Source organism: Frateuria sp. GZRe14, assembly GCF_051900395.1.
Lineage (GTDB): Bacteria > Pseudomonadota > Gammaproteobacteria > Xanthomonadales > Rhodanobacteraceae > Frateuria_A > Frateuria_A edaphi.
Genome location: NZ_JBHZGJ010000001.1, coordinates 902,151 through 1,012,927, shown reverse-complemented (window position 1 = coordinate 1,012,927; position 110,777 = coordinate 902,151). Strand labels below are relative to the sequence as shown.

General features: G+C 68.9%; 110 protein-coding genes, 1 tRNA gene and 1 pseudogene (1 of these 112 only partly in view). 34 read left to right on the top strand and 78 right to left on the bottom strand.

Translation table 11 applies throughout. The features are described 5' to 3' along the window. Positions 1-16: 16 nt before the first annotated feature. Together ACFWZ1_RS04545 and ACFWZ1_RS04540 are read right to left on the bottom strand one after the other, a co-directional pair. The gene (locus tag ACFWZ1_RS04545; protein ID WP_439665591.1) at positions 17-457 is read right to left on the bottom strand and encodes a hypothetical protein; all 441 of its coding nucleotides are present in this window, start codon (positions 455-457) and stop codon (positions 17-19) included. Continuing rightward, a complete protein-coding gene (locus tag ACFWZ1_RS04540; protein WP_439665590.1) occupies positions 454-1,038 on the bottom strand; it encodes an RNA polymerase sigma factor in 585 nt (194 codons plus the stop codon). Before ACFWZ1_RS04540 ends, ACFWZ1_RS04545 begins: the two co-directional genes overlap by 4 nt. Positions 1,039-1,147: 109 nt before the next feature. Between ACFWZ1_RS04540 and ACFWZ1_RS04535 the strand changes: the two genes are divergently transcribed. Continuing rightward, positions 1,148-1,474 (top strand): hypothetical protein, encoded by a 327-nt coding sequence (locus ACFWZ1_RS04535; RefSeq protein WP_231324077.1) that lies wholly within the window; start codon positions 1,148-1,150, stop codon positions 1,472-1,474. Between the two features lie 46 nt (positions 1,475-1,520). On the opposite strand, the gene ACFWZ1_RS04530 is transcribed toward ACFWZ1_RS04535, so the two are convergent. From ACFWZ1_RS04530 to ACFWZ1_RS04480, 11 genes are all read right to left on the bottom strand, one after another. Continuing rightward, on the bottom strand, positions 1,521-1,820 hold the full coding sequence (locus ACFWZ1_RS04530; protein ID WP_327473266.1) for an STAS domain-containing protein: 300 nt from the start codon (positions 1,818-1,820) through the stop codon (positions 1,521-1,523). Between the two features lie 18 nt (positions 1,821-1,838). Next, positions 1,839-3,020: a methyl-accepting chemotaxis protein gene (locus ACFWZ1_RS04525; RefSeq protein ID WP_439665589.1), complete on the bottom strand. Its 1,182-nt coding sequence runs from the start codon at positions 3,018-3,020 to the stop codon at positions 1,839-1,841. 14 nt (positions 3,021-3,034) lie between these two features. Next, positions 3,035-4,135, bottom strand: coding sequence for a protein-glutamate methylesterase/protein-glutamine glutaminase (locus tag ACFWZ1_RS04520; protein WP_439665588.1), 1,101 nt, complete (start codon positions 4,133-4,135; stop codon positions 3,035-3,037). Positions 4,136-4,274: 139 nt separating this feature from the next. Continuing rightward, positions 4,275-4,925 carry a chemoreceptor glutamine deamidase CheD gene (cheD, locus tag ACFWZ1_RS04515; protein ID WP_231324070.1) on the bottom strand — a complete coding sequence of 217 codons (651 nt, stop codon included), beginning with the start codon at positions 4,923-4,925 and terminating at the stop codon, positions 4,275-4,277. Continuing rightward, on the bottom strand, positions 4,922-5,797 hold the full coding sequence (locus ACFWZ1_RS04510) for a CheR family methyltransferase (RefSeq protein ID WP_439665587.1): 876 nt from the start codon (positions 5,795-5,797) through the stop codon (positions 4,922-4,924). The genes cheD and ACFWZ1_RS04510 overlap by 4 nt, the downstream gene beginning before the upstream one ends. A 3-nt stretch (positions 5,798-5,800) precedes the next feature. Continuing rightward, on the bottom strand, positions 5,801-7,528 hold the full coding sequence (locus ACFWZ1_RS04505) for a methyl-accepting chemotaxis protein (RefSeq protein WP_231324066.1): 1,728 nt from the start codon (positions 7,526-7,528) through the stop codon (positions 5,801-5,803). A 12-nt stretch (positions 7,529-7,540) separates the two neighbouring features. Continuing rightward, positions 7,541-8,059 carry a chemotaxis protein CheW gene (locus tag ACFWZ1_RS04500; RefSeq protein WP_231324064.1) on the bottom strand — a complete coding sequence of 173 codons (519 nt, stop codon included), beginning with the start codon at positions 8,057-8,059 and terminating at the stop codon, positions 7,541-7,543. 178 nt (positions 8,060-8,237) lie between these two features. Beyond that, the gene (locus ACFWZ1_RS04495; RefSeq protein WP_439665586.1) at positions 8,238-10,211 is read right to left on the bottom strand and encodes a chemotaxis protein CheA; all 1,974 of its coding nucleotides are present in this window, start codon (positions 10,209-10,211) and stop codon (positions 8,238-8,240) included. 18 nt (positions 10,212-10,229) lie between these two features. After that, on the bottom strand, positions 10,230-10,592 hold the full coding sequence (locus tag ACFWZ1_RS04490; protein ID WP_209616977.1) for a response regulator: 363 nt from the start codon (positions 10,590-10,592) through the stop codon (positions 10,230-10,232). Positions 10,593-10,610: 18 nt separating this feature from the next. After that, entirely contained in the window at positions 10,611-10,925 is a 315-nt protein-coding gene (locus ACFWZ1_RS04485; protein WP_231324060.1) for an STAS domain-containing protein, read from the bottom strand. A gap of 185 nt (positions 10,926-11,110) precedes the next feature. Continuing rightward, positions 11,111-12,193, bottom strand: coding sequence for a TolB family protein (locus ACFWZ1_RS04480; protein WP_439665585.1), 1,083 nt, complete (start codon positions 12,191-12,193; stop codon positions 11,111-11,113). 356 nt (positions 12,194-12,549) lie between these two features. On the opposite strand from ACFWZ1_RS04480, the gene ACFWZ1_RS04475 reads away from it, so the two are divergent. The 5 genes from ACFWZ1_RS04475 (at position 12,550) to ACFWZ1_RS04455 (ending at position 16,540) form a co-directional block, all read left to right on the top strand. Next, entirely contained in the window at positions 12,550-13,707 is a 1,158-nt protein-coding gene (locus tag ACFWZ1_RS04475) for a flagellar hook-length control protein FliK (RefSeq protein ID WP_439665584.1), read from the top strand. Next, on the top strand, positions 13,704-13,970 hold the full coding sequence (locus tag ACFWZ1_RS04470) for a flagellar biosynthesis protein (RefSeq protein ID WP_439665583.1): 267 nt from the start codon (positions 13,704-13,706) through the stop codon (positions 13,968-13,970). Before ACFWZ1_RS04475 ends, ACFWZ1_RS04470 begins: the two co-directional genes overlap by 4 nt. Positions 13,971-14,202: 232 nt before the next feature. After that, positions 14,203-14,862: a c-type cytochrome gene (locus tag ACFWZ1_RS04465; RefSeq protein WP_439665582.1), complete on the top strand. Its 660-nt coding sequence runs from the start codon at positions 14,203-14,205 to the stop codon at positions 14,860-14,862. Then, on the top strand, positions 14,859-15,767 hold the full coding sequence (locus ACFWZ1_RS04460) for a c-type cytochrome (protein WP_439665581.1): 909 nt from the start codon (positions 14,859-14,861) through the stop codon (positions 15,765-15,767). Before ACFWZ1_RS04465 ends, ACFWZ1_RS04460 begins: the two co-directional genes overlap by 4 nt. Before the next feature lie 140 nt (positions 15,768-15,907). Next, positions 15,908-16,540: a DsrE family protein gene (locus ACFWZ1_RS04455; protein WP_231324050.1), complete on the top strand. Its 633-nt coding sequence runs from the start codon at positions 15,908-15,910 to the stop codon at positions 16,538-16,540. A 152-nt stretch (positions 16,541-16,692) separates the two neighbouring features. Here the strand turns inward: ACFWZ1_RS04455 and ACFWZ1_RS04450 are convergent, their stop codons facing one another. The 43 genes from ACFWZ1_RS04450 to ACFWZ1_RS04240 all read right to left on the bottom strand — a co-directional run bounded on the left by ACFWZ1_RS04450 (position 16,693) and on the right by ACFWZ1_RS04240 (position 58,442). Next, positions 16,693-17,154 (bottom strand): chemotaxis protein CheW, encoded by a 462-nt coding sequence (locus ACFWZ1_RS04450; protein WP_439665580.1) that lies wholly within the window; start codon positions 17,152-17,154, stop codon positions 16,693-16,695. 31 nt (positions 17,155-17,185) lie between these two features. Continuing rightward, entirely contained in the window at positions 17,186-18,217 is a 1,032-nt protein-coding gene (gene motD / locus ACFWZ1_RS04445) for a flagellar motor protein MotD (protein ID WP_439665579.1), read from the bottom strand. Further along, a complete protein-coding gene (locus ACFWZ1_RS04440) occupies positions 18,214-18,954 on the bottom strand; it encodes a flagellar motor protein (RefSeq protein WP_231324044.1) in 741 nt (246 codons plus the stop codon). Before ACFWZ1_RS04440 ends, motD begins: the two co-directional genes overlap by 4 nt. Before the next feature lies 1 nt (position 18,955). Continuing rightward, positions 18,956-20,893, bottom strand: a complete 1,938-nt coding sequence (locus tag ACFWZ1_RS04435; RefSeq protein ID WP_439665578.1) for a chemotaxis protein CheA — start codon at positions 20,891-20,893, stop codon at positions 18,956-18,958. A 15-nt stretch (positions 20,894-20,908) separates the two neighbouring features. After that, entirely contained in the window at positions 20,909-21,550 is a 642-nt protein-coding gene (locus ACFWZ1_RS04430; protein ID WP_231324040.1) for a protein phosphatase CheZ, read from the bottom strand. After that, positions 21,547-21,954 (bottom strand): chemotaxis response regulator CheY, encoded by a 408-nt coding sequence (locus ACFWZ1_RS04425; RefSeq protein WP_231324039.1) that lies wholly within the window; start codon positions 21,952-21,954, stop codon positions 21,547-21,549. The genes ACFWZ1_RS04430 and ACFWZ1_RS04425 overlap by 4 nt, the downstream gene beginning before the upstream one ends. Before the next feature lie 47 nt (positions 21,955-22,001). Next, complete coding sequence (locus tag ACFWZ1_RS04420; RefSeq protein WP_439665577.1) at positions 22,002-22,808, bottom strand: RNA polymerase sigma factor FliA; 807 nt, start codon at positions 22,806-22,808, stop codon at positions 22,002-22,004. A 1-nt stretch (position 22,809) separates the two neighbouring features. Further along, positions 22,810-23,754 (bottom strand): MinD/ParA family protein, encoded by a 945-nt coding sequence (locus ACFWZ1_RS04415; protein WP_439665576.1) that lies wholly within the window; start codon positions 23,752-23,754, stop codon positions 22,810-22,812. Then, positions 23,751-25,172: a flagellar biosynthesis protein FlhF gene (gene flhF, locus ACFWZ1_RS04410; RefSeq protein WP_439665575.1), complete on the bottom strand. Its 1,422-nt coding sequence runs from the start codon at positions 25,170-25,172 to the stop codon at positions 23,751-23,753. The genes ACFWZ1_RS04415 and flhF overlap by 4 nt, the downstream gene beginning before the upstream one ends. 111 nt (positions 25,173-25,283) lie before the next feature. After that, on the bottom strand, positions 25,284-27,377 hold the full coding sequence (gene flhA, locus ACFWZ1_RS04405) for a flagellar biosynthesis protein FlhA (protein ID WP_231324033.1): 2,094 nt from the start codon (positions 27,375-27,377) through the stop codon (positions 25,284-25,286). A gap of 27 nt (positions 27,378-27,404) precedes the next feature. After that, the gene (gene flhB, locus ACFWZ1_RS04400) at positions 27,405-28,541 is read right to left on the bottom strand and encodes a flagellar biosynthesis protein FlhB (RefSeq protein WP_439665574.1); all 1,137 of its coding nucleotides are present in this window, start codon (positions 28,539-28,541) and stop codon (positions 27,405-27,407) included. Positions 28,542-28,545: 4 nt separating this feature from the next. Further along, positions 28,546-29,316 (bottom strand): flagellar biosynthetic protein FliR, encoded by a 771-nt coding sequence (fliR, locus tag ACFWZ1_RS04395; RefSeq protein ID WP_231324029.1) that lies wholly within the window; start codon positions 29,314-29,316, stop codon positions 28,546-28,548. 12 nt (positions 29,317-29,328) lie between these two features. After that, positions 29,329-29,598 (bottom strand): flagellar biosynthesis protein FliQ, encoded by a 270-nt coding sequence (gene fliQ / locus ACFWZ1_RS04390; protein WP_209615958.1) that lies wholly within the window; start codon positions 29,596-29,598, stop codon positions 29,329-29,331. Then, a complete protein-coding gene (fliP, locus tag ACFWZ1_RS04385) occupies positions 29,595-30,365 on the bottom strand; it encodes a flagellar type III secretion system pore protein FliP (RefSeq protein WP_439666869.1) in 771 nt (256 codons plus the stop codon). Before fliP ends, fliQ begins: the two co-directional genes overlap by 4 nt. A 47-nt stretch (positions 30,366-30,412) precedes the next feature. Continuing rightward, a complete protein-coding gene (gene fliO / locus ACFWZ1_RS04380) occupies positions 30,413-30,793 on the bottom strand; it encodes a flagellar biosynthetic protein FliO (protein ID WP_439665573.1) in 381 nt (126 codons plus the stop codon). Positions 30,794-30,797: 4 nt separating this feature from the next. Further along, positions 30,798-31,133, bottom strand: coding sequence for a flagellar motor switch protein FliN (gene fliN, locus ACFWZ1_RS04375; RefSeq protein ID WP_439665572.1), 336 nt, complete (start codon positions 31,131-31,133; stop codon positions 30,798-30,800). Then, entirely contained in the window at positions 31,130-32,143 is a 1,014-nt protein-coding gene (fliM, locus tag ACFWZ1_RS04370) for a flagellar motor switch protein FliM (RefSeq protein ID WP_231324023.1), read from the bottom strand. The genes fliN and fliM overlap by 4 nt, the downstream gene beginning before the upstream one ends. Before the next feature lie 14 nt (positions 32,144-32,157). After that, positions 32,158-32,676, bottom strand: coding sequence for a flagellar basal body-associated FliL family protein (locus ACFWZ1_RS04365; RefSeq protein ID WP_439665571.1), 519 nt, complete (start codon positions 32,674-32,676; stop codon positions 32,158-32,160). A gap of 507 nt (positions 32,677-33,183) precedes the next feature. After that, positions 33,184-34,197 carry a flagellar hook-length control protein FliK gene (locus ACFWZ1_RS04360; protein ID WP_439665570.1) on the bottom strand — a complete coding sequence of 338 codons (1,014 nt, stop codon included), beginning with the start codon at positions 34,195-34,197 and terminating at the stop codon, positions 33,184-33,186. Between the two features lie 67 nt (positions 34,198-34,264). After that, positions 34,265-34,693, bottom strand: a complete 429-nt coding sequence (gene fliJ / locus ACFWZ1_RS04355) for a flagellar export protein FliJ (protein ID WP_439665569.1) — start codon at positions 34,691-34,693, stop codon at positions 34,265-34,267. Continuing rightward, positions 34,690-36,027: a flagellar protein export ATPase FliI gene (gene fliI, locus ACFWZ1_RS04350; protein WP_439665568.1), complete on the bottom strand. Its 1,338-nt coding sequence runs from the start codon at positions 36,025-36,027 to the stop codon at positions 34,690-34,692. Before fliI ends, fliJ begins: the two co-directional genes overlap by 4 nt. Positions 36,028-36,067: 40 nt before the next feature. Further along, a complete protein-coding gene (locus tag ACFWZ1_RS04345; protein WP_231324013.1) occupies positions 36,068-36,682 on the bottom strand; it encodes a flagellar assembly protein FliH in 615 nt (204 codons plus the stop codon). Further along, positions 36,682-37,686, bottom strand: coding sequence for a flagellar motor switch protein FliG (gene fliG, locus ACFWZ1_RS04340; RefSeq protein WP_231324011.1), 1,005 nt, complete (start codon positions 37,684-37,686; stop codon positions 36,682-36,684). The genes ACFWZ1_RS04345 and fliG overlap by 1 nt, the downstream gene beginning before the upstream one ends. Before the next feature lie 6 nt (positions 37,687-37,692). Next, entirely contained in the window at positions 37,693-39,366 is a 1,674-nt protein-coding gene (fliF, locus tag ACFWZ1_RS04335) for a flagellar basal-body MS-ring/collar protein FliF (protein WP_231324009.1), read from the bottom strand. Between the two features lie 47 nt (positions 39,367-39,413). After that, complete coding sequence (fliE, locus tag ACFWZ1_RS04330; RefSeq protein WP_231324007.1) at positions 39,414-39,737, bottom strand: flagellar hook-basal body complex protein FliE; 324 nt, start codon at positions 39,735-39,737, stop codon at positions 39,414-39,416. Between the two features lie 204 nt (positions 39,738-39,941). Beyond that, entirely contained in the window at positions 39,942-41,369 is a 1,428-nt protein-coding gene (locus tag ACFWZ1_RS04325; protein ID WP_231324005.1) for a sigma-54 dependent transcriptional regulator, read from the bottom strand. A 380-nt stretch (positions 41,370-41,749) separates the two neighbouring features. Continuing rightward, entirely contained in the window at positions 41,750-42,304 is a 555-nt protein-coding gene (locus tag ACFWZ1_RS04320) for a PilZ domain-containing protein (protein WP_231324003.1), read from the bottom strand. A 289-nt stretch (positions 42,305-42,593) separates the two neighbouring features. Continuing rightward, positions 42,594-42,878 (bottom strand): flagellar protein FliT, encoded by a 285-nt coding sequence (locus ACFWZ1_RS04315; RefSeq protein WP_439665567.1) that lies wholly within the window; start codon positions 42,876-42,878, stop codon positions 42,594-42,596. Further along, positions 42,875-43,285, bottom strand: a complete 411-nt coding sequence (fliS, locus tag ACFWZ1_RS04310) for a flagellar export chaperone FliS (protein WP_231323999.1) — start codon at positions 43,283-43,285, stop codon at positions 42,875-42,877. The genes ACFWZ1_RS04315 and fliS overlap by 4 nt, the downstream gene beginning before the upstream one ends. A gap of 17 nt (positions 43,286-43,302) precedes the next feature. Beyond that, on the bottom strand, positions 43,303-44,700 hold the full coding sequence (gene fliD / locus ACFWZ1_RS04305) for a flagellar filament capping protein FliD (protein ID WP_231323997.1): 1,398 nt from the start codon (positions 44,698-44,700) through the stop codon (positions 43,303-43,305). A 70-nt stretch (positions 44,701-44,770) separates the two neighbouring features. Continuing rightward, on the bottom strand, positions 44,771-46,495 hold the full coding sequence (locus ACFWZ1_RS04300; protein WP_439665566.1) for a flagellin N-terminal helical domain-containing protein: 1,725 nt from the start codon (positions 46,493-46,495) through the stop codon (positions 44,771-44,773). A gap of 250 nt (positions 46,496-46,745) precedes the next feature. Next, the gene (flgL, locus tag ACFWZ1_RS04295; RefSeq protein WP_439665565.1) at positions 46,746-47,939 is read right to left on the bottom strand and encodes a flagellar hook-associated protein FlgL; all 1,194 of its coding nucleotides are present in this window, start codon (positions 47,937-47,939) and stop codon (positions 46,746-46,748) included. A gap of 12 nt (positions 47,940-47,951) precedes the next feature. After that, positions 47,952-49,820, bottom strand: a complete 1,869-nt coding sequence (gene flgK, locus ACFWZ1_RS04290; protein ID WP_439665564.1) for a flagellar hook-associated protein FlgK — start codon at positions 49,818-49,820, stop codon at positions 47,952-47,954. A gap of 120 nt (positions 49,821-49,940) precedes the next feature. Continuing rightward, complete coding sequence (gene flgJ / locus ACFWZ1_RS04285) at positions 49,941-51,038, bottom strand: flagellar assembly peptidoglycan hydrolase FlgJ (RefSeq protein ID WP_439665563.1); 1,098 nt, start codon at positions 51,036-51,038, stop codon at positions 49,941-49,943. 17 nt (positions 51,039-51,055) lie between these two features. Further along, positions 51,056-52,123 (bottom strand): flagellar basal body P-ring protein FlgI, encoded by a 1,068-nt coding sequence (locus ACFWZ1_RS04280; protein WP_231325881.1) that lies wholly within the window; start codon positions 52,121-52,123, stop codon positions 51,056-51,058. A gap of 191 nt (positions 52,124-52,314) precedes the next feature. Next, positions 52,315-52,992 (bottom strand): flagellar basal body L-ring protein FlgH, encoded by a 678-nt coding sequence (gene flgH / locus ACFWZ1_RS04275; RefSeq protein ID WP_439665562.1) that lies wholly within the window; start codon positions 52,990-52,992, stop codon positions 52,315-52,317. Positions 52,993-53,003: 11 nt separating this feature from the next. Beyond that, positions 53,004-53,789, bottom strand: a complete 786-nt coding sequence (gene flgG / locus ACFWZ1_RS04270) for a flagellar basal-body rod protein FlgG (RefSeq protein WP_231323986.1) — start codon at positions 53,787-53,789, stop codon at positions 53,004-53,006. Between the two features lie 17 nt (positions 53,790-53,806). Beyond that, positions 53,807-54,547, bottom strand: coding sequence for a flagellar basal-body rod protein FlgF (gene flgF, locus ACFWZ1_RS04265; protein WP_439665561.1), 741 nt, complete (start codon positions 54,545-54,547; stop codon positions 53,807-53,809). Positions 54,548-54,569: 22 nt separating this feature from the next. Next, positions 54,570-55,790, bottom strand: a complete 1,221-nt coding sequence (gene flgE, locus ACFWZ1_RS04260; RefSeq protein WP_231323982.1) for a flagellar hook protein FlgE — start codon at positions 55,788-55,790, stop codon at positions 54,570-54,572. 42 nt (positions 55,791-55,832) lie between these two features. Continuing rightward, positions 55,833-56,477 carry a flagellar hook assembly protein FlgD gene (locus tag ACFWZ1_RS04255; protein ID WP_231323980.1) on the bottom strand — a complete coding sequence of 215 codons (645 nt, stop codon included), beginning with the start codon at positions 56,475-56,477 and terminating at the stop codon, positions 55,833-55,835. Positions 56,478-56,486: 9 nt separating this feature from the next. Then, a complete protein-coding gene (gene flgC, locus ACFWZ1_RS04250) occupies positions 56,487-56,909 on the bottom strand; it encodes a flagellar basal body rod protein FlgC (protein WP_439665560.1) in 423 nt (140 codons plus the stop codon). Next, the gene (gene flgB, locus ACFWZ1_RS04245) at positions 56,909-57,313 is read right to left on the bottom strand and encodes a flagellar basal body rod protein FlgB (protein WP_439665559.1); all 405 of its coding nucleotides are present in this window, start codon (positions 57,311-57,313) and stop codon (positions 56,909-56,911) included. The genes flgC and flgB overlap by 1 nt, the downstream gene beginning before the upstream one ends. Before the next feature lie 199 nt (positions 57,314-57,512). Next, positions 57,513-58,442 carry a chemotaxis protein gene (locus tag ACFWZ1_RS04240; protein ID WP_439665558.1) on the bottom strand — a complete coding sequence of 310 codons (930 nt, stop codon included), beginning with the start codon at positions 58,440-58,442 and terminating at the stop codon, positions 57,513-57,515. Positions 58,443-58,644: 202 nt separating this feature from the next. Here ACFWZ1_RS04240 and ACFWZ1_RS04235 point away from each other — a divergent pair, with 202 nt between their 5' ends. The 5 genes from ACFWZ1_RS04235 to ACFWZ1_RS04215 all read left to right on the top strand — a co-directional run bounded on the left by ACFWZ1_RS04235 (position 58,645) and on the right by ACFWZ1_RS04215 (position 62,879). Next, positions 58,645-59,949 (top strand): methyl-accepting chemotaxis protein, encoded by a 1,305-nt coding sequence (locus ACFWZ1_RS04235; protein ID WP_439665557.1) that lies wholly within the window; start codon positions 58,645-58,647, stop codon positions 59,947-59,949. After that, complete coding sequence (flgA, locus tag ACFWZ1_RS04230; protein ID WP_439665556.1) at positions 59,949-60,644, top strand: flagellar basal body P-ring formation chaperone FlgA; 696 nt, start codon at positions 59,949-59,951, stop codon at positions 60,642-60,644. Before ACFWZ1_RS04235 ends, flgA begins: the two co-directional genes overlap by 1 nt. 97 nt (positions 60,645-60,741) lie before the next feature. Next, positions 60,742-61,068: a flagellar biosynthesis anti-sigma factor FlgM gene (gene flgM / locus ACFWZ1_RS04225; protein ID WP_231323969.1), complete on the top strand. Its 327-nt coding sequence runs from the start codon at positions 60,742-60,744 to the stop codon at positions 61,066-61,068. 9 nt (positions 61,069-61,077) lie between these two features. Beyond that, positions 61,078-61,527, top strand: a complete 450-nt coding sequence (locus ACFWZ1_RS04220) for a flagella synthesis protein FlgN (protein WP_231323967.1) — start codon at positions 61,078-61,080, stop codon at positions 61,525-61,527. Positions 61,528-61,613: 86 nt separating this feature from the next. Continuing rightward, entirely contained in the window at positions 61,614-62,879 is a 1,266-nt protein-coding gene (locus tag ACFWZ1_RS04215) for an EAL and HDOD domain-containing protein (RefSeq protein ID WP_231323965.1), read from the top strand. 186 nt (positions 62,880-63,065) lie between these two features. Here ACFWZ1_RS04215 and ACFWZ1_RS04210 read toward each other — a convergent pair whose 3' ends face one another. From ACFWZ1_RS04210 to rsmD, 7 genes are all read right to left on the bottom strand, one after another. Beyond that, positions 63,066-64,103: a TMEM43 family protein gene (locus ACFWZ1_RS04210; protein ID WP_231323963.1), complete on the bottom strand. Its 1,038-nt coding sequence runs from the start codon at positions 64,101-64,103 to the stop codon at positions 63,066-63,068. Then, a complete protein-coding gene (locus ACFWZ1_RS04205) occupies positions 64,100-64,963 on the bottom strand; it encodes an MBL fold metallo-hydrolase (RefSeq protein ID WP_439665555.1) in 864 nt (287 codons plus the stop codon). The genes ACFWZ1_RS04210 and ACFWZ1_RS04205 overlap by 4 nt, the downstream gene beginning before the upstream one ends. A gap of 149 nt (positions 64,964-65,112) precedes the next feature. After that, positions 65,113-66,837, bottom strand: a complete 1,725-nt coding sequence (ggt, locus tag ACFWZ1_RS04200) for a gamma-glutamyltransferase (protein WP_439665554.1) — start codon at positions 66,835-66,837, stop codon at positions 65,113-65,115. Next, positions 66,834-67,094 carry a YfhL family 4Fe-4S dicluster ferredoxin gene (locus ACFWZ1_RS04195; protein ID WP_231323957.1) on the bottom strand — a complete coding sequence of 87 codons (261 nt, stop codon included), beginning with the start codon at positions 67,092-67,094 and terminating at the stop codon, positions 66,834-66,836. Before ACFWZ1_RS04195 ends, ggt begins: the two co-directional genes overlap by 4 nt. A 198-nt stretch (positions 67,095-67,292) precedes the next feature. Then, positions 67,293-67,790 (bottom strand): hypothetical protein, encoded by a 498-nt coding sequence (locus tag ACFWZ1_RS04190; RefSeq protein ID WP_231323955.1) that lies wholly within the window; start codon positions 67,788-67,790, stop codon positions 67,293-67,295. Between the two features lie 77 nt (positions 67,791-67,867). After that, entirely contained in the window at positions 67,868-68,368 is a 501-nt protein-coding gene (gene coaD, locus ACFWZ1_RS04185; protein WP_231323953.1) for a pantetheine-phosphate adenylyltransferase, read from the bottom strand. 27 nt (positions 68,369-68,395) lie between these two features. After that, entirely contained in the window at positions 68,396-68,959 is a 564-nt protein-coding gene (gene rsmD / locus ACFWZ1_RS04180; protein WP_439665553.1) for a 16S rRNA (guanine(966)-N(2))-methyltransferase RsmD, read from the bottom strand. Positions 68,960-69,119: 160 nt separating this feature from the next. Between rsmD and ftsY the strand changes: the two genes are divergently transcribed. From ftsY to ACFWZ1_RS04155, 5 genes are all read left to right on the top strand, one after another. Continuing rightward, positions 69,120-70,253 (top strand): signal recognition particle-docking protein FtsY, encoded by a 1,134-nt coding sequence (gene ftsY / locus ACFWZ1_RS04175; RefSeq protein ID WP_439665552.1) that lies wholly within the window; start codon positions 69,120-69,122, stop codon positions 70,251-70,253. A gap of 6 nt (positions 70,254-70,259) precedes the next feature. After that, entirely contained in the window at positions 70,260-71,315 is a 1,056-nt protein-coding gene (locus ACFWZ1_RS04170) for an AsmA family protein (protein WP_439665551.1), read from the top strand. Beyond that, positions 71,312-72,382: an A/G-specific adenine glycosylase gene (gene mutY / locus ACFWZ1_RS04165; RefSeq protein ID WP_439665550.1), complete on the top strand. Its 1,071-nt coding sequence runs from the start codon at positions 71,312-71,314 to the stop codon at positions 72,380-72,382. The genes ACFWZ1_RS04170 and mutY overlap by 4 nt, the downstream gene beginning before the upstream one ends. A gap of 147 nt (positions 72,383-72,529) precedes the next feature. Further along, on the top strand, positions 72,530-72,805 hold the full coding sequence (locus ACFWZ1_RS04160; protein WP_231323943.1) for an oxidative damage protection protein: 276 nt from the start codon (positions 72,530-72,532) through the stop codon (positions 72,803-72,805). A gap of 69 nt (positions 72,806-72,874) precedes the next feature. After that, a tRNA-Phe gene (locus tag ACFWZ1_RS04155) sits at positions 72,875-72,950 on the top strand. Positions 72,951-73,016: 66 nt separating this feature from the next. Here the strand turns inward: ACFWZ1_RS04155 and ACFWZ1_RS04150 are convergent. After that, the gene (locus ACFWZ1_RS04150) at positions 73,017-76,601 is read right to left on the bottom strand and encodes a two-component regulator propeller domain-containing protein (protein WP_439665549.1); all 3,585 of its coding nucleotides are present in this window, start codon (positions 76,599-76,601) and stop codon (positions 73,017-73,019) included. Between the two features lie 151 nt (positions 76,602-76,752). Here ACFWZ1_RS04150 and lexA point away from each other — a divergent pair, with 151 nt between their 5' ends. From lexA to ACFWZ1_RS04130, 4 genes are all read left to right on the top strand, one after another. Beyond that, the gene (lexA, locus tag ACFWZ1_RS04145) at positions 76,753-77,358 is read left to right on the top strand and encodes a transcriptional repressor LexA (RefSeq protein WP_439665548.1); all 606 of its coding nucleotides are present in this window, start codon (positions 76,753-76,755) and stop codon (positions 77,356-77,358) included. 160 nt (positions 77,359-77,518) lie between these two features. Next, positions 77,519-78,193, top strand: a complete 675-nt coding sequence (gene imuA, locus ACFWZ1_RS04140) for a translesion DNA synthesis-associated protein ImuA (RefSeq protein ID WP_439665547.1) — start codon at positions 77,519-77,521, stop codon at positions 78,191-78,193. 10 nt (positions 78,194-78,203) lie between these two features. Further along, positions 78,204-79,607, top strand: coding sequence for a Y-family DNA polymerase (locus ACFWZ1_RS04135; protein WP_439665546.1), 1,404 nt, complete (start codon positions 78,204-78,206; stop codon positions 79,605-79,607). 67 nt (positions 79,608-79,674) lie between these two features. After that, on the top strand, positions 79,675-82,764 hold the full coding sequence (locus ACFWZ1_RS04130; RefSeq protein ID WP_439665545.1) for an error-prone DNA polymerase: 3,090 nt from the start codon (positions 79,675-79,677) through the stop codon (positions 82,762-82,764). 28 nt (positions 82,765-82,792) lie between these two features. Here ACFWZ1_RS04130 and ACFWZ1_RS04125 read toward each other — a convergent pair whose 3' ends face one another. Then, complete coding sequence (locus tag ACFWZ1_RS04125) at positions 82,793-83,455, bottom strand: UdgX family uracil-DNA binding protein (protein ID WP_439665544.1); 663 nt, start codon at positions 83,453-83,455, stop codon at positions 82,793-82,795. A 51-nt stretch (positions 83,456-83,506) separates the two neighbouring features. Next, positions 83,507-84,385 (bottom strand): LysR substrate-binding domain-containing protein, encoded by an 879-nt coding sequence (locus tag ACFWZ1_RS04120; RefSeq protein WP_439665543.1) that lies wholly within the window; start codon positions 84,383-84,385, stop codon positions 83,507-83,509. Positions 84,386-84,477: 92 nt separating this feature from the next. On the opposite strand from ACFWZ1_RS04120, the gene ACFWZ1_RS04115 reads away from it, so the two are divergent. After that, positions 84,478-85,494, top strand: coding sequence for a YeiH family protein (locus ACFWZ1_RS04115; protein WP_231323928.1), 1,017 nt, complete (start codon positions 84,478-84,480; stop codon positions 85,492-85,494). 192 nt (positions 85,495-85,686) lie between these two features. Here the strand turns inward: ACFWZ1_RS04115 and tsaB are convergent, their stop codons facing one another. Next, a complete protein-coding gene (tsaB, locus tag ACFWZ1_RS04110; protein WP_439665542.1) occupies positions 85,687-86,382 on the bottom strand; it encodes a tRNA (adenosine(37)-N6)-threonylcarbamoyltransferase complex dimerization subunit type 1 TsaB in 696 nt (231 codons plus the stop codon). A 133-nt stretch (positions 86,383-86,515) separates the two neighbouring features. On the opposite strand from tsaB, the gene ACFWZ1_RS04105 reads away from it, so the two are divergent. Further along, on the top strand, positions 86,516-87,961 hold the full coding sequence (locus ACFWZ1_RS04105) for a DHA2 family efflux MFS transporter permease subunit (protein WP_439666868.1): 1,446 nt from the start codon (positions 86,516-86,518) through the stop codon (positions 87,959-87,961). Here the strand turns inward: ACFWZ1_RS04105 and ACFWZ1_RS04100 are convergent. After that, entirely contained in the window at positions 87,958-88,257 is a 300-nt protein-coding gene (locus ACFWZ1_RS04100; RefSeq protein WP_439665541.1) for a hypothetical protein, read from the bottom strand. The two genes, ACFWZ1_RS04105 and ACFWZ1_RS04100, sit on opposite strands and share 4 nt — an antisense overlap. 148 nt (positions 88,258-88,405) lie before the next feature. On the opposite strand from ACFWZ1_RS04100, the gene ACFWZ1_RS04095 reads away from it, so the two are divergent. From ACFWZ1_RS04095 to ACFWZ1_RS04075, 5 genes are all read left to right on the top strand, one after another. After that, positions 88,406-88,774: a nuclear transport factor 2 family protein gene (locus ACFWZ1_RS04095; protein ID WP_439665540.1), complete on the top strand. Its 369-nt coding sequence runs from the start codon at positions 88,406-88,408 to the stop codon at positions 88,772-88,774. A 55-nt stretch (positions 88,775-88,829) separates the two neighbouring features. Continuing rightward, the gene (locus tag ACFWZ1_RS04090; RefSeq protein ID WP_439665539.1) at positions 88,830-89,657 is read left to right on the top strand and encodes an alpha/beta fold hydrolase; all 828 of its coding nucleotides are present in this window, start codon (positions 88,830-88,832) and stop codon (positions 89,655-89,657) included. 104 nt (positions 89,658-89,761) lie between these two features. Then, complete coding sequence (locus tag ACFWZ1_RS04085; protein ID WP_439665538.1) at positions 89,762-90,559, top strand: helix-turn-helix domain-containing protein; 798 nt, start codon at positions 89,762-89,764, stop codon at positions 90,557-90,559. Positions 90,560-90,734: 175 nt separating this feature from the next. Beyond that, the gene (locus ACFWZ1_RS04080) at positions 90,735-91,613 is read left to right on the top strand and encodes an ABC transporter ATP-binding protein (protein ID WP_439665537.1); all 879 of its coding nucleotides are present in this window, start codon (positions 90,735-90,737) and stop codon (positions 91,611-91,613) included. An 11-nt stretch (positions 91,614-91,624) separates the two neighbouring features. Then, positions 91,625-95,227: a M1 family aminopeptidase gene (locus ACFWZ1_RS04075; RefSeq protein ID WP_439665536.1), complete on the top strand. Its 3,603-nt coding sequence runs from the start codon at positions 91,625-91,627 to the stop codon at positions 95,225-95,227. An 80-nt stretch (positions 95,228-95,307) separates the two neighbouring features. On the opposite strand, the gene ACFWZ1_RS04070 is transcribed toward ACFWZ1_RS04075, so the two are convergent. After that, entirely contained in the window at positions 95,308-95,868 is a 561-nt protein-coding gene (locus ACFWZ1_RS04070; RefSeq protein ID WP_439665535.1) for a hypothetical protein, read from the bottom strand. Positions 95,869-96,019: 151 nt separating this feature from the next. Between ACFWZ1_RS04070 and ACFWZ1_RS04065 the strand changes: the two genes are divergently transcribed. Together ACFWZ1_RS04065 and ACFWZ1_RS04060 are read left to right on the top strand one after the other, a co-directional pair. Further along, positions 96,020-96,643, top strand: coding sequence for a TetR/AcrR family transcriptional regulator (locus ACFWZ1_RS04065; protein ID WP_439665534.1), 624 nt, complete (start codon positions 96,020-96,022; stop codon positions 96,641-96,643). A gap of 126 nt (positions 96,644-96,769) precedes the next feature. After that, positions 96,770-97,306: a carboxymuconolactone decarboxylase family protein gene (locus tag ACFWZ1_RS04060; protein WP_439665533.1), complete on the top strand. Its 537-nt coding sequence runs from the start codon at positions 96,770-96,772 to the stop codon at positions 97,304-97,306. A gap of 144 nt (positions 97,307-97,450) precedes the next feature. Here ACFWZ1_RS04060 and ACFWZ1_RS04055 read toward each other — a convergent pair whose 3' ends face one another. Continuing rightward, entirely contained in the window at positions 97,451-98,080 is a 630-nt protein-coding gene (locus ACFWZ1_RS04055) for a CGNR zinc finger domain-containing protein (protein ID WP_439665532.1), read from the bottom strand. Positions 98,081-98,454: 374 nt separating this feature from the next. Here ACFWZ1_RS04055 and ACFWZ1_RS04050 point away from each other — a divergent pair, with 374 nt between their 5' ends. Beyond that, positions 98,455-99,309 (top strand): alpha/beta fold hydrolase, encoded by an 855-nt coding sequence (locus ACFWZ1_RS04050; RefSeq protein WP_439665531.1) that lies wholly within the window; start codon positions 98,455-98,457, stop codon positions 99,307-99,309. 69 nt (positions 99,310-99,378) lie between these two features. On the opposite strand, the gene ACFWZ1_RS04045 is transcribed toward ACFWZ1_RS04050, so the two are convergent. From ACFWZ1_RS04045 to ACFWZ1_RS04035, 3 genes are all read right to left on the bottom strand, one after another. After that, on the bottom strand, positions 99,379-100,056 hold the full coding sequence (locus tag ACFWZ1_RS04045; protein ID WP_439665530.1) for a peroxiredoxin-like family protein: 678 nt from the start codon (positions 100,054-100,056) through the stop codon (positions 99,379-99,381). Positions 100,057-100,154: 98 nt separating this feature from the next. Then, positions 100,155-100,724 carry a carboxymuconolactone decarboxylase family protein gene (locus ACFWZ1_RS04040; RefSeq protein ID WP_439665529.1) on the bottom strand — a complete coding sequence of 190 codons (570 nt, stop codon included), beginning with the start codon at positions 100,722-100,724 and terminating at the stop codon, positions 100,155-100,157. A gap of 282 nt (positions 100,725-101,006) precedes the next feature. Further along, complete coding sequence (locus ACFWZ1_RS04035; RefSeq protein ID WP_439665528.1) at positions 101,007-101,813, bottom strand: SDR family NAD(P)-dependent oxidoreductase; 807 nt, start codon at positions 101,811-101,813, stop codon at positions 101,007-101,009. A 150-nt stretch (positions 101,814-101,963) separates the two neighbouring features. Here ACFWZ1_RS04035 and ACFWZ1_RS04030 point away from each other — a divergent pair, with 150 nt between their 5' ends. Further along, positions 101,964-102,854: a LysR family transcriptional regulator gene (locus tag ACFWZ1_RS04030; RefSeq protein WP_275045771.1), complete on the top strand. Its 891-nt coding sequence runs from the start codon at positions 101,964-101,966 to the stop codon at positions 102,852-102,854. A gap of 118 nt (positions 102,855-102,972) precedes the next feature. Next, positions 102,973-103,335 carry a hypothetical protein gene (locus ACFWZ1_RS04025; protein ID WP_439665527.1) on the top strand — a complete coding sequence of 121 codons (363 nt, stop codon included), beginning with the start codon at positions 102,973-102,975 and terminating at the stop codon, positions 103,333-103,335. 204 nt (positions 103,336-103,539) lie between these two features. On the opposite strand, the gene ACFWZ1_RS04020 is transcribed toward ACFWZ1_RS04025, so the two are convergent. The 4 genes from ACFWZ1_RS04020 to ACFWZ1_RS04005 all read right to left on the bottom strand — a co-directional run bounded on the left by ACFWZ1_RS04020 (position 103,540) and on the right by ACFWZ1_RS04005 (position 108,956). Continuing rightward, a complete protein-coding gene (locus ACFWZ1_RS04020; protein ID WP_439665526.1) occupies positions 103,540-104,268 on the bottom strand; it encodes a response regulator in 729 nt (242 codons plus the stop codon). Next, positions 104,265-105,782 (bottom strand): sensor histidine kinase, encoded by a 1,518-nt coding sequence (locus ACFWZ1_RS04015; protein WP_231323895.1) that lies wholly within the window; start codon positions 105,780-105,782, stop codon positions 104,265-104,267. The genes ACFWZ1_RS04020 and ACFWZ1_RS04015 overlap by 4 nt, the downstream gene beginning before the upstream one ends. A gap of 116 nt (positions 105,783-105,898) precedes the next feature. Next, positions 105,899-107,782, bottom strand: coding sequence for a potassium transporter Kup (locus ACFWZ1_RS04010; protein ID WP_231323893.1), 1,884 nt, complete (start codon positions 107,780-107,782; stop codon positions 105,899-105,901). Positions 107,783-107,996: 214 nt separating this feature from the next. Next, entirely contained in the window at positions 107,997-108,956 is a 960-nt protein-coding gene (locus ACFWZ1_RS04005; RefSeq protein WP_439665525.1) for an AraC family transcriptional regulator, read from the bottom strand. A 24-nt stretch (positions 108,957-108,980) separates the two neighbouring features. On the opposite strand from ACFWZ1_RS04005, the pseudogene ACFWZ1_RS04000 reads away from it, so the two are divergent. Further along, positions 108,981-109,340, top strand: a pseudogene (locus ACFWZ1_RS04000) (carboxymuconolactone decarboxylase family protein); the annotation flags it as partial. Between the two features lie 311 nt (positions 109,341-109,651). Continuing rightward, positions 109,652-110,140: a YkgB family protein gene (locus ACFWZ1_RS03995; protein ID WP_231323888.1), complete on the top strand. Its 489-nt coding sequence runs from the start codon at positions 109,652-109,654 to the stop codon at positions 110,138-110,140. 48 nt (positions 110,141-110,188) lie between these two features. On the opposite strand, the gene ACFWZ1_RS03990 is transcribed toward ACFWZ1_RS03995, so the two are convergent. Continuing rightward, a protein-coding gene (locus tag ACFWZ1_RS03990; protein WP_439666867.1) for a PLP-dependent aminotransferase family protein crosses the window boundary here: on the bottom strand, positions 110,189-110,777 show its 3' portion. Its footprint extends 908 nt past the window's final position; only the last 589 of its 1,497 coding nucleotides appear in the window; the start codon falls outside the window, past its right edge; the stop codon is at positions 110,189-110,191.

The following is a 110,777-nucleotide window of genomic DNA, read 5'->3' as shown; positions in this document are numbered from 1 at the left end:
AGCTAGCGTGGCAAGGTCAGGCGGGCTCGCCGTGGTACAGCCAGTGCCGGGAGATGCGGGAAAGGCCCAGGCAGGCCACCAGGACCCAAGCCCAGGGCTTGGCCAGCAATGCACCGAGCACGCCCTGGTCGAGCGCGGGCAGCCACGCGCCGCCGTAGAGGGCGACGACGGCCAGTCCTGCCACGGCCATCGCCGCGACGAGCAGCGCGAGCAGGCGGCCTTCCAGGCGGGTGTCCAGGCGCGCACTCGGCTGCACCTGCCGCGCCACGCGCCGGGCAAAATCGGCGGGTAGCTGGTCCGCCGGTGGCTGCGCAAGCAGCTGTGCCATCAGGCGATAGGTGCCCAGGGACGCATCACCATCCGCGGGGTCCAGGCCTGCGCGCTGGTCGGCCAGCGCCCGTTCCTGCAAGGACCACTCGTATTCTTCCAGGGGGGACAAACGCGGATCGTGGTTCATACGGCGACTCCCAGCGGGCTTTCCAGTACGCCACGAAGGCGCAGGCGCGCGCGGAACAGGTGACTCTTGATGGTGCCGGAGGCCAGGCCGGTGATCGTCCCGATTTCCGGGATGCTGGCCTCCTCCAGATGGTAGAGCGTGAGCACCGTGCGCTGCACCGGCGGCAGCGCATCGATGGCGGCGTGCAGGCGGCGCGCGACCTGCGCGTCGCCGAACGCCTGTTCCAGATCGAAATCCCCGCCCAGGTTTTCCAGCGGCGAAGTGGCATCTTCATCCGCGGCCGGCTCGAACAACGGGATGCGCTTGCGCTGTAGGTGGCGCAGCGCGATCGAATAGGCGACCTGCCCGATCCAGGATTTCAGCGCGCTCTCGTAGCGGTACTGGTGCAGGCACTGGTGCACCCGAAGGAAGGTCTCCTGGCACAGCTCACGCGCATCTTCCGGGTGGCGGACCATGCGGTAGATGATGTGCCAGCACAGGCCCTGGTAGGCACGCACGAGACGCTCGAACGCGCCGGGCGCGCCGCGCAGCACGGCATCGACCAGTTCGCGGTCCAGGCTGGTTTCAGAGCGCTCGTCCATCGCCACTGGGATACGCGCGAGGGCCAAACGGTTGCAAGTGCCGGGAGTGCAACCGGCCGGACAGTGGCCGTCTCTCTTGTGGCGAACCCATCACCACAGGAGCACGACCGTGAATTTCGAGATCCTCATTCCCATCACGCTGTTTGTCTGCATCGCCTACGCCATCAAGGCGATCGTCGACGCGCGGGTACGCCGGCAGATGGTGACCGTGGGCGGTTCGGAGGGGCTGGTGCGCTCGGTGCTGGAGGGCGACGAGTTGCGTCGGCGGCATTCCTCGCTGCATTGGGGCATCGTGCTGGTGGCGCTGGCGGTCGGTTTCGGCCTGATCCAGGCGTTCGGCTGGCGCGACCTGACCCCCGGCATGGTTGCCGTGCTGGCCGGTGCAACCGGCCTGGGCAATCTGGTGTTCTACGGGATTGCGCGGAAACTGATCTGATTCCCCGCCTGCACCCTCTCCCTTCCGGGAGAGGGCGCTACACGTCTCAGTGCAGCACGAACAGCTTGTCGAAGCCGGCCACGCGCAGCGTGCCGCGCAGTTCGTCGCGGGCGTTGACGATGCGGATCTCGGCGCGGTCGGCGCCGGCGTGTTCGCGCAGCAGCAGCAGCATGCCCAGCGCGGAGCTGTCCATGCGGGTGACTTCGCCCAGGTCGATCACGTAGCTGCGCGCCTTGAGGCCCGAGCCCAGGCAGGCGTCGTGGAAGTCGCGGTGCATGCTGAAGTCGAAGTGCTCGCCCAGGTGCAGGGTCAGGCAGTCGGTGTCGCTGTCGTGGTGGACGTTGATGCTCATGGCCCAGGTTCCTTAGAAAAGTTCGATCTCGCCGGCGTCCATCGAGCTCTGCAGCGCCGGGCCGCGCGAGCGCAGGCGGGCCTTCTCCCGCTGCACGGCCAGGCGGGCGCGCACGCGCTGGGCGCGGGCCTCCAGCGCCGCCGCGTCGATCTTGCTGCAGGCCAGCTCCTCGATGTCGCGGGTGCAGTCGGCGGTGATTTCCTGCAGCTCGACCAGGCGCGAGCGGGTCTGTTGCAGCAGCTGGCTCAGGATGTCCTCGAACTGCAGCGAGCGGATCGTGGTGGAGACATCGGAGCCCAGGCCGCGGTTGATCTCGACCACCTGGTCGGCGACCGCATTGGTGCGCGCGTCCGACTCGGTGACGTGCGCCATCATCGCGTCGATGCCGCCCTTGGCCGACAGCGCGACGTTCAGATCCTGCGAAGCCATCGTGCCGACCAGGCCGCGCAACTGCTCCATCGCGGCGCGGGCGCGCTCGACGTGGCTGCCGATCTGCTCGTTGAACTGGTTGGAGTTGCTGGCCAGGTTGCGGATCTCGCCTGCCACCACCGCGAAGCCGCGGCCGGACTCGCCCGCGCGCGCCGCCTCGATCGAGGCGTTGAGCGCCAGCAGGTTGGTTTCCTCGGCGATCGTGTTGACGTTCTTGAGCAGGCCGAACACCGCGTCCATTTCCTTGGCCATGCCGTCGATGCGGTAGACGATGCGCAGGCTCTCGCGCGACATCTGCACGATCATGCCGACGAAGTGCTCCAGCAGGTCGCTGGTGCGCGCGGCGAAGTCCTGCACGGAGACGCCGCCGTTCTGCGCGTCGATGATCTGCTTGAGCAGCGATTGCTGCAGGCCGGTCTTCTGCGACAGGCCGTCGAATCCGCCGCCCAGCTCCTGCACCGCGTCGCGCAGCAGGTCCAGGCCCTGGTGCAGTTCGCGGGTGGCGTGGCCGAGTTCGTCGACCAGCGCGCTGCGCACGTCTTCCAGCGCTTCGCGCACGGGGGTGGGATCGACCGCCTCGGGCACGACCGCCTCGACGGCGGCCGCGCTGCGGCGGGCCTCGACGATCCAGGCGGCGGCCAGTGCGATCACCAGCACCGGCGCAAGCCAGGCCGGGTGCCAGAGCAGGCTGACCAGGAGCGCCACGGCGCTGGCCGAGAATCCGACCAGGTGACGGGTATGGAAGAAGGAGAGGATGGCGTTCATGGGTTCGTCCGCATTCAAAGGGCGGCGACGCGCGGGGCGCTGTCGATGGGTTGGCGCGCCAGCTTCAGCAGGCGCGCGGCAATCTGGTCCAGCGGAAGTGCTTCGCGGGCGGCGCCGAGTTTCCAGGCGGCGCCGGGCATGCCCCACACCACCGAGGTTTCTTCGTCCTGCACCAGCGTCGCGGCGCCGGCCTGGGACAGTTCCAGCAGCCCGCGCGCACCGTCGTCACCCATGCCGGTGAGCAGCGCGGCGACCGCGGCCTTGCCGACGCTGGCCGCCATCGAGCGGAACAGCACGTCGACACTGGGCTTGTGCCGGTTCACCGGCGGACCGTCGTGCAGGCGGCAGACGTAACGCGCGCCATCCCACATCACCAGCAGGTGCTGCGAGCCAGGCGCGATGTAGGCATGGCCCTGCTGGATCGGCTGGCCATCGCGCGCCTCGTACACGCGCATCGCCGAGCAGTTGTCCATGCGCGTGGCGAAGGGGCCGCTGAAGGCAGCGGGAATGTGTTGGGTGATGACGATCGGCGGCGCATCCGGCGGCATCGCCTCCAACACGGCGCGGATTGCCTCGGTGCCGCCGGTGGACGCACCGATCGCGATGATCGGGCTGCCGCCGCGCGTGCCTGCCGATTGCGACAGCGGCAGCACGGCATCGGCCGACAACCGCGGCGCCACTTCCAGCTTGCGCACGGCGGTGCGCGCGCGCGGCTTCGAGCGTGCGGCCGTCTTGACCTTGGCGCAGATGTCCTGCGCGCTGGCGGCAAAGACACCGGCCAGGTCGCTGGACGGCTTGGTGAAGAAATCCACCGCACCCAGCTCCAGCGCACGCAGCGTGACGTCGGCGCCCTGCTCGGTCAGCGAGGAGACCATCACCACCGGCATCGGCCGCAGGCGCATCAGGTTTTCGAGGAAGGTCAGCCCGTCCATGCGCGGCATCTCGACGTCGAGCGTGAGCACGTCGGGGTTCAGCTGCTTGATCTTTTCGCGCGCGATCAACGGATCGGCCGCGGTGCCGACCACCTCGATCTGCGGATCGGAGGCAAGCATGGACGACAGGAGCTTGCGCACCAGTGCGGAATCGTCGACTACCAGAACTCGCACCTTGTCCATGCCGTTATGTCTCGAGCTTGCCTGTGAAATGAAGTGGAGCGGTGGCGCTGGGTCGTGAGGGCGTTGATCCGTCTGCACCGGAAATGGGCGCCGCCGGAACGGCGGATGCCGCGCCCCCACGGCCCAGCGCCACCAGAGGTCAGAACAGCTCCACCTCTCCCTTTATCGGATCGTTTGCCAAACGCTTGAGGTAGCCACGCTCGCCATCGACCAGCGCCGCGTCGCGCGTACCGCGCAATTGGCGCACGCGCACCCTGCCGCTGGCCGGGAAGTACTGGACCTGGCGCGGATACACGTCGCCGAGGTCGGAGGCGGCCACCTCGAGCCTTTCGGTGGCGAGGTAGCGCTGGATGAATTCGATGTTGCGCCGGCCGACGTCGGTCATCTGCGCCAGCACGCGACCGCCACCGAAGACCTTCACCTCCAGGTCCTCGCGGTGGCCACCGGCCTTGAGGATCGCGTTGATCAGCTGCTCCATCGCGTCGGAGCCGTAGCGCGCCGCGCGGCCGACCGCAGCCGTCCAGCTGTCGCGCTCACCCACCGGCTCGGGCAGCATGAAGTGGTTCATGCCGCCCACGCACCGGCGCCGGTCACGGATGCAGGCGGCGATGCACGAACCCAGTACGGTCGAAATCATCTCCTCCTGCGTGCATACGTAGAACTCGCCGGGCAGCACCTTCGCGGTGACGCACTGGTGGGTCGGATCCCAGAACCTGCGCAGATGCTCGAAACCGGGTAAAGCGGGTGCGATGGCCTGGCCCAGGGGCAGCCTCGCGACGACCTGGGTCATGCAATCTTTTTCCGATAGATGGTGCGGCCGATCAGTTCGAACTCGTCGGAAAGACCGTGCATAGACTCCGAGTGGCCCAGGAACAGCGGGCCACCCGCAGGCAGCAGCCGCGCGAAGCGGCGGAACAGCTTCTGCTTGGTCGGCTGGTCGAAATAGATCACCACGTTGCGGCAGAGGATCGCGTCGAACGGCCCCTGCATCGGCCAGTCGTGCAGCAGGTTGAGCGGCGCGATGGTGACCAGCTCGCGCAGCTTCGGATGCACGCAGGCCAGTCCCGCGTACTCGCCCTCGCCGCGCAGGAACCAGCGGTGGCGGCGCTCGGCGCTGACCCCTTCCAGCCGCTCGATGGGATAGACACCCTTCTGCGCCGCGGCCAGTGCCGCGGGCGAGAGATCGGTGGCCAGGATCTTCGCGTCGATGTTGCGGCCGCAGCGCTCCAGCGCCTCGGCCAGCACCATCGCCAGCGAATAAGGCTCTTCGCCGCTGGAACAACCGGCCGACCAGATGCGCAGGCGATCGCCTTCGCGGCGCTTCTGCTCCAGCCAGCGCGGCAGCATCTCGTTGGTCAGCGCCTCGAAGTGGTGCACCTCGCGGAAGAACGCCGTCACGTTGGTGCTGATCGCGCTGGCCAGCTCGCCCAGCTCGCTGTCGGGGTCGGTGCGCAGCAGCTGGCAGTAAGCGTCGAAGCCCTTCAGGCCCAGCGCCCGCAGGCGACGCACCAGGCGCCCCTGCACCAGCTGGTGTTTCTGCTCGCTGAGCGCGATGCCGCAGTGCTGGTAGACGAACGTGCGCAGGAACTGGAACTCGTCATCGCCGAGCACGGGGCCGGTGAGGCCGGCCGTCGCTTGATCCTGGCTGGCGACCGCGTTCATCGCTCAGAACTCCTTCCACACGCCCGCGTCGGCTGCCACGGCGGCCGGTTCGGCCGAGCGCATGGCGCGCACCGGAGGCGTGTTGCGTACGGCGGCGAACACGGCCTCGGCCTCGGCGACCACGGACGACGACTGCGGCTTCACCGGTGCAGGCGCCGCCGCTGCATCGCCCTCGAGGCGGAAGAACGCGACCTGGCGCGACAGCTCGCCGGCCTGCTCCTGCATGGCGCGGGCGGCCGCGGCAGCCTCCTCCACCAGCGCGGCATTCTGCTGGGTCATCTCGTCCATCTGCAGCACGGCGTGGTTGACCTGGTCGATGCCGGCCGACTGTTCCTGGCTGGCCGCGGCGATCTCGGCCACGATGTCGGTGACCTTCTTGACGCTGTCGACGATCTCGGCGAGCGCCTTGCCGGACTGGTCGACCAGCTCGGAACCGGCCTTGACCTTCTCCGCGCTGTCGTTGATCAGCGCCTTGATCTCCTTGGCTGCGCCGGCCGAGCGCTGCGCCAGGTTGCGCACCTCGGTGGCGACGACCGCGAAGCCGCGGCCCTGCTCGCCGGCCCGCGCCGCTTCCACGGCCGCGTTGAGCGAGAGCAGGTTGGTCTGGAAGGCGATCTCGTCGATCAGGCTGACGATGTCGGAAATCTTGCGGCTGGAGGCGTTGATTTCCTTCATCGCCACGACCGCCTGGGAGGCCACTTCGCCGCCGCGCTCGGCCTGCTCGCGGGCGCCGCGGGCCAGCTGGTTGGCGTGGCTGGCGTTCTCGGCGTTCTGCTTGACGGTGGAGGTCATCTCCTCCATCGAGGAGGCGGTTTCCTCCAGGCTGGAGGCCTGTTCCTGCGTACGCTGCGAAAGGTCGTCGTTGCCGCGGGCGATCTGCTGCGCGGCGGTGCTCACCGCGCCGGAGCCGTGGCGAACCTCGCCGACGATCGCCGACAGGCGCTCGTCCATGCTGCGGAACGCTTCCAGCAGCTGGCCCAGCTCATCGTTGCGCTTGACCTCGATGGCGTGGCCGAGCTTGCCCTGGGCGATCTCGCGGGCGACGCGGCCGGCGTAAGTCAGCGTGCCGATGATCGAACGGCTGAGCGAGAGCGCCATCCAGGCGGCGATCAGAAGACCGGCGGCAAGCGCGCCGATGCTGATGGCGCGGATCCATTGGAAGCGCTTGACCTGTGCCTCGTAGATGCCCTGGGCCTCGGCGCGCTGCAGGTCGGCCAGTTTCGCCAGCGACTCCTGGCGCAGCATCAGCAGCGGGCGCACCTCCATGTCGAGCACGTCCAGCGCACCGGCATCGTTCTGGTTGAGCGCGTCCAGCATGTCCTTCTTGGCGCTCTGGTAATCCTCGTTGGTCGAGAGGTAGTCCTTGTACTGCTTGGCGATCGCCTCGCCCTTGGGGAAGCCCTCGAGCATCTTCTTGTACTTGACGACGTTCGCCTGGTGTTCGGCGAACTCGGCCAGCTTCTGCTTCAGGGCCGGCTTGCCGACCAGGTTGCCCGCCTCGCCCAGCACGATGAAGGACAACAGCGAGCTCTGCTGCAGCTGGGCCACGACCTGGGCGGGAACGATCTCGTTCTCGTAGGTCGCGCGCATGCTTTCGTTCTGCAGCTGCATCGAGCCGATGCCGATCACGGCGCCGCCAACGAGCATGAGCATCAGCATGCCCATGACCACGCGCAGCCGGCCACGCACGGTCAGGGAGGGAATCTTGAACTTGAATTTCGGCATCTTCATGGGTGGTTCCTGTCAGGCCACGGCTTTAACGTCATTGGCCGCGGGCAAGGCGGCTTCCAGCATCTGCGCGTCCTGCGGTTGCAGCAGTTTGTCCACGTCCAGGAGCAGCACCATGCGGTCCTCGATGGCGGTCAGTCCCTTCAGGTATTCGGTGTCCACGGTGGTGCCCATGTCGGGCACCGGGCGAAGCTGGTCCGGGCGCACGTCCAGCACGTCGGAGACGGCATCGACGATCACGCCGAACAGGCGCTCGGCGACGGTGACGATCACCGTGACGGTGGTCGCCGTGTACTCCTCGCGCGCGAGGCCGAAGCGCAGGCGCAGATCCAGCACCGGCACGATGGCACCGCGCAGGTTGAGCACGCCGAGCACGTAGTGCGGCGCCTGGGGAATGCGCGTGACCGGCGTCCAGCCGCGGATCTCGCGCACGGCCAGGATGTCGATGGCGTATTCCTCGTGCGCGAGGTTCACGGTGAGGTACTGGACCGCTGTGGCCGTTTCCGGGGCGGCGGGGTTCGCTGGATGGTTCATTTGCGTTTCCGCGGTGAGATACCGAGACATGGGTCTATCGGCTGCCGGACGGGGTTCTTGAGCAGGGGAACGTGCGGGCGTCGCGGTTTCCGGAGACAGGAGCGCCCTTGGGCGCGACCGCCATGCCTGGATGGCATCGCGGTCGCGCCCAAGGGCGCTCCTCCGGGAAACCTGGCGGTCAGGCGGCCTTGCGGCGGCTGTGCAGGCGCACGAGGCCGGCGATGTCGACGATCAGCGCCACCGCGCCGTCGGCCAGGATGGTCGCGCCGGACACGCCCTGCACGCGGCGGTAGTTCGCTTCCAGCGACTTGACCACGGCCTGCTGCTGGCCGACCAGGCCGTCGACGAACAGCCCCACGCGGGAACCGTCGCCCTCGACCACGATCAGCAATCCCTCCTCGATCGACCGCTTGGCGCCGTCGCAACCGAACAGTTCGTGCAGGCGCAGGACCGGCAGGTACTCGCCGCGGAAGCGGAACAATTCGCCGCCGCCGACCACGGTCTTGAGCGCCTCGGGCTTGAGCTGCACCGATTCGACGATCGACACCAGCGGCACGATGTAGCGCTCCTCGCCCACCGCGGCGGTAAGGCCGTCGATGATCGCGAGCGTGAGCGGCAGGGTGATGGTGAACACGCTGCCCTGCCCCGGCTTGCTGCGGATGGTGACCGTGCCGCCGAGGTCGGAAACGTTGCGGCGGACCACGTCCATGCCCACGCCGCGGCCGGAAAGGTCGGTGGTGACCGCGGCGGTGGAGAATCCCGGCTGGAAGATCAGTTCGCCGACCGCCTCCTCGCTCAGGCCTTCGCCGCTGGCGATCAGGCCGCGCTCGATCGCCTTGTTCACGATCGCCTCGCGGTTGAGGCCGGCGCCGTCGTCGGACACCTCCACCACGATGTTGCCGCCGCGATGGAAGGCATCGAGCTTGAGCGTGCCCATCTCGTGCTTGCCGGCGGCGCGGCGCTTGTCCGGCATTTCCAGGCCGTGGTCGATCGCGTTGCGTACCAGGTGCACCATCGGATCGCCGATCTTCTCCAGCACCGTCTTGTCCAGCTCGGTCTGCTCGCCGTGCAGCTCCAGCTTCACCTGCTTGCCGAGCTTCTGGCTCAGGTCGCGCACCAGTCGCGGGAAGCGGTTGAACACCGAGGCGATGGGCAGCATGCGGATGCCCATCACGCTTTCCTGCAGCTCGCGCGCATGCCGGGCAAGCTGGATCAGGCCCTGCTGCAGCAACGGCAGCCGGGCCGGGTCGAAATCCTCGCGGAAGGTGTCGAGCATGGACTGGGTTATCACCAGCTCGCCCACCAGGTTGATCATGCTGTCGATCTTGTCGATCGCCACGCGCACGGAACTCGATTCGGCGCTCGCCTCTCGCGTGCCACGCGCGGCCGCCGCATCGGCGATGTTCGCCGGGGCGGGCGCCGCAGCCGCGACGGGCGTCACGACCGCGCTCGGCTTGGGCTCGATGGACAGCTCGCACTCGCCCTCGACCCAGTCGAACACCGCCGCGATGTCCTCGCGCTTGACCGACGCCTTGAGCTCGATGTTCCAACCCAGGTGGCACTCGGACGGGTCCAGCTTGTCCAGCGAAGGCAGGCGCGAGAGGTCGGCTTCGATGGCGAGTTCGCCCAGCCCGGCCAGCTCGCGGATCAGCCGCAGCGGATCGTTGCCGCCCGCGAGCATGCCCGCGTGCGGCTGGAAACGGATCATCCACGCCTCGGCCTGGTCCCCGGCACGGCGGGCAGGGCCCGCCTGCGCGGGCGCCTCGCGGCCCATCATCGCCGCCAGTTCGCCACGCACGCCGTCGGAGACGGCGTCGTTCAAGGGCTGGCCGGCCCTGGCACGGTCGAACATGCCACGCAGGCAGTCGACCGAGCGCAGCAGCAGTTCAACGATCGGCTTGTCGATCGCGCGCTTGCCGCCGCGGACCTCGTCCAGCAGCGACTCGGCCTCATGCGTGAACGAGGCCATCTCCGGGAAACCGAAGGTGGCCGCGCCGCCCTTGATCGAGTGCGCCGCGCGGAAGATGGTGTGCACCAGTTCCCCGTCGCCGCCCTCGTCCAGCGCGAGCAGCGAGGATTCCATCGTGTCGAGCCCTTCCAGGCTCTCCTCGATGAACACTTGTTGGAACTGCGCCAGGCCCGCGTTGCTCATGGGTGTTTCTCCGCGGCTTTAGCCGAGCACGCGCTTGACCGTGGCCAGCAGCTGGTCCGGGTCGAACGGCTTGACCAGCCAGCCGGTGGCGCCGGCGGCCTTGCCTTCCATCTTCTTGTCCGTGTGCGACTCGGTGGTCAGCATCAGGATCGGCACGCCCTTGTACGCCGGGCGCGTGCGCAGCTCGCGCACCATGCTGATGCCGTCCATCACCGGCATGTTGACGTCGGCCAGCACCAGGTCGAACCCGCCCGCGGCCGCGGCGTCCAGCGCGAGCTGGCCGTTTTCCGCCTCGGTCACCTCGTGGCCCGCGCCGCGCAGGGTGTAGGCCACCATGCCGCGCATCGACGCCGAATCGTCCACCGCAAGAATCTTTGCCATCGTTTTTCCTCAGTTGTTTCAGGCCGCCGCAGCGACCGGTAGATCAAGTGCCTTGACGAGGCCGAGCGTGTCCGCCGCCTCGCACAATGTGGTGCTCGCGCCCCGCCAGCTGACTTCGCAACCGCGCGAGAGGGCCTCGCGGCGGAACAGCGTCAGCAGCTGCAGCGCGGCCGTGTCCACGCGCTCGACGGCACTGCCGTCGATCTGCGTGGCCGGTGCGTCCAGCGCGCCCAGCAGATCGGCCAGCAAGGCCGACTGCGCCGCCATGCGGCAGTCGGCCGGCAAGCCGATTTCGACCGTTCTGGGCTGTTTGAGCTCTCGTTTGCTGCCCATGCTTACCTCCGCGTCGTACCGGGCCCCTGCCCAAGGCATATCGGCGCAAAGGCCGATGCCTTTAGCCGGGCGCGTGGGACGCCGGAAACCGCGCGACAAAAACCCGTCGGCCCGCCTCGTTTGCACGAAGCGGGCCAGTCGCCGGGTCTGGGCCAGCAGGAGCGGTTGTTCACGAACGCATGCGGCTACTCGTGTTGGAACCAGCCGTGTTCGACCGCCGCCCCTGGCGGCAAGCGCGTGCGCTCGCCGGTGACGAGGTTGAAGATCACCGGATCGGCCTCGGTGTAGGCGTTCTCGCCCGAGCCCACGTAGTGCAGGCGGTTGGCGAGCAGGCATGTTCCGTCCCTGGACCAGGCAATCGGCTCATAGTTGATGTCGGTCGGATTGTTGGTAAGCCGGCGCAGGCGCCGTTCGCTGGGACGGGTCGCCGCATCCATGACGTAGAGGTCGCCGAAGAGGTCGTATGCCAGGCGTTTGCTGTCCGGAGACCACACCGGATTGCTACCGTAGCTGACCAACCCCGACTCGGCCCCGGTCGCAAGCTCGATCAGGCTCAATTGTTCGGCCCGGTCGTAGTTGATATCGACCGCCCAGGCGGCATCCGGCGACAGGAAGAGACGCGAACTGGAAGGCCCGTTCAGTCGGCGCAGGAAAATGCGGGTGGCCAGGCCCGTGCGCACGTTCACCCGATAGATGCTCTGGTCGGTGGGGGGCTCGAGGCCGCCGCCGATCTCAGTTTCGCCAAAGAACAGCACGCTCTTGCCGTCCAGCGACCATTGCAGCCTGACGATGAGGGCGTCCTCGGGCAGGCAAAACAGGCGCCGATGGTTTTGCCCTTGCCCACCGACGATGTGCAGGCAGTTGGAGTTTTCGATGTAGGCAATGCCGCCGGGGCCCCAGACCGGCTGTAGACGCACACCGATACCCTGCGTGATGCGCCTGACCCCGCCGCCCTGGCGATCCATCACCCACAAGTGCGAGCGATCGAAGATGCCGTCACGCGACACCTCGAAGACGATGTTCGAACCGCCGGGCGACCAGCCGCCCAGGTCCCGATACACGCCTTCCTCGGGGGGCATCAGGTAAGCCTCGCGGCCCCGGGTATCGACCACGGCAAAGCCGGTCCCCTTCTGGTCGCTGTTCACCACGAGCTGGCGGGCCACCAGCACGGCATCGCCTTGCGCGACTCCGGCGCGTGAAGGCATCGGCGCGGACAAGCTGGCCACGGTCAGCGCCAGCACGGAATAAATTAAAGCAGACGTTTTCATGCCACGTTCCTCGCGGGTGTGTTCCCCCTGATTGCGTGGCTGCCCCGGGCATGGCATGTCCCCGCCGGGCTGTGCCTTGCGGGGGCGAGGCGACATCGGGATAACGGGCAGCTGATTTCAAGCGGCTCCGGCACAGTGCGCCCACGCCTCCCCGTGGACGCCTGCGAAAATTCTTGCGGACGCTGCGCCGGATCCGGTGAAACGCGCGGCTAGGGAAGGTCAGCCCTGATTTCACGCGAATTTCATGGTCGCGGCCGCTATCGCCCCAAGGCTCAAGTTATCGTCGTTCGGGTCGATTCCTTTACCGACTGCACGGAACCGGCCCAACCTGCCCGGCCGGCAGGCAGGAGACCCGCGTGATCATCCAACCCACCAGCCTCGCTGCGATGACCTGGGCGGGTGCCGCCTCCGGTGCCGCGTCGGAAAGCTGGCGCGTGGGCGCGGTGCTGCCCGCGCGTCCGCTGGGCATGGGCGACCAGGGCCGGATGGTGCTGCAGATCGGCGCGCTCACGGTCGAAACCGACCCGCTGGGCATCCCGCTGCCCTCGCAGTTCCAGGTGCGCGTGCTCGCCATGGGCAATCCGCCGTTGCTGGAGATCCTTGCCGGCGCCGCCACCGACCCGCGCGTGCAACAGGCGCTGCGCGAACGACTGCCGCAACAGAACGGCTACGCGCCGCTGCTGGCCACGCTCGGTGCGCTCGCGCAGCGGCCGGTGGTGCGGCAGCTGCCCCCGGCCGTGCGCGCCGCGCTGGCACTGCTCGACCAGGGCGTGCGCACGCCGCAAGACATCAGCCGCCCGGAGGGCCTGCGCGAGGCGATCGCCCGCAGCGGCCTGTTCCTGGAATCGCAACTGGCGCGCCCGCGCAGCAATCCGATGCCACTGGGCGACGAAGACTTCAAGGCCGTACTGCTGCGCCTGGCAGCGCTGCTCGACGGGCAACCGCGCCTGCCCGCCCACGTTCCCTCCAGCAACGCCGATACGCCGCCGCCGCTGCGCCAGCGCGGCCTGCAGGCCCAGCCGCGCGCGCCATTGGCCATGCCGTTCGCCGACCCGCCCGCGGACGAGGACGTCAACCAGTTGCTCGGCCGCCTGCGCGGCGACGTGCATGCCGCGCTCGCCCGGCTGGAAATCGCCCAACTGGACGCCGCCGGCGCGCAGGCCTGGATGATCGACATCCCCCTGCAGGGCCCCGACGGACGCGACGTGCTGCAGTTGCACCTCGAGCAGGGCCAGGACGCCGAGACCGGCGCCGGCACGTGGACCCTGGGCTTCGCCATCGACTTGCCCGCGCTCGGGCCGCTGCAAGGCGAGCTGCAACTGCGCGACCTGCATTTGAACGTGCGCCTGTGGGCCGAGCGCAGCGCCACCACCGAGCGGCTGGAACGCCAGTTCACCCCGCTGCGCCAGCGCCTGGCCGCCAGCGGCCTGCAATTGGAACAGCTGAGCTGCCAGACCGGCCTGCCGCAGGGCCGCAGCCACGCCAGCGCCCTGCTGCTGAAGGCCACTGCATGAGCAACGGCCTGCCGCCGCCACAACGGCGCGTCACCCTGCGTCTGGCCGGTCCGGAGACCAAGCCCGCGCCGATGCCGCCCGAAGCGCTCGACCTGCTGCTGGCCCGCGCCCGCGCGCTGGGCTTGCCGCTGCACCACGATCCGCAGATCGCCGCGGTACTGGCCGCCCTGCGCCTGCGCGAGGACGTCCCGGTGCTGCTCTACGCCGCCGCCGCCGCGGTGCTGGCGAGCGTGTACGACGCGAGCGACGAGTCCGCTGCGTAACCTTCGCCGCAGGCTGCTGCTGCCGTTGCGATGAGGCCGTTCCGTCGCGTCGACGTCACGCTGTTGCGCCCCGCGGTCGCGCGGGCGCCCAGCGCCCCTGCATGCACGCAACCGGACGGCTGCTGTCCAGGCTGCTGACGCTTTCTGCACGCAAGGCTCGCTATTCCTCACGTCCTTGGAACCGCGGGGACCGCCTGCCCGCGGGAACGATCGGGATGTCGGGGGTGCGAGAGTGCGCAGGGGATTGACCGTGCGCGTGCTGGGGAGCGCGCTGATTGCGGGGGCATGGCCGCTGCTGGCACATGCCGCGTCGGTGCAGGAGCTCGTCAGCCAGGGCAACGGTCATGGCGCGCCGCCCTGCCAGTCCTGCCATGGGGGGGACGGCGCGGGCCAGGCAGCGGCGGGCTTTCCACGCCTGGCTGGGCTGGATGCCGCTTATGTCGCCAGACAACTGGCCGACTACGCCGCCGGCACGCGCGCCAACGCCGTGATGCAACCGATCGCGCGGGCTCTGTCCGAGGACGAGCGGCAGGCGATCGGCACCTACTACAGCCGACTGCCCGTGCCGGCGATTCCGCCCGCGCCGCAGCCGTCGGCGAACGACCTGGGCGCGACGCTCGCCACGCGCGGGCGCTGGTCGCAACGGGTGCCGGCCTGCGAGCAATGCCATGGTCCTGGCGGCGTGGGCGTGGGCGCCCACTTCCCGCCACTGGCCGGGCAGCCGGCGAGCTACATCGAGGCGCAGTTGAAAGCCTGGCAGCAGGGCGCGCGGCGCAACGATCCGCTGCAGCTGATGCAGCACCTGAGCCGCGCGCTGAGCGCCGAGGACATCGCCGCGGTGGCGAAGTGGTTCGCCGCGCAACCGCTGCCGGCCGGGAGCGGTGGACGATGAGCAAGCGCCTCTACCTGCTGCTCGCCACGCTCGCGCTCGGCGGATGCGCCGATCGCAGCCCGATGGATGCACACGCCGCCGAAGTCGCGACGCCATCGACCAAGCCGCCGATCTTCACGCCACCGTCCGAATCGGCCATCCCGCAAGGACCGTACGGCGACATGGTCCGGCTGGGCCGCGAGATCTTCCTGCACACGCGCCAGGGCGCACCGGCCTACGTCGGCAACGGGCTCGCCTGCGTCAACTGCCACCTGGACGCGGGACGGCTCGCCGACGCGGCGCCGCTGTGGGGCGCTTACGGCATGTATCCGCAGTACCGCAAGAAGAACGGCCACGTGAACAGCTACGGCGAGCGGCTGCAGGGATGCTTCATGTACAGCATGAACGGCAAGGCCCCGCCGCTGGACGACACGGTGATGCTCGCGCTGGAAACCTATTCGTCGTGGATGGCGCAAGGCGCGCCGCACGGCGTGAAGCTCGAGGGAGCCGGTTACCCCAAGGTCCCGGCGCCGGCAAGGAAACCGGACTACGCGCGCGGCCAGGCGGTGTTCCAGCGCGACTGCGCGCTCTGCCACGGGGCGAATGGCCAGGGCCAGCAGGTCGCCGGCGACTATGTCTTCCCGCCGCTATGGGGACCGGACTCGTTCAACTGGGGCGCCGGCATGCACGAGCTGGACAAGGCCAGCGCGTTCATCAAGGCGAACATGCCGCTCAGCCGCGGCGGCAGCTTGAGCGATCAGGAAGCCTGGGACGTGGCCATGTTCATGGATGCGCACGAGCGCCCGCAGGATCCGCGCTTCAAAGGCGACCTGGCCGCCACGCGCAAGGCCTTCCACGACACGCCGATGTCGCTGTATGGCCAGCGTGTCAACGGCCACCTGCTGGGTGCGCAACCGGCGCATTGAGCGACCGGCCGAGCAGTGTGCGCAGCGTCACAACCACCATTGCGGGCCCTGGTTTTTGCCTGCCAATTCACGCGCCGTTCCTACACTGACTGGCGCATTTCGCGAGCCGGGGCGACCCGGCCGGAGGAGACCACTCAGGGATGTCCCAAAGCAAAGCGACCACCATGTCCGACGATGATCTCGCCCCTTCGCCGATCCGCCGCATGCTGGCCTGGAGCGGCGTCGTCCTGCTGCTGGTGGCCTGTGCCGCGGCCGTTGCCTTCACGGTCTCGCGCCCGCGCCCCGACCCGCGCCTCACCTACCCGCGCATTCATGGCGCCGGCGGCGTGTTGCCGGTGGGCCCGGACGCGCTGATGCCCTCGACCCGGGCCGACCATCGCCTGTACATCGACATCGACAGCGACGAACCCAGCCACGGTGAAATCAACCGGCGGCTGCACACCGCGGCCAAGCTTCTCAACCTGTATGCGCTGGCGGGCGTGCCCAACGACAAGGTGCACCTGGTGGTGCTGTTCTACGGGCAAGGCGTCGACCTCGCGCTGTCGGACGCGGCCTACCGGAAGAAGTTCGGGCGCCCCAACCCGAACGCAGGCTTGATCCGGCAACTGCACCAGGCCAATGTGGACATGGTGGTTTGCGGGCAGGCGCTCGGGCACCAGAACTTCGTTGCCGCCAACATCCGGCCGGGCATGAAGCTCTCGCTGTCGGCGCTGACCACGCGTGAGGAGCTGCAGGCGGCGGGCTACGGCGAGGTGCCGAAAGAGCCGGATTGATCCGGCAAGGTCGCCCCTTCCGCCGGTCGGCTCCCTCCCCCCGTCAACGGGGAAGGCTCGGTCGGGGAGCTCTACGCCAGGGTTGTTCCTTCCCCCCGCCTGCAGGGGAAGTGCCGGAGGGCGGATGGGGCAGCCTTGCGGCGAGCCCACACTTACGCCGCATCCGCCTCCGGCAACCGGCACAGCCGGCGCACGTCCAGCAGCGCGACGAAACCACCCTTCCATGGCAACACGCCGGTGACCGGATCATCCACCCGCGCGGCGCGACCTGGCGGCGGCGGTGCGACGGCATCGGCGCCCGGCAACAGCAACTCGCCCACCGCATCGACGCGCAGGCCGACGGCATGGCTGGCATGGTTGAGCATCACCACGCGCACGCTGTCGGTGTCGCCATCGCGCGGTGGCAGGCCTAGCCGGCGGCGGCCATCCAGCACCGGCACCACGCGTCCGCGCAGATGGCGGATGCCGAGCAGGTCGGCAGCGGCGCCCGGAACCGGCGTCACCTCGCCGACGCGGATCACCTCGCTGACCTGGACCAGCGGTGCGGCGTAGGCCTGGCCGTCCAGTTGGAAGGTGAGCCAGTGCTGGGTGTTCGGGGTGGCCGGAGCATTCATGGCTTGGTTTTCATGGTGGTGGCGGCGCGGCTCATTTGCCGTGCCCGGGCGTGACGATCAACGGTGGCTCGACGACATGCACCGCAGCCTTGGGCGTGCCTTCCGTGGCACCGGCCCTGGCCAGTCCCGCGCCCGGCGGGACAGGCGTGGCGGGCGCATCGGAGGACGGAGCGACGTCGGCAAGCTGGCCGAGCCGATCGGCGTCGCCGGAATAGCGCGTCGGCGTGGCGTGGTCGCTCAGCACCACGACCAGGACGCGGCGATTGCGGTTGCGGCCTTCGACGGTCACGTTGTCGGCCGCCGGGCGGAACTGGCCCCAGCCGATGATCCCAAGCCGCGAGGGGCTCACCCCGTGTTCGGTGAATAGCCGCGCCACGCTGGCGGCGCGGGCGGCAGACAGTTCCCAGTTGGACGGAAAGACGGCCGTATTGATCGGCTTGTCGTCGGTATAGCCCTCGATGCGCAAGGGGTTGCCGAACGGCGCCAGGATGCCGCCCAGGCTGCTCAGCACCGCATCGGCCTGGTGCGAGAGCTGCGCCACGCCGCTGGGGAACAGGATGTCGGTGCGGATCTCGATCTCCAGCCAGTTGGCCGTGCGGCGCACGACGACCTGCTGCCTGTCGATCAGCGGTTGCAGCGCCTTTTCCACCTCGTGCTGGATGCGCGTGAGGTTCGCCTGGCGCTGCGCTTCCTGCGTGGCTTGCACGTCGCGCAAGGTCTCGTGCGGGGCGCGTTCGGCGACCATCCGCCGCGGCGCCGGGCGCAACGGGATCGGCACGGCCACCGGCGCGACGGCCGCGCCGGGCTGGCCCTGCGGCGCGGCGATGGCCGGGTCGACGTTGTGCGGCTTCGCATTCTGTGCCGGCATCGGCGCGATCACGTGGCTGGAGCCGTTGAACGCCTCGATGATCGACTCGGACATCACGCGGTACTTGCCCTCGTTGACGACCGAGACCGCATACATCACCACGAAGAAAGCGAGCAGCAGCGTCATCAGGTCGGCGTAGGGAATCGCCCAGGCCTCATGGTTGACGTGATCCTCGTGGTGATGCTTTTTTTTCACGACAGATACCCCTGCAGCTTGGCCTCGATCTGCCGCGGGTTGTCCCCTTCGGCGATCGACACCAGACCTTCGACGAGGATCTCGCGCATCTGCGTCTGCTTGCGCACCAGGCCCTTCAGCCGCGCTGACATCGGCAGCATCAGCAGGTTGGCCAGCGCCACGCCGTAGATGGTGGCGACGAAGGCCGCGGCGATGCCGTGGCCAAGCTTGCTGGGGTCGGCGAGGTTCTGCATCACCGCCATCAACCCCATCACGGCGCCGATGATGCCCATCGTCGGGGAGTAGATGCCGGCGTTCTCGAACACCTTGGCGGCGACCAGCTCGTTGTGCTCGCGCGCCTCCATCTCGACCTCGAGCACGCCGCGGATCGCGTCCGGCTCGCCGCCGTCGACCAGCATCTGCAGGCCCTTGCGCACGAAGCCGTCGCTTTCCTCGTCGATCCTCGGTTCGAGGCCGAGCAGGCCCTGCCGGCGGGAGATCTCGCTCCAGCCGATGATGCGGGCAATCAGGTCCGAGGGCTGGAACACCGGCGGGCGGTAGACCATCGGCAGCATGCCCAGCGCGCGCTTGAGCACGCTGCCGGGCGTCTGCACCATCAAGGCGGCGATGGTGCCGGCGAAGACGATCACGAACGCGGCCGGGTTGACCAGCGCGCCGACCGTGGAGCCTTTGAGGATGGTGCCGACGATGATGACCAGGAAGGCCAGGATCGTGCCGACGAGGCTCACCACGTCCATGTCAGCCCGCCGCCCTCAATGACGGCAGGAGCTGCCCGCCATCGTCGGCTAGGCCGGCCAGGTCCAGCACCAGCGCCAGCGCACCGTCGCCGGTGACCGTGGCACCGGCGATGCCCGGCAGGCCCTCGAACAGCGGACCCAGCGGCTTGGCCATGACGTCCTCGCGGCCGAGCACCTCGTGCACCAGGCAACCGATGCGCTGGTGGCCGATGTGCAGCACCACCACGTGGCGCGGCGCGACGCCGACCACGCCGGCCCAGCCGGCCAGGTCGCCCAGCGGCAGCGCGCGGCCGCGGTGGTTGGCGACCAGCCGGCCATCGAGCATGCGGTCCTGGCCCGCGGACAGTTCGAACACTTCCTCCACGTTGGACAGTGGCAGCGCGAACAGGCGCGGGCCCACGCGCACCATCAGGACGCGCAGGATCGCCAGGGTCAGCGGCACGGTCAGCTGCAGTTCGCTGCCCTGGCCGAGCTTCGAGCGCACCTGCAGGGTGCCGCCGAGCTCGGCCACGCGCGTCTTGACCACGTCCATGCCGACGCCGCGGCCGGAGATGTCGGAGATCTGCGCGGCGGTGGAAAAGCCCGGGCGGAAGATCAGTTCGTAGCACTCGTTCTCGCTCAGGCGCGCGGCCTGGGCCGCGTCGATCACGCCCTTCTCGACCGCCTTGCGCTTGAGCACCTCGGGGTTCATGCCGTGGCCGTCGTCGCTCACCGCGATGACGATGCGCTCGCCGCGCTGGCTGGCGGACAGGCGCACCGTGCCACGGCGCGACTTGCCGACCTTGACGCGTTCCTCGGGCATTTCCAGCCCGTGGTCCAGTGCGTTGCGCAACAGGTGGATCAGCGGATCGGCGAGCGCCTCGACCAGGCTGCGATCGAGGTCGGTGCCCTCGCCTTCGGTCACCAGGTCCACTTCCTTGCCCAGCTGGCGGGCGAGGTCGCGCACGATGCGCGGAAAGCGCTGGAACAGCCGACCGACCGGCTGCATGCGCATGGACAGCACCGCGCCTTGCATCTCGTCGGCGACGCGGTCGAGTTCGGCCGCGGCCTGCGCCAGCATGTCGTCGCCGCTCTTCTGGGCCAGGCTCTGCAGGCGGTTGCGGACCAGCACCAGTTCGCCGGCGCGATTGACCAGTGCATCCAGCCGGCCAGTGTCCACGCGCACGCTGGTCTCGGCCGGCGCGGTCGCGCGGGCCGGTGCCGGAGCGGGCGCCGGAGCAGGAGCCGGAGCCGGAACCGGCGCCGCGCCGGGAGTACCGCCCTTGCCGTGCAGGTTGTCGAGCAGTGCCTCGAACTCGTCGTCGCCGATGGTGGTGCTGGCTGTCGGCGCGACGCTGGCGCCGGGCGCCGCTGTGCCATGCAGGTTGTCCAGCAGCGCCTCGAATTCGTCGTCGCTGATGTTGGACGGTGACGGCGCGGCCGGCGCCGGTGCGACGGTGCCCGGCGCGGCGGTGCCGTACAGGCTGTCCAGCAGGGCTTCGAATTCGCTGTCGTCGATGCTGCCGTCCGCCGGCGGTGCGGCCACGGGCGCGGCGACCGGCGGCGGCGCGGGCACCGCGGCGCCTGGCGTCAGCCGCTTGAGCAGCGCAGGCGGCGGCATGGCCATCGAGGTGCCGCCCCGCAGCGCATCCATCATCGCGTTGAGCAGGTCCAGCGCTTCGAGCAGTGCGTCCATCCTCGCCGAATCCAGCACCAGCGCGCCGTTGCGGGCGACGTTGAGCAGGTCCTCGGCGTGATGGCACAGCTGCACCATCGGCTCGATGGCGAGGAAGCCCGCGCCACCCTTGACCGTATGGAAGGCGCGGAACACCGCGTTCAGCAGCTCGGCATCGCGCGGGCTGGCTTCCAGCTCGACCAGTTGTTCCGACAGGCGCTCGACCAGCTCCCCGGCCTCGACCAGGAAATCGTCGCGCAGTTCGGCGTCGAGCGAGGGATCCATTCGCCTGGGACTCCCTTAGAAACCGAATTCGCTGAGCAGGCGGTCCGCCTCGTCCTGGCCGGAGATCTTCTCCACCACCGGCGGCGGCTCGCGGCCGGACAATGCACCGGTCAGGCGGACCAGCTCCAGCAGCGAGGACTCCACCGACTCGATGAAGTTGACCACCTTCTTGATGCGCTGGCCGGACAGATCCTGCCAGGACTGCGCCATCACCATGTCGTTGAGGCCCTCGCGGCATGCGCCTGCGAAGTTGCCGGCCTGGCGCGCCAGGTCCGCGACCGGGTCGCATGGTGCCGCCGAGGCGAGCACCTGCTCGGCGCTCTGTGCCAGCGCGTCGGCCTCGGGGCTCATGCGTTCGGCGAAATCGATGCTGCGATGGGCCGCCTGGGCGCTCATCTCCAGCACGTCGTTCAGGTGCTTGCGCACGTCGGCGACCTTGCCCGGCACACCTTCGTGCGCCAAGTCGTTGCCGAGCCGGCTGACCGCGCCATGCAGGTCGCGCGCGAGCAGGCCCAGCGCCCGGAACAGATGCTGCTCGCGCTGGCGCACCAGCGCATCGAGCGCGTGCTCGAAGGCCGCGCCATCTTCGCTGTTGAGCAGGTCCTGCAGCTCTTGCGGCAGCGCGGTTTCGTCGAAGGTGGAAAGCACGGCGCTCATGCGCTGGCTCCCGCGGCGGCCAGGCGCTCGAAGATCTTGGTGAGCTTCTCCTTCAGCGTGACCGCGTTGAACGGCTTGACGATGTAGCCGTTCACGCCCGCCTGGGCCGCAGCGATGATCTGGTCGCGGTTGTTCTCGGCGGTAACCATCAGCACCGGCAGGCCCTTGAGCGAGGGTTCGGCGCGGATCGCGCGCAACAGGTCGATGCCGGTCATGTTGGGCATGTTCCAGTCGGTCACGACCATGTCGAACGGCTGGCTTTTCAGCATGGTCAGCGCGTTGTTGCCGTCGTCGGCTTCCTGGATCAGCGTGTTGGTGAAACCCAGCTCCACCAGCAGGTTCCTGACGATGCGCCGCATGGTGGAGAAGTCGTCCACCACGAGGATTTTCATGTTCTTGTCCATTGGTTCCTCTGGTAGGAAATCGGGATTCGGATCGGAAGTCGGAGGGGTCAGCGGGAAACGGAACGATCGGATGAAGCGCGGCGGCCCTTGCCTTTGCGGGCGCCGGTTTCCGACTCCCCCTGCACGTCGTCGCGCCAGTCGCCCATGCGCGCACGCAGCCGCACGATCGCCTGGCCGTGGATCTGGCACACGCGCGACTCGGTCACGCCGAGCACGGCGCCGATTTCCTTCAGGTTCAATTCCTGCTCGTAGTACAGCGACATGACCAGCTGCTCGCGCTCGGGCAGGCCGGAGATGCCGTCGATCAACGCCTGGCGCAGGCCGTCCTGCTCGATGCTCTCGGCCGGCCCCAGGGTGCCCTGGTCGACCACGTCGAAGGCTGGCGCGCCGTCGCCGTCGTCCGGCGCGGTGAGGCTGAGCAGGCGCGCGCTGGCGGCGTCGGCGAGAATCTGGTGGTAGTCCTCCGCGCTCACGCCGAGGCGCTTGATGACTTCGGCATCCTCGGCGTCGGCGCCGGTCTCGATCTCGATCTGGCGCACCACCTCGGCCACTTCGCGCACCTTGCGGTGCACCGAGCGGGGGGTCCAGTCGGTCTTGCGCAGCTCGTCGAGCATGGCGCCGCGGATGCGGATGCCGGCGTAGGTCTCGAAGCTGGCGGCGCGGTCGGTGGCGTAGTGCCGCGCGGCCTCGAGCAGGCCGATCATGCCGGACTGGATCAGGTCGCCCACGTCCACGCTGGGGGGAAGGCGGCCCATCAGGTGATAGGCAATACGACGCACCAGTGGCGCGTGCTGGCGCACCAACTCATCTGCACTCTGTTTTTGCAGCTGGAGATATTCCGATGCCACGCTCATCTCACCACCCCGACGCCGTCACGGCCTGGCCACCGAAGAATGCGATGCGGTCCAGGCCCGCGCGCGCGGGTTCCTCCCAGTTATCGACCGCACCTGCCAATTGCTTGAATGCCTGCGACGAACGCGCCGCCGGCCACATGTCCACCACCGCGTTCTGGCGCCGGATGGCCTGCTTGAGCCGCTCGTCCTGCGGCACGAACCCGAAGAAATCCAGCACCACGTCCAGGAAGCGGTCGCTGACCTTGGCCAGCTTCTGGTGCAGCGCGCGGGCCTCGCCCAGGTTGCGCACCATGTTGGCGACGAAGCGGAAGCGGCGCACGCCAAAGTCGCGGGAGAGGACCTTGATCAGTGCGTAGGCGTCGGTGAGCGAGGCCGGCTCGTCGCAGACCACCAGCACGACGTCATCGGCCGCCGCGGCGAACATCGCCACGTTGTCCGACAGGCCCGCGGCGGTATCGACCAGCAGGTAGTCCGGCGGACGGGGCAGCTCGTCGAACGCGCGGATCACCGCGGCATGCTCGCCGTTGCCCAGCTGCGCCAGGCGCCGCGCACCGGACCCGCCGGGGATGACCTTGAGCCCGTGCGGGGCGTCAAGCAGCAGCTCCTCCAGCGTGGCCGTGCCGTCCAGCAGGTGGCCCAGGTGGCGCGAGGGCGCCAGGCCGAGCAGTACGTCGACATTGGCCAGGCCCATGTCGGCATCCAGCAGCATCACCTCGCGCCCGGCCATCGCCAGGCTCATCCCGAGGTTGACCGCCACGGTGGTCTTGCCGACGCCGCCCTTGCCGCCGGCGACCGCGATCGCGCGGCAGCGGCGGCGCGGTGCGCCTGCGTTGGCCGCCTGGTGCGGCCGGTGCGGTGCGGCCGGCGCGGCATCGCGCTCGCCCGTGATCGCGTTGAACATGTCTTTCAAGCCCCACGCCTGATTCATTGCAAGGATTCCGCTCATGCCTGGGCCACCATCGTCCCGAAACGCTCGGCCAGCACCGCCTCGTCGGCGGCCGGCGCATTGCCCTTGAGCGCCTGCGCGGCGCGGCACACCAAGAGGCGTGCATCGGCGGCGGCGATGTCCTCTGGCACGCGCTGGCCGTCGGTGGTGTAGTCCAGCGCCAGCCGGTGGCGGATAAGCACCGACAGTGCGCCGCCGAGGCTGGGCGCCTCGTCGAGTTTGGTCAGGATCGCCGCGTGCGGATTGGCCGGCAGGTACGCGCGCACGGCTTCTTCCAGCGACTGCGCCTGCGCATTGGCGGCCAACACCAGGCAGACGCGCAGGTCGCCGGCCTCGCCCAGCGCCTCGAGCTGTTCCTTCAGCCGCGGGTCGTTGCCGGCCAGGCCCGCGGTGTCGACCAGCACGGTGTGGCAACCCTTCAGCAGTTCCAGCACCTGGCGCAGGCTCTGCGCGTCGTACGCCGGGTACACCCGCACGCCGAGCAGGCGACCGTAGTGCTCCAGTTGCGCGGCGGCGCCGATGCGGTAATGGTCGGTACTGACCAGCGCGACCTGCGAGGCGCCGTGGCGCACCACTGCCCGGGCCGCGAGTTTCGCCAGCGTCGTGGTCTTGCCCACGCCGGTCGGGCCGACCAGCGCGGTAACGCCGGCTTCGTCCGAGCGGCCGCGGCCGCTGACGGCGATGCCACGGCTCAACATGCCCAGCGGCAGGTAGCGCGCCTGCTCGGGCGTCATCTGCGGCGGCAGTTCATCGGCCAGCGCGCGGGCGACGTCGGCGTCGATGCCCAGCCGGGTCAGCTCGCGCAGCACGCGGGTGTGCATCGGCTGGCGGCGTTCCATGTCGTTCCAGGCGAGGCTGGAGAGCTGCATCTCGAGCATCTCGCGCAGGCTGGAAAGCTCTGCGCGCATGCGCACCGTGTCCTGCGCGGCACGCTCGATCAACGGATGGACCGCCGGCTCGGCAGGAGCTTCGGGCGCCGGCTGAGACGGCGACGGTTGCGCCTTCGCCTGGACCAGACCCTCGGCCTGGACGCGGGGCGAGACGTGCGGAGCGCGCACTTCGGCACGCACCGGCTTCGGCTCTCTTTCCTCCGGGGCGACCGAGGCCTTCGCGGCGATCTCGATCGGCGTCGGACGATTGGCAGGCGCCAGCGTTTCGACGCGCGCCTCGCGCACCGGCGGCGGCGGTATGGCGGCGGCACGCGGCGGCAGCGCCGGGGGCTCGGCGGCCGGCGCGGGGGCCGCGCCATGGCGCGCGGCTTCGCGCACCAGCGCCTCGTCGTAATCGACGGCGGCGATGATCTCGATGCCTTCGTCGAGCTTGCGCGTGGACAGGATCACCGCATCGGGTCCCTGCTCCTCGCGTACTTCGCGCATCGCCTGGCGCATGTCCGGCGCCACGAAACGTTTGATCTTCATTGCCTGCTCCGCAAGCGGGTCGCGGCCATCGTGTCCATCGCCGCGGCGGCCCCAGGGCCTTGCGCTGTCTGCATGTGCAACTGGCGAATCACGATGCCCGTCTCCCGGCCTTTAACGTCCCAGCGCCTGGACCAGCCGCACCCTGCGGTTGTCCGGCACCTCGTTGTAGGCCAGTACGTGCAGGTTCTGTGCCACGTGGCGGGTGAAGCGCGCGAGCCACGGACGAAGCTGCGGCGCGACCAGCAACACCGCCGCTTCGCCGCTCATTTCCTGGCGGCGCGCGGCGTCGGCGACGCTCTGCTGCAGCCGGTCGGCCAGGCCCGGTTCGACCGCCGCGCCAGCCACGCCACCGCCGGAGAGCGAGTTCATGAGGATCTGCTCGAGCTCCGGCGCCAGCGTGATGACCGGCACCTCGGTGCCCAGCCCCGTGATCTCCTGCACGATCTGGCGGCCCAGCGCGACGCGGACGGCGGCGGTGAGCATGCCGGGATCCTGACTCTGGCCCGCGTGCTCCGCCAAGGTTTCGACGATGGTGCGCATGTTGCGGATCGGCACGCGCTCGGCGAGCAGGTTCTGCAGCACCTTGACCACTACGCCCAGCGCCATGCGCTTGGGCACGAGGTCTTCGACTAGCTTGGGCGCGGTTTGCGCCAGGCGGTCCAGCAACTGCTGCACGTCCTGGTGGCTGATCAGTTCGTGCGCGTGGGTCTGTAGGATGTGCGACAGGTGCGTGGCCACCACGGTGGCCGGATCGACCACGGTGTAGCCCAGGCTCTGCGCCATCTCGCGCTGGCCCTGCTCGATCCACACCGCTTCCAGGCCGAACGCCGGGTCCTTGGTCTGGATGCCCTGCAGCGGACCGTGCACACGGCCGGGGTTGATCGCCATCAGGCGCTCGCTGTGCACTTCGGCCTCACCCATCGGCACGCCCATCAGGGTGACGCGGTAGGTGTTGGGCCCCAGGTCCAGGTTGTCGCGGATGTGCACCGCCGGCACCAGGAAGCCGAATTCCTGCGAGAGCTTGCGGCGGACCGACTTGATCCGCCCCATTAGCTCGCCGCCCTGGTGGGTGTCCACCAGCGGGATCAGCCGGTAGCCCACTTCCAGGCCCAGCGGATCGACGCTGGCGACGTCGTCCCAGTTGAGCTCCATGCGCTCGGGGGGAACGGCAGGCGCGGCAGCCGGTTCGGCGATCGCCTCGGCCAGCTTTTCCTTCGTCTCGCGCTCGCGCTTGATCATCAGGTACGCCGCGCCGCCGCAGCAGCCGCCCAGCAGCAGGAAGGCGAGATTCGGCATGCCGGGGATCAGGCCCATCACGCCCAGCACCGCGCCGGCCACCGCCAGCGCGCGCGGCTGGCCGAACACCTGGCCGATCACCTGCTTGCCCATGTCCTGGGACTTGGACACGCGGGTGACGATCACCGCGGTGGCGATCGAGAGCATCAGCGCCGGCACCTGCGCGACCAGGCCGTCGCCGATGGTGAGCAGGGTGTAGGTCTTGGCCGATTCGCCGGCGCCCAGGCCGTGCTGGAACATGCCGACGAAGAAGCCGCCGATGATGTTGATGAACAGGATCAGGATGCCGGCCGTGGCGTCGCCGCGGACGAACTTGGACGCACCGTCCATCGAGCCGTAGAAGTCCGCTTCCTCGCGTACTTCCTGGCGCCTCTCCCGTGCTTGCTCCTGGGTCAGCAGGCCGGCGTTGAGATCGGCGTCGATCGCCATCTGCTTGCCGGGCATCGCGTCCAGGGTGAAGCGGGCGGTCACTTCCGATACGCGGGTGGCGCCCTTGGTGACCACCACGAAGTTGATGATGGTGAGGATCGCGAACACCACCAGGCCGACCGCGAAGTTGCCGCCGATGACGAACTCGCCGAACGCCTCGATCACCTTGCCGGCCGCCCCCGGGCCGTCGTGGCCGTGCAGCAGCACCACGCGGGTCGAGGCGATGTTCAGGGCGAGACGTAAAAGCGTCGCCATCAGCACGACCGTCGGAAAAGCGGCGAACTCCAGCGGCCGCATCACGTAGATCACCGCCAACAAAATGACGAGCGACAGCGCGATGTTGAAGCTGAACAGCATGTCCAGCAGGAACGGCGGCATCGGCAGCATGACCATCGCCAGCATCGCCAGCATGACCACCGGCGCGCCGACGCCGCGGCGTCCGAGCTGCTTGAGAGATTCCATTGCGCCAGCGGCGGCCATGCGGTGTTCCCCTTAGAACCTGAATTTCTAGAGCTTGTATGGGCCCATCAGGTCCGGATCGACCTGGGGCTGCGGCGCCGGCGGCGGCTCGTCGCCACGTGCCGTCGCCTGCTTCAGCTGGTAGACGTAGGCCAGGATCTGGGCCACCGCCACGTACAGCGAGACCGGGATTTCCCGGCCCAGCGAGGTAGTCGCATACAAGGCGCGTGCCAGCGGCGGCGCCTCGACCATCGGGATGCGGTGGCCGCTTGCCACCAGGCGGATCTGCTGGGCCAGCACGTCCACGCCCTTGGCGATCACGCGCGGCGCGCCGGCGCCGTTTTCGTCGTATTTCAGCGCGACGGCGAAGTGGGTCGGGTTGGTGACGATGACGTCGGCCTTGGGCAGCTCCTGCATCATCCGGCGGCGCGACATCTCGAACTGCACCTGGCGGATGCGGCCCTTGAGTTCGGGGTTGCCCTCGGTTTCCTTGGCCTCGTCCTTGAGTTCCTGCCTGGTCATGCGCAGGCGCTTGGCGTGGTCGAACTTCTGGTAGAGCGCGTCCGCGCCACCGATCAGCGCGAGCAGCGCGCCGAACAGCAATGCCGAGCGGCCCAGCAGCGACATCGCACGGGCCACGCCAAGCGCCACGTCCGCGCGGCCCAGTGCCTGCAGCTCATCCACCGAATGCTTGAGCAGCAGCGCCAGCGCGCCACCGATGAAGAGCAGCTTGACCAGCGACTTGACCAGCTCGACCAGCCCGCGCATGGAGACCAGGCGGCCCAGGCCGGCGACCGGGTTGAGCCGGTCGAACTTCGGCTGCAACGCCTGGCCGCTGAAGCTGATGCCGCCGAGCAGCATCGGCCCCGCGAAGGCCGCCAGCACGGTCGCCACAGCCACCGGCATGAACAGCATCAGCGCCTCGCGCACCGCCATGCCGAGTACGCGGGCGGGCAGCGCATCGGAGAACAGCGCCTCGCGGCTGTAGGAGAGGCCGAGGCCGTAGATCGTGCGCGCGTGTGCCATCGCGCCTTCGCTGCCCGAGAGCAACGCCGCCACGCCGGCCAGCACCACCAGGGCGCCGGAAAGGTCGCGCGATCGGGGTACGTCGCCTTTTTCGCGGGCCTCTTTGAGCCGTTTTTCCGATGGTTGTTCTGTGCGTTCCTGGTCGTCGTTCTCGGCCATGACATCAGCCTCCGACCAGTTCGTGCATCAGCGACCAGGCGCTGTCCTGCAGCGTTTCGAACGCACCCGGGAGCGCGCGCAGACCCATCCACAGCGCGATCGAACCCAGGCACAGGGTGATCGGGAAGCCGACCGCGAACAGGTTCATCGAAGGCGCTGCGCGACTGATCGCGGCAAAACCGATGTTCACCACCAAGAGCGCGGTGACCGCCGGCAGCGCCACACGCACCGCGCCGGCGAAAAGATGCGTGCCGAACAGCACCACCGCGTGCAACCCTTCGGCATTGATTGCCACGGGACCGGGCGGCAGCGTCTGGAAGCTGTCGGCCAGCAGCTGGATCAGCCGCAGATGGCCGTTGAGCGCCAGGAACAGCAAGGTCACCAGCACCATGTAGAACTGGCTGAGCACCGGCGTGCTGCCGCCGCCACCGGGATTGACCACCTCGGCGAAGCCCAGGCTCATGCCCTGCCCCACCAGCTCGCCGCCAAACGCCACCGCTTCGAACACCAGCTTGAGCACGAAGCCGACCGAGGCGCCGATCAGGATCTGGCTGACCATCGTCGCCACGCCGCTGGCGCTCAGCGGATCGACCGCTGCGGGCGCGAGCGGCGCCAGCACCAGCGTCAGCATCACCACCAGAGCGACGCGGATGCGCGCGGGAATCACGCCCGAACCCAGCACCGGCGCGATCAGGCACAGGCCGCCGACGCGGCCCAGCGCCCACAGCAGGCCGCCCAGCCAGTTCTCCAGCTGGGCCAGGTCCACCGTGGTCATTTCACGGCCCCACTATTTGACGGCACCGGGCAGCCCCTCGATCAGTTGCCGCGTGAACTGCACCAGGGTGCGCAGCATCCACGGACCGGTGATCAGCGCGACCACCGCCATGGCGATCAGCTTGGGGATGAACGAGAGGGTCATCTCGTTGATCTGCGTGGCCGCCTGGATCACGCCGACCAGCAGACCCACGGCGAGCGCGGTGAGAAGCAGCGGCGCGGCGACCAGGATCGCGATGTACAGCGCGTGCTGGCCGAATTGAATGACGGATTCCGGGGTCACGTGTAGAAGCTCCCCGCCAGCGTCCCGATCAGCAGCGTCCAGCCATCCACCAGCACGAACAGCATGATCTTGAACGGCAGCGAGATGATCATCGGCGAGACCATCATCATGCCCATCGACATCAGCACGCTGGCGACCACCAGGTCGATGATCAGGAACGGGATGAACAGCAGGAAGCCCATCTGGAACGCGGTTTTCAGCTCGCTCGTCAGGAACGCCGGCATCGCCACGCGGAACGGCACGTCGTCCTTGCTGGCGTAGGGCTTCTCCTTGGCCAGCTGGGTGAACAGCTGAAGGTCGGCATCACGGGTCTGGTCGAGCATGAAGCGCTTGAACGGCGCGCTGGCGGCGGGCAACGCCTGCTCGGCGGTCAGCTGGCCGTCCATGTACGGCTTGACGCCATCGCTGTAGGCCTTGTTGAACACCGGGCCCATCACGAACATCGTCAGGAACAGCGCCAGCCCGAGCAGCACCTGGTTGGGCGGCGTCGACTGCGTGCCCAGCGCCTGGCGCAGGAAGCCGAGCACGATGATGATCCGGGTGAACGAGGTCATCATCAAAAGAATCGCCGGCAGCAGCGTAAGGACCGTCATCAGGCCCAGCAACTGCAGTGACAGCGTCCAGTTCTTCGCGCCGCCAGGCGCGTCGTGCACGGTCAGCACCGGGATGCCGCCCGGCATGGCAGGGCTCGCCGGCATGCTCAGTGCCGGCGCCGCCGGGCCGGGTGCGGCCTGCGGTGCGGCGAAGGCGAACAACGGCAACAGCATCAGCACCAGCGCGAGCACCCAGCGCGCGCCGCGGAAGGAAAACAGTTTCACGACTTGCCTTTCCAGCGCGACAGCAGTTGCGCGAAGTTGGGAGCGGCCGGCAGCGGCGCCGGCGGGTTGGCATCGGCCGGAGCCACGCCTTCGTACACGTGCAGGGTGCGCAGGCCACCCTGCCCCACGCCGACCAGCAGGCGCTTGCCGTCGGCGTCGATCAGCAGCACGCGCTCGCGCGCGCCGACCGCCATCGATTCCACGCAGCGGATGCGCCGACCACCCGGCAGGTTGCGCGCCTGCAGGCGGCGGCTCATCCACCCGGCCACGAAGATCAGCGCGATCACCGCGGCCAGGCTCAAGAGCACCCGCAACAACTCCCCGCCGACGTTGATGTCGGGCGCGGCGGTGGGCGCGGCGAAGATCAGGGCGAGCATGGGATCAACGCAGCTTGCGCACGCGCTCGGCCGGGCTGACCACGTCGGTCAGGCGGATGCCGAACTTCTCGTTGATCACCACCACCTCGCCATGCGCGACCAGCGTGCCGTTGACGAACACGTCCAGCGGTTCGCCGGCGGCGCGGTCCAGTTCCACCACCGAGCCCTGGTTCAACTGCAGCAGGTTGCGGATGCTGATCCGGGTGCGGCCGACTTCCATGGCCAAGGTCACCGGCACGTCCAGGATCATGTCCAGGTTGACGTCACCGGTTTCGCTGGCGAAGCCGGCCAGGGTGTCGGGGTCGATGCGGTCGGCGACCGCGGCGTCGTTGGCGTTCATGCGCTTTTCTTCTCGATGAATTCGCCGGCCGCGCGCCTTTCGCGCCGGCCGACCTGGGCCTGGAACTGGATCGCCGTGTGGCCGTTGGCCTGGCCGTAGCGGCCGCGGAACACCGGCACGTCTTCGGCGAAGACGGTGCAAAGTTCGGGCAGCGTCACCGGGATCACGTCACCCGGGCGCAGGCCCAGGAAATCCCCGATGGACAGCTGCGCCTCGATCAGCAGCGAGCTGATCTCGACCTCGGCGTCGAGCACTTCCTCGTGCAAGTGCTCGGTGAAGCGGTCGTCGCGGTCGGCCAGGTCGCTCTGCACGCCGGCGTCGAGCAGCGTGCGGATCGGCTCGACCATCGCGTATGGCAGGGTCAGGTGGATTTCGCCGCCGCCGCCGTCGAGTTCGACGTGGAAGCGCGAGACCACCACGGTTTCCGTGGGGCTGACGATATTGGCGAACTGCGGGTTGATCTCGGAGTTCATGTACTCGAACTCCAGCGGCAGCACCGGGTTCCACGCCTCGGTCATGGCGCCGAACAGCTCGGTGAGCATGATCTGGATCACGCGGTTTTCGATCGCGCTGAAATCGCGACCCTCGATGCGCGCGTGGAAGCGGCCGTCGCCGCCGAAGAAGTTGTCGATCACGGTGAACACCAGCCGCGGCTCGAACACCACCAGCGCGGTGCCGCGCAGCGGCTTGATCTTCACCAGGTTGAGGTTGCTCGGCACCGCCAGGCTGTGCACGTACTCGGCGAACTTGACCATCTTCACGCCGAGCACCGACACCTCGCAGCTCTTGCGCAGGACGTTGAACACGCCCAGGCGGAAGAAGCGCGCGAAGCGGTCGTTGACCATCTCCAGCGTTGGCAGCCGGCCGCGCACGATGCGGTCCTGCTGGGTGAAGTCGTAGGACTGCACCGCCTCGGTGGGAGGTGGCTCGTCCTCGCCGGTGGCGACGCTGCCGCCGGTGACGCCGTCGAGCAGCGCGTCGATTTCGTCCTGGGAAAGAAGATCGCTCATGGGCGCTCAGGGCCTCACTGCATCACGAAACTGGTGAAGTACAACGCGTCGATGCCGGGCTTGCCGGTGCGCGCCGCGACGATCTTGCGCACCGCGTCCAGCGCATCGGCCTGCAGCTTCTGCTTGCCGACGGGGTCGCTGAGGATCGAGTAGTTCTGGCGGCTGAACAGCATCACCAGCGCGTTGCGCACGACCGGGTCCACACCCTTGACGGTGTCCAGCGCGGCCTGGTCGTGCGACATCAGGGTCACGCCGACCTGCAGGTAGCGCATGGCGTCGTCGTCGCGGAAGTTGACGACGAAGGCCGGGTCCAGCGGCAGGAAGTATTCGGGCTGGATCTTGGTCGGCTGGGCGTCGCCGGCGTCCTTCCCGGCCGCCGCCGTGGCGGGCTTGTGCTGCCCGTGCGATACGAACAGGTACGCGCACGCGCCGGACACCGCCAGCAGCGCCACCACCAGGCCGATCACCAGCAGCGAGCGCTTTTTCTTCGGTGGCGCCGCCGCTACCGCTTCTTCTTCTTCCGTAATTGCCATGCCTTAGAAACCTCGGTGTTGTTTTTCTTGTTGGCTCCCGGGGGGCGCCACCTTGCAGGGACCTTGTTGCAATCCGCGTGCCACGGCGGGAGGGCTTGGTCCTGCTTGGTTTGCGGCAGGCGCGGCGCTTTCTTGACGCGCGTCGGGGAACGGGCGCGTCGCGATCACGACGGGTGTCTGGAAATCGGCGGGGTCGGGAGCGCTCCGACTTCGGGCGTGATGCGCCTGCGCTCAGCGAACGGGATGGGCGAGGCACGCAAGGCTCGGCCACGCTCTCCCATCGGGAGAAGGGTTGGGAAGACCGTTCGATGGCGCCGATGCGCCCTGCTTTGCCCGGACTCCACCCACCCTTCGGCGCCTCTCATGGGGAAAGGTATTGGGCCGGGGCGAGGCGCTGCGCGACTGCGCTCGGCAAGAACGGACGATGGAAACGTTGCGGAAGAACGACCGGAAAACCCCGTTCACCTTGGGGCGCTGGCCGCAGGCGGAGTCGCGGGGCGCTCCGCGTCAGGCGAACGTATCGAGCATCCCGAGCGCGGCCACCGGCATGCTGGCCATCACGGCCGGTTCGGCGTCGACCTCTCCGATCGCACCCGCCGCCTCGCCACCGCGACCACCTTCGCCATGCTGCTGGCGCTGGCCCACGTCGGCCTGGCCCAGCGCCAGGCCATGCTGCGCCAGCAATGCGTCCAGCTGCGGCAGGGTCTGCTGCACGGCGTGCACGGCCGCCGGATGCTGCACGGCGAAACTCACGTCGACGCGGTCGTGGTTCAGGCTGACCTTGACGTCGAGCGTGCCCAGATCTTCCGGATGCAAACGGATGCGCGCCTGCTTGACGTCCTGCTGGCCCAGCCAGACCACGTGCTGGCCCAGCTCCTGCGCGAAGGCCGGCGTGCCGGCGGGGCTGGCGAGGTTGAGGTTGTGCGCCGGCGCCGCGGTCGTGCCGGCGTCGGGCACCGGCACCGGGTTGGCGGACAGGCTGCCCAGCTGCGCGACATCGATCGACGCGTCCTTCTGCTCGGCGGGCTTGGCCAGCATCGGCGCCAACGCATTGGCGTCGAGGCTGATCGCTGGCTTGGCCGTCGCTGCCGCGGCCGCGGTATTGGCGAGCAACACCAGCGCGGCCGGTGCCTTGGCGGCGGCGCCATCGGCGATGGCGCCGGTCGCCGCATGCGCCGGCATGCCGGCCGCGGCGAGCGGCTTGGCCGGCGCGGCCTGGCCGATCAGCGCCAGCATGGCCGCCGCCAGCGCGGCGGCATCCGCGTCGCTCGGGTCCTTCGCGCTTGCGTCGGCCGGCTTCTGTTTGTCGGCGTCGGTCTTCGAGGAACCCTTGGCCTTCGCCACCTCATGCTTGCCCTCGTCCTGCGCCGGCTTGTCCTGCGACTCGCCGTGCTGCTGGCGGGCGGCGTCCAGGTGGCGGTCGAAGCGGCTGTCGTCCGACCGGGCGGCCGGATCCGCGGCAGGGCGGGCCGGCGGCGGAGCCGGCTGGACGGGGTTCACGGCGGCGGTGGTCGCGCTCATGGGCACTTCCTCATCAAGGCTTCAAACGGCATGCGTCGAGTCAGTCCAGCAAACTTCGCGCCAAGGCCTATCGGGCGGGTCGCCGATGCTGCATGCGCTCGTCGATGTCGTTCTGCTCGCGGCGCTCCTCGCTCTTGCGTTCCTGCTCGCGATAACGGTCGATCACGTTGTCCAGCGCGGCTTCGCGGGCATGCGCGTCGCGCCAGGACCCGCGCATCTGGTCGAGCAACTGGCGCTGGCGTTCGATCTCCAGCACCTGCTGGTCGATCGCGCGGTCGATGCGCTCGACGAATTGCTGGCGGTTCATCAGCGCAACGGCCGTCAAACCGCCGACGCCGGGGCTGGCGTACTCCTGGCGGTAGCCGCGCAGTTCGGCAAGCTGGCGCTCGGCCTTGGCCAGCCGCTGCTGCTGCTCGGCGAGCTTGAGTACCGCATCTTCGCTGCGCTGTTTGGCCTGGTCGGCGGCCGGTTGCAGTCGGTCGGCGCGCTTGCTCACTGCGTGGCCTCGGCGGCCAGGGCGTTCAAGGCGGCGATGCCGTCGGCGAGGCTCATCGGTTCGTCCACTTCCTGCTGCAGGAACGCGCGCAGGCGGGGCCACATCACGATGGCCTGGTCGACCTGCGGGTCGGATCCCTTCTGGTAGGCGCCCACCGCGATCAGGTCGCGCTGCTGGCGGTAAGCCGAATAGACCTGACGGAAACGCTGCGCGGCGCGCTGGTGCTCGCGGGCGGTGACCGCCGGCATCACGCGGCTGATCGACGCTTCGATGTCGATCGCCGGGTAGTGGCCGGCCTCGGCCAGGTCGCGCGAGAGCACGATGTGGCCGTCCAGGATCGCGCGCGCCGCGTCGGCGATCGGATCGTGGCGGTAATCGTCGCCTTCGGTCAGCACGGTGTAGAAGGCGGTGATCGAGCCGACACCGCCGGCATCGTTGCCGGCGCGTTCGACCAGCGCCGGCAGCATGGCGAACACCGACGGCGGATAGCCCTTGGTCGCCGGCGGCTCCCCGATCGCCAGCGCGATCTCGCGCTGGGCCTGGGCGTAGCGGGTAAGCGAATCCATCAGCAGCAGCACGCGCTGGCCGCGGTCGCGGAACCACTCGGCGATCGCGGTGGCGTACTGCGCGCCGCGCAGGCGCTTGAGCGGCGGCGCGTCGGCCGGCGCGGCGACGATCACCGCGCGGCGGCGCCCTTCCACGCCCAGCGTGTGCTCGACAAACTCCTTCACCTCGCGGCCGCGCTCACCGATCAGGCCCACGACCACGACGTCGGCGTCGGTGTACCTGGTCATCATGCCCAGCAGCGTGGACTTGCCCACGCCGGAGCCGGCGAACAGGCCCAGGCGCTGGCCGCGACCGACGGTAAGCAGCGCGTTGATCGCGCGCACGCCCGTGTCCAGCGGGGTGTCGATGGGCTTGCGCGCCATCGGGTTGATCGGTTCGGCCTTGAGCGCGGCATGTTCGCCGGTGTCCAGCGGACCCATGCCATCGAGCGGCACGCCGTCGGCGCCGATCACGCGTCCGAGCAGGCCCGCGCCCACCGGCAGGCCGCCGGCATCGCTGAGCGGGCGCACGCGGGCGTTGGGCAGCACGCCATGCATCTCGCCGACGGGCATCAGCAACAGGCGTTCGTCGGCGAAGCCGACCACCTCGGTGTCGAGCTGGCTGCCGTCGGCGGTGTCGACCAGGCAGCGCGCGCCGAGCGCGGCTTCGCAGCCTTCGGCCTCGAGCGTGAGCCCGACCACGCGGCGCAATCGTCCTTCGACCGTGAGCGTATGGGCCGCCTGCGCGCGCTGGCGGCGGCGGGCCAGTTGCTGCGACCAGGCGTTCATGCCGCGGGCTCTTTGCGGGAAAGCGGGTGGCGACGAAGGCTCATGCGCCAGTCTCGTCACCCAGTACGGCATCGATCATCACGGCCAGGCGCGTCTCCAATCGCGCATCGAGCCGCGATCGTTCGCTTTCGAGCAGGCAGTCGCCGCGCTTGAGGGCGGGATCGGCGACCAGTTGCCAGTGCGTCTCGGCGGCCTCCAGCTCGCGCATCAGCGCCAGGTCGTCCGGATGCAGGCGCACGCGCAGCTCGCGCGTGGCGGCCGGCAGCGCGGCGACGGCCTGGCGTACGGCCTGCACGATCAGCTCCGGGCGGGTCGCCAGTTCCTCCGCGATCACGCGTCGTGCGACGAGCAGCGCCAGTTGCGCCAGCTCCTGTTCCACCGCGGCATCGAGCGCGTCGAGCGGGCGCGCCGCCTGGGCGCAGATCGCCTCCAGCCTTGCGACGCGCTCGCGCCCCTGCGCGCGCGCCTCGGCCAGGCCCTGGGCGAGGCCGGCGGCATGGCCTTCCTCACGCGCCTGCTGCTGGAGCGTTTCCAGGTCGCTGACGGTGGGATGGTTGGCCGGTTCGGCGGGCGCCTGCGACGGCGCGTCGCCCATCTGCGGCGGCTCCCAGCGCTGGTAGCCGGCGACCGCGTCGCGGTTGAGGACGGCGCTCATCAGACCAGGTCATCCGAGCCGCCGAGGGTGATCTGGCCGGCATCGGCCAGGCGCCGGGCGATGCCGAGGATTTCCTTCTGCGCGGCGTCCACCTCGGACACGCGCACGGGCCCGGCCACTTCCAGGTCGTCGCGCAGCATGTCGGCGGCGCGCTTGGACATGTTGGCGAACATCTTTTCGCGGATCGACGGCTCGGCGCCCTTGAGCGCCACGATGAGGCGCGGCGAAGGTACTTCGCGCAGCAGCGCCTGCATCGAACGGTCGTCCAGCTCCACCAGGTCGTCGAAGACGAACATCAGGTCTTCGATCTTGCTGCCCAGGCCCGGGTCGTGGCTGCGGATGGCGGCCATCAGTTCGGCCTCGCGCGAGGATTCCATCGCGTTGAGGATGTTGGCCGCGGCCTTGAGGCCGCCCACGCTGGCGGACTTCAACTTGTTGGTGTTGCCGGAGAACTGGCGCTCCATGATTTCGTCCAGCTCGTTGAGCGCGTGCGGCTGCACGCCATCGAGCGTGGCGATGCGCATGATCGCGTCCGAGCGCGTGCGCCCGGGCAGGTAGCCGAGCACTTCGGCGGCCTGGTCGTGTTCCAGGTGCGCCAGCACCAGCGCGATGATCTGCGGATGTTCCTGGCCGACCATCTCGGCGATGGCGCGGCCTTCCATCCACTTGAGCGATTCGAGCCCCTTGCTGGAACGGCCCAGCAGGATGCGGTCGATCAGGTTGCCCGCCTTGGTCTCGCCCAGCGCGTTGGTGAGGATCTTGCGGATGTAGTCCTCGGTGCCGACGCCGAGCGCGGTCTGCGAGCCCATGTCGTCGTGCAGCCGGGTGAGCACCTTGTCGACCTGTTCGCGCGACACGCTGGTCAGCACGGCCATGGCCTGGCCGACTGCCTGCACGTCGCGCGCGGACAGATGCTTGAGCACCTCGGCGGCGTCCTGCTCGCCCAGGGTGAGCAGCAGGATCGCGGCGCGCTGCGCACCGGTGATTTGCGGTTCCTGTTTCATCGACGCTTAGCCGCCATCCTCGCCGACCCAGTTCCTGACCACCTGCGCCACCTGCTTGGGGTTGTCGCTGACCATGCGTCGGGCAAGGCCCACTTTCTGCTCATAACCGATCACCTGTGGGCCCGACAGCCGGTTCCCCTCGTCATCGTCATCGGCAATCCGCACGGAAACCGTAGGCACGCGCCCGGCGCCAGCGAGCGCCGGTTGCGGCGCGCTGCGCAGCAGCCCCTTGAGCAGCGGGCGCAGGAGACCGAAGGCGACGATCAGCGCGATCAGCACGCCGATGGCCTGCTTGATCAGGTCCAGCGCGCCGGGGCGCTGCCACAGCGGCAGTTGCTCGGGCGCGTCGGCCGCCGGCGCGGTGCGGAAAGCCTGGTTGATGACGCTCACGCTGTCGCCGCGGGTCTGGTCGAAGCCGACCGCGTTCTTGGCCAGCTGGGTGAGGTGGTCCAGTTCCTGCGGCGTGAACGGGACGCTGGCGTCGCCCTTGGGGCCGCTCACGGTCTTGTTGTCGACCACCACCGCCACGCTCAGGCGCGCCAGCCGTCCGGCCGGGTCGCTGGTATGGCTGATGGTGCGGTCCAGTTCGTAGTTGCGGGTGGCGCTGGAGGAGCTGTCGCCGGTGTTGGTCTGGGCGGTGGCGGCCGCCGGCGCGACGGCGGCCTTGCCGCCGGCGTTGGGATTGGCCGCGGTCGGCTGCGCGGCCATCACCGGCGGCTGGTTGCTGAGCGCGCCGGGCACGCCACCGTCGGCGGCCGTGCCATCGGCATGATGTTCGCTGCTGGTCTGTTCGCTGCGCAGCGCCGGGTGTTCGTGGTCGAAGGTCTCGCTGGCCTTCTCGGTGGCGCTGAAGTCCAGGTCCACCGAGACCTGTGCGTGCACCTTGCCCGGCCCGACCAATGGGGTGAGCAATTCCTCGATGCGTTGCGCGTAGCTGTTTTCGATCCGCGTGGCCAGGCGCAGGCGGCTGTCGCCGACGGCGGCGGCGCTGTCCGGGTCGCTGCCGGTGAGCAGCTGGCCCTGCTGGTCGATCACCGACACCTGCTTGGCGTCCAGGTCCGGCACCGAGGCGGCGACCAGATGCACGATCGCGGCCACCTGGCTCGCGTCCAGTTGCCGTCCCGGATAGAGCGTGACCAGCACCGAGGCACTGGCCTCGCGGCTGTCGCGGATGAACGCCGAGGGCTTGGCCAGCGCCAGGTGCACGCGCGCGGCGCGCACGCCCTGCAGGCTGCCGATGGTGTTGCCCAGGTCGGTCTCGAGCATCTGCTGGTAGCGCGTGCGCTCGGCCAGGTCGCTCATGCCGAACGGCGAATCGGCTTGCGGCACGGAGTTGGTGGCGGTGCCCTGCGGCAGCCCCTGCCCGGCCAGGCGCAGGCGTACCGCAGCGAGGTCCGAGGCCGGCACCATGATCGAGCTGCCGTCGTTGCCGAGCTGGTAGGGCGTGTTGGTCGACTGCAGCGCCTGCGTGATCGCCGCGGCGTCCTGCTGGCCGAGGCCCGCGTAGAGCAGGCCCCAGTTGGGTCCGCGCGACCACAGCACCACTGCCACGCCCAGCGCCACGGCCGCGGCCATGCCGACCAGCAGCAGCAACTGGCGCGAGGCCGGGCTGCGCGCAAGCTGCTTGAGATCGAAGCGGTTGGCAGAGCTGTCAGTGGTGGCGATGGCGTTGTCAGCCATGGGAACGAATCATCCGTAAAGCAAAGGGGAGAACGTGTTGCCGGCGGTCAGACCGGCATGTTCATGATTTCCTTGTAGGCATCGACCAGCTTGTTGCGCACTTCGGTCATCGTGCGCAGCGAGAGGTCGGCCTTCTGGATCGCCACCATCGTGCGGCCCAGGTCCGCGCCCGGATCGCCACGCTCGAACGCCGCCGCCATCTGTCCCGCCTGCTGCTGGCTCTGGCCGACGCTGCCGATCGATTCCTTCAGCAGCGCGCCGAAGTCCGCCTTCGCCGCCGGCGCCGCCTTCAGCGCGGTCTCCGCCGGACGCACCTGGCTGGAGATCTGGCGCATCTGGGCGAGCAGGTTGTTGACGTCGATCGTGCTCATGTCGGGTTTCCGGCGCGTGGCAGGTTCTGGGGGTATGACTGCACGAGGCGTGCCACGGGGAGGGGGAACGGAAAACGGGAAAACGTGCGGGTCCAGGCGGCGTGCGATGCGGACAGTGGCCGGGCGGAAACGGATGTCGGCGGATGCGCGGGCCGCCGAACCGGCGCGCGGCCGACGCCCCCGTTCCCCTTCCCGTTTCCCGCTTTACGCGGCCAGGCTGTTCTGCAGGCCGTACTTGCGCAGCTTTTCCACCAGCGTGGTGCGCTGCATGTGCAGCAACTTGGCCGCGTGGGCGACCACGCCGCCGGTGACGTCGAGCGCCTGGCGGATCAGGCCCACTTCGATGTCGGCCAGGTGGTCCTTGAGGTCCAGCCCGCCCTCGGGCAGCAGCGTCGCGTCGGGCGACACCGCCACGGCGGCGGCCATCGACGCCGGCATCGGCGCGCCGTCCATCAGCGCAAGCAGCGAGGCGCCCTGCGCTTCCTCCACGGCCTGGCGGCCGCGGTACTTCTCCGGCAGGTCGCTGGCGCGGATTTCGCCGTGCGGGTAAAGGATCGCGAGGCGCTCGACCAGGTTGCACAGCTCGCGCACGTTGCCCGGCCAGCCGTACTGGTGCAGCGCGTTCACCGCGCCGGCGGAGAAGCGCACGCTGCCCAGGCCGCGGCGGGCCAGGCGCTGGTTGAATTCGCCGATCAGCACCGGCAGGTCGTCCAGGTGCTCGCGCAGCGCGGGCATTTCCAGCGGGAACACGGACAGGCGATAGAACAGGTCCTCGCGGAACTGGCCGCCGGCGATCGCCTGCTCCAGGTTGCGATGGGTGGCGGCGATGATGCGCACGTCGCAGCGCTGGCTCTTGGTGCCGCCGACCCGCTCGTACACGCGCTCCTGCAGCACGCGCAGCAGCTTGACCTGCATGGTCAGGCTCATGTCGCCGATCTCGTCCAGGAACAGCGTGCCGCCCTCGGCCATCTCGAAGCGGCCCTTGCGGGTGCTGATCGCGCCGGTGAAGGCGCCCTTCTCGTGACCGAAGAGCTCGCTTTCCAGCAGCTCGGCGGGGATCGCGCCGCAGTTGATCGCCACGAAGGGCTTGTCGCGGCGCGGCGAACACTCGTGGATGGTGCGCGCGACCATTTCCTTGCCGGTGCCGGACTCGCCCAGCACCAGCACGGACGAATCGAACGGCGCGACCTGGCGGATCAGCGCGTTGACGCGACGCATCGGCGCGGACTCGCCGACGAAGCGCAGCTCGCCGCGGCGGCCGCCGAGCAGGCGCGCGTACAGGCTGCGCATCACCTCGGCCAGCTGCTCGTAGCGCAGCGGGAACTCGACCATGCCGACGCGGGCGGCAAACGGGGAGCTGGCGGCGCACAGGCGCGCAGCCCAGGCCGAGTCGCTGGCGAGCAGCACCGGCACGTGGCTGGCGGCGTCGCCCAGCAGCGCGAACTGGCGTTCGGCCGCCTCAGCGTCCTCGACCGTACCGACGTACACGGCGCGCCAGGCATGGGTCGACTCCTCCACGGCGGCGCAATCCTCGGCCCGCTGCGGGTGGTAACCGAGAAAGTGCAGCGCCGACAGGATGGACTCGGCCCGCGCCTCGTTCGACTCGATCACCAGGAAATCGACCTTGCTCATATGTATGCCCTCCACGTTGACGCTTTGAACGACGAACCGCCGGCTGTCCTGCAGTGTTCGTACTTCTTGGGACCGCCGGCTTTCCGTCACCGGTCACGCGAGGGAGGGAGCAAGAAGAAGGCCAGCGCAGGCGGCCGTTGCGGCTGTCCGCGGACGGGCGGATGGCCCTAATGCGTCACATGTGAAGATTGCGTCGAAAGGGTGTTACGCGGGAACCGAGCAGCGGCGACGGTTTGCTGGCGCCACGGGGCCGTCGAAGGAGTGACACACCACGACACCGCCCTGTCGGCGACCGTCAAACGGACGACGCGTGACCTCGCGAAAGTGTGAAGTGCTTCACGCGCGATGCGCGCACCGCTTCACGTCGCGCCGACCGGCATTCACGGAGCGGCCTGACGCGCACCTGCCACTTTGCGTCGGTGTTGACGAAACACGAACCTTTCGAGTGACGCAGCAACGCCATCGCCCAGTGCGTGGAAGGCGACGAACGCGCCGCCGTCGGCGAACCGGCGCTCGATGTGCGCGGGCAACTCCAGCGGCACGCCCGGGCAAGCGTCGAAGCGCAGGCGCAGCAGCAGGGCGTCGCCCGCGGGCACCAGCGCCGCCGGCAATACCGCGCCGATCGCGTTGAAGCGCAAGGCCTGGCGGGGCGGCAACGTTTCGGCAGGCATCGCCAGGCGGTTGATCATGTCGATCAACGCATTGAGCTTGGCATCCAGCCTCGACAGTTCCTGCATGACCGGACTGTCGTCATCGGCGCTTTCGACGCGCCGTTCCTCCAGCGCCGCCACCGAAGCGAGCGCGGCGGTATTGCGCTCGGCCAGTCGCTGGGCGAGTCCTTCGGGCAGCGGCCAGGCAAGCGCCTGGCTGTCGGCGTGCCAGCTGTCCTCGCAGGCAAGGCGCTGCTCGAACTCGTTCCAGGCGCTGGCGGTCATGTCGTTTCTCCGACGGAGGCTTTCATCGGCGGGGAGTATGCAAGCTGCGGGCCCAAGCTCTTATCAAATGAAGCGCATCCGCAGGACGACGTTCGCTCCCTCTCCCCCATTTTTGATGGGAGCAGGGGGAGAGGGTTGGGGCGAGGGGCCAGGGCTCGCGGGAAGCTCTCACCGAGCCGACCCGGTTTTCGTCCCGACAACTAGACCTGATCTGGCTCGTGCGGATCTTCCCGCAAGCCTTGACCCCTCGCCCCAGCCCTCTCCCCGGAGGGGAGAGGGAGCAAAGACGCTAACCGCCGTAGGCGGCGATGGCGCGGGCGCGATCCTGTCCGGCCTGCCACTGTTCGCCGGCCTGGTCGCGCGCCTGGATGACCAACGCCTGCAGCTCGCGATCGATCGCCAGCAGTTCGCCCAACTGGCGCACGCTGTCCGCGTCCTGCGCCACCGGCCTCATCACCAGCGGATGACGCTCGGCCTCCAGCGCGACCAGTTGCTCCCAGTCGCCCGCGCGGGCGGCCTCGAGCATGGCGCGCGTCAGCGCCAGGGCCAGCGCGAGCGGCAGCGCGTCGTTCATGCCGCGGCGCCGGCGGGACGGCGCGCTTCGGGCGGCACCATTACCCAGCTGTTGCGGACCTTCTGCAGCAGCGCGCTGACTTCGTCGAGCGCGCCCACGTCGTTGCGCAGGTTCGCGTGCAGCAGGCGGCGGCCCATGTAGTCGTAGAGCGCGTCGAGCTGGCCGACCAGCGGGCTCTCGACCTTCGGGTCGAGCGCGTCGCGCAGGCCGCCGATGATTTCGATGACGCGGCCGATCACCTCGCCCTTGGGCGCGATCTCGCCGCGCTGCATGTGGCCGCGCGCGGTGACCAGGCGCTCCAGCGCGCCGTCCATGAGCAGCGTGATCAGGCCATGCGGATCGGCCGATTCGACGCCGCCGTGCGAGCGGACCTGCTGGTAGGCGTTGGCGCCCTGTCCGAATGCCATGGTGGGTTTCCTCCGACTTACTTGTTCTTGTTCGCCGCGGTGAGCGCGTCGAATTGCTGGGTGAGATAGCTGCTGGTGCTGTTGAGCTTGGTCAGCAGCGTGTCGAGCGTGCTGAACTGGCGCGTGTAGCGCGTGGTGAGCGCCTGCATGCGACTGTCGAGTTCGCTCTGGCGGTCGTCCAGGTCCGTCAGCTGCTTGTTGAGGTTGTCGGTGCGCGTCTCGAGGATGCCGTCGTCGCCGACCCACTTGTCGAGCGCACCGCCGAGCTTGCCGGCCAGGCCGGCGTCGCCGCCGAACAGATTGGACACGGCCGCGCCGCCGCCCCTGAGTGCATCGCTCAGCTCGCCGCTGTCCAGGCTGAGCGTGCCGTCGAGCTGCAGCGTCACGCCGATGTCGCTCAGCGTGCTGCCGTTGGCCGCGCCGCCCATCACCGCCGCCAGCGTGCCCTTGATGCTGTTGAGCGTGGCGTCGCCGATCAGGGCGCCGGAGGTCTGGGTGGTCGCGTCGTACTTGGTGAGGTTCTTGTAGATGCCGATGAAGCTGTTGTACGTGTTGACCAGGTTGGTGACCGCGCTGGTCGCCTTGGCCGTGTCGCTGCTGACGGTCACCGTGCTGGTGCCTTCGGCGACCAGGTTCAGGGTCAGCCCGTCGATGGCCGTGCTGATGGTGTTGCCCGCGCTGTGCCCGGGCAGGCCGTCGATGGTGTACTCGGCGTCCTGTGCCGGGTCGATCACGGTGAAGCCGTTGCCCGAGGCCGCGTTCGGGTCGTAGCTGAGCGCGGACAGGCCGCCATCGCCGCCACTGGCGCTCACGCTGAAGCCGTTGTCCGTGCCGGTGCGGGTGCCGCGCAGCACGAGGTGCGCGCCGTCGGTGCCGGTGACGATGGTGGCGCTGACGCCGGGGTTGTCGGAGGACTTGTTGATCGCGTCGCGGATCTGCGCCAGCGAGGCGTGAGCGGCGTCGATGTCCAGGCTCATCTGCTTGTCGCCGACGGCGATGGTGAGCGTGCCGGTGCCGACGGTCGCGTCACTGTCGGTGAATGCTCCGGACGAGGCCTTCATGGCGCCGGCGAGCTTGGTCACTTCGATCTTGTAGGTGCCGTTGACCGCATCGGTGCGGGCAGTGGCCGAAAGCACGCTGGTGTCGCCGATGGCGACCGCATGCGCGGCCAGGGCACTGCCGTCGCTCAGCGGGCTGAGCGCCGACTTCAGTGCCGAAAGCGCCGCGCTGACCTGGCCCAGGGCCGAGATCTGCGTCTGCGCCTTGCTGGTCTGTGCGTCGATCTGGTCCTGCTGCGGCTTCTTCTTGGCCGCGACCAGCTGGCTGACCAGGCTGTCGACGTCGAGTCCGGATCCGATGCCGGCGGCGCTGAACAGCGCGCTGGAGGAACTGGTGGAGCCGACGGTGATAGCCATGGTCGTGGAATCCTTTTATGGGTGAGGCGGCCGCGTCGCCGCGGCCGCCTCACTCAGGTTGTCGCCGCTGTTACTGCAGCAGCTTGAGCACGCTCTGCGTGGTGGAGTTGGCCTGCGCCAGCACCGAGACACCGGCCTGCTGCAGGATGTTCGCGCTGGACATGTTGGCCGTTTCGGCCGCGAAGTCGGCGTCCTGGATCTGGCTGCGCGACGAGTCGAGGTTCTGCGAGATGGTCTGCAGGTTGGCGATCGTCGAGTCGAAGCGGTTCTGCACCGCACCCAGGTCGCTGCGGATCGAGCTGATCGACTGCAGGGCCGAGTCGATGCGGTTGATCGTCTCGTTCGCGCCGGCGACGGTCTTCACGTTGGCCGTGGTCAGGTCGCCCGAAGCGGCCGTGGTGCCCGCGGTGAAGCCCAGCGAGGTGTTGCTGCCGGCCAGCACCAGGTCGTCCTGCGAGTTGATCGCCAGCTGGCCGGCGTCGTTGATGTAGGCCGACACGCCGCTGATGCCCGAGCTGTTGATCTGGTCGACCAGGGCCTTGGAGTCCTTGAACGTACCGGTGATCGCGGTGCCGTTGATGCTGAAGTCACCGGAGGCCAGGGTCAGCGGGGTCGAGGCGGCGGCAGCCGTCACGGCGGCGTTGACGCCGGTCGAGGTGGCCGTGCCATCGGTCGTGCCGCTGGTCTGCGCAGCGACCGTGCTCACGCCCAGGGCGGCGCTGTCGGTCGAACCGCCGACCGTGAAGGCATTCGCCGTGGAGTTGGTGAAGACCAGCTTGCCGGTGCCGTCGTCGGCGGCGATGGTCGCGCCCACGTCGGTGTTGATCTGCGCGGCCAACGCGGCGGCGTCGAGGTAGCTGCCGGTGGTGATGGTGTGCGCGCCGGCGCCGTCGCCCAGGTCGATGCTCAGGTCGCTGACGGTGAAGTTGGAGATCACGCCCGAGGAGGTCGCGGTGCCGTCGGTCGTCGTGGACGACTGCGCGGCGACCGAGCTCATGCCCAGGGTCGTGGCGGCGCTGCCGCCGAAGGTCACGGCGCTGCTCTCGGCGTTGTCGAAGGCGATTTCATTGCCCGAGACGGTGGCGAGCGTGCCGCCGACGCCGGCCGAGGTGGCGGCGGTGTTGATCGCGGCGGCCAGGCTGGTGGCGTCGGCGTAGTTGCCGGCGGCCACGTTCACCACGGTGCCCGAACCCAGCTGCACGGTCAGGTCGCCGGCGGCGAGGGTCAGGCCGGCGGTCGAACCGAACGCACCGCTGACGTCGCTGGAAGCGGAAGCCACGGCGCCGACGTCGGCGGCGCGGGTGCCCTTGGTCAGGTCGACCGAGATGGTCTCGCCGACGTTCGCGCCGACCTGGAAGGCGGCCTGGCCGAACGAGCCGTCCAGCACGTGGCGGCCGTTGAAGGTGGTCTGCTGCGAGATGCGGGTCACTTCCGCGAGGCGCTGCTGCACTTCGGCGTCGAGCGCGGCGCGGTCGTTCTCGGAGTTGGTCGCGTTGGCCGACTGCACGGCCAGCTCGCGGATGCGCTGCAGGTTGTTGGTGACTTCGTCCAGCGCCGACTCGGTGGTCTGCGACAGCGAGATACCGTCGTTGGCGTTGCGCACGGCCTGGTTCAGGCCGTTGATCTGCGTAGTGAAGCGCGTGGCGATCGCGAGGCCGGCGGCGTCGTCCTTGGCGCTGTTGATGCGCATGCCGGAGGACAGGCGGGCGATGGCGGTGGACAGCTTGCTCTGCGACTTCGCCAGATTGTTCTGGGCATTCAGCGAGCTGATGTTGGTGAGAACGCTCATGACCATGGGATTTGCTCCGTATCGGGTCGTTGCCGTTTGTCGGCGGTGGTTGTCAGCGGGATGCCGGTTGGTACACCGCCGCCTCAGAGCCTGTTTCGACGTCGATCATGGAAACTTGAGCAGGTCAATGGTTTTTTTTGCGGGTGAAGGTGAAAGGCCGGGCTTTTCGCGTGAGCCCACTCGTGGGCGATGCATTTTTCCAGGCTGCCGAAAGCGCGCATCGCCCACGAGTGGGCCCCTGCAGGGGCCTGGCTGCTTACTTGATGTAGTTGAACAACGAAAGATTCTGCAGCTTGCTGAAAGTCTGTTGCGCGGCCTGCAGCGCGGAACTCTGCAGGCTGAGCTTGCTTACCGCGTCGTAGTAGTTGAGATCCTGCACGTCCGACAGCGCGGTCTTGTACTGCAGCGTCAGGTCGTCATTGAGCGCCTGCTGCTGGTCCAACGCGTTCATGCGCGCGCCGACCGCCGCGCGTGCGCGGGTCAGCGAGCCGATCGACTGGTCGAGGTTGGCGAGCTGGCCGTTGAGCGCGTTCTGCGCGTCGGTGCCGCCACTGTTGGTCTGGGTGAAGCTGGCGATGATCGCGTCCATCGTGGCGAACACGCTTTGCGTCGAGGAGGGCGCGACCGTGAAGCTGTCGCCTGTCGCCGGCGCTCCGGACAGCGCCACCTGCACGCCGTTGAAAGCGACCATGCCGCCCTTCTGCGTGTCGTAGGCGCCGCTCGCCACCAGCGTGCCGCCGCTGTCGCGCACTTCATACGCATCCGGCGCGGTGAAACTGATCTGGTAGGTACCGCCGTCCCATGCGCTGGCGTCGGTCACGCTGGTCGCGCCGGCCACCGCGGTGCCGGTGTTTCCGGCGGTGGCGTCGACGACGAACGTGCCGTTGCCGGTGGGGACGTCCATGAAGATGGTGCTGCCCGGATCGCCGGTGGCGACCTGCAGGCCGGGCCCGGCCGCGACCATGCGCTGGCCTTCGTCGCCCACGTAGCTCACGCCGCCGGCCTGCGACACGAATGGCGCGGCTCCGGTGCGGTTGCCGGCGAAGATGTAGTCGCCCTGGGAGTCCTTGCTGTTGGCGATGCCCATCAACTGGCTGCGCAACTGGACCATCTCGGCGGCGATGTCGGAACGCGACTCGTCGGCCTGGGTGCCGTTCATGCCCTCCAAGGTCAGCGTGCGGATGCGGTCCAGCACGTTGCTCACCGAGGACAGGGTCTGGTCTTCCAGGCCCAGCCGCGCATTGGCCGAGGTGATGTTGCGCTGGTATTGCGCGGTGTCGGCGTCCAGGTGGGTGAGCTCGACCGCACGCGCGGCGCCGACCGGATCGTCGGAGGGCTGGTTGATCCGCTTGCCGGTGCCCATCTGGGTCTGGATGTCGGACAGGTCGCCCTGCCGCTCCATCATGGTGTTGACCGACTGTTGCTGCATCCAGCTGGTGGAGACTCGCATGGCCCCGATCCTTTACTTGAACGCGCCGAGCAGCGCGTTGAACACGGTGTTGGCGGCGGTGATGATCTGCGCCGACGCCTGGTAGGCCTGCTGGAAGCGCACCAGGTTGGCCGCCTCCTCGTCCATGTTCACGCCGCTGACGCTCTGCTGCGATGCCATCGCCTGGTTGTAGACGGCGGTCTGCGTCTTGGCCGCGTCGTCGGCGAGCGAACCGGCGCTGCCGACCTGCCCGACCAGTTGGCCGTAGGCGCGGCCGACGCTGGTGGCGCCGCCATCGAGCACGCCCAGGTTGGCGACCGCGCCGAGCTTGAGCGCATTGGCGTTGTCGCCGCGCGCGTTGGCGTTGGCCTTGACGCCGAAGGTATCGCCCGCGGCCGGCGCGCCGTCCAGGGTCAGGCTCCAGCCGTTGTGCACGATCGGCGTGCCGGCGGTGAAGGTCTGCGCCGCTCCGCCGTCGATGCTGTAGGTCGTGGGCGAGGAAAACACGATGCTGGACGCAGTGAACAGGTTGGGATCGGTGCCATCGGCCACCGTGAGCGCACCGACCGCGCCGGTGCCGGTGTTGGCGCTGGCCGCGCTGCCCAGCAGCGGGACGGCGGCGGCGATCTTGTTGGGATCGGTGATCGCGACCGCGATGCTGCCGGCCGCGTTGCGGGTGGGCTGGATGCGGAAGCTGTCGCCCGCGCTCGCCGCGCCGCCACCGACCACGAAGCTCAGGCCTCCGGCCAGAAAGGGATCGGCCGCGGTGCCGGTGCCGCTCATCGCCACCGCGGCGCCGCTGCCGTCGCGCAGGTTCCAGGCGGTGCCGTCGAAGGACAGCGTGTAATCCTGGCTGCCCAGCGCGCCGAGGTCGGCGATGCCCGCCGAAAGCGTGGCGCTGCCGGTATTGCCGCTGGCGGCCTGCACAGCCGGACCGGCGACGGTGAAGAAATCGCCGCCGAGCTGGCCGTTGAGGTCCACGCCCTGCGCGTGCTGGGCGTTGAACGCGTCGGCCATCGCCAGTGCGGCGCGGCCGAGCTGGTTCTGCGCCGGGTCGAGCACGTTGCCGCGAAAGTCCAGCAGCGCGCCCAGCGTCCCACCGCCGATGCGTCCGCTCAGCACCGCGCCGGTGCCCTTGTCGACCACTTCCAGCCGGGTCGCGTCGTAGGCGTTCGGCGCCGTGCCCAGTTCGTAGGACTGCGTGCCGCTGACCAGCGCCTGGCCGTTGCCGACGAACACGCTCAGCGTGCCGTCGTTCTGCGTCGCCACGCTGATGCCGACTTCGCCGGAGAGCTTCTTGATCAGCGCGTCGCGCTGGTCGAGCAGGTCCGAGGGCTGCGCGCCGGTGGAGGAGCGGATGCGTTCGTTGAGCTTGGCGATCGCGGCGCTGTCGCTGTTGATCGAGGCGACGGTGTCGGTGAGCTGGCGCTGCACCTGGCCATCGAGGCTGCCGAACTGTCCGGACAGCGCACGGAAGGTGCTGGCGAGCGCACCGGCGCGGGCCAGCAGCACGCCGCGCGCGGAGGCATCGGCTGGCGCGTTGGCCATGTCCTGCACCGCGCCGAAGAAGGTGTCCAGCGACGCCTGCAGGTTGCTGCTGCCCGAAAGCTGGTTGTTGAGCTGGTCGGTGAGCGCCTGGTAGGCGTCCGCACGCCCCTTGGAAGAGGAGGCCGACCACAGCGCCGTGTTGAGGTACTGGCTGTAGGCGCGCTGCACGGCCTGCGTGTCCACGCCGGTGCCCACGTAGTACTGCCCTTGCGCCTGCGGCGCACGCGCGGCGAAGCTCACCTGCTGGCGGCTGTAGCCGTCGGTGTTGGCGTTGGACACGTTGTGGCCGGTGGTGCTCAGGCCCACCTGGGCGGCGAGCAGGCCGGAGACGCCGGTGGAAAGCAGGTCAGCCATGAAGGTTTCCCGGATGGTAGGCGCGCGGACGGGCCGCGGGCCGCGACGTGCGGCCCCGCATGAGACCGCGCGACGGAATCAGGGCATGGGTCATGCCCGCTGTGACGGCCGTTTGACGCATCACTTGAGCGTCCCGGCATCCAGCGCCGCCAGCGCTTCGCGCATCTGCGGGCTGTTGGCGATGGTGGTGAGCTTGGCCGCGTAGGACGGATCGGTCGCGTAGCCGCCACGGCTCAGCGCATGCGCGAACCCGGCGATGTTCTCGCCTTTTCCCAGCGCCTGCGCGTAGCGCGGGTTGTCCGCCAGCATGCGGGCGTAGTCGGCGAAAGCCTCGGAAGGGTTGTCGTAGGCGCGGAAGTTGTCGCGCTTGCGCACCGCCACGCCGCCTTCGTATTCGAGCGTGGGCACGCTGACCTTGTCGCCATCCCAGCTGCCGCCGGCCTTGATGCCGAACAGGTTGAAGCTGCTGGAACCGTCGTGCCGGTGCGGCAGGTGCTTGCCCCAGCCGGTCTCCAGCGCGGCCTGCGCCAGCAGCGCGCGCACCGAGACGCCGAGCTTGTCGGCCGCGGCCTGCGCGTGCGGCGCCATGGCGCGCACGAAGCCGGCCGGATCGCCCGGGATGAACTTGCTGGCCACGTTGACCGCGCCCTGTGCCAGCTCGCCGAGCGCGGCGCGCCAGCCCTGCGCCGGGTTCGCATCGGCGGTGAGGGGCAGCAGCCCGTCGCCCTGCCCCGCCACGCTTTCGCCCAGGTGCAGCAGCGCGCGGGTACCGGCCTCGGCGCCCGCCGCGAGGGGCCCGAACAGGCCCGCGGCCGCGGTGCCCGGCAGCGCGCCGGCGGCGACGCTGGCGAGCAGCGCCTTGTTGTCCGTCGTCGGCGCGGGCTTGGGCTCGGCGTCCTTGCCGCCGAGCTGGCGCACCAGCATGCGGGCGATGCCCAGGCCGTTGTTGCCCTGCGAGAGCGAGAGCGAAAGCTGCTGGTCGAACAGGTCGCGGTAGGCCTTGCCCTGCTGGCTGTCGCCGACGTCGTTGTCGCCGAAGCTGGCGTTCGCCTCGCGCATCGACTTCAACATCATCTGGGTGAAGATCGCCTCGAACTGCTTCGCGACCCTCGGCAGCGCCGCCTTGTCGTCGCCCTTGGCCTGCGCGCGCAACTGGTTGAACCCGGACAGGTCGGTCCAGGTGTCGAGTGCCGGCAGGGAGGCGTTGGCGGGCGTCATGTTTCCGTCGCGTGTCGCTAGATCACCACGAGCTCTGCATGAAGCGCGCCAGCCTGCTTGAGCGCCTGCAGGATCGAGATCAGGTCGCTGGGGCCCGCACCGACCTGGTTCACCGCGCGCACGATCGTGTCCAGGCTCACGCCCGGGCCGAACTTGAACATGTGCGCGCCGTCCTCGCTGACCTGCACGTCGGAGCTGGGCACCACCGCGGTCTGGCCGCGCGAGAACGGCTGCGGCTGGCTGACCAGCGGCTGTTCGCTGATGGTGACCTGGATCGCGCCGTGCGCCACCGCCGCGGCGGTGACCTTGACGTCCGAGCCGATCACCACGGTACCGGTGCGCGAATTGACCACCACGCGCGCCGGGGCGTCGCCCGGGGTGACGTCCAGGTTCTGGATCATGCCGAGCCAGGCGACCTTCTGCGCCGGATCCTGCGGGCCGCGCACGGAAATGGTGCCGCCGTCGACCGGCGTGGCGGTGCCCGCGCCGAAAGCGGTGTTGACCGCCTGCGCCACGCGCGCGGCGGTGGTGAAGTCGGGGGTGTTGAGGTTGAGCATCAGGTCGCCGGCACCACTGAAGGCGCTGGGCACGCTGCGCTCCACCGAGGCGCCGTTGGGAATGCGGCCGCTGGCGGAAATGTTCACCTGCACGCTGGAGCCACTCTTGCCCTGCGCGCTGATGCCGCCGACCACCACGCTGCCCTGCGCGATCGCATAGACGTTGCCGTCGGCACCGCGCAGGGGCGACATCAGCAGTTCGCCGCCACGCAGGCTCTTGGCGTTGCCGATCGAGGCGACGGTGACGTCGATGGCCTGGCCGGGCTTGGCGAACGGGGGCAGTTCCGCAGTGATGGTTACCGCCGCCGCGTTCTTGAGCTGCGGGCGCGCATTCGGCGGCACGGTGATGCCGAATTGCTGGAGCATGTTCTCCAGGCTCTGGGTGGTGAATGGGGCCTGGGTGGTCTGGTCGCCGCTGCCATCGAGGCCCACGACCAGGCCGTAACCGATCAGCTGGTTGGAACGCACGCCTCCGACCGAAGCCAGGTCGCGGATCTTGTCCGCGTGCAGCGGCGCACAGGCGAGCATCGCCACCAGCGCGGCCACCACGTGCAGGCCGAAGCTGCGCCAGCGCTGCAACGCGCGGCTGAGCGCGGTGCGTCGGGTTTCCTGGGCGCGCGAGTGGTCGTACGGCTCGCCGTTGGTGGAAAGCGCCGGCGTCGCGGAAACCTCGGGGGCTTCTTCCATCGGCTCGGGCGGGACGGGCAGCTGGGCCTTCATCAGAACGGCATCCACTTGGAATTGAAGAAGCGCGACAGCCACCCGCGCGTGTTCGCATCGGCCAGCGTGCCGCGGCCGGTGTAGCTGATGCGCGCGTCGGCGACGCGGGTCGAAGCCACGGTGTTGTCCTGGCCGATGTCCTGCGGGCGCACGATGCCGGCGATGCGTACCAGCTCCTGGCCCTGGTTGATGGTCAGCCACTTCTCGCCGCGCACGATCAGGTTGCCGTTGGACAGCCGCTGCGCCACGGTGACGGTGATCTGGCCGGTGAGCTGGTTGGACTGGCTCGACGAGCCGATGCCGTCGAAGTTGCGTTCGCTGTCCAGGCCCACGCTCAGCGGGTTGCCGTTGATGGTCAGGTCCTTGCCCATGATGGTGGGCGCGGCGACGTCGGCCTTGTCCTTCTTGCTGGTGCTGGTGCTGGCCTTCTTGCTGGCCTGGGTGCTTTCCACCAGCACGATGGTGAGGATGTCCCCCACCCGATGCGCGCGCGCATCAGAGAAAAGTTCCATGTTCTGGTTGTCGTGGTAGATCGCGCCGTCGGCAGGCGCGGCGGCAACCTCAGGCTGCATCGGCGGCGTCGGCGCCCACTCGCCGTCGTCGCGCGCGGGCATGGCCATGCACCCGGCAAGCAGCGCCAGCGCGAGGGCAGCGGTGGAAAGGCGGAACAGTGACATCGGGTTCGTGCTCAGGTCTTGTTGGTGAGGAACTGCAGCATCTGGTCGGCCGCGGAGATCGCCTTGGAGTTCATCTCGTAGGTCCGCTGCGTCTCGATCATGTCGACCATCTGCTCGACGACGTTGACGTTGGAGGACTCCAGCGCGCCCTGCGAGAGCGTGCCCAGGCCGTTCAGGCCCGGCTGGCCGATCTGCGGCGAGCCGCTCGATGCGGTTTCCAGGTAAAGGTTGTCGCCGTTGGGCTGCAGGCCCGCAGGATTGATGAAGTCGGCCAGCTGCACGGTGCCGACCTGCTGCGGCGCGGCCTGGCCCGGCAGCGTGATGCTGACCGTGCCGTCGCTGCCGATGGTGATCGACTGGGCATTGGCGGGGATGGTGATCGCCGGATCGACCGCGTAGCCGTTGGCGGTGACCACCTGGCCGTTCTGGTCCATGTGCAGCGAGCCGTCGCGGGTGTAGGCGATGGTGCCGTCCGGCTGGGTCACCTGCAGGAAGCCGCGGCCCTGGATCGCCAGGTCCAGCGAGTTGCCGGTCTGCTCGATGTTGCCCTGGGTGAAGAGCTTCTCGTTGCCGACCACGCGCACGCCGGTGCCCAGCATCAGGCCGGACGGGGCGTTGGTCTGCTCGGTGGTCTGGCCGCCGGGCTGGCGCAGGTTCTGGTAGACCAGGTCCTGGAACGAGGCGCGCGAGCTCTTGAAGCCGGTGGTGTTGGCGTTGGCGAGGTTGTGCGAGACCACGTCCATGCGCGTCTGCTGCGCATCGAGACCGGTCTTGGCGACCCACAGGGAAGAGAACATGGTTGTCTCCTAATCGATCAGGTGAGCGACAGCAGGCGGGTCGCCGACTGCGCGTTGTCGTCGGCGTTCTTGATCGCCTTGACCTGGAGTTCGTACTGGCGCGAAAGCTCGATCATCTGCACCAGCGTCTGCGACGGGTTGACGTTGCTCGACTCGAGCACGCCGGATTTGATGCCCACCGCCGGATCGGTCGGCGCGGTGCCGCCGCCGGCCAGGTGCATCAGGCCGTCGCTGCCCAGCGCGAGCTGGTTCGCCGGCGGGTTCACCAGTTTCAGGCGGCCGACCGAGGCGATCGTTTCCGGACCCTGGCCGGTGGGTACCACCGACACGGTGCCGTCGTTGCCGATGCCCACCTGGGTCGCCGGCGGCAGGCTGATCGGGCCGCCGTCCCCGAGCACCAGGTTGCCGCGCGAATCGGTCAGCAGGCCGTCGGCGGTGAGCTGCAGGTTGCCGGCGCGGGTGTAAGCCTCGCTGCCATCGGCGGCCTGCACCGCGAGCCAGCCGTCACCCTGCACGGCGACGTCGAGTTCGCGGCCGGTCTGGATCTCGGCGCCGCCGCGCAGGTCCACTCCCTCGCCCTGCGCCACGCCGTTGATGCGCGTGGGCATGCCCGGGCCCTGCACCGGCAGCGCCTGGAAGGCCGACATCTGCGCCTTGAAGCCGACGGTGTCGGCGTTGGCCAGGTTGTGCGCCACTTCCGTCTGCGCCCGCATCATCTGCGTGGCGCCGGTCATGGCGACGTAAAGCGAACGATCCATGCTTAGGCCTCGGACGTCAGCGTCAGTTGCGGATATTGATGATGGTCTGGGTCAGCTTGTCGTCGGTGGAGATCACCTGCGCGTTCGCCTGGTAGTTGCGCTGCGCCTTGATCATGTTCACCAGCTGGGCCGTCAGGTCGGCGGTGTTGGACGCCTCCAGCGCGCCGGACTGCACCGCGCCGAAGGTGCCCTGCCCGGCCACGCCCATGGTCGCGGTACCCGAGTCGAACGAGGCCGCCCAGCCGGTGTTGTCGAGCTGGCGCAGGCCATTGAGGTTGTTGAAGTTGGCCAGGGCCAGCTGGCCGAGCGAGATGGCCTGGCCGTTGGAGTACTTGGCCTGAACCACGCCTTCGCTGGACACGTCGATGCCCGACAGCGTGCCGCTCGGGTAGCCGTCCTGGTTGATCGAGCTCAGCGCGTAGGCATTGCCGAACTGGGTGGCCTTGTTGACGTCGATCGACAGCGTCATCGGGGCGGCACCCGGGCTGACCGACAGCGCGGGGAAGTTGAGCTTGCCGCCGGCCGGCGTCGCGAGCGCGCCGCTGCTGGTGAAGGAGAGCGCCTGCGGCGCGCCGGCGGATACGCCGTCGACGTACAGGTAGGCGTTCCAGCTGTTCGGCGCCGCGCCCTTGACGTAGTACACGGTGCCGTTGTGTGTGGCGCCGAGCGAGTCGTAGGCGGTGAACGGCGTGGCCTGGTTGTAGCTCAGCGCGTCGGTCGGGCTGAACGGTGCCGTGGTCGGCACCGTCGCGTCGGACGGCAGGTTGAGCGACATCTCCACATTGCTGGTGGCCTTGGCCGCGCTCTGCGCAGTGGTCATCTGCAGGTCGACCAGCGTGCTGGTGTCGAAGCCGTTGCCCGCCGGCGGGAACACCTGCAGGTGCTGGCCGCTGGCGTTGACCACGTAGCCGTTGTTGTCCTGCTGGAAGGCGCCGGCACGGGTGTAGGAATAACCCTTGCCGTCGCGCATGGTGAAGAAGCCATCGCCGCTGATCGCGAAGTCCAGGCTGTTGCCGGTGTTCTCCACGTTGCCGGCGGCGAACTGCTGCGCCACGTCGGCCAGCCGCACGCCGCTGCCGATCGAGGTCGCCGAGAGGTTGCGGCCGGCCGAGTTGTACAACTCGGCGAACTCGGCCCGCGAGCCCTTGAAGCCGGTGGTGCCGGTGTTGGCGATGTTGTTGGCAGTGACTTCCAGGTCCTTGGAAGCCGCGTTCAGGCCGCTCAGCGCGATATTGAAAGCCATCGTTGTTTCCCTGTACGGGTGTGATGTCCGTGAATTGATGTGTCAGTTGACGCGCGCGACCTGGCTCAGCAGCACGCCGCCGAAACCGTCCACGTCCAGGTAGGCGCCGTCGGCGCCGGTCATGCCCACGCCGGCGACCTTGCCGGTGACATAGGTGGCCACCGCGGTGTTACCGGTCTGCGCGGCCAGTCCGTAGGTGCCCGGGGGCAGCGGCTGGCCGTCGTTGCCGGTGCCGTCCCAGTGGAAGTCGGCCAGACCCGCGGTCTGCGTGCCCAGGTCGATCGTGCGCACCACGTCGCCGGCGTTGTCGACGATCTGCACCAGCGTGCGGCCGCCGCCATCGGGCACGTTCACGGCACCATCGAGGCTTCCGCCCTGCAGGCGACCGACCGCCGAGGGCACGGTGACGTTGCGCCCGACCATGCTGGAGGCCTGCAGCAACTGGTTGCCCTGCATCGACTGCGACAACGCGTCGAAGGAGGTCTGCAGGTTCTGCGTGGCCGAGACCTGGTTGATCTGCGCCAGCTGGCTGACCATCTGCGAGGAATCCATCGGCTGGGTCGGATCCTGGTTGCGCATCTGCTGGATCAGCAGGCTCAGGAAGTCGGCCTGGCTCAGCGTCTTGGTCTGGCCCAGCGCGCCGGCGGTGCCGGCGGCGTTGCTGGAGTTGATTGCGAGGTCGCTCATGGCCGCTCCTTACTTTCCGAGGTCCAGCGTCTTCTGCATCAGCTGGCGCGCGGTGTTCATCACCTCGACGTTGTTCTGGTACGAACGCGAGGCGGAAATCATGTTGACCAGCTCGTCCACCGGGTTGACGTTGCTCTGGTAGACATAGCCGTCGGCATCGGCCAGCGGGTTGCCCGGCTCGTAGCGGCTGGTGATCGCGTTCGGGCTTTCGGTGACGCCGAGCACCTTGACGCCCTCGCTGCCGGCTTCGGCCGGCTGGCCGTCCAGCCCGTTGCGGATCGCCGCGAACAGCGGCTCCTTGGCGCGGTAGGCGGCATCGGGCGTGCTCGCCACGCTGTCGGCATTGGCCAGGTTGCTGGCCACGGTGTTGAGCCGGGTGGACTGCGCCGCCATGCCGGAGCCGGCGACGTTGAAGACGTTGAAAAGCGACATCAGCCCTGGCCTCCGGTGATCGCGGTCCGCAACATGCGGATCTGCGCGGTGATGAAGGCCATGCTTGCCTGGTAGTGGACGCTGTTGGCGGCGAAGGCGGCCTGTTCCTGCTGGGCGTCGACGGTGTTGCCGTCCATGCTCGGCTGGGTCGGCACGCGATAGGACAGCGTGTCGCGCGCCTGCGCCACCGGATCGATCTGGCCCTGGGTCGGCGCGGCCAGCGGCAGGTTGCCGTCGCCGTTGCCGCCGGCGGCGGCCAGTGCCTTGCGGAAGTCGACGTCGCGGGCGAGGTAGCCGGGCGTGTCGGCGTTGGCCAGGTTGCTGGCCAGCACTTCGGTACGGCGCTGCCACAGCGCGAGCGCGCCGGTGTGCATGCCGAACAGGTTGTCGATGGGTTGGCTCATCGCTTGCCTCCGCGGTCGATGTGTCCGCACGGGGCTTGAGGCAAGTTGTGTGCCATGGGGGCGCGAAGCCTCGCCGCAGCTGGCTTTGCGCGGGCGCCGGGGTTTACGTCCCCGGCGCGGAGTCGGTTTTCCGACGGTCCTTCAGGGCGGGCCTGAAGCCGACCGTCAGGCCGCCGGAAACGGTTGGCTGACGCCTACCCTAGGCGAGCCCTTCCTCGGGCAGCAGGTCGATGACCGCCTGCGCCAGCAGGTCCGGCTGGAACTTGGCGATGAAACGGTCGGCGTTGACCTCGCGCACCATCGCCTCGTTGAACAGGCCGCTCAGCGAGCTGTGCAGCACCACCTTCAGGCGCCGCAGCGTGGGCGTTTCGCGGATGGCGCGGGTCAGCGCATAGCCGTCTAGCCGCGGCATCTCGATGTCGGACACCACCAGGTTGACGCCCTCCCCCGGCGGCGCCGCAGCCAGCTCGGTCAGCCGATCGAGCGCCTCGCGTCCGTCCTGCGCCACCACGCATTCGATGTTCATCTGCTGGAAGATGCTGATCAGGCGGCGGCGCGCGACCACCGAATCGTCCGCCACCAGCACGCGGCGCGGGCGCAGCGTGTGGGCGCCTGCGGCGCGCTGCATCTGGGTGGAGAGCTCGCCCGGTGCGCCGTCGATGCTCGCCAGCACGTGTTCCACGTCGACCACCGCCACCAGCGCACCGTTGATCCGGGTCACCGCGTTGACGCGCGGTCCGAAGCCGAGCGCGGCGCTCGGCGCGACCAGCGACTCGCCCTCGCAATGCACCATGTTCCTGAGGTCGGACACCAGGAAGCCCTGCACCGTGCGGCTGAACTCGGTGACCATCAGGTGCGCGGACGGCTCGGCGACCAGCGCCGGATAGCCCAGCGCGGCAGCCAGGTCGATCACCGGGATGGTCTGCCCGCGGTAGTCGCAGCTGCCGGCGATCAGCGCGTGGGCGCCGGGCATGCGTTCCAGCGGCGGGCGGCGCAGCACCTCGCGCACCTTGAACACGTTGATGCCGAACAGCTGCGCATCGCCCAACCGGAACAGCAGCATCGCCACCCGGTTGTGCCCGGCCAGGCGGGTCTGGCGTTCGACGTTTTCCAGCAGCGCGCCGGCCATGCGTGTCTCCAGCAAAGTAAGGACTAGCCCCTGCGTATCGGCGGCCCGGGCCGGCTCTTGAGGTTCGGTCCCCAACCGCGCCGCTGCGCGATATTTTCTCCGGACGATGCGCCGGAGCGCCGGTGGCACATGCATTGCTTGTTCAAGTTTCGACGCATCCAGACGATGTCCTGAACATTCATCCGCAGGAACCGCAATCCACATGAGCCTGATCCGTAGCCAGTCCCTGGCCGCGCTGGTCCAAGCGGCCGCCGCTGGCGACGAGGCCCGCCTCGAACAGTTGTCGAACCAGCATCCGGCGGTCGCCCGCGCGCTTGCCCCGTTGCTGGCCCGCCTCGACGCCGGCCAGCCGTCCGCGCTGGCGCTGCAGACCCTGGAGCAGCAGGGGCTGGTGCTGGCTGCCGCGCAGGTGCTGGGGCGCGAGCAGTCCGCGCTGGACAAGGCCACCCAGGAAAGCCGCGACGGCGTCGGCCGCTTGACGGACGCCAGCGCCGGAATCTCGACGGCCCTGCAGCAGGTCGCCAACGGCTTGGCGCAGGTCGAGCAGGCCCGCCAGACCGGCAGCGCCGGCGTGAGCGAGCTGGATGGCCAGTTGCGCCTCCTGCGCAGCGCGCTGTCGGCGATGAACCGCAACCAGGCGCGCCTGGCCGAGCAGGTCGGGCAGATCCGCAAGCTCACCGGCGCGGTGCAGGAGATCGCCCACCAGACCAACCTGGTCGCGCTGAACGCCGCCATCGAAGCCGCCCGTGCGGGCGAAGCCGGCCGCGGTTTCGCGGTGGTCGCCGACGAGGTCAAGCAGCTGGCCGAGAAGACCACCCAGGCCACCACCGAGATCGAGACGGTCACCGGCTCCATCGGGGATTTCTCCCGCCAGCTGGACGTGGACGTGCAGCAGGGCATGCAGCGCCTGGAACACGCGCAGTTCGGCGTCAGCCAGGCCAACAGCGCCATGGGCAGGAGCGCCGAGGCGCTTTCCAGCGCCAGCGAGAAGGTCACGCAGCTGCGGCAGGGCCAGGACGTGCAGCAGGCCCGCGCCGCCGCGGCGCAGGCGGCGCTCGGCGCGTTGCAGCGGCGCAGCACCGAGGCGCGCCGGCAGAGCGAGGCGCTCAGCCGCGCCGCGTTGCTGGCCCATCGCCTGGCGCTGGGCTGGCTGGAACAGGAGGCCGGCAACGACCCGGCCAGCCTGAGCCTGGCCGTGCGCGAATCGGCGCAGGGCCTCCGCCAGGCAACCGAGCTCGCACTGCTCGAACCAGGCGCGCTGGACCGGCGCTGGTTCGACACCGATGCGCTGGACCGCACCGTGCGCCGGCTCGCCGCGCAACATCCGGACCAGCCGGCCGCCAGCGCGCTCAGCGAGGCCGGCGCACGGCTGTCCGAGCACGGCAATGCCTTCGTCGGCCTGCTCTGCAATGGCCAGATCGAACAGGCCCAGCAGCTGAGCCAGCAGCTGGAGTCCGAACGCGAGGCGGTAGTCACCCACCTCGCCGCGTTGCTGGCCACCGCCTGATGGCCCTGGCGCGCCGCTGCCTGCTGCTCGCGCTGCTCGGGACGGCCCTGCCGGCCCTTGCCGCGCCGATGTCGGAAGCGGACCTGCGCGCCCAGGCCGAACGCTTCGTCGAACAGCAGTACGCCGCGCCCGGTAGCCGGGTCGAGGTCAAGTCCGAAGCGCTGGATCCTCGCCTGCACGTCGCCGACTGTGCCGTGCCACTCGCGGCCAGCCTCCCCGGCGGACTGCGCATGACGCCCAGGCTGAGCGTCGTGATGCGCTGCCCGGCCGCGGACGGCTGGACCCTGCGCGTGCCGGTGACGCTGAAAGTCTGGCGCCAGGTGCTGGTGGCCAATCGCCCGCTGATCCGCGGCGACGGCATCGTGGCGACCGACGTACACGCCGAGGAGCGCGACGTCACCCGCCTGCCCTACGGTTATGTCGCCAGCCTCGACCAGGTGGCCGAGCGCAGCCTGTCGCGACCGGTCGGGTCCGGCAGCGTGCTTACACCCGGGGCGCTGGGCGGACGGCAGACCGTACGCGCGGGCGATCACGTGCAATTGCTCGCCGAACTGGACGGGATCGCGGTGCGCGCCGAGGGCGTGGCCTTGGGCAGCGGCGACTCGGGCGCCCGCCTGCGGGTGCGCAACGGCAGCTCTGGCCGCGTCGTGGACGCCATCGTGCGCGGCCCCGGCGTGGTCGTGGCGTTACCCTGAACGGTCGCCGAAAATCCATGTTCCCCAAGACACTAAAGTTTTCTCCAGCCCGGCCGATTCCCCAAGGGACAGGGCCTAACCGACTCGAGAAGGACCGATGAACACGACCATTTCCAACAACGGCTTGCCGCTCCTGCCCCAGGCACCGGGCAACCAGGCCAATGGCACGGCGGCCGGCAACAGCAATGCGGCCAGCGACGTTCCCGCCAGCGTGCCGGGCAAGGACGACAGCGTCCGCCTGACCGACTCGGCGCGCGCGCTGCAGGACGCCGCCAAGGTGGACGGCCAGGCCGCGATCGATACCAAGCGGGTGGAGAAGATCCGCCAGGCGATCGCCGATGGCAGCTACCAGGTCAATCCGGCCGCCATCGCCGACAAGATGATCGCGCTCGACGCGCAGATCGGCGGCCCGGCGAAGCCGTAACCGCACGCCATGAGCAAGCTGCTGCACCACGAGCTCGAAGCCGCGCTGGACGCGGTGGTGGAGGACCTGCATCGGGCCGCCACCGAGCTCTCCGCCTCGCTGGTCGCCGAACGCGACGCGCTGGTCGCCGCCGACGCGGTCGCGCTGGACCGCGCCGGCACGCACAAGCAGGCGCTGATGCAGCGGCTGGAAGAGCTGGACGCCGAGCGCGTGCAGATGCTCAAGCTCGAGCCGAACGCAGCCGCGCGGGTCGAGGCGCGCTGGCGCGAGGTGCTCGAGGTGATCCGCGGATGCCAGGAAATGAACCAGCGCAATGGCAGCCTGGTCAGCCAGCGGCTGGCGCAGGTGCGCGAGGCGCTGGCCGTGCTGAGTGGCCAGGGCGGCGACGTGCGCAGTGTGTACGGACCCGGTGGCGAAGTGCGCACGGCCCTGCGCTCGCACCACCTGGGTTCGGTCTGACTGAAAGAGAGAGCCTTCCGGACACCGCGCCGCAAGGCCGGTGGCGATCCACCCCAGGCGGGATAGCCCCGCGAGCAGATCAAGACATGAGCGATACCGCCACCGCTTCCGCCCAGTCCCGCCTTGCCGGCAATCGCGACATCCCGCTGCCGGTGGTACGGGTGCCGATGCTGGACCAGAAACGCGAGCTGTTCGCCTACGAAGTCATGTTCCACCGCCACGCCGGCGACGAGCAGACGCTGATGCAGCGCGTGCTCTCGACCCTGGCCGACGGCGCGCTCACCCGTCTGGTGCGCGGCAACCGCACCTTCCTCACCCTCTCGCGCGAACTGCTGCTGGACCAGACCGACGTGCTACTGCACCAGCCGCGCTTCGGCGTGGTGCTGCAGCCGGCGATGGCCGATGACGCCGAGTTGATGGACCGGCTCAACAAGATGGCCCAGCGCGGCTGCCTGCTGATGCTGGACGCCGGCGCCATCGATCTCCACGGCTCGGTCGCCTTCGAGTCGCTGCTGCAGATCGTGCAGTTCGTCCGGCTGGACGCCCGGGCACTCTCGCCCGAGCAGTTGCGCGAGCGCGCCCAGTACCTGCACGAGCGCGGCATCTGGGTGATCGCCGGCCACGTCGACGACCACGCCACCTACCACCGTTGCCTGGAGCTGCCGCTGCAGGCGATCCAGGGCCGTTACCTGCTGATCCCCGACCAGGTGGAAGTGCCGGTGCTTTCGGCCAACCGCCTGTCGATGCTGCGCCTGATGCGCGAGCTGCAGGAAAACAGCCCCGGTCCGGTGGAACTGGGCGACATCATCCGCAACGACGCGATCCTTTCGTACAAGCTCCTGAGTTGCGTGAATTCGGCCTATTTCGGCCTGCCCAAGCAGCTCAAGTCCGTGCAGCAGGCGGCGATCTTCTTCGGCGTCACCCGCATGCGCAACTGGATCTACACCATGTCGCTCGGCGGCATGGATGACCGTCCGCCGGAGCTCCTGCGCACCGCGCTGATCCGCGCGCACATGTGCGAGCAACTCGCCTCGCACATGCCGCGTCCGCAGAAGGAAATGGCCTTCACCGTCGGCCTGTTCTCGCTGCTGGACACGCTGATGTGCGCGCCGATGGAGTTCGTGCTGGAGCAACTGCCGCTGGTACCGGAGATCCGCGAGGCGCTGATCGGCAACCGCGGCCCGTTCGGCCCGCTGCTGGAACAGATCCACGCCTGGGAAGCCGGCCACCTGAGCGGCCAGGCCCAGCCCGCGCAGATCCAGCGCATGGCCGGCATCTACCTGGAAGCCACCCAGTGGGCGGACCAGGTCTATGCCTTCGCCGAACCCAAGGCCCCGGCCGCCGCGGCGTAACGGGGTTCCAACTTCCGCTTACGCTGAATCGGCGCGCGCAATCCCGTCCGCGCTGAGCGTAGACGTGCGGCGCCGCAGCCGCGGCGCGTCCCTCAGACGGTCTGTTCGAGGCCTCTCCCGCCGGACAGGTGGGTCGGGCGAAGCGGATGGCCAAAGGCCAGCCGCAGTAGGGAATACCGCCCGGGATCAGACCCTCGCCATCCGCCGGTGCAGCACGACCACCACCAGCACGCCGGCAGCCGTCACGGCGAGCCAGCTCAGCACGGGCGACCACTCGCCGCCGAGCCAGGAAGCACAGGACACCGCGCCGATCGCGGTCACGCCCACCGCCAGCGCCAGCGCCACGTCGCCGACGTGCCGGCGGCGCTCCCACAGCAGCAGGAAGGCGCCCAGGGCGGCAAGCAGGATCGCGCCGCCACGGCGGGCGAGGGTGAATTCCGGCGGGTCGGGCACGTCGGGCAATACGTCGCTGAGCGAACGCTCGCCCACCTGCACCTGGTAGCCCTGGTCGTCCGCCTGGCTGGCCCGCACCAGCCGGTCGCCATCGAGGCGGGCGAAGATCGTCACCTGCTGCACCGGCACCGCCTGCCAGCTCACGCGTACGTCACCCAGCCGCGGTGAGCCCGGGTCGACGCTGGTAGTCAGGTAGTCGTGGTACAGGCTGAAGCTGGCGGCCAGGTTGGCCGGCAGGCGCGAGGGATCCGGCGCCACCGTCTGTGTGCCTGGCAGCGCTCGCAGCAGCAACGGCCCCAGCGTGAAGCCGCCGACCTGCACCTTCCCCGCCACGAAGCGCTGGCTGCGCAGCGGCATCGTCGCGGGGTTGGCGTGTCCGCGCGGCTGCTCGAACTTGCCGGTGTCCTGCAATTCGTCGGACCAGTCCAGTTCGTAATGCACGTCGCTGCCCACGTGCACCTCCCGCCACTGGAACATCTCCACGCGTCGGGACAAGAGCGGCGTGGGCACGGTGAGGTTGAAGTCCGCATCGTGCGGCGCCTCGATCACTTCTGGCGTGCCCGAGACCAGCACCATGCTGCCGTGTTGCCCCGGCTGCGGCCCGCGCGAGCCCGCCTGGACCACGTCGCCACCGTGGCGTACGGCAGCCAGATGGTGCACCAGCAGGCCCCGTTCGGTGATTGCCGCCAGCCCCAGGCCGGCGATGAGCAGCACCGCGCCGCCGCCGCGCAGCAGCAAGGCCCGGGTACCGACCCGCAGCTGCCGCCTCACCCCACCGCCCCGGCAGGCTCGCCGTGGAGGCTGGCCTGTTCTGCGGTCGTGCCGAAGCGGCCCCGATCGTCGCGGGTCACCTGGGCCAGCGCGCAGGCATGGTCATGGGTAAAGAACAGCCGCACGCCACGCGCGAGCTTGTCTTCGAGGAACGCGCGCTTCTCGTCGATCAGGGTTTCCGGCGCGCGGTCGTAGCCCATGGTGATCGGCAGGTGCACCCACGGGCGACCGGGGATCAGGTCGGCGCAGAACACCACGCCACCGACTTCGGCCAGCATCAGCCCCGGTGTGTGGCCGTTGGAAAAATGGAGACGCACCGACTTGCCCAACGCCTTCGAATACGGCCCTTCGACCAGCTCCAGCCGACCGCTGGCCTCCAGCAACCCGGCCAGTTCGGGAATGAACGAGGCGCGGTCGCGCGGATGCGGCGACTGCGCGCGGCGCCAGTGCTCGGCGCCGACCAGGAAGGTGGCGTTGGGGAACAGCAGCCGTGGCGGTTCGCCCTCGGCCCAGGGCGCCAGCAGGCCGCCGGCGTGGTCGAAGTGCAGGTGCGAGAGCACGACCGCGTCGATGTCCTCGTGGGAAAGACCGGCCTGGGCCAGCGACTCCAGCAGCACGTGGCGGTCCTCGACCACGCCGTAGCGCTCGCGCAGCTTTGGCTCGAAGAAGGCGCCGATGCCGGTTTCGAACAGCACGTTGCGGCCGTCCAGGTCCTTCACCAGCAGGCAGCGGCAGGCCAGCGGGATGCGGTTCTCCGCGTCCGGCTCGATCCAGCGCGCCCACATGGCCCTGGGCGCGTTGCCGAACATCGCGCCGCCATCGAGTTTCTGGGTGTTGCCCTCAAGGGACCACAGCTGCATGACACGTCGCCCCTGTCAAAGAATGACCCGATTTTACGCAGGGGTGCCGGGGCTGTCTCCCCGCACTGCGCCGCCACTCTGGGACACGCGGCCAGCGCGCGCAACGGTGCGACGAGGTCTGCCCCTTTGCCCCCGCCGCCAGCGGAGGCTTACTGCACCTTGCCCAGGCCCGAAGGCCGTCGCGGATCGCTGGCCGCCTGCAGCGTGTTGTTGCGGTGGTCCCAGGTCACCACGTTCATGAAACCCCAGGGATCGCGCGGGTGCAGCGTGTAGCCCATGCGCTCCAGCTCGTGCGCGGTGGCCGGGTCGAACACGCCCTCCTCCACGTCCACGCGGTCGGGCATGAACTGGTGGTGGTAGCGCTTCTGCGCGACGACGGCGGTTGCATCCTTGCCGTCGATGAAGGCGAGGATGCCTTCGAGCACCTGGGTGATGATGGTCGAGCCGCCCGGCGATCCGATTACTGCGGTGCGGTCCTGCCCGATCACGAGACTGGGCGACATCGAGGAAAGCATGCGCTTTCCGCCCACCGGCGCGTTGGCCTTGCTGCCGAGCAGGCCGTAGACGTTGGGCTTGTTGGGCACCAGCGCGAAATCGTCCATCTCGTCGTTGAGCAGGATGCCGGTGCCGGCGGCGACGAAGGTGGAACCGAGCGTGTAGTTCACCGTCGAGGTGACGGCGATCATGTTGCCGTCCTTGTCGATGATCGAGAAATGCGTGGTGTGCGGGCCCGGGTCGGATGCGCCGGTGTGCGGCAGCATCGAGGAAGGCGTGGCGCGGTCGGGCAGGATGCCCTGGCGCAGGCCGTCGGCGTAGTACGGCGACAGAAGCATGTTCAGCGGCATCTTCACGAAGTCAGGGTCGCCGAGGTAATCGTTGTGGTCGCGAAAGGCACGACGCATCGCCTCCACCACGTAATGCACGCGATGGGCGCGATCGAGCTTCTCCATGTCCACGCCACGCAGGATGTTGAGGATCTCGGCGATCGCCACGCCGCCGGAGGACGGCGGCGGCGCGGTGACGATGCGGTAGCCGCGATAGTCGACGCTGATCGGCGCGCGTTCCTTGACGCGGTAGCCCGCCAGGTCCGCCTCGGACCAGTTGCCGCCGGCCGCGCGCACGGCGGCCACCAGCTTTTTCGCCACGTCGCCCTGGTAGAAGCCGTCGCGGCCCTGCCGGGCGAGGATCTCGAGGGTGCGGGCCTGGTCGGGGTCGCGCCAGGTCACGCCCTCCGCCGGGGTCTTGCCGTCGACGAAGTACTTGGCGGCCGAGGCCGGCCAGCGCTTGAGGTCGTCGGCGCGCTCGGCGATGGCGTTGCGCAGGCGGCTGTCGGGCGTGAAGCCGTCGCGCGCGGTGCGGATCGCCGGGGCCAGCGAGGCCGACAGCGGCAGTTTGCCGTAGTGCGCGGCCAACCAGGCCAGGCCCGCCGGTTCGCCAGGGATGCCGGCCGAGAGGGGGCCGGTCAGCGCGGCGTCGCGGTTGGGCGAGCCATCCGCATTGACGTAATCCTTCGGGTCGACCGCCGCGGGCGCGACCTCGCGCGCGTCGATGAACACTTCGCGGCCGTCCGAGGCTCGTCGCAGCACAGCCATGAAACCGCCGCCCAGCCCCGAGCTTTCCGGCTCGACCACCGACAGCGTGGAAGCCACCGCCACGGCCGCGTCGAACGCGTTGCCGCCCTTCGCCAGCACTTCCAGCCCGGCGTTGGTGGCCAGGAAGTTGGCGCTGGCGATGGCGGCGTGGCCGGGTTTCTGCGTCTGCGCGGCGGCGGCGCTGGCGGGAGTCGTCCGGGCGGGGGGGTCCGATGCGAAGGCGGCGGTACTGGTCAGCAGCAGGCTCAGCAAAAGGACTCGCCAACGCGGGGACAAACTCATGCCGTGGTCTCCTTGGCCATCAACTGGCGGTATTTCAGTTCGAGCTGCTCGCGCGTCTCGCCCAGGTCGGCATCGATGATGATGCACTCGACCGGGCAGACGACCATGCATTGCGGCTCGTCGTGATGGCCCACGCACTCGGTGCACAGGGCCGGATCGATGATGTAGTAGTCCTCGCCCATCGAGATTGCCTTGTTGGGGCACGCGGGCTCGCAGACGTCGCAGTTGACGCAGGTGTCGAGGATCTTCAGGGACATGGCGTCAATGGTAGCGCGGAGCGGCCATCCTTACCCGCGCAAGTCATTCCCGCCGCAAGGCCGGGCGGATTGCAGCCCACCTCGGTCCATCGCCTCGCACGCAATGGTGGGCTGGACCCACCCTGCGGACCCCGCAAACGAAAACGCCCGCGAAGCCTTCCGGCATCGCGGGCGCATCGGGCGCATTCGCGCGGGCGCTTACATGGCGACGAAACGCACCGTCGCACCGGTCGCCTGCAGCGCGGTCGTCACGCGGTCCTTGTCCGCCTGGTCGCCGATGAACAGCACGATCACGTCCTTGAAGGTACCGGGCTTGGCGCCTGCGAAGGCGGCGATGATGAAATCGGCGGTCTTGGCCGAGTTCGGGCCGGCGAAGGCCAGCAGGTTGCCCGGGAGCACGCCGCGGGCGATGACGTCCTGCACGTTCGTCAGCTGGCGGTCGTACTTGGCCTTGGCGTCCTCGTCGTCACCGGCCGGCACCAGGTAGGCGTACGGGCGCTCGGCGGTCATGCCCTGCATGTTGTTCTGCACGATCTGGCCCAGGTAGGCGTTCCACGCCTGGGCATCGTTCGGGTTGGTCGGCTTGGGAGCGGCAGCCTGCTGGGTGTTCTGCTGGCTCTCGTCCTGGTTGTTGCAGGCGGACAGGGCCAGGGTGCCGGCGAGGACGAGGGTTGCGGCGATCAGGAACTTACGCATGGGTGTCTCCCTGTGAGTGGATTCGAAGATGTCCCGATCCATTCTACGCAGGGTGCGTCAAATGGACCGGTACATCCTTACTTGCGCCAGCGCTGCCGCATGGCCTGTTGGACTGCCGGATGCACGAAGCTGGAGATGTCGCCGCCAAGGCGACCGATCTCGCGCACCAGCGAGGAGGAAATGAAGCTGTACTGCTCCGCGGGCGTGAGGAACAGCGTCTCCGCCTGCGGGATCAGATGGCGGTTCATGCTCGCCAGCTGGAACTCGTATTCGAAGTCCGACACCGCGCGCAGACCGCGGATGATCACCCCCGCGCCCACCTCGCTGACGAAATCGGCCAGCAGGCAGTTGAACCCGCGCACTTCCACGTTCGGGAGGTCGGCCAGCGCCAGCCGCGCCAGGGTGATGCGCTCGTCCAGGCTGAAGCCAGGACCTTTGCCGGAACTCTCGGCGACCGCCACCACCACGCGCTCGAACAGCGGCGCGGCGCGCGACACCAGGTCGGCATGGCCGTTGGTGATCGGGTCGAAGGTGCCCGGATACACGGCCAGGCGCTTGTTCACCGGAACTTTGTTCACGTGGAGGCTGCGGCGCGAAGGTGGCGATTAGCTTAACGGAAGCTCCGCGCAGCGGCGATAGAGCGCGTGGCGCACTTCGCCGGCCCGGCCCTCGCGGTGCAGTGCCCAGTTGGACGGCAGCGAAGGCACCTGATCGCGCGGGGACTCGACGTAGATCCAGGCCTGCGCGGTCAGCCAGCCTCTCTCCTCCAGCCGTTGCGCGAGCACCGGCCACAGGTCCGCGGCGAACGGCGGGTCTAGGAACACCAGTCCGAACGGAACGGGCGCACCCTCCAGAAAGGCCGCCGCATCGGCAACGGTCACCGTGCCCTCGGTCTTCAGCCGCGCCAGGTTCTCGCGCAACGCCGTGGCCGCGCGGGCGTCGCGCTCGACGAAACGCACCGCAGCGGCCCCGCGCGAAAGCGCCTCGATCCCCAGCGCCCCGGTGCCGGCGCACAGGTCCAGCGCCTGCACGCCCCCGATCACCGGCGCCAGCCAGTTGAACAGCGTCTCGCGCACGCGCTCCGGCGTCGGCCGCAGCCCCGGCAGCTCGGGCACGTCCAGCCGCGAATTGCGCAGGCGGCCGCCGATGATGCGGATACGCCCCGTCACGCCCGCGTTCCCCTGCCCGAGCGCACCCTGTGCGCGACCGCCGTCCCGCGCCCGGCGAAAATCGGTCCCGCGCAGCGGAAACGCAGGTGCGGATGGCCCTCAGCGGCCAGTCTGGTAGCGGGTGATAGCATCCGCGCATTGTCTTGGAAACGCCGCCGCAATGCTCAAATTCTGGAAGAAGAAACCCACCGAAACGACTTCGGAGCAACCGGCCGAGCAAGGCCAGACGCCGCCCGCCGACGAGCACACCACCGACGCCGCTGCCCTGGACAACGCCAGTCCGGTGCTGGACGAAGCCCGCGCAGAACTCGCCCCCGCCGAACCGGCAATCGTCGACGAGCCGCCGCCCCCGGCCACCGTCCCGGAGCCCGCTCCGATCAAGCGCAGCTGGCGCGAGCGCCTTTCCGGCAGCGGCTTCGCCAAGGGCTTGAGCTCGCTGTTCGTGCGCCACCCCAAGCTCGACGACGACCTGCTCGACGAGCTCGAAACCCTGCTGATAACCGCCGACGTCGGCATCGAAGCCAGCACCATGCTGGTCGAGGGCCTGCGCAAGCGCATGCACAAGCGCGAGTTCGCCGATGCCGACGCGCTGCTGGCGGCGCTGCGCGAGGCGCTGGTGGCGATGCTGTTGCCGGTGCAGCAGCCGCTCGACATCGGCGGCCGCAAGCCTTTCGTGGTGCTGACCGTGGGCATCAACGGCGTGGGCAAGACCACGACGATCGGCAAGCTCGCGCGCCGCTGGCGCGATGAGGGTCGGCAGGTACTGCTCGCCGCGGGCGACACCTTCCGCGCCGCCGCGGTGGCGCAGCTGAAGACCTGGGGCGAGCGCAACAACGTCCCGGTGATCGCGCAGGGCCAGGACGCCGATTCGGCCAGCGTGATCTTCGACGCGCTGCAGGCCGCCCGCTCGCGCAACGCCGACGTGCTGATCGCCGACACCGCCGGCCGCCTGCATACCCAGGGCGGGCTGATGGACGAGTTGTCCAAGATCGCCCGCGTGCTGAAGAAGATCGACCCCGACGCACCGCACGAGGTGCTGATGGTGATCGACGGCACCACTGGTCAGAACGCGATCAGCCAGTTGCGCCAGTTCCAACAGATCGTGGGCGTGACCGGCCTGGTGGTGACCAAGCTGGACGGCACCGCCAAGGGCGGCGTGATGTTCGCGCTGGCGCGCGAGTTCGGCCTGCCGATCCGCTTCGTCGGCCTGGGCGAGACCGCCACGGACCTGCGCGAGTTCGACGCACGCGCCTTCGTCGACGGCCTGTTGCCGGCCACGCTGGCCCGGGCCTGAGCGGCGATGACGCGGCGCCTGCGCATCGCGCTGCTCAGCCTGGCCGGCATCCTCGTTGCCGGCCTGATCGCGTTGCTGGTGACCGTCTACCTGCTGCTTCAGCCCGAGCGCTTCACCGCCATGCTGCAGGAACAGGCGCACCAGGCCGGGTTGGAACTCAGCCTGGCCAATCCTGCGAGTCCCACCCTGTTCCCGCGACCGGCGCTTGAGCTGGAAGGGCTGACGCTCACCGCGCAGGGCGCCAGCATGCCGATCCTGCTGGCCGCCAACGGTCGGCTCGCGTTGCCCTGGAGCACGCTGTTCGGCGGACCCACGGTGATCTCGCGACTGGAGATCGACGCGCCGCGCGTGGACCTGGATGCGCTGCAGGCCTGGCTGTCCAGCCTGCCTTCCGGCGGCGCCGGCGCGCCCAACATCCCGCGCATCGATACCGGCGTGCGCATCGCGCGCGGCACCATCGTCAGCGGCAACCAGTTGCTGCTGCGCGATTTCTCGCTCGATGCCGGTCACCTGCTTTCCGGCCAGCCGTTCCCGCTGGTGATCTCGGCCAAGGATGCCGGCGGCACGCCGATGCAGCTGCGCCTGACCGCCACGCCGCGCATCCAGGGCAATGCGCTGCAGCTCAACGACATCGATCTGGACTTCACCCGCGGCGTCACGCTGGCGATGGACCTGACCGGCGAGGCGCACTGGCACGGCGCCGCCGACGCCGCGGCCACGCTTGCCGGATCGCTCGACCAGGCCGACGCCGGCCGCTACGACATCTCGCTGCAGCTGACCCCGGCCAACCAGAGCGATCCGCTGCTGCTGGCGCTCAAGCTCGACGGTCCCGGCAATCATCTCGACCTGCGCTTGCCGCCACTGGGCGTGGCGCGCTGGTGGTCGCACATCGGCGACGAGGAAGGTCCGCGGCTCGGCGTACCACCCGGCAACGGCCACGTGGACGCGGCCACGCTGGACGTGGCCGGCGTACACGTCGAAGGCCTGCACCTGGAACTCACGCCCGCCGCGGCATCGAGCACCGGCACGCCCGCGGCATCGGCCAGCAGCGACGCCCGATGAGTTCCACCCTCGCCGCCGACCTGCTGCCCTGGTTCGACCGCCACGGCCGCCACGACCTGCCCTGGCAGGCCGCCACGGACGGACGCCGCGACGCCTACCGCGTGTGGCTGTCCGAAGTGATGCTGCAGCAGACCCAGGTCGCCACCGTCATTCCCTACTTCCTGCGCTTCACCGACGCGCTGCCCACCCTGCCCGACCTCGCCGCCGCGGACGAAGACCGCGTGCTCGCCTTGTGGTCCGGCCTTGGCTACTACCGCCGCGCGCGTTTCCTGCATCGCGCCGCGCAGCTGTGTGTGGAGCGCCACGGCGGCGAACTGCCACGCGACTTCGACGCGCTCGCCGCGCTCCCCGGCATTGGCCGCTCCACCGCCGGCGCGATCCTCGCCCAGGCGCATGGCCTGCGCTTTCCGATCCTCGACGGCAACGTCAAGCGCGTGCTCGCCCGCTATCACGGTATCGAAGGCCATCCCGGCCAGGGTGCCGTCGAGAAGCAGCTGTGGGAACGGGCCGAGGCGCACACGCCGACCGAGCGGGTAGCCGACTACACCCAGGCGATCATGGACCTGGGCGCCACCGTCTGCGTTCGCTCGCGCCCGCTCTGCCTGGCCTGCCCGCTGACCCAAACCTGCGTCGCCCGCCGCGACGGCCGCACCGCGCAACTGCCTACACTGAAGCCCGGCAAGACGCTGCCCACGCGCGAGACGACGATGCTCGTGCTGCGCGATCGCCAGGGTCGCGTGCTGCTCGAACGGCGCGGTGCGACCGGCGTGTGGTCGGGCCTGTGGAGCCTGCCCGAGGCCACCGGCCACGACGCGGCCTGGCGCCTGGCGCAGACCCACGCCCAGCTGGACGATGCGCAACCGCTCACGCCCTTCGTCCACGTCTTCAGCCACTACCGCCTCAACATCGAACCGTTGTTGTTCGACGGCGCAACAGCCCACCCCGCCATCGCCGATAATGCGGCGCTGCGCTGGTACCCCCGCGACGCGTGGTCGGACCTCGGCCTGCCCGCGCCGGTGCGCACCTTGCTGGAATCCCTGGCGCGCGAACCCCAACGCCTGTCCTGAGCCACGCCACCGTTCCCGAAAAACCTTCGTCGTGAACACGGGCCGCGGGCCGAAGTCGAACCCGCCACACCGCGCACCGCTTCGACTCCGCCTGCCGCGCAAGCTACGCTCAGCGCGAACGACACCTGAGCAACATCGGAAAGCACCATGTCCCGCACCGTCCACTGCACCAAACTCGGCATCGACGCCGAAGGCCTCGACTTCGCTCCCTGGCCCGGCCCGCTCGGCCAGCGCGTCTACGAAAACGTCTCCAAGCAGGCGTGGCAGCAATGGCTCGCCCACCAGACCATGCTGATCAACGAGTACCGCCTGAACCCGCTGGAGGCGAAGACCCGCCAGTTCCTCGGCGAGCAGATGGAGAAGTACTTCTTCGGCGGCGACGTGGCGCAGCCCGCCGGCTACGTCGCCCCCGGCGAGCCTTGACGCCCGCGCCCGCATCCGCTTAAATGCGCGGCTCCACGCAGCAAGCCTTCATGCGTGGAACCTCTTCCCGGCCGGGTAGCTCAGTTGGTAGAGCAGGGGATTGAAAATCCCCGTGTCGGCGGTTCGATTCCGTCCCCGGCCACCATGCAAAAAAAGAAGCCCGCAGGTCATGCCTGCGGGCTTTTTTGTTCCCCGGCTTTTGTGTTCCCGATCAGGCCGGATCGATCGCCGTGGTGGTCGACACGTCCGACGGTGGCACCAGCTCGACGAACAATTCCGCCAGGGCCTCGCCACTGAACGGCTTGCGCAGGAACCCATCCATCCCCGCTTCGCGCGCACGCGCCTCCTCGTCGCCGCCGGAGCGGGCGGTGATGGCAACGATGGGAACGCGCTGGCTCGGTTCTTCGCGCTGGCGGATCAGGCGGGCGACCTGGAAGCCATCGACGCCCGGGAGGTCCAGGTCCAGCAGCATCGCGTCGAAGCGCGACTGGTCCAGTTCGGCGAGCGCGCCCAGGCCGTTGGCGACGTAGCAGACGCGGTGGCGCTGGCGTTCGAGCTGGCCGCGGATCACCGCCGCGACGATGGCGTCGTCCTCGACCAGCAGCACGTGCAGCGGGCGGCCGATCGGTGCGTGCGCGACGGCCATCGCGCCGACGGCGCCTTCGGGCGGCTGCAACGGCAGGCGCACACGGAAGGTGGTGCCCTGGGCCACGCGCGACTCCAGTTCGATGTCGCCGCCCATCATGCCGACCAGCTCGCGACAGATCGCCAGTCCCAGGCCGCTGCCGGCGCGCCGCTGCGGACCTTCGACCTGCTCGAAGCGCTGGAACAGGCGTGCCTGCGCCGCCTCGGGAATGCCGGGGCCGGTGTCGGCGATGCTGAAGACCAGGCCGTCGGCATGACGCTGCGCGCACAGCTTCACGCTGCCGTATTCGGTGAACTTCAGCGCGTTGTGGGTGAGGTTGAGCAGCACCTGCTTGATGCGCACGGCGTCGCCGACGACCCTGGGCGGCAGGTCGTCGGCCAGCTCCACGGCGAGCGAGAGGCGCTTGGCCTGGGCATGGCCCAGTTGCAGCTGAGCCACGTCCTCGACCAGCTGGCGTGGATCGAACGGCGCGAGTTCGAGATCGAGCCGGCCGGCTTCGATGCGCGCAAGGTCGAGCGCGTCGTTGAGCAGCTTGAGCAGCATCCCGCCGGAGCGCTGCATGGCCAGCGTGTAGTCGCGCTGCTCGGGCTTGAGTGGCGTGGTCAGCAGCAGTTCGGCCATGCCCATCACGCCGGTCATGGGCGTGCGTATCTCGTGGCTCAGCGTGGCCAGGAACTGGGTCTTGGCCGCGCTGGCTTCCTCGGCCAGGCAGCGCTGCTGCTCGGACAGCGCGATGCGATGGCGCTGCGCGATGCGCCGGCGCCACACCCGCAGCGCTGTCCACACGATCAGCCCCAAGGTGATCGCGTAGGTCAGCCAGGCCCACCAGCGTGCCCAAGGCGGCGCCTCGACGCGGATGCGCAGCGGCGCGGCGAGGTGCGCCCAGGCGCCGCCGGCGCCGACCGCCATCACGCGCAAGGTGTAATCGCCCGCGGCCAGTCCGGCGAAATCGCGCTCGCCGCGGCTGTCGACGTCGACCCAGCCGCTGTCCAGGCCATCGAGGCGGAAGCGGTAGCGGTTGGCCGACGGATCGACGAAGGAGAACACCCGCGCCTCCACGCCAAGCTCGCGGTCGCGCCAGTCCACCTCGACAGGGCCCGGACCCAGCGGCAGGTCGGTCAACTGGCCGTGTCGACGGACCCGCACGCGGGTCAGCGCGAGCTGCGGCACGGTGGCCTGTTCGCACACGCGATCGGGGTTGAAGGCGACCACGCCGCCCAGCGTCGGCGCATAGAGGTTGCCGTCGGGCATCAAGGCGAAGCCGCGGGAGAATTCGGTGTTGCTCAGGCCGTCCTGCAAGCCGAAGGAACGGAAGCGACCCGAATCCGGATCGAAGCGCCACAGGCCATCGGTACCGAAGATCCATACCCGTCCGCGTGCATCCACGCGCATGTCGACCACGCCGACCGAGGGCCATCCGTGCGCCATGTCGACGTGGCGCACCAGCGCCAGGCCGTTGCCGTGGTAGCGGTACTGCTCCAGGCCGTCGGGCGTGGCCAGCCACAGGCCGTCCGGGGAGAAGCTGAAGGCTTCGACCGAGATGCCGGTGGGGCCGCCCGGCACCGGCTCGAAGAAGCGGTGCGTGGGGTCCAGCTGCATCAGCCCGCCTTCGCTGGCGTAGTAGAAGGTGCCGCGGTCGTCGAGCGTCATCTGCGCGCCCCACAGCATCTTGTCGTCGGCCTGGTGCATTGGCACGCGGCTTACGGCGAGCGTGTCCGGATCCACGCGGAACAGGCCTTCGCGGAAGGTGCGCACGTACAGGCGATCGTCGGGGCCGGGTTCGACCTCCAGCGGGCGACGGAACATCTGGCCTTCAGGGTCGACCGCGACGGCGTGCGAGCCCTGCGTGCGGTAGAGCGTCCCCTGCACCGCGACCCACAGGCGGCCGCCCTCGCCTTCGGTCATGCCGAGCACGTCGCCGTGCAGGCCGGACAGCACGTGTTCGACCGCGCCGGTGTACGGGTCGAGCCGGTCCACACGCCCGTCGCGCTCGCCGACCCAGATATGCCGGCCATCGCGGCCGCGGGCCATGGTGGTCGCCACCGAATCGCGCAGGCTGGCCGGATTGTCCGGCACGTGCGTGTAGCGGCTGAAGCTGTACCAGCCCGGCGCCAGGTAAGCCACGCCACCGTCCAGCGTGGTCACCCACAGGCCGCCTTCGCGGTCGACGTAGAGCTGCCACACCCAGGTGCCGGGCAGGTTGCCGTAAAGCACCGGGCGGTTCATCACCGGCAGGACCGGGCCGTCCGGCCGCTCCTGCAGGAACAGGCCGCGCTGGGTGCCGATCCACAACCGTCCGGCGTGGTCGCGGGTGCTGACCATCACGTTGGTGTCGGGCAGGACGTCGCGGGCGAAACGGTGCGCGCGGCCGTCAGCCCCGACCACCAGCAGCCCGCGCACGGTGGCCACTCGCACCTCGTCCCCGTTGCCGTCGATGCGCCAGGCGTCCACCGTCTGCGCCGGATCGGCCGGCAGCACGTGGTGCCAGCTGCCGTTCGCATCGCGCCGGAACAGGCCGTGGGCGCTGCCGACCCACAGGCGCTGATGGGGATCGACGTAGAGCGCGGCCACTTCGCCCAAGTCCGTCGGCGCCGGACCGAGCAAGGGATTGACGACATGCTCGAAGCTGCCATCCGCGCGCATGCGGTCCAGCCCGAAGCGGGTGCCCACCCAAAGGCTGCCATCGGCCGTCTGCGCCAGCGTCCAGACCTTCTCGCTGGCCAGGCTGCCGGGATCGGCCGGATCGTGCTTCCAGTGCCTGAACTTGCCGCTGGCGGCATCCAGCCGGTTCAGGCCCGCATCCAGACCGGCGGCCCACAACCGTCCCTGCTTGTCGATCAGCAGCGAGGAGATGCCGTTGCCGGCCAGTGAATCGGGATCGCCGGAAACGTGGCGGAAGTTGCGGAATTCCACGCCGTCGAAACGCGCGATGCCGTTCTTGGTGCCGAACCACATGGTGCCGTCCGGCGCCTGCACCGCGGTGTAGACCAGGCTGCTGGGCAGGCCATCGGCGCTGCCGTAACGGCGGAACTGCGGCGTCGGCAAGACCCTGTTCGGGGCCGCCCCGGCGGGAGCGGAGGCCGGCACGTTGGCGCCCGCCGCGGGCACACCCAGCAGCAAGCCGACGCCCAGCAGCAAAGCGGACACCATGTGCTTCCCCCACACGCCTGAAGTCCTTCGCGGACGCATCGCTGTCCCCCGGGACTTCACGCTTTCGGCAAACCGCCGGATTCCCCTTCACGAAATGATGCCAAAAGCATCCCCCTGCCGCGACCTTCCCCGATGTACTAATATTAGTATCATGACCCTAAGCCCTATCCGCCAAGCCCTGCTCGCCTACCTGCGAGAACACATCGCGGCGCACGGCTACCCGCCGTCGCAGCTGCAGATCGCGGCCGCGCTGGGACTGAAACAGAACCGCTCGGCGCGACTGCACCTGGAAGCACTGGAGCGCGAGGGCCACATCGAACTGGTGCCAGGCCAGGCACGCGGCATCCGCCTGCGTCGCAGCGAGCCGGTATCGACACTCGCGGTGCCATTGCTCGGTCGCGTGGCGGCGGGCCGGCCGATCGGATCGGACGCCGAGGTGCGCCGCGAAGTCGCGCTGGATGCTTCGCTGTTCCGCCTCAAGCCGGATTACCTGCTGGAAGTGGTGGGCGAATCGATGCTGCTGGACGGCATCCTCCCTGGCGACCTGATCGGCGTGCACCGTACGCCCGAGGCGCGCCATGGCCAGACTGTGGTGGCGCGGCTGGAAGGCGAGTTCACCGTCAAGCGTTTCGAGCACAGGGACGGCCATATCCGACTGCTGCCGCGCAACCCGGCGTATGCCCCGATCGAGGTGGACCCGCGCGCCACCGACTTCGCCATCGAGGGGCTGTTCGCGGGGCTGGTGAGGCCAGGCTGATGAACGTACGCACAGGCCGGGGCGGGCGCCAGCGCCTCCCGGCGGCGGCTCGTCGGGAAGGCCGCGCCCGGTTTGACAACGCCGCCGCTCCTGCATGGTGGGCTTCCCACCACGGCAATACAGAACGGTGGGCTGAAGCCCACCCTACGGTGGCGCACCCGTGAGCAACGTGGTCGCCCTCGATCACCTGTTCGACGCCCGCCGTCTCTGGCGCGGCCAGCCGCAGGCGCACGCGCCTTCGCGCCAGCCGACCGGCTTCCCGCTGCTGGACGCCGCGCTGCCCGGCGGCGGCTGGCCCGAAGGTGCGCTGAGCGAAGTGCTGCTGCCGCTCGACGGCATCGGCGAACTGGGCCTGCTGTGGCCCACGCTCGCGCGCCTGACGCAGGCCGGCGGTCGGGTCGCATTGATCGCCCCGCCCTACCTGCCCTTCCCCGCCGCCTGGGCCAACGCCGGCGTGCGCCTGGACCGTCTGCAGATCGTGCGCGCCGAACCGCGTGACGTGCCGTGGGCGACCGAACAATGCCTGCGCTCGGCCGCCTGCGCCGCGGTGCTGTGCTGGACGCACCAGGCCGACGATCGCACGTTGCGCCGCCTGCAATTGGCGGCGGAAACCGGCCAGTGCCTGGGTATAGCAATGCGCCCCGCGTCGGCGGCAGTCCACGCCTCGCCCGCGGCGCTGCGCCTGGTGCTGGAAGCCCGACCCGCGCGCCTGCGCGTGCTCAAGTGCCGCGGCGGCAATCCGCCGGCGCAGCCGCTGCCCTGGCCGCTGCCGACCGGCGCGCCTTCCGAACCGGTGCCGGACAGTCCCGCCGCGACTGTCGCGGACCGCGCCTGAGATCCACGACATGTTGTGGGCCTGCATCCTGTTGCCGCAGCTGGCGCTCGACGGCGTCCTTCGCCGCCACGCCACGCCGGACGAACCGCTGGTGCTGGTCGACGGCCCGGTGCAGCGGCGCGTACTGCGCGCGGTCAATGCCGCGGCGAAGGCGCAGGGCCTGCGCGCGGGTCTGCCGTTGGCCACTGCGCAGGCGATCTGCGCGCGTTTTGCCGTGGTCGAGCACGACCCGGCCGAAACCACGCGCTGGCACGACTTCCTCGCCGCCTGGGCCTACCGCTACGGCGCGCAGGTCAGCCGGCAGATGCCGGCTTCGCTGCTGATCGAAGTGGAGGCGAGCTTCCGCCTGTTCGGGCCATGGCCGCGAATGGAAGCGCTGCTGCGCGAAGACCTGGCCGCGCTCGGCTTCCGCCATCGCATCGCGCTCGCGCCCAACCCGTGGGCCGCGCGTGCGCTGGCCGGCGTACACGACGGCCTGGCCATCACCCACGATGCACCGCTGAATCAAGCCCTCGGCCAATTGCCGGTGGAGCGCGCGGGCCTGCCGCCGGAGGCGGCCGACAGCCTGCGCCGCATGGGCCTGCGCCGCCTCGCCCAGGTCTACGCGTTGCCGCGCGCGGCACTGGGCCGGCGCGTGGGCACCGACACCCTCGACCAGCTCGATCGCCTCACCGGCGCACTCGCCACGCCACTGGACTGCTACCAGCCGCCGGACCATTTCGAATCGCGCATCGAGTTCAACTATGAGGTCGGCGCCACCGGCCAGCTGCTGTTCCCGCTGCGCCGCATGACCGGCGACCTCGCCGCGTATCTCGCCGGCCGCGACGGCGGCGTGCAGCGCTTCGTGCTGCGACTGGAACACGAGCGCGGCGCCGCCACCGAAGTGCCGGTCGGCCTGCTCGCCCCCGAGCGCGACGGGGGCATGCTGTTCGAACTGGCCCGCGGCCGGCTGGACCTCGTGCAACTGGCCGCGCCGGTGCGTGCCCTGCAACTGATCGCGCGCGAACTGCCGCCATTCGTGCCGGCCGGCCGCGACCTTTTCGACGTGCGCCCGCAACAGGCGGTGCCGTGGGAGCAACTGCGCGAACGCCTGCGCGCGCGGCTGGGCGACGAGGCCGTGCACGGCCTTTCGATCCACGCCGACCACCGCCCCGAGCGCGCCTGGCGCAACCACGGCGAGAGCGCCGGCGCGCCGCCATTGCCCCGCCCCGGCTGGCTGCTGCCCCAACCGATCCCGCTGCGTGATCGCGAGCCGCGCATCCTGGCCGGTCCCGAGCGCGTCGAAAGCGGCTGGTGGGACGGCGACGTGCGGCGCGACTACTACGTGATCGAGACCTCCGCCGGGCAGCGCGCCTGGGCCTACTGCCCGGTCGGCGAACGCGAGGGCTTCATGCTGCACGGGTGGTTCGCATGAACCTCCTGGCCATCATTGCCGCGACGCACACACAAGAACGGGCCCGACAGAGCCGGAGGGTAGCTGCATGAGCCTGCCCGCCTACGCCGAACTCCACTGCCTTTCCGCCTTCAGCTTCCAGCGCGGCGCCTCGCTGGCGATCGAACTGTTCGAACGTGCGAAGCAGCAGGGCTACAGCGCCCTCGCCATCACCGACGAATGCACGCTCGCCGGCATCGTGCGCGCGCTGGAAGCCTCGCGCGAAACCGGCGTCAAGCTCATCGTCGGCAGCGAGTTCCAGTTCGTCGACGGACCGAAGTGCGTGTTGTTGGTGGAGAACCAGCAAGGCTACGCGCGGCTGTGCCAGCTCATCACCACCAGTCGTCGTCGCGCGCCCAAGGGCAGCTACGAATCCTTGCGCGAGGACCTCGGCGACACCGACGGCATGCTTGCGTTGTGGCTGCCCGGCATGCAGCCCGACGAGACCGAAGGGGCTTGGCTGAAGGCGCGCTTCCCGGACCGCTGCTGGCTCGCGGTCGAGCTCCACCGCGGTCCCGACGACGACGCCCGCCTGGCCTCCCTGCGCGCCCTGGGCGAACGACTCGCCCTGCCGCTGGTCGCCAGCGGCGACGCGCATATGCACGTACGCGCCCGCCGCCCGCTGCAGGACGTGATGACCGCGATCCGCCACCACACCACCGTGGCGCAGGCCGGCCAGCGGCTGTTCCCCAACGGCGAGCGGCACCTGCGCACGCGCCGCGCGCTCTCGGCCATCCATCCACCCGAACTGCTGGCCGAGAGCGTCGCGATCGCGCGGCGCTGCACGTTCAAGCTGGAAGAGCTCGAGTACACCTACCCGCACGAACTGGTGCCCCAGGGCCACACTCCGACCAGCTGGCTGCGCCAGCTGGTCGAGGAAGGCGTGCGCTGGCGCTGGCCGGTCACCGTGAAGGACGAGTGGCGCGGACAGATCGAGAGCGAACTGGCCCTTATCCGGGTCAAGAAGTTCGAGTCCTACTTCCTTACCGTGCACGACATCGTTCGCTTCGCGCGGTCGAAGGACATCCTCTGCCAGGGCCGCGGCTCGGCCGCCAATTCGCTGGTTTGCTTCGTGCTCGGCATTACCGAGGCCGACCCGGCAACCAGCAACCTGCTTTTCGAGCGCTTCATCTCGATGGATCGCGACGAGCCGCCGGACATCGACGTCGACTTCGAACACGAACGCCGCGAGGAAGTGCTGCAATACGTGTTCGACCGCTACGGCCGCGACCGCGCCGCGCTCACCGCGGTGGCGACCGAGTACCGCGGCCGCGGTGCGATCCGCGACGTCGCGCGCGCGTTGGGCATGTCGCCGGAACTGGCCGGAGAGCTCTCCTCCACCCTCGATCGCTGGAGCGGCGAAGTGCCTCCGTCGGACCGGCTGCGCGAGCGCGGCTTCGATCCGGACACACCGCTGATCCGGCAGGTACTCGCACTCACCGTGCAATTGATCGGCTTTCCGCGCCACCTCTCCCAGCATCCCGGCGGCTTCGTCATTTCCGAACATCCGCTCTCCACGCTGGTGCCGGTGGAGAACACCGCCATGGACGGCCGCACGGTGATCCAGTGGAACAAGGACGACCTGGACACGCTGGGCATGCTGAAAGTGGACTGCCTGGCACTGGGCATGCTCACGGCGCTCCGCAAGACCTTTGACCTGCTGAAGTCGAACGGCCGCGGCGACTACACCATCGCCGGCATCAACAAGGACCACAAGGACGACAAGCCCACCTACGACATGATCAGCCGCGCCGACACCATCGGCGTGTTCCAGATCGAATCGCGCGCGCAGATGGCCATGCTGCCGCGCCTCAAGCCGAAGGAGTTCTACGACCTGGTGATCGAGGTGGCGATCGTGCGGCCCGGCCCGATCCAGGGCGACATGGTGCATCCCTACCTGCGCCGGCGTAACGGCGAGGAGGAAGTCAGCTATCCCTCCGAGGCGCTCAAAAACGTCCTGAAGCGCACGCTCGGCGTTCCGCTGTTCCAGGAGCAGGTGATGCAGATCGCCATGGTCGCCGCCGACTTCAACGGCAGCCAGGCCGATGCGCTGCGCCGTTCGATGGCCGCCTGGAAACGCCATGGCGGGCTGGAGCCGCATCGCGAAAAGCTGCTCGCCGGCATGCTGAGGAACGGCTACAGCCGCGAGTTTGGCGAGCACCTGTTCGAGCAGATCAAGGGCTTCGGCAGCTATGGCTTTCCCGAATCGCACGCGGCCAGCTTCGCCCTGCTCGCCTACGTCAGCAGCTGGCTCAAGTGCCACGAGCCGGCGGCGTTCGCCTGCGCGCTGATCAACTCCGCGCCGATGGGCTTCTACTCGCCCGACCAGTTGCTGCAGGACGCCCGCCGCCACGGTATCCGCACGTTGCCCATCGACGTGCGCCACAGCGACTGGGACTGCACGCTCGAGCCCGAACGCGATGCACGCCTGCAGCCGGCGATCCGCATGGGCCTGCGGCTGATCCGTGGCTTCTGCGAAGCGACCGCAAAAGACATCGTGGCCGCTCGCGGACAATGGCCGTTCGTCGACGTGGGAGACCTCAGCATTCGCGCGAAGCTGGACCGCCGCGACCAGGCCCTGCTCGCCGACTCGGGCGCGCTGCGCGCACTGGCCGGCCATCGTCATCGCGCGCGCTGGGCGATCGCTGGCGTGGAACCGCAGCTGCCTCTGTTCGCCGGCTCCACGCCAGAAACGGAAACCATCGCGCTGCCGCTGCCCACGCGCGGCGAAGACCTGCGCGCCGACTATGCCCTCACCGGCACCACGCTGGGCCCGCATCCGCTGCGCCTGCTGCGCTCCCGTCTGCGTGCGCGGCACTTCCGCGCATCCAACGAACTGGTCGGCGTGCCGAACGGACGGCCCGTACGGGTCGCCGGCATCGTCACCCTGCGCCAGCAGCCCCAGACCTCCAGCGGCGTGGTGTTCCTGACCATCGAGGACGAGTTCGGGCTGACCAACGTGGTGATCTGGCGACGCGTGGTGCTGCGCCAGCGTCGCGTGCTGCTTGCATCGCGGTTGCTGGCGATCGAAGGCCACCTGGAAAGCGAGCATGGCGTCCAGCACCTGATCGCGCACACGCTGGAAGACCTGACACCGATGCTGGGCGAGCTGGACGTGCGCTCGCGGGATTTCCATTGAGGCTGCCTGCGGTGGGTTGAAGCCGGCCCTACGCCAGCCTTCCCAGCGCTCCGGCCACCATCCGCAGATCCGCCACCAGTTCGTCGAATGCCTGGTGCCGCTTCGCTTCCTCCGGCATGCGCAGCACGGCGGAGGGATGCCAGGTCGCCAGTCCCTGCGCGCCTTCGCCCAGCGGTCGCCACACGCCGCGCTCGCGGGTGATGCGGAAGGCATTGCCGAACATCGTCTGTGCCGCCATGGCGCCCAGGCCCACCACCAGCTTCGGCTTCACCCGCAGTAGCTCGGCGGCCAGCCACATGCGGCAAGCTGCCTGCTCGGCCGCATTGGCGCGCTTGTGCAGCTTGGCGGTGCCGCGCATCTCGTACTTGAAATGCTTGACGGTGTTGGTCAGGTACAAGGTGGAGCGGTCCAGTCCCGCTTCGCCCAGCGCGCGATCGAGCAGTTGCCCGGCGGGACCGACGAACGGCACGCCTTCGCGGTCCTCGTGCAGCCCGGGCTGCTCGCCGATCAACATCACCCGGGCCGACGCCGGACCCTGCCCGAACACCGTCTGCGTACCGTAGCGCCACAGCGGACAGGCGCGGCAGTCGCGCGCCTCGCGCCGCAACGTGGCGAGGGCGCCCGCCGGTACCTCGGCCACGGGCTTGGCCAGCGGGACGCCGAGGGGGTTGCTGACCGAACGCGTTGCCATGGCCAGCGGACGCTAGCGCCGCCAGGGTGAACCTGCTGGCAAGCTGCCCGCCTACATGACGGTCTGCAGGAAGGCTTCGAGTAGCGCGCCGCGGTATTTCTGCCGGTGCAGCAGCAGCGAGAGCATGCGCCTGAGATCGAGGAAGGGCGTCTTCAGGACCACCAGCCGTCCGGTCGCCAGGGCATCGACCAGTGCCACCTCCGGCAGGCAGGCGATGCCGAGGCCGGCAGCGACGGCCTGCTTGATCGCTTCGATCTGGTCGAGCTCCAGTACCGTTTCGCCCGGCGGCAATTGCGCGAGCACACGCTCGGTGGTGGCGCGGGTGGCCGAGCCTGGTTCGCGCAACACCCAGCGGGCGCCGGCGAAATCCCCCGGCTTGAGTGAACGCTTGCGCGCCAGCGGATGCCCCGGCGGCGCACACACGCGCAGCCGGTCCTCGCGCCAGGGCTTGAGTTCCAGCTGCGGATGCGCGACCGGGCCCTCCACGCAGCCGACGTCCAGCGCGTGATCGAGCAGTTGCGACGCGATGGTGTCGGTATTGGCCACGCGCAGCCGGATCGCCACCTGCGGCTGCGCACGCACGAAGCCGCCGAGCAGTTCGCCGACCAGGTAGTTGCCGACCGTGTTGCTCGCGCCGATGCGCAGTTCACCCGCCAGTGCCTGCGCATCGCCCTGCCCGAATCGGGCCAGTTCCGCGTGCCGCTCGAGCAATTCCTGCGCGCGCGGCAGCAGTTCGCGCCCGCGTGCGTTGAGGTGCAGCCGCCCGCGTTCGCGGTCGAACAGCGGCGCACCGAGCTGCCGTTCCAGCTCCGCCAGCGCCATGCTCGCGGCGGGCTGGGTCAGGTGCACGCGCTCGGCGGCCGCGCGCAGGCTGCCGTGCAGCGCGGTCTGCACGAACACGTCGAGCTGTCGGGGCGTGATGTTCAGCATTCAGCAAAGCTTATAGCAACCATCAAGCATGCAAAGTTTTGCTGATGGTCATGCACAGGGACAATGGGCGGACTTCGCCACCCGAGCCAACGATGAGCGCCGCCGCCACGCCCGCCCCCACCCTGCCTGCCCGCCTGCCGGGCCTGGGCCTCGCGCTCGCCATCGCGCTGGTAGCGCTGTGGTTGGGACACCTGGCGCCGCTGGTCGGAGGGCCGGTGATCGGCATCGTGCTCGGCATCCTGGTGCGCAATACCCTGTCGCCCGGCGCGCGCTTCACGCCCGGCATCCAGTTTGCCGGCAAGCAGGTGCTGCAGTGGTCGATCATCGCGCTGGGCTTCGGGCTCAGCCTCGATCAGGTGGCGAAGACCGGGCTGGAGTCGCTGTCGGTGACACTGATCACCATGAGCGCGGCCTTCGTCGCGGCATGGGGATTGGGCCGGCTGCTCGGCGTGCATGACCAGCTCAAGGTGCTGATCGGCGTGGGCACCGCGATCTGCGGCGGCTCGGCGATCGCGGCGGTGACGCCGATCATCAAGCCGGACGAGCACGACACTGCGTTCGCGATCTCCACCATCTTCCTGTTCAACGTGGTGGCGGTGCTGCTGTTCCCGCTGCTGGGGCACCTGATGCACCTGTCCGACCTGGGTTTCGGGCTGTGGGCGGGCACGGCGATCAACGACACGTCCTCGGTGGTCGCGGCCGGCTACAGCTACAGCCATGCGGCCGGCGACTACGCCACCATCGTCAAGCTCACCCGCGCCACGCTGATCATCCCGGTGTGCATCACGCTGGCGGTGATGGTGGCGATGCGGGAAAAAAAGAAAGGCGCGGCCGACTTCAGCCTCAAGCGCATCTTTCCCTGGTTCATCCTGTGGTTCCTGGTCGCCTCGGCGGTGCGCACGGCGGGGCTGGTGCCGGTGGCGGCGCAGCCGCTGATCCACCAGCTGGCGGAGTTCCTGATCATCATGGCGCTGACCGCGATCGGGCTGTCGGCCAACCTGCGCAGGATGATTTCCAGCGGGCCGCGACCGATCCTGCTGGGGTTCGGCGTGTGGATCGCGGTGGCGGTGAGCAGCCTGCTGGTGCAGCTGGCGATCGGGCGGCTTTGAGGCCAGCCCCGGGGATCGCGGCCCTTCGACCTCGCTGCGCCACGCTGAGGGCGAACGGAAAAATTCTTCGTTCCTTCCGGCCAGATGCCGCTGTCGCCTTCCGCATCGACTCGAGTGGCCGTCGAACTGAAATCGGACGCTTCCGTAGCTGTCCGCCCTGAGCGCAGGGCCGAAGTCGAAAGGTCCGGGGAGCTAGGAGCTGGCGCGCCCCTGCTCGGCCAGCGTCAACGCCACCTTGTCCCGCAGGTACACCGGCAAGGCCTGTTCCGGCGAAACGGCCCGGCCCGCCTGGTATTCGCGCACGGCGATTTCCGCCACGTGGCGGGCCTGCGGGTAACGGTCGCCTTCGGCCTGTCGCAGCTCGCCGGTCAGATGCTTCCGCAGCACGTCCGCGTACGTCGTCCATCCGCTGCCGACGACGCTCCACGCCTGGGCTTGCGGCAGCACCAGCGCGTCGGGTGCGCAGACGCGCTCCTCGTCCAGCGCCACCAGGCCACCGTTGCCATCGCGGCGATAGCAGGCGGCATAGATCTCGCCCATGCGTGCGTCGATCACGGCCAGGATCGCTGCCTCGTCCTCCGGCGCCTCCAGTGCCAGCGCGGCCAGCGAAGACACCGGCACCACTGGCCGGTCCAGCGCCAACGCCATGCCCTGCGCGAGCGCCACGCCCAGCCGCACGCCGGTGAACGCGCCGGGGCCGCGGCCCACCGCAATCGCATCCAGCGCATGCCGGCCTAGCCCCGCTTCGGCGAGCAGCGCATCGGCCATCGGCAGCGCGAGTTCGGCGTGGCGGCGCGGGGCCAGTTCGCTGCGGGCGATCACTTCCTGTCCGTGCACCAGGGCGACGGAACAGGCTTCGGTGCTGGTTTCGATGGCGAGCAGGTTCATGCGGGAATTCTCGCACGCCCTGCCCGGGCGGTCGGTTGTCGATCCGGGCGCGGGCAAATCGTCGTCATGGCAGCTGATGAAACCCGGCGATCCCTGCCATGCTGCACGCCCGCCAAGGAGCTCCCGCTTGAACATGCCGACCCCGACCACCCACGCCCGCGACGGCCGCTGGCTCGCCCTCACCGTGCTGTGCCTGGGCGTGCTGATGATCGTGCTGGACACCACCATCGTGAACGTGGCGCTGCCCTCGATCCGCGCGGACCTGGGCTTCTCCGAAGCCACGCTGGCTTGGGTCGTGAATGCCTACGTGCTGACCTATGGCGGCTTCCTGCTGCTGGGCGGGCGGCTGGGCGACCTGTTCGGGCACCGCAAGCTGTTCCTGCTCGGGCTGGTGTTGTTCACCCTCGCCTCGCTGGCGTGCGGCATGGCCGGTTCGCGCGAATGGCTGGTGATCGCGCGCGGCATCCAGGGCCTGGGCGGCGCGGTGGTCACCGCGGTGGCGCTGTCTCTGATCATGGACCTGTTCACCGAACCGGCCGAGCGGGCGAAGGCGATGGGCGTGTACGGCTTCGTCTGCGCCGGCGGCGGTAGCGTGGGCGTGCTGCTTGGCGGGCTGCTGGTGAGCACGCTGAGCTGGCACTGGGTGTTCCTGGTCAACCTGCCGATCGGCCTGGCGGTGTTCGTCGCTTCGCTCCGGCTGCTGCCCGCGGTGCACGGCAGCAGTGACGTGCGCCACCTGGACGTCGGCGGCGCGCTTGCCGTCACCGCGGCGCTGATCCTGGCGGTCTACGCGATCGTCGACGGCAACCAGGCCGGCTGGCTGTCGGCGCGCACGCTGGGCATGCTCGCCGTGGCGTTGGGGCTGTTCGTGCTGTTCCTCTTCATCGAGACGCGCGTGCGCGCGCCGCTGATGCCGCTGAAGCTGTTCCGCCTGCGCAACCTGGCGATCGCCAACGTGGTCGGCGTGCTGTGGGCCGGCGCGATGTTCGCCTGGTTTTTCCTGTCCGCGTTGTACCTGCAGCTGGTGCTCGGCTACGGGCCGATGGAAGTGGGCCTGGCCTTCCTGCCCGGCAACCTGGTGATGGCGGCCTGTTCACTGGGACTGTCCGCGCGCATCGTGATGCGCTTCGGCATCCGCCGGCCGCTGGCCGGCGGCCTGCTGGTCGCCGCCCTGGGATTGGCGCTGTTCGCACGCGCACCGGCGGACGGACATTTCCTTGTCGACGTGCTGCCCGGCATGTTGCTGCTCGGCCTGGGCGCGGGCATCGCCTTCAACCCGGTGTTGCTGGCGGCGATGAACGACGTCGAGCCGCGCGATTCGGGCCTGGCCTCGGGCATCGTCAACACCGCCTTCATGATGGGTGGCGCACTCGGCCTGGCGGTGCTGGCCAGCCTCGCGGCGGCGCGCACCGGCGCGGCGCTGGAAACCGGCATCGCGCAGGCGGTCGCGCTCAACGCGGGCTATCGCGCCGCGTTCCTGGCCGGGACCGGTTTCGCGGTACTGGCGGCGCTGCTCGGTGGATTGCTGCTGCGTCCGCGCCAGTCGATGGCTACAGCGGAAGCCTCGCCGGTGCACTAGGCGCCGTCGTCCCCGCTCTCGCTTTCGGGATCGAGCGTGGGCGTGGCCCGCCTCGCCTCCGCGCGGTAGGACGCGTTGGTCTCGCCACCGTCCATCAGGTCCTCGATCGGCGCCTCGTCCATGCCGGCGTGGGGATCGAGCGCCCGCGTGCGGTCGTCGGCCCACTCGATGGTGTCCAGGCGGTCGTGCCGCACGTCACCGCCGTGCTCGCCAGCGCGTGCCGGCTCGTCGGCCGGATGGTCGGCGCCCGCGCCGCGCGGTCGTTCGGGTTCGTCAGGGCTGCGCTGTCTGCTCATGGCCTTCGCTCCCTCTGCAGGGGACGTCAGCATCCGGCGTACGACGTCGCGGCGGCGAGAAGCCTGCCGCGTTCCATTACCTGCCAGGTAATCGCCCCGCCGCGGCGGCGGCCGCAAGCTGTGCCCACACCCGACACGGAGCACCGCCATGAACGCCACCCGCGAACTGATCGCCAACTACATCCGCGCCTGGAACGAGACCGATCCGCTGCGCCGCCGCGTGCTGATCGAGGACGTCTACGCCGAGCACGCCATCTACACCGATCCCGTGGCGCAGGCGCACGGCTGGGAGGCCATCGACACGACGATCGACGCGGTGCAGGGCATGTTCCGGGGCCACGTCTTCAGGCTGGCCGGCGACGTCGACGCGCACCACGACGTGGCCCGCTTCCACTGGCACCTCGTCGCGCCGGGTGCGCACGAACCGCTGGTGATCGGCTTCGACGTGGCCGAGCTGGACGAGGGCCGCATCCGCCGCGTGCATGGCTTCCTCGACAAGGTCCCGATGGCCGCCTGAGCGCGCGCCACCAGGCACCACGACCTTCCCATCCCCGCATCCGGAGTCACCCACCATGAGCCACTTCACGACCACCGACGGCACCACCCTGTTCTACCGCGACTGGGGCCACGGCCAGCCGATCGTCTTCCTCGCCTCCTGGGCGCTGGATTCGCGCGCCTGGGACCGGCACCTGCTGCACTTCAACGCGCTCGGCTACCGCTGCATCGCGATGGACCGCCGTGGGCACGGCCGCTCGGACGATCCGGGCCGCGGCTACCACCTCGACCGCCTGGCGGACGACGTGGCCGAACTCATCGAGCACCTGGACCTGCGCAAGGCCACGCTGGTCACCCACTCGATGGCCAGCGGCGAAGCCACCCGCTACCTCGCACGCCACGGCAGCGCGCGCGTGGCGCGGGCGGTCTTCCTGGCGCCGGTCGCGCCCAGCTACGCCGAAGGCAGCCGCGGCCCCTGGAGCATGGACGAGCCCACCACAGAGGCCGTGCTCGCCGCGATCCGTCGCGACCTCCCGCGCTGGCTGGCCGACAACGCCGACGGCTTCTTTCTGCCCGCCGAGACCGGCACCACACCGGAGTTCGTGCAGCACACGATCGACATCATCCGCGATGCCTCGCTGCAGGCGCTGGTGGAATGCTTCCGCGCCAAGCGCGCCGACCAGCGCGCGGAAGTGGCCGCCCTGGACGTGCCGCTGCTGGTCATCCACGGCAACCGCGACGTCAGCGAGCCGGTGCAGCAGGGGCGCGCGATCGCCTCGCTGGTGCCGCACAGCCGCTACATCGAGTACGCCGGGGCGCCGCACGGGCTCTACCACACGCACTTCGACCGGCTGGTGGAGGACATCGCCGCGTTCCTGCGCGAGACCGAGCTGCAGCCCGCCTGACCCCTCCTGGGAAAGCACCTTGTGCGCGACCGGCACGCCACCATCCCGCGCAATCCGGCATGGCGGTCGCGCACAGGGTGTGCTCCTACCGCATCATGGATGCCATGAACGCCCAAGCCCTCGACACCCAGCGCCCCATCGGCGACCTGTTGCGCGAATGGCGCCGCCACCGCCGGCTTTCGCAGCTCGACCTGGCCTCCGGCGCGGAGATCTCCACGCGCCACCTGAGCTTCGTCGAATCCGGCCGCGCCAACCCGAGCCGCGACATGATCCTGCACCTGGCCGAATACCTGGACGTGCCGCTGCGCGAGCGCAACGCACTGCTGGTCGCCGCCGGCTTCGCCCCGGCCTTCCGCGAACGCGCGCTGGACGACCCGGCGCTCGCCAGCGCCCGCGCTACCATCGACCTGCTGCTCAAGGGCCTGGAGCCCTACCCCGCGCTCGCGGTGGACCGCTACTGGCAGCTCGTCGCCAGCAACCAGGCGACGCTGCGGCTGCTCGGCGGCGTTGCGCCGGAACTGCTCGAACCACCGGTCAACGTGCTGCGCCTGAGCCTGCATCCGGCCGGCCTCGCGCCGCGCATCCGCAACCTCGGCCAGTGGCGCGCGCACCTGCTGCACCGCCTGCGTCAGCAGATCGACGCCAGCCACGACCCGCAGCTCATCGCCCTGTTACGCGAACTGCAGGCCCTGCCCGTGCCCGAAGCCACGCCAGGCGCCGACATCGCTTCGTCCATCGCCGTGCCCATGCAACTGGAGGTCGACGGCCACGTGCTCTCGATGCTCAGCACCACCACCGTGTTCGGTACGCCGGTCGACATCACGCTGGCGGAGCTGGCGCTGGAATCGTTCGTGCCCGCCGATGCCGCGACGGCCGAACGGCTGCGGGCGATGGCCGGCTGACGCGCGCGACTGTCAGGGCAGCACGCGCACCCGCCAGTCGGACACGGGCTTCGCTCAGGATGTCCATCGGGGATTCTTTGATCCGAGCGAGCGGTTGCACCGCACAGTGTGCGTTGGTGCTTTACATACGTAGCACACCATGGCAGCCTGACAAAAAACCGGTCGGGGATGCCCAATGCTCGAGCTCACCAACGTCAGCCACGTCTATGGCAATGGCACGCGCGCCCTCGACCAGGTGGCGCTCTCGATCCCGCGCGGGATGTACGGGCTGCTGGGCCCCAACGGCGCAGGCAAGTCGACGCTGATGCGGACGATCGCCACGCTTCAAACGCCCACGGAAGGAAGCATCCGCTTCGGCGACGTCGACGTGATCGCCGAACCCGAAAAGCTGCGCCGCACGCTCGGCTACCTGCCCCAGGATTTCGGCGTCTATCCGCGTGTTTCGGCGTACGACATGCTCGACCACATGGCCGTGCTGAAGGGGATCGCGACGGCCGCCGACCGCAGGCAGACCGTCGAAACGCTGCTGCACCAGGTCAACCTCTGGGACGTGCGAAAGAAGGCGCTGGCGGGCTTCTCCGGCGGCATGCGCCAGCGCTTCGGCATCGCCCAGGCGCTGATTGGCAATCCGGCACTCATCATCGTCGACGAGCCGACCGCCGGCCTCGACCCGGAGGAGCGCAACCGCTTCCTCAACCTGCTGGCCGAGATCGGCGAGAACGTGGTGGTCATCCTTTCGACCCACATCGTCGGGGACGTCGCCGACCTCTGTCCGCGGGTGGCGGTGCTGGTCGGCGGGCGCATCCAGCTGGAAGGCGCGCCGCTCGAACTCATCGAGCGCACGCGCGGCCGGATCTGGCGCAAGGCGATCGAGCGTTCCGAACTCCACAGCTACCGGGAGCGTCACCGGATCATCTCCACACGCCTCTTCTCCGGCCGAACGGTGGTCCACATCCTTTCCGATACGGACCCGGGCGACGGCTTCGTCGTACTCGAGGGCGACCTGGAGGACGTGTATTTCTCCACGCTCGCCCAATCCCGCCGCGCGGCCTGAGGAACGCCGACATGCTTGGCAAGATCGCGGCATTCGAATTCCGCTACCAGGCCACGAGCCCACTGTTCATCGCGGCCGCAGCCCTGCTGTTCCTTGGCGCGTTCGTGGACATGGCCGTGGTGAAGCTCATGACCGTCGGCGGCGGGAACGTGCTGTTCAACAGCCCGCACACGATCATCGTGTCCCATCTCCTGGTGTCGTTCGTGTTCCTGTTCGTGGGCGCCGCGTTCGTCTCGAACGTGATCGTGCGGGACGACCAGACCGGGTTCGGCCCGCTGATCCGCGCCACCCGCATCACCAAATTCGACTACCTGTTCGGCCGCTTCCTCGGCGCTTTCGCTGCCGGCGCGCTGGTCATGGCGGCCGCGACGCTCGGCCAATGGCTCGGCACGCTGATGCCTTTCGCCAACCACGCGATGCTCGGGCCCAACCATGTCTCCGGGTTCGCGATCGGCTACGGCCTATTCGCCCTGCCGAACGCGCTGATCATCTCGGCAACGCTTTTCGGGCTCGCCACCGCAACGCGCTCGACCGCCGGCACGTTCATCGGCGTGGTCGCCCTGCTGGTCGTCTATTTCCTCTCCCAGGGGCTCATGGCAGGCCAGCCGCAGCTCCTGGATTTCCGTGTGCTGGCGGATCCGCTCGGCATGTCCGCCTATATGGCTAGCTCGCGCTATTTCACGGCAGCCGAGCTCAATGCCGGCGCCATTCCCGTGACGGGGCTGATGGTGCAAAGCCGGCTGATCTGGGTCGGCGTGTCGATCGCCCTCCTGGCGCTCACCTACCGCCGGTTTCGGTTTGCCGATCGGGGCCTGTCGCGGCGGCAGCAGCGCAAGCTTCGGCGACAGGAGGCGATGGCGACGCCCCCGTCGCCCGCTCCAGCCAAACAGCGCCCGCGGCTTGCGAACCCACGCTTCGACAAGCGCACCGCGCGCGCTCAGCTGGTCGCCCGCGCCACGATGGAAGCACGCTACATCTTCAGGAGCCCGGTCTTCCTGGTGCTTCTGCTCATCGCCTTCGCGTTCACGCTCCCGAGCCTGCTGACCGCCTCGGGCTGGTACGGCGTGACGCTCTACCCGCTCACCTCGGTATCCGTGCCGATCATCCAGGCGAGCTTCGACACGCTGCTGGTCGTCATCGCGACCTATTACGGCGGCGAGCTGGTGTGGCGGGAACGCGAGCGCAAGGTGCACGAACTCATCGATGCGACTCCCTTGCCGGCATGGGCGCTGATGTTGCCGAAGATCATCGGCCTGGCGCTGGTCCTGTTCGCGACGGAGTTCGTCGGCATGGCAGCCGGCATGCTGGTGCAGCTGCTCGGAGGCGTGGATCCCGCGCCCGGCCAATATCTGCGCTGGTACCTGCTTCCGGGCACGGTGGACGCGGTCGCGATCGCCGCGCTCGCGGTTTTCGTCCAGGCGCTCAGCCCGGGCAAATATGCCGGCTGGGGCTGGATGGCGCTGTACCTGGTGCTTCGGTTTTTTGGCCCCGCGCTGGGGCTTGAATACCCGCTCTTCGTCTATGGCAGCGTGCCTGCCGTACCGCTGTCGGACATAGTCGGCACCGGCATTTTCTGGAAGGCGGCCTGGTGGTTCCGGCTGTTCTGGGCCGCGACGGCCGCATTGCTGCTGGTCGCGGCGCACTTGCTGTGGCCGCGCGGCGCCGCCGAGCGACTGATGCCGCGGTTGCGCCGGATACCCTCTCGACTGACTGCGCGCGCCGTATGGGTCGCCGTGGTGGCGACGGCGATCTTTAGCGTGAGCGGCGCCTGGATCATCTACAACACCCTCGTCGTCAACGATTTCCACACCGCGGAGGACCAGCAGCGCTACCTCGCCGGTTACGAAAAGCGCTTCTTCCGCTACGCCGGCCTGCCACAACCGGTAGTCAGGCATGTCGTGCTCGACGTTGCCCTGTATCCGCAGGATGTTCGCGCGGACGTGCACGGCCGCTATCGGCTCGTCAACGAAACCGGCACGCCGATCGACCGGGTCCACGTGCGACTGATGGACCCGGCGCTGGAACTGGTCGGCCTCGACTTTCCCGGCGCCCGGCTGGAACGCGATGACGAGGCGTTCGGCTATCGCATCTATCGCCTCGACTCGCCCATGCGGCCAGGGGAAGTGCGCTCGCTCACTTTCCACACCCGCCGCGCGCAGGTCGGCTTCCGCGCCGCCGGCACCGAGACGGGACTGGCGCCGAACGGCACCGATCTGAACACGATCGAGCTCACGCCCCGGATCGGCATGAGCGACGTCGGCCTGCTCGACGACCCGGCCGCGCGCCGCAAGTACGGCCTTCCCGAACGGCTACCGCTCCCGCGGCTGGACGATCTGGCGGCCACCCGCAGCCTGCCCAGCGGCGATCTCAGCTGGACCACGGCCGACATCACCGTTTCGACCCGCGCCGATCAGATCCCGATCGCACCCGGCAAGCGCGTTTCCGAGCGCGTGCAGAACGGTCGTCGCACGGTGCGCTTCGTCTCCGATACGCCGATCAAGAACTACTTCGCGATCGAGTCGGGACGCTATGCCGTCAGCAGGCAGACGCACGGCGGCGTCCAGTACGCGATCTACTTCGAGCCCGCGCATCACTGGAACGTCGACCGCATGATGAAGGCCATGCAGGCCTCCATCGACTACTACCGCCAGGCCTTCGGCCCCTATCAGTTCGACCAGGCGCGGATCATCGAAACGCCCGCCTACCGGCAGGGCGGACAGGCCTTCGCGAACACCATCCCGGTGGGCGAAACGGCGTCCTTCGCGATGGACCTGCGGGATCGGGAGGCGATCGACATGGTTACCATGCTCACCGCCCACGAACTGGCGCACCAGTGGTGGGGACATCAGGTGCTGGGAGCGCGGATGCAGGGCGCCGGGTTGCTGTACGAAACGCTCGCGCAGTATTCCGCGCTGATGGTGATGAAGCGCCTGCACGGCGAGGAAGGGATCCGCCGTTACCTCCAGTTCCAGCTCGATCGCTACCTGGGCGGCCGCCGCACGCAGGTGCTCGCGGAGCAACCGCTCGCCAGCGTCGAACTCAGCCAGCAATACATCGCCTACGGCAAGGGCGCGCTCGCCATGTACCTGTTGCAGGAGCGCATCGGCGAGGACGCAGTGAACCGCGCGCTCAAGCGCTTCGTCGACCGCTACGGCTTCACCGTCGCGCCCTACCCCCGCTCGCTCGACCTGATCGCGTTGCTGCGCGAGGAAGCGAGGACACCGGAGGACCAGGGACTGATCACCGACCTGTTCGAGCGGATCACGCTCTACGACCTCAAGCTGCAGCCGCCGACGGCCGTGCAGCGGGCCGACGGCGGATGGGACGTGACCGTGCCGGTCGAGGCGAAAAAGTTCTATGCCGATGGCAAGGGTACGGAGCAGGAGGCGCCGCTCGACGAGCTCATCGAGATCGGCCTCTTCAGCGCGGAGCCGGGCGCCGCCACGTTCGACCGAGCCGACGTGATCCGCATGGCGTGGAAGCAGGTGCGCAGCGGCATGCAGGTCTTTCACTTCGTCACGGACAAGAAGCCGACCTACGCGGGCATCGACCCCTACGGTCTCTTCATCGACCGGAATACGGGCGACAACGTCCGGGCGCTCGGGCTCCACTGAGCCGCAGCGCGAGAGGCTGGCGACCCAGCCTTCCCTGCCCAGGAGCGCGCGTCACCCGCGACCCTCCCGCGTCTACCGGATCATCCACCGATGCGGGCGGCATCGACACCGTGCCGCGCGACGGGCGACCGGGTCGCATCCGATGCGATCCCCCGCGTCGTCCCGGAACGCACCAGCATGTAGAACGCCGCCACGTGCGTGATCATCAGCAGCGGCACGTAGATGACCGGAATCGCATAGGCCGCGCCCAGTTCGCCGGCCCGTTCGGGGAGGCCTGCCCTGATCGCATGGAAGTAATCGGTCAGCAGGTCGGCCGCACCGACGATGTTGAAAGCGGCTACCGCACTCCAGAAGAGCGGTCGCATCCTCCAGGCAAGCAGCGCGAGCAGGGCAAGCGCCCCGGTGGCCAGGTCGCCGTAGGCGGCGAACGCCGCAAAGCTGCCCGGAAGCTGTGGCCCGACCACGCCGGGAACCACGAACGCGAGCCCGAAGAAGCGAAAGCTGTGCAGGGTCGCGATCGCACGGTGCGCATCGGCACGCGGCATCGAGCGCAGCCGGGGCCATAGGTAGGCGCGGAAGCAGAGCAACCAGGCGACGTATCCCAGGACAAGCTGCAGGGTGAAGATGTGTGCGGGCGACATGCGAACTCTCCTCCGCCGGGGTTGGCAGTGAACCGTGCGCCGCCAGGCAGCAACGCAGGGGCGACGGCGGTTGGGTTTCGATGTCGGTACCGACTGGTACCAACGTCACTCATGCTACGGTACCCACAAGTACCAACGCAAGGGCGCGCGTGTGAAAGAACAGTCCGATCCGACATCGGCCCCGCAGCCGGTCCGCGAACGCATCCTGCAGGCGGCCATGGACACGTTCATGGAACTGGGCTACGCCGAAGCAAGCACATTGAAGATCGCCACACGCGCGCAGGTGTCCAAGCGCGAGCTGTACGCCCATTTCGGCACGAAGCAGGCGATGCTGGCGGCCTGCATCGCCGACCGTGTCGGGCGCATGCGCTTGCCGAGCGAGTTGGCGGTGCCGGATCGACGCGACGAACTGGCCACCCTGCTCGCCCGGCTGGGCGCCACCGTGTTGCGCGAAGTCACCCAGGCCGGGGTGGTGGCGGTGTTCCGGCTTGCCGTCATGGAAGCCCAGCGCGCCCCGGAAGTGGCCACGACCCTCGAGTCGGCACGGCGCTCGGTGCGCGGCGTGATCGGCCAGGTCACGGAACAGGCGAGGTCCGCGGGACTGATCGACAAGCATGCACCGAAGGATATGGACGTCCGTTTCCTCGCGCTGCTCTGGGACGATCTGCTGGTGAGCCTGCTGCTGCGTTTGCGCGAAGCACCGGGCACCGCGGAGATCAACCGGCGCGCCAAACGGGCCGCCGATGACTTCCTCAGGCTCTATGCGCAGACCTGACGAAGCATTCCCCGTACGGAGGAATGGTACGATTGAGCATATTTTGGAGCATATGAAACATTAACTGTCTCTCCATGCGCGCCTAAAGTGACTCCCACGTTCCAACCACCCAACGAGGAGTCCGCCATGTCACGTATCGCTACCCCTTCCGTCCAGTCGGCCACCGGCGCTACCGCCGAGGTCTATGCGCAGATCCGCAAGGCCGCCGGCAGCGTTCCCAACACCTTCGCCGCGATCGGCGCGCATGGCCCGGCCGCGCTCAAGGCGGTACTGCAGGCCGAAGCCGTGCTGTCGTCCGGTGGCCTGACCCGGCAGGACCAGGAAACCATCAAGCTGCTGGTCAGCGAGGTGACCGGTTGCGACTACTGCGTGGCCGCACACAGCATGCTCGGCAAGATGGCCGGCCTGAAGCCCGAAGCGCTCAAGCAAATCCGCGCCGGCCAGCCGACCGGCGATGCCAAGCGCGACGCGCTCGCCCGTTTCGTGCGCCTCCTGGTCGAGACCCGCGGCACCATCGCCGAGTCGGAGTTCGCCGCGATCAGGGCGGCCGGCTACACCGATGCGCAGCTGGTGGACATCAGCCTCGCGATCGCGCTGGTCATCTTCACCAACACGTTCAACCGCATCAACGACACCGAGCTGGATTTCCCGGCGGTCCAGTAATGCGACTCGAGGGCGCCACGCCAGTGGCGCCTTTCTGGCGCGAGGAGGACGCACCCGCTTCCACGACACGGACGTGAGATGCGTCCGCGCCGGAAAGATCACGGACCAGGTTGCGAAGCACGTCCGTCCATCTGGCCAATCCGATTACCCGCCGGGCTGCGCCTTTCGCCGGTGACGGTGGGCCGCCTGTTTCGCGCGATTCCCGCAAAGGGCCATGCTGCACCAGCGACGAGCATGGCCTCGCGTGTGATCGGCGAAAAACAGTGTGCACGTGGGTCCCTCGCAGGCCTTCACGTAAGAGAAGTCTTCGTCGCAAACCACCCGGGCAATCGCTTCGGCGATCGGCAGCAGCAGAGCCTCGGGTGAGCTCCAACGATGCATCCGGGCCAGCGCGAACGCGGGCGATTGGCCCGCGGGCGCCGCAACGATCCGGCCAAAGCTTTCGTCGCGCTTGAGCAGTTCATTGAGCGGCGCAAGTTCAGCCAGGTCCGCCTCGCGCAGCGGGCGGCCCATGTGATCGCGCACGAAGCCGCGAAACCACTCGCGCAGCGCCCTGGCCTGTCCCGCCAGCCGATCGATCTCCCCCGGAATGGCCCGCTCGCGCGTCGCGAGGAGTACCTCCTCGGGCACGAGTTGCGCCTGCCGAAGCCAGCCCAGCAGTCCCTCGCCGTCCCCGAGCCAGTCGACCGGGGCGTCCACGGGCGTCGCCACGGAGTTGAGGAAGTCCAGCGCGAGCGAGTCGGCCAGGAAAAAGGCGGGTACCGCTTGTGTCATGCGAATTCTCCTGTCGCCAAAGTAACCATCAAGAATGCGCTTGACAAGTTACTCTGCCGAACATAACCTCCTAACTCATGTTTTGGCGGTTACGACCATTTCAAGCCCGGCGCGTGGTCCATGAACGTCTCCAGGCAGCAAAGGGCACGAGAGAGGCAGGAACGCAGCCGTCGCCACATGCACCTTGGCGAACGACCCGACCTCGGCCTGGGCTGCCGGCTCGTCCCGGATAGTGACGTTCGAGAAGGTTACTGATGGGCCTGCCAACCGAATCTGCGGGACCGGCGCTTCCAGCAGCGTCCCGCGCGAACCCAGCCATTCAGCGTAGGCCTTCGCTCTCTGCACCGCGCCTCCCACACCGAAGGAGAACTGCCATGCCCACTGTTCGATATCGCCATGCCAACGTCGATGGCCTGAAGGTTTTCTACCGCGAGGCAGGCAAGGCCGGGAAACCCAAGTTGCTGCTGCTCCATGGCTTCCCCAGCGCCGGCCACATGTTTCGCGACCTGATCCCGCTGCTCGGTGACGATTTCCACATCGTCGCGCCCGATCTGCCTGGTTTCGGCCAGTCCGACATGCCGCCGCGAGACCAGTTCGGGTACACGTTCGACCACATCGCCGATGTCATCGACCGCTTTACCGAGGTGGTGGGTTTCGATCGCTTCGCGGTCTATGTGTTCGACTACGGCGCACCGACCGGCTTCCGCCTCGCCGTGAAACACCCCGAGCGCATCACCGGCATCGTTTCGCAGAACGGCAATGCCTATGTCGAAGGACTGAGCGAGGGCTGGAACCCCATCCGCGCTTACTGGGAAGACCCCTCGCAGGCCAACCGCGAGGCGCTGCGCAAACTGCTCGCCCCGGACACGACGCGCTGGCAATACACCCATGGTGTCGCCGATGAATCGCTGGTGTCGCCCGATGGCATCGCGCTGGACAACTACTACCTTGCCCGCCCCGGCATGGACGACGTGCAGCTGGACCTGTTCCTCGATTACAAAAGCAACGTCGCCCTGTATCCGGCCTTCCAGGCGTACTTCCGCGAGCATCAGCCGCGCCTCCTGGCGATATGGGGCAGGAACGATCCGTTCTTCCTTCCGCCGGGTGCCGAAGCGTTCAAGCGCGACATCCCCGAAGCACGCGTGAGTTTCCTCGACACCGGGCACTTCGCGCTGGAGACCCACGCGGGCGAGATCGCGGAGGCCATCCTCGCCTTCTTCGCCCGTTGAGTGACCGGCCAAGTGCGGACCCGCGGCTGCTTCGATGCGAACGCATGAAGTCCGGCCGCGGGCGCCGACTCAGGCCGCGCGGCTCTGCGCCGCCTGGCGCAGTACCGGCAGCATGTCCTCCGCCTCGGGTCGACGGGTGTAGTCCGGATTCACTTCGGCGTAGAGGATCGTGCCCTCCTGCCCGATCACGAAGCGGCCCGGCATCGGCAGCGTCCAGCTCGGGTCGTCGTTGAACGCGGGCAGGTTGTTCTTCAGGCCCTTGTAGACCTCGACCAGGTAGTCCGGCAGTTCGAAGCGCAGGCCGAAGGCTGCGCCGACCTCGCCCTTCGTGTCGGACAGGATCGGGAAGGTCAGGTGGTTCTGGCGCACCGACTTGCGGCTGTTCGCTGGAACCTGCGGCGAGATCGCGACCAGCCGCGCGCCGAGCCTGTCGAACTCGGGCAGAACGGCCTCGAGCGCCTGCAACTCCATGTTGCAGTACGGACACCACACGCCGCGGTAGAAGCTGACGATCAACGGCCCTTGCCGAAGCAGTTCGGCCGACTGCACCAGCTGGCCCTCGGGGTCTTTCAGCGCGAACGACGGCGCGCGGTCGCCTGCCTTGAGCGCGCGCCCGGCCGCGCCGGAGGCGATCAGTTCAGCGGTGGCGCGATGCATCGCGTCGATGACCGAATGCGGCACGCTGTACGGTGGCTTGCCTGCTTCGAAATCGGCCTTGAAGGCATCCAGCTTGGCTTGCAGTGACATGGGGAAATCCTCTCGGAGAAACGCGGGGAATTACGGGAAGCGGAGGCCTGGATTGGGCGCCAGCGACACTATGGCCGCCAACGCGCAGGGCGACGGAATCAGGCGGCCTGTTCGGCGGCCGGCTTGGTCCACTCGCTGCCGTGCATGAAGGCGTCGAGCTGGGTATGGGCGATGTGGTTGGTGTAGTTGCTCATCACCTTGGTCGCCACGCCGAGGATCACTTCGAACACGTTGCGACGGGTAAAGCCGGCGGCCAGGAAGGCCTCGGTATCCGCGTCCGACACCCAGCCGCGCTGGCGCACCACCAGCCCGGTGTAGCGATGCAACGCTTCCAGCCGCGCGTCGGGCAGCGGCGTGCCGTTGCGCAGCGCGGCGATCACCGCCGGATCCATCTTCTGCATCTTCGCCAGCACCGAGTGGCCGGCCATGCAGTAGTGGCACTCGTTCTCGAAGTTGGAGGTGAGCATCACCACCTGCTGCTCGTGCGGCGTCAGCGATGTCTCGGCGAACAGGCCCCACAGCGTGGAATAGCCGGCCAGCAGCTCCGGCGATTCGGCCATGGTCGCCTGCAGGTTCGGCACGAAGCCGAAGGCGGCCCTGGCGCCGTCGAGGCCGGCCTTGGAGGCAGCGGGTGCGTTGTCGGGGGTGTAGATGGTGAACGTTGTCATGGCCGGACTCCTTGGGTGCCGTGTGGTCGATCGGGAGTCGAAGCGCTCGCCTCCCGTGGAACCCAAGCTACGGGCGCGCCAGAAGCCCGAGTAGACGCAGCCGACGACTAAGGGCTATTCCGATAGGGAATGCGACCGGCCCATGCCGGCTAAAGGGAAACACTCTCCTGCGCCAGCCCCCGCAGGACCCTGCAATCGAAGCGGGACCTGGGCGCAGAAAAAAAAAGCCCGGCCAGAGCCGGGCGTTTTTTTTGACAAGCCGCAACGCGCGAATTGATCAACTCACAGCGCCGCGTGATCCCGCACCGCCTCCTCCAGCATCGGCTTGAGCTCGGCAAACCGCGCATCGACCGCAGCAGGATCGGTGCGATTGAGCGCCACCATCTGCAGTCGCTTCTCGTTGGCGCGCACCACCTCGAACGCCTCGTCCTCGATGCCTTGCACGATCGCGGCCGCCACGTCCGCCGCCGACTCGCGCCCGAACCCCTGCTCCGCGCCAGCGCGGCTGGACGCCATCAACGGGGTATCGGTCGCGCCCGGGTAGGCCGTCAGCACATGCACGCCCTCGCCCTTCAGCTCGCGCCGCAACGCCTCGCCGAAATGCGCGATGCCGGCCTTGGCCGCCGCGTAGGTGGCATAGAACGGCAAACCGACCAGCGCGATCGCCGAGGACACGTCCACCACCATGCCGTGGCCACTGCGGCGCAGCAGTGGCAGCGCCGCGCGCGTGAGCAGGATCGGCGCGACCAGGTTCACCTCGATCATCGCGCGGATCTCGCGCTCGCTCGTCGCCTCCAGCCGGCCGGCACGCACGCCGCCGGCATTGTTGACGAGCACATCCAGCCCGCCGAGCGTGCCCTCGACCGCGGCCATTGTGGCGGCCAGCCCATCGGCGGTGGTGACGTCCGCCGCCACCGCATCCACGCGCCCGCCGTCCGCGCGCAACCGCTGCGCGGCCGTCTCTAGCGCCTCTTGTCGCCGGCCGCTGATCAGCACGTGCGCGCCCTTCGCCGCCAGGATCTGCGCGATCGCCAGGCCAATGCCGCTCGAACCGCCGGTGACCAGCACCCTGCTGCCTTCCAGTTTCATGTCGTCGTGTCTCGTGATGGGGAGGGGCGCCACCTCGCCGCGCGCCGCCACGGCCGCGCGCGCTGGTAGCGGCCATGCCTGTATCGCCCGTCCCGCGCATCCGCGGTAGCCTTGCGCCGCTCATAGGCTTCATTCCAAGGGGGAATAACGATGGACCGCCTGGCCGCGATGGAAGCCTTCGTCCGCGTCGTCGACGCCGGCTCCTTCTCCGGCGCCGCCCGGCTCCTGCGCGTGGGCCAGCCGGCCGTCTCCAAGACCATCGCCCAACTGGAAGAGCGCCTCGGCGTGCGGCTGCTGCTGCGCTCCACCCACGGCCTCACGCCCACCGAAGCCGGCCGCAGCTTCTACGAACGCGCCAGGCGCGCCATCGAAGAAGCGGACGAAGCCGAACACGCCGCCCGCGGTGCCGGCGCCACCCTCTCCGGCCGCCTGCGCATCTGCGCCGCGGTCACCTTCTCGCGCCTGCACGTACTGCCGCGCCTGCCGCTGTTCCTGGAACAGCACCCCCAGCTCGACGTCGACTTCGTGCTGGACGACCGCAACATCGACCTGATCGAGGAAGGCATCGACATCGCCCTGCGCATGGGCAACCTCGCCGACTCCAATTTGATCGCCCGCAAGATCGCCCAAAGCCCCCGCCACGTCTTCGCCACCCCTGCGTACCTCGAACGCATGGGCGTGCCACACGTGCCCGCCGATCTCGCCGGGCACCAGGCGGTGATCTACGAGCAGCGTGGCGGCGGCACCGAGTGGTCGTTCCACCGAGAAGGCACCACGGCGTCGGTCGCGATGCAGGGACGCATTCGCGTCACGGCGGCCGAGGGCGTGCGCGAGGGCGTCTTTGCCGGAATGGGGCTGGCCGTGGCGTCAGAGTGGATGTTCGCGCCCGAGCTTGCGTCAGGTGCAGTGAAAACCGTTCTCGATGGCTGGAGCTTGCCACCTGTCGACTTGTGGGCCGTATTCCCAACGGGACGGCAGGCCAGTGCCAAGGCCAGAGCATTCGCCAGCTTCATCGAGTCGCAGATATCGGATCCCACCTGAGTTCCGGCGGCCGCTATCGGCCAAAAGCGGACAGCCTTGTCGTGGCGGGTCCGGTTGTTATCCTGTACTCGCTTGGAAAAAAACTGGCGTTTTTTACGGCTAATACTGGGGAGTCATGATGCGTCTTACGTTGCTGGCAGGACTGCTGGCTTTCACTGGTATCGCCTCTGCAGACGATGGTCCGGCGACCATGCGAGGTCTCGGCATCGCTTCGTGCAGTCAATATCTGGCCGTTCGCAAAGAACAGGGCATCACTCCAAACAAGGCCACGTACAATCAATGGGCGCAGGGCTTCATGACCGGGCTGAACGTCGCGCTCTACATGAAGCTCCAAAAGTATGCGGACCTTCCTGACTCCGATTCGATGAACCATTGGTTGAGCGCTTATTGTTCCGCCCATCCCCTCAAGCCATTCCATGAAGCGGTATCCGACCTGATGGTCGAGAAAAGCTTGTCGTTGGAGAATCCAAAGGCCAAATAGGGCCGCGCCATACCTCAGGCAACCACGAGGTAACACGTCAATCAAGCCGGACCCATTTCGCAGCTCGGATCGGTGTTGCATGTCCCCTTCTGGTCGGAGGTGGACATTTCAGCCTGAGGACAGTCAACGTGCGCGATCGCCCCGTATCGAGGTCAGGAGCTGTCCGCCTGCGACCCAAAGCGAACATCGGGCCTTCCGTCCGACTTACGCACCTTGGTGCTGGTTTCCACCTCCAGACTTCGCCAGGAAGCGATACCCGACGCCGGGCTCCGTCTTCAGCCATCGCGGCGACGCCGGGTCGTCGTGGAGCTTCTGGCGCAACCGTCCGACGACGATCCGCAAATAATGCGTGTCGTGGACGTGGCTTGCGCCCCAGACCTCACGCAGGAGCTGCTGCTGGCTGACCACGCGATCGGGGTGTTGCAGCAAGGTGGCCAGAACCGCATATTCCTTGCGGGTGAGTGACAAGGCCTCGCCATCCAGGCTGACCTCCCGGCGCACTTGGTCGATCACCAAGTGCCCGTCTTCGTAGCGCGGCGACGGTTCGCGGGAGGCGGCAAGCACGCGGTCGCGCAAGAGCGCGCGAAGGCGCGCCATCACCTCCTGTACGCCGAACGGCTTAGTCACATAATCGTTGGCACCGTTGTCAAGGGCGCGCACCTTTTCCGCTTCGGAGTCGCGCACCGACAACATCAGGACAGGCACCGCACTCCACTGCCGGAGTTCTGCCAGCACCTCGTGGCCTTCGCGGTCGGGCAGCCCGAGATCGAGAATGACAAGGTCCGGCGCCTGCGTGGCGGCCAGCGCGAGTCCCGCTTCCGCGGTGCTTGCCTGCAGCACGCGATAACCCTCGGCGCGCAATGCGATATCGAGGAAACGGCGGATCTGCGCCTCGTCGTCGACCACCAGCACGGAGGGGGCGTTCGGATTCACGTACTCGCCTCCGGTGGCGTGGGCATGGGCAACGTCACGCGCAGGATCGTACCGCCGCCCGTGCGCGCGAAGGCTTCCACACTTCCGCCGTGTGCACCGATCATCCCGCGGCAGATCGCCAGCCCGAGGCCGGTGCCCTTGGGTGCCCGGTCGCCGCGCGAGACGGAAAAAAACATATCGAAGATGCGCGCCCGCTCGGCTTCGGGAATGCCCGGCCCTTCATCGACGACCTCGATGCCTATCGACCCTTCCTGCTCGCGGAGCGACACGTCCACCGGACGTCCGGGGGGCGAAACCTGCACTGCATTTTCCAGGATATTGAAAAGCGCCTGTTCGATCAGCGCTGGGTGTACGTGCAGCAGCAGAGTCTCCGGTGACAGCCGGGTCTCGATTAGGGCGGTCGGATAGTACCGGCGCAGTCGTGCGACGGCCGCCAGCACGATTTCGCTCGCGTCCACCCAGTCACGATGCAGCGTCAGTGCGCCGTGCCCGAGCCGGGCCATGTCAAGAAGGTTCTGGACGTAGCGATCCAGCCTCTGGCCCTCGCCCAAAATGGCATCGAGCAATTCGCGTCGCTCCGCTACTGGAAGCTGGGACTCGTAGGCGGAAAGCGTGCTCGCCGCTCCGATCATCGAGGCCAACGGAGAGCGCAGGTCGTGGGACACGGACGACAGCAAGGCATTGCGCAGCCGTTCGGTTTCCCCTTGCACGCGCGCCTCTTCAAGAGCCTCGGCAAGATGCCCACGCTCCAATGCAAGGCCGATGTCCCTGACCATCTCTCTTGCCAGACTCACGCGTTCGGCCTCGATGGTGGTCGGCCCGTGCGGGCGGATGACCACTATTCCCGCCCGCCAGTCCGCCCCCCCCAGACGCATCACCCAAGGGGTGGCTGTCGCCTGTTGCGGGTTCGATACAAGATCCTCTGCCGCGGCCAGCTCACCGGGCGCAAGCTCGAAGGCAGCCGGCGAGGCCACCCATACGTCCCAGTTGCCGCTGTCGCTCCGAACGATGGCCGCTGCTTGTGCGTTCAGTGCCAAGGCAAGGGCGCTGATGCCGGTATCGCAGATCGCCTGGCTCTGCGTTCCGCTTGCGGCCAGCGACTGCCCGAGTTCCAGCAACGTACGGGCGCGCGCCTGGGCCGCCCGCAGCGACGCCACCTGCCGCGCAAGCTGCGTGGCCATACGCCCGCTGATCAGCGCGACGACCAGGAACAGCAGCACCGCCAGCACGTCATCGGCGTCGGCGATTGCCAGCGTGTGCCGGGGTCGGGTGAAGAAAAAGTTGTAGCCGAGGAAACACGCGACCGCGGTATAGACCGCCACGCTCATGCGCGTGCGTACCGCAACCGCCAGCACGGCCGTGAGGAAGATCAGTGCCAGATTCGCGACCGACAGGTAGCGATCGGCCAGAAAGGCCAATGCGAAACCGAGCGCGGTAATCGCTGTGGCATAAGCGTAGCCGGCCCAGCCGTCGGTCCGGGCCAGGCAGGCGAAAGGGTGGCGCGACTCGATCATGCGCGGGGACCAGTGGCGCGAAGTGGGTACGTTAATCCATCCCTCGCGCATAGGTCTGGACAGATTGAAAATCCGGTGCCGGCCGACCGCATCGTGCATTCGCGGAGCCATGGGGTTCAGATCTCCACTTGCGCGCCCAACTCGATAAGGCGGTTGCCTGGTATGCCGAAAAAGGCGGTGGCGGGCATGGCGTTGCGCGCCAGAAACACGAACAGATTCTCCCGCCACAGCGCCATGCCGGAGCGCTCTGGCGTGGCAACCACCGTCTCCCGGGATAGGAAGAAGGTGGTGTCCATCAGGTCGAAATGCTCACCCAGCCGCTGGCAGCGGGCGAGCAGCCGCGGCACGTCCGGGTCTTCCGCAAAACCCACCCGCAGGATCAGGCAGCCAAAGCCGTCCTCGAGCCGGGTTAGCTCCAGCTGTTCCTCCGGCTCAGCCCGAGGCGCGTCCAGCGTTTGCACCGTCAACAGGACGTTGCGTTCGTGGAGCACCTTGTTGTGTTTGAGGTTGTGCAGCAGCGCATGCGGTACCAGAGCGTTGTTGGCAGTCATGAACACGGCCGTGCCGGGCACGCGCGGCACCGGGTGCTCGGCCAGGTTGGCGATGAACGGCCCCAGTTCCAGCCCATCCAACTGGATGCCCCGCTGCAGGAGCGTGCGGCCGCGGCGCCAGGTGGTCAGCACCACGAAGACCGCCAGTCCCAGCGCCAGCGGGAACCAGCCACCGCTCTCGATCTTGATGATGTTCGCGCTGAAGAAGCCCAGATCCACGAGCAGCAGGCCCGCGCCGGTGCCGCATATCGCCCACCATGGCCAACGCCACTGGTAACGCGCCACGATGAGCGCGAGCAGCGTGGTGATGACCATGGTTCCCGTCACCGCGACGCCATAGGCAGAGCCGAGATTGTCGGACGAGCCGAAACCGATCACCGCTGCGGCGATCAATACCAGAAGCACCTTGTTGATGAAGGGCACATACACCTGGCCAGACATCTCCTCGGAGGTGTGCACCACCCGCATGCGAGGCATGTAGCCCAGTTGCATGGCCTCGCGGGTCATCGAGAATGCGCCGGAGATGACCGCTTGCGAAGCGATCACCGTTGCGGCCGTGGCGAGCCCGATCATGGGATAGAGCAAGGCCCGTGGCACCAGATGGTAGAACGGGTTGGCGATGGCCTCAGGATGCGCGAGCACGAGCGCGCCCTGGCCGAAGTAATTGAGCAGCAGCGCAGGCAGTACGAAAGCGAACCAGGCGAGACGGATCGGCCGTCGCCCGAAGTGGCCCATGTCGGCATACAGCGCCTCCGTGCCGGTGACCGCAAGCACCACGGCGCCGAGGGCGAAGAAGGCCTCGACCCGGTTGTTCAGGAAGAACGCGACGCCATACGTGGGGCTCACCGCCTTGAGGATGGCAGGCTGCTGTGCGATGCCCCACACGCCCAATGACGCAATGCTCAGGAACCAGGCCACGCAGACCGGACCGAACACGGCGCCGATGCGCGCGGTACCGTGTCGCTGCAGCGCGAACAGCGTACCGATGACCAGCATGGTCAACGGCACGATCCAGTGCGCAAGCCCCGGCGCGGCGACCTCCAGGCCCTCCACCGCCGAAAGCACGGAAATCGCAGGGGTGATCACGCCATCGCCGTAGAACAGCGCCGCGCCGAAGATACCCAGCACGGCCACGACCGACATGGCGAGCGGACGCTGGCGGACACTGCGCTGGGCCAAGGCCATCAACGCCATGATTCCGCCCTCGCCTTTGTTGTCGGCGCGCATGATGAAGAGCAGGTACTTCAGCGACACCACGATGACCAGGGACCAGAACACCAGGCTCAGGCCGCCAAGCACGTTCGGTGGCGTCGCCGCCACGCCACGCGGGCCGAAGACCTCCTTGATGGTGTACAGCGGACTGGTGCCGATGTCGCCGTACACGACGCCAACGGCCCCCAGTGCCAGCGCCGCGAGGCGCCGGCCGGTCGGATGTTCGGTGTTCAACATGTGCCCGTGGAAAGTTTGCGGGCCGCACAGCCGGGCTGCCGGTCCTTGGAAGGAGCCGCAGGGTAGAAGCGGGCGAGTAACAATCGGGTATCGCGCGTGGCTTCGCGGATAAAATCTTCGTAAAGAAATTTCGGGCTTTGGGATCAACGATCATACGAACGAAAGGCGCGAACCCTCGCCAGCCAACGCCCGCTCTTGGCCGGGAGCGGACAGACTAGTTTCCACCGCCATTACCTGCTGCCTGCCTCCTCCACCGCGCCGGCGTCACTCCCATGTGCTGCTTGAACGCCCGCTGGAACGCCGCCTCCGACTGATACCCCACCGCTTCCGCCACCGCCCCGGTGGACTGGTTCGACTTGCGCAGTTCGCTGGCGGCGAGCGTCATGCGGATGTCGGTGAGCAAATCGCTGGCGGAGCGGCCGAGGCTGTCGTTGAACAGGCGGACCAGGGTGGCGCGTGAGACGTTGCACAGGCGCGCGAGCGCGGGCAGCGTCCAGGGGTGGGCGGGGCGTTCGAACATGGCGGTGATGGCCGGGGCGAGGCGCGGGTTGCCGGCGAGGGCGAGCAGGCCGGCGGGGGCGTCGCCCGATTCGCTGGACAGGCGCAGCGCGAGCGCGAACAGCGCGGTGGAGAGGGCGTTGAGCATGGCGTGACCGCCGAGGTGTTCGGCGGCCGATTCGGTGCGCATCAGCGAGACCAGGCTGGCGACCTGTGCGGCCGTGGCGCCAGGCTCGTCCTGCCCTGCGCTCGCACGCGCCACCAGGCGCGGGGGCAGGTAGCCGCGCAGCAGCCGTTCGTGCGGCGCGGCGAGGACGAAATGGCCGCACAGCATGTCCAGCCGTTCGCCGCTGCCGGCGTTCTCGCTGAAGGTGACGTTGAGGCCGGCGCGCTCACGCGCGGGCGCCGGCTTCGAACCGCTGCCGTCGTGCAGGGTGTGCGCGCCGCCCTGGGCGATGAGCAGGATGTCGCCGGGGGCGAGGTGTTGCGGCGGGCCGCCGGCAGGATCTTCGAGCACGGCCGAGCCGGCGAGTACGACGTGGAAGGGGATCTCTCCGGGTTCGGCCGACGCCTGGTCGATGCGCCACGGCGCGCCGTAGTAGCAGCGCAGGTCGAGCCGGCCGCGCACCGGCGTCATCTCCAGCAGGCGGCTGAGCCAGTCCATCGGTGGGGGCATGTTGCGGGCTCCGCTGAGAGACGAATGAGCATGAATGCGAGTTATTGCGACATTAACAGGCTCACATCGGCTCCGTACAGTGGCTCCACGTCAGCCGACGAAGGAGCCCCCATGTCCCGCATCGCCATCCACCCGCTCGAATCCGCCGCCGGTGCCGCCGCGGCGGTGTATGCCCGGATCACGCAGGCCGTGGGCCGCGTGCCCAACTGTTTTGCTGCCATCGGCCAGCTGCGACCCGCTGCACTCAAGGCGATGCTGCAGCTCGACGGCGTGCTGGCCGCCGGGTCGCTGAGCCGGCAGGACCAGGAGACGGTGAAGCTGGTGGTCAGCGAGACCGCCGGCTGCGACTACTGCATCACCGCGCACAGCCTGCTTGGCGCGCTTACCGGCCTGGAGGCGCCGACGCTGCGTCGGATCCGCAGCGACCTGCGCACCGGCAACGCACGGCGCGACGCGCTGGTGCGCTTCGTGCGCCAGCTCGTGCAGTCGCGCGGCACGCTGGACGAGGCCGAGGTGGCCGCGATCCGCGCTGCCGGCTTCAGTGACGCGCAGCTGGTGGAGATCAGCCTGGCGGTGGCCGTGGCGACCTTCACCAACACCTTCAACCGCATCAACGACACCGAGATCGACCTTCCGTCCGTCGACTGATCGACGGACCGCCCTTCCCTGCCCGACAAACCCTCAAGGAAACGACGATGAACGCACTGGTGAACGCGCTGGCCCGCACCGGCCTCTTGAAGAACGACCTGGACTACCACGTGGTCCGCGCCTCGATGGTGGTGATGTTCTTTTTCTTCGGCTACCAGAAGTGGTGGGACTACGAGGCGCAGACGCTGATTCCCTTCATCAGCAACGGGCCCCTGATCGCCTGGATGTATCCGGTCTTCGGCATCCGCGGCGCGAGCTGGTTCCTGGGCGTGGCCGAGTGGCTGTTCGGCGCGCTGCTGCTCGGCGGTTTCTGGAGCAAGCGGTTGGGCGTGCTGGGCGCGGCCGGTTCGGTGGTCACCTTCGTCATGACCGTCACCATCATCCCGTTCATGCCCGGTGGCTGGGCCGAGTCGGCCGGCGGCTTCCCCGCGATGGTGGGCAACGTGCCGTTCCTGATGAAGGACGTGGTGCTGCTGGCGGTGTCGGTGTACCTGCTGCGGCAGGACGTGGTGCGGCTGCGTGCGAGCCAGGCGTAGCCATAGCGACGGGGCCGGATGCGGCCCCGTTTCGCATGCACGCAAAGCTCAGGAAAACTTGCCGATCAGCTCGTGCAGCCGATCGCATGCGGACGGGAGCGCCGCCTCATCGGTGGTGGCGATGCCCAGCAGCAATCCCGATTGCCGCACGCCGCCGGGCTGGAACCAGGGCGACAGCGGTTCGGGTGCGAGGCCCCAGGCGCGGGCTTCGCGGGCCACCTCAATGTCCGGTATCTGGTCGGGCAGCCGCAGCAGGACGGCCAGGCCGCCGATCTGCGCGCGGTATCCCTTGCGCTCAAGGGCCGCCTGCAGCGCCTCGCCGCGGGCCGAATAGACGCGCTTCATGCGGCGCAGGTGGCGCATGTAGTGCCCCTCGTGCATGAACCGGGCGGTGGCCTGCTGGACGGCCGGACCGGGTGCCGAGCCGAGGCACATGACCGCCTCGTTGAAGCGGTCCACCAGCCCCTCGGGAGCGACGACGAAGCCGAGCCTCAGCGCGGGGCTGATGGTCTTGCTGAAAGAGCCGATGTGGATCACGCGGCCGTTGCGATCCACCGACGCCAGCGCCGGGGCAGCGCGGCGGCGGAGCTGGAGTTCGCCGAGATAGTCGTCCTCGACGATCCATGCGCCGGTGCGC

Bases quoted from the DNA above. Each gene is read 5' to 3' on its own strand.
- flgG (WP_231323986.1), bottom strand. From the start codon at position 53,789: ATGTTCTCTTCCCTGTGGGTCGCCAAGACCGGTCTCGATGCGCAGCAG.
- flgH (WP_439665562.1), bottom strand. From the start codon at position 52,992: ATGTCACTGTTCCGCCTTTCCACCGCTGCCCTCGCGCTGGCGCTGCTT.
- ACFWZ1_RS04450 (WP_439665580.1), bottom strand. From the start codon at position 17,154: ATGAATGCTCCGGCCACCCCGAACACCCAGCACTGGCTCACCTTCCAA.
- fliD (WP_231323997.1), bottom strand. From the start codon at position 44,700: ATGGCTATCACCGTCGGCTCCACCAGTTCCTCCAGCGCGCTGTTCAGC.
- flgJ (WP_439665563.1), bottom strand. From the start codon at position 51,038: ATGACGCCCGCCAACGCCTCCCTGCCGGCACTCGACACCTGGACCGAC.
- ACFWZ1_RS04455 (WP_231324050.1), top strand. From the start codon at position 15,908: ATGTCCCAAAGCAAAGCGACCACCATGTCCGACGATGATCTCGCCCCT.
- ACFWZ1_RS04220 (WP_231323967.1), top strand. From the start codon at position 61,078: ATGAGCAAGCTGCTGCACCACGAGCTCGAAGCCGCGCTGGACGCGGTG.
- ACFWZ1_RS04280 (WP_231325881.1), bottom strand. From the start codon at position 52,123: ATGCTCGCCTGTGCGCCGCTGCACGCGGACAAGATCCGCGACCTGGCT.
- ACFWZ1_RS04430 (WP_231324040.1), bottom strand. From the start codon at position 21,550: ATGAGCGCCGTGCTTTCCACCTTCGACGAAACCGCGCTGCCGCAAGAG.
- ACFWZ1_RS04325 (WP_231324005.1), bottom strand. From the start codon at position 41,369: ATGAGCAAGGTCGATTTCCTGGTGATCGAGTCGAACGAGGCGCGGGCC.
- ACFWZ1_RS04215 (WP_231323965.1), top strand. From the start codon at position 61,614: ATGAGCGATACCGCCACCGCTTCCGCCCAGTCCCGCCTTGCCGGCAAT.
- ACFWZ1_RS04125 (WP_439665544.1), bottom strand. From the start codon at position 83,455: ATGGCAACGCGTTCGGTCAGCAACCCCCTCGGCGTCCCGCTGGCCAAG.
- ACFWZ1_RS04425 (WP_231324039.1), bottom strand. From the start codon at position 21,954: ATGGACAAGAACATGAAAATCCTCGTGGTGGACGACTTCTCCACCATG.
- ACFWZ1_RS04190 (WP_231323955.1), bottom strand. From the start codon at position 67,790: ATGCGTAAGTTCCTGATCGCCGCAACCCTCGTCCTCGCCGGCACCCTG.
- ACFWZ1_RS04120 (WP_439665543.1), bottom strand. From the start codon at position 84,385: ATGCTGAACATCACGCCCCGACAGCTCGACGTGTTCGTGCAGACCGCG.
- ACFWZ1_RS04470 (WP_439665583.1), top strand. From the start codon at position 13,704: ATGAGCAACGGCCTGCCGCCGCCACAACGGCGCGTCACCCTGCGTCTG.
- fliN (WP_439665572.1), bottom strand. From the start codon at position 31,133: ATGAACGCCAACGACGCCGCGGTCGCCGACCGCATCGACCCCGACACC.
- ACFWZ1_RS04510 (WP_439665587.1), bottom strand. From the start codon at position 5,797: ATGAACGCGGTCGCCAGCCAGGATCAAGCGACGGCCGGCCTCACCGGC.
- ACFWZ1_RS04240 (WP_439665558.1), bottom strand. From the start codon at position 58,442: ATGGCCGGCGCGCTGCTGGAAAACGTCGAACGCCAGACCCGCCTGGCC.
- ACFWZ1_RS04170 (WP_439665551.1), top strand. From the start codon at position 70,260: ATGACGCGGCGCCTGCGCATCGCGCTGCTCAGCCTGGCCGGCATCCTC.
- flgM (WP_231323969.1), top strand. From the start codon at position 60,742: ATGAACACGACCATTTCCAACAACGGCTTGCCGCTCCTGCCCCAGGCA.
- ACFWZ1_RS04035 (WP_439665528.1), bottom strand. From the start codon at position 101,813: ATGAAACTGGAAGGCAGCAGGGTGCTGGTCACCGGCGGTTCGAGCGGC.
- flhA (WP_231324033.1), bottom strand. From the start codon at position 27,377: ATGGCCGCCGCTGGCGCAATGGAATCTCTCAAGCAGCTCGGACGCCGC.
- flgA (WP_439665556.1), top strand. From the start codon at position 59,949: ATGGCCCTGGCGCGCCGCTGCCTGCTGCTCGCGCTGCTCGGGACGGCC.
- ACFWZ1_RS04235 (WP_439665557.1), top strand. From the start codon at position 58,645: ATGAGCCTGATCCGTAGCCAGTCCCTGGCCGCGCTGGTCCAAGCGGCC.
- ACFWZ1_RS04460 (WP_439665581.1), top strand. From the start codon at position 14,859: ATGAGCAAGCGCCTCTACCTGCTGCTCGCCACGCTCGCGCTCGGCGGA.
- flhB (WP_439665574.1), bottom strand. From the start codon at position 28,541: ATGGCCGAGAACGACGACCAGGAACGCACAGAACAACCATCGGAAAAA.
- ACFWZ1_RS04025 (WP_439665527.1), top strand. From the start codon at position 102,973: ATGCGTCTTACGTTGCTGGCAGGACTGCTGGCTTTCACTGGTATCGCC.
- fliM (WP_231324023.1), bottom strand. From the start codon at position 32,143: ATGAGCGATCTTCTTTCCCAGGACGAAATCGACGCGCTGCTCGACGGC.
- ACFWZ1_RS04420 (WP_439665577.1), bottom strand. From the start codon at position 22,808: ATGAGCGTGGCATCGGAATATCTCCAGCTGCAAAAACAGAGTGCAGAT.
- ACFWZ1_RS04105 (WP_439666868.1), top strand. From the start codon at position 86,516: ATGCCGACCCCGACCACCCACGCCCGCGACGGCCGCTGGCTCGCCCTC.
- fliO (WP_439665573.1), bottom strand. From the start codon at position 30,793: ATGCTCGCCCTGATCTTCGCCGCGCCCACCGCCGCGCCCGACATCAAC.
- ACFWZ1_RS04055 (WP_439665532.1), bottom strand. From the start codon at position 98,080: ATGACACAAGCGGTACCCGCCTTTTTCCTGGCCGACTCGCTCGCGCTG.
- ACFWZ1_RS04435 (WP_439665578.1), bottom strand. From the start codon at position 20,893: ATGGATCCCTCGCTCGACGCCGAACTGCGCGACGATTTCCTGGTCGAG.
- ACFWZ1_RS04080 (WP_439665537.1), top strand. From the start codon at position 90,735: ATGCTCGAGCTCACCAACGTCAGCCACGTCTATGGCAATGGCACGCGC.
- ACFWZ1_RS04485 (WP_231324060.1), bottom strand. From the start codon at position 10,925: ATGGGCAGCAAACGAGAGCTCAAACAGCCCAGAACGGTCGAAATCGGC.
- ACFWZ1_RS04090 (WP_439665539.1), top strand. From the start codon at position 88,830: ATGAGCCACTTCACGACCACCGACGGCACCACCCTGTTCTACCGCGAC.
- ACFWZ1_RS04030 (WP_275045771.1), top strand. From the start codon at position 101,964: ATGGACCGCCTGGCCGCGATGGAAGCCTTCGTCCGCGTCGTCGACGCC.
- fliR (WP_231324029.1), bottom strand. From the start codon at position 29,316: ATGACCACGGTGGACCTGGCCCAGCTGGAGAACTGGCTGGGCGGCCTG.
- fliF (WP_231324009.1), bottom strand. From the start codon at position 39,366: ATGGCTGACAACGCCATCGCCACCACTGACAGCTCTGCCAACCGCTTC.
- flhF (WP_439665575.1), bottom strand. From the start codon at position 25,172: ATGAAGATCAAACGTTTCGTGGCGCCGGACATGCGCCAGGCGATGCGC.
- ACFWZ1_RS04150 (WP_439665549.1), bottom strand. From the start codon at position 76,601: ATGGTGTCCGCTTTGCTGCTGGGCGTCGGCTTGCTGCTGGGTGTGCCC.
- flgL (WP_439665565.1), bottom strand. From the start codon at position 47,939: ATGCGAGTCTCCACCAGCTGGATGCAGCAACAGTCGGTCAACACCATG.
- ACFWZ1_RS04075 (WP_439665536.1), top strand. From the start codon at position 91,625: ATGCTTGGCAAGATCGCGGCATTCGAATTCCGCTACCAGGCCACGAGC.
- ACFWZ1_RS04505 (WP_231324066.1), bottom strand. From the start codon at position 7,528: ATGAAGATGCCGAAATTCAAGTTCAAGATTCCCTCCCTGACCGTGCGT.
- ACFWZ1_RS03995 (WP_231323888.1), top strand. From the start codon at position 109,652: ATGAACGCACTGGTGAACGCGCTGGCCCGCACCGGCCTCTTGAAGAAC.
- ACFWZ1_RS04130 (WP_439665545.1), top strand. From the start codon at position 79,675: ATGAGCCTGCCCGCCTACGCCGAACTCCACTGCCTTTCCGCCTTCAGC.
- ACFWZ1_RS04100 (WP_439665541.1), bottom strand. From the start codon at position 88,257: ATGAGCAGACAGCGCAGCCCTGACGAACCCGAACGACCGCGCGGCGCG.
- ftsY (WP_439665552.1), top strand. From the start codon at position 69,120: ATGCTCAAATTCTGGAAGAAGAAACCCACCGAAACGACTTCGGAGCAA.
- lexA (WP_439665548.1), top strand. From the start codon at position 76,753: ATGACCCTAAGCCCTATCCGCCAAGCCCTGCTCGCCTACCTGCGAGAA.
- fliP (WP_439666869.1), bottom strand. From the start codon at position 30,365: ATGCTGTTGCCGTTGTTCGCCTTCGCCGCACCGCAGGCCGCACCCGGC.
- cheD (WP_231324070.1), bottom strand. From the start codon at position 4,925: ATGACCCAGGTCGTCGCGAGGCTGCCCCTGGGCCAGGCCATCGCACCC.
- ACFWZ1_RS04095 (WP_439665540.1), top strand. From the start codon at position 88,406: ATGAACGCCACCCGCGAACTGATCGCCAACTACATCCGCGCCTGGAAC.
- ACFWZ1_RS04315 (WP_439665567.1), bottom strand. From the start codon at position 42,878: ATGAACGACGCGCTGCCGCTCGCGCTGGCCCTGGCGCTGACGCGCGCC.
- ACFWZ1_RS04365 (WP_439665571.1), bottom strand. From the start codon at position 32,676: ATGGCAATTACGGAAGAAGAAGAAGCGGTAGCGGCGGCGCCACCGAAG.
- ACFWZ1_RS04545 (WP_439665591.1), bottom strand. From the start codon at position 457: ATGAACCACGATCCGCGTTTGTCCCCCCTGGAAGAATACGAGTGGTCC.
- ACFWZ1_RS04205 (WP_439665555.1), bottom strand. From the start codon at position 64,963: ATGCAGCTGTGGTCCCTTGAGGGCAACACCCAGAAACTCGATGGCGGC.
- fliI (WP_439665568.1), bottom strand. From the start codon at position 36,027: ATGAACGCCTGGTCGCAGCAACTGGCCCGCCGCCGCCAGCGCGCGCAG.
- ACFWZ1_RS04440 (WP_231324044.1), bottom strand. From the start codon at position 18,954: ATGGACGTGGTGAGCCTCGTCGGCACGATCCTGGCCTTCCTGGTCATC.
- ACFWZ1_RS04345 (WP_231324013.1), bottom strand. From the start codon at position 36,682: ATGAGCGCCGTCCTCAACCGCGACGCGGTCGCCGGCTACCAGCGCTGG.
- ACFWZ1_RS04085 (WP_439665538.1), top strand. From the start codon at position 89,762: ATGAACGCCCAAGCCCTCGACACCCAGCGCCCCATCGGCGACCTGTTG.
- ACFWZ1_RS04490 (WP_209616977.1), bottom strand. From the start codon at position 10,592: ATGGCAAAGATTCTTGCGGTGGACGATTCGGCGTCGATGCGCGGCATG.
- ACFWZ1_RS04060 (WP_439665533.1), top strand. From the start codon at position 96,770: ATGTCACGTATCGCTACCCCTTCCGTCCAGTCGGCCACCGGCGCTACC.
- ACFWZ1_RS04540 (WP_439665590.1), bottom strand. From the start codon at position 1,038: ATGGACGAGCGCTCTGAAACCAGCCTGGACCGCGAACTGGTCGATGCC.
- fliE (WP_231324007.1), bottom strand. From the start codon at position 39,737: ATGAGCACGATCGACGTCAACAACCTGCTCGCCCAGATGCGCCAGATC.
- ACFWZ1_RS04480 (WP_439665585.1), bottom strand. From the start codon at position 12,193: ATGAAAACGTCTGCTTTAATTTATTCCGTGCTGGCGCTGACCGTGGCC.
- ggt (WP_439665554.1), bottom strand. From the start codon at position 66,837: ATGAGTTTGTCCCCGCGTTGGCGAGTCCTTTTGCTGAGCCTGCTGCTG.
- ACFWZ1_RS04115 (WP_231323928.1), top strand. From the start codon at position 84,478: ATGAGCGCCGCCGCCACGCCCGCCCCCACCCTGCCTGCCCGCCTGCCG.
- flgF (WP_439665561.1), bottom strand. From the start codon at position 54,547: ATGGATCGTTCGCTTTACGTCGCCATGACCGGCGCCACGCAGATGATG.
- ACFWZ1_RS04045 (WP_439665530.1), bottom strand. From the start codon at position 100,056: ATGTCACTGCAAGCCAAGCTGGATGCCTTCAAGGCCGATTTCGAAGCA.
- mutY (WP_439665550.1), top strand. From the start codon at position 71,312: ATGAGTTCCACCCTCGCCGCCGACCTGCTGCCCTGGTTCGACCGCCAC.
- ACFWZ1_RS04495 (WP_439665586.1), bottom strand. From the start codon at position 10,211: ATGAGCAACGCGGGCCTGGCGCAGTTCCAACAAGTGTTCATCGAGGAG.
- tsaB (WP_439665542.1), bottom strand. From the start codon at position 86,382: ATGAACCTGCTCGCCATCGAAACCAGCACCGAAGCCTGTTCCGTCGCC.
- ACFWZ1_RS04015 (WP_231323895.1), bottom strand. From the start codon at position 105,782: ATGATCGAGTCGCGCCACCCTTTCGCCTGCCTGGCCCGGACCGACGGC.
- ACFWZ1_RS04415 (WP_439665576.1), bottom strand. From the start codon at position 23,754: ATGAGCGGAATCCTTGCAATGAATCAGGCGTGGGGCTTGAAAGACATG.
- ACFWZ1_RS04135 (WP_439665546.1), top strand. From the start codon at position 78,204: ATGTTGTGGGCCTGCATCCTGTTGCCGCAGCTGGCGCTCGACGGCGTC.
- fliG (WP_231324011.1), bottom strand. From the start codon at position 37,686: ATGAAACAGGAACCGCAAATCACCGGTGCGCAGCGCGCCGCGATCCTG.
- flgE (WP_231323982.1), bottom strand. From the start codon at position 55,790: ATGGCTTTCAATATCGCGCTGAGCGGCCTGAACGCGGCTTCCAAGGAC.
- ACFWZ1_RS04050 (WP_439665531.1), top strand. From the start codon at position 98,455: ATGCCCACTGTTCGATATCGCCATGCCAACGTCGATGGCCTGAAGGTT.
- ACFWZ1_RS04160 (WP_231323943.1), top strand. From the start codon at position 72,530: ATGTCCCGCACCGTCCACTGCACCAAACTCGGCATCGACGCCGAAGGC.
- flgK (WP_439665564.1), bottom strand. From the start codon at position 49,820: ATGGCTGACCTGCTTTCCACCGGCGTCTCCGGCCTGCTCGCCGCCCAG.
- ACFWZ1_RS04320 (WP_231324003.1), bottom strand. From the start codon at position 42,304: ATGACCGCCAGCGCCTGGAACGAGTTCGAGCAGCGCCTTGCCTGCGAG.
- ACFWZ1_RS04360 (WP_439665570.1), bottom strand. From the start codon at position 34,197: ATGAGCGCGACCACCGCCGCCGTGAACCCCGTCCAGCCGGCTCCGCCG.
- ACFWZ1_RS04520 (WP_439665588.1), bottom strand. From the start codon at position 4,135: ATGGACAAGGTGCGAGTTCTGGTAGTCGACGATTCCGCACTGGTGCGC.
- ACFWZ1_RS04010 (WP_231323893.1), bottom strand. From the start codon at position 107,782: ATGTTGAACACCGAACATCCGACCGGCCGGCGCCTCGCGGCGCTGGCA.
- ACFWZ1_RS04255 (WP_231323980.1), bottom strand. From the start codon at position 56,477: ATGAGCGACCTCGCAATCAACTCCAGCAACGCCGCCGGCACCGCCGGC.
- ACFWZ1_RS04195 (WP_231323957.1), bottom strand. From the start codon at position 67,094: ATGTCCCTGAAGATCCTCGACACCTGCGTCAACTGCGACGTCTGCGAG.
- ACFWZ1_RS04005 (WP_439665525.1), bottom strand. From the start codon at position 108,956: ATGCCCCCACCGATGGACTGGCTCAGCCGCCTGCTGGAGATGACGCCG.
- flgB (WP_439665559.1), bottom strand. From the start codon at position 57,313: ATGAGCCAACCCATCGACAACCTGTTCGGCATGCACACCGGCGCGCTC.
- flgC (WP_439665560.1), bottom strand. From the start codon at position 56,909: ATGTCGCTTTTCAACGTCTTCAACGTCGCCGGCTCCGGCATGGCGGCG.
- ACFWZ1_RS04525 (WP_439665589.1), bottom strand. From the start codon at position 3,020: ATGAACGCCATCCTCTCCTTCTTCCATACCCGTCACCTGGTCGGATTC.
- fliS (WP_231323999.1), bottom strand. From the start codon at position 43,285: ATGGCATTCGGACAGGGCGCCAACGCCTACCAGCAGGTCCGCTCGCAC.
- ACFWZ1_RS04300 (WP_439665566.1), bottom strand. From the start codon at position 46,495: ATGGTCATGAGCGTTCTCACCAACATCAGCTCGCTGAATGCCCAGAAC.
- ACFWZ1_RS04500 (WP_231324064.1), bottom strand. From the start codon at position 8,059: ATGAACCATCCAGCGAACCCCGCCGCCCCGGAAACGGCCACAGCGGTC.
- ACFWZ1_RS04070 (WP_439665535.1), bottom strand. From the start codon at position 95,868: ATGTCGCCCGCACACATCTTCACCCTGCAGCTTGTCCTGGGATACGTC.
- ACFWZ1_RS04040 (WP_439665529.1), bottom strand. From the start codon at position 100,724: ATGACAACGTTCACCATCTACACCCCCGACAACGCACCCGCTGCCTCC.